The sequence below is a fragment of the Bacteroidota bacterium genome (assembly GCA_017303905.1).
Taxonomy (GTDB): Bacteria; Bacteroidota; Bacteroidia; order B-17B0; family Aurantibacillaceae; genus JAHEYG01.
This window is the reverse complement of the sequence record JAFLBH010000001.1, coordinates 1-115,343: the sequence shown is the minus strand read 5'-3', so window position 1 is coordinate 115,343 and position 115,343 is coordinate 1. Positions and strand designations below refer to the sequence as shown.

The window sequence follows — 115,343 nt, the reverse complement described above, 5'->3', positions numbered from 1 at the left end:
TACATCACTTAACTTCATTTGTAAGCCAAGCTGTAAAGCAATGGTGCGAGCTTTGTACATGGTAGCAACTTCCAAACTTTGTGCTTCGCGCCATTTATCAATATCCTGTTGTTTAGCTTTACGATAAATTTTTTTAGTTTCTTCGCTATCAAAACTAACACCCTTCTTTTTCATCTGAAGGCGCACTAGTTCACCGGTTAAGGAAACAACACCTATGTCGTGACCAGGACTCGCCTCAACAGCCACTATATCGCCAACATTAAGAGCAAGTGCATTCGTGTTTTTAAAAAAGTCTTTTCGAGAATTTTTAAAACGGATTTCAACCATATCAAATGCTTGCTGACCGGCCGGTAAACTCATGTTTCCTAACCAATCGAACACATTTAACTTATTGCAGCCACCTGTTGTGCCACACGATCCGTTATTATTACAACCTGCGGGGATTCCGCTACCTGTATTATGATTTCCTCTTCCTGTATTACAATTTCCGCAACCCATATTCTTTCTAATATCAAATCACTAAGGTAGCTCATTTTTACGGCTTTTCAAATGCGAAAAAATTAATTATAAAACAGACGATGTGAATTAAATAAAGCTCTTATTTTTATGTCATGAATTATTGGTTGATTAAATCAGAGCCTTCTGCTTACAGTTGGGAGCAGTTTAAAAAGGATAAGAAAACAGCGTGGACCGGAGTAAGAAATTATGCCGCGAGAAATAATTTGCGCGCGATGCAAAAGGGCGATTTGTGTTTGTTTTATCATAGTAATGAGGGATTGTGTATCGTTGGTATAGCTGAAGTTGTAAAAACTGCTTATCAAGATCCAACAACGAAGGAGGAAGCCTGGGTATGTGTAGATGTAAAGCCGTATAAGCAATTAAAGAATCCGCCTACTTTGGCTCAATTAAAAGCAGACCCACTTTTAAAAGACATGCAGTTCGTAAGAATCGGACGCTTATCTGTGAGTGTTGTAAAGAAGGAAGAGTTTGATAAAGTTTGTCTCTTAGGCGGATTATAAAATAAAAAAGGCTATCGTTACGATAGCCTTTTTACTTTCATTTATTTTCTTCTTAAGAATTCACTAATAATTTAAATCCCTTTCCGTGAATGTTTATGATTTCCACTTTAGGATCGTCTTTTAAATACTTACGCAGCTTAGCAATGTAAACATCCATGCTTCGTCCGTTAAAATAGTTATCATCGTGCCAAATAGTTTTTAAAGCAAAGTTTCTATCTAACACATCGTTTTTATGTACACACAACAAACGAAGCAATTGACTTTCTTTTGTTGTAAGTTTTTGATCTTGTCCGCCATGCATTAAAACCTGTTTCTCGGAATTGAAAGTGTAATTGCCAATATTAAATGACGACTCATCACTATCTTGCGCGCGTTGTTTATTACTGCGACGTAAAACCGCGTTGATACGCACCATCAATTCTTCCATGCTGAATGGTTTTGTGATATAATCATCACCACCTGCATTAAATCCTTCGATAGTATCTTCCTTCATGCTTTTTGCAGTGAGGAAAATGATTGGAATATTTTTATCGTTTAAACGAATTTCCTTCGCTAAAGTGATACCATCTTTGTGTGGCATCATGACGTCTAAAAGTAAAAGGTCAAAAGTACCTTTACAAAATGCATCATATCCCTTGTTTCCGTCGTCGGCTAGCTTTGTTTCGAAACCTTTTGCATTCAGATATTCCTCCAATAAGGTACCTAAACTCGGGTCATCTTCTACTAAAAGTACTCTGGTTTTAACTGCGTCCATAAATCAAAATTTTAAATAAAATTAATCATAAATCGAGCCGAATTCAGTGTTTTAACATTTATTATCAAATGGTAAAAACACCTTGAATGTGCTCCCTTTTCCGAGTTCACTTTGTACACTTATCTCACCTCCATGCTTTTGCACTACTGCTTGTACATACGAAAGACCTAATCCGAAGCCTTTTACATTGTGTACATTGCCGGTAGGCACGCGGTAAAATTTATCAAATATTTTTCGTTGGTTCTCTTTGCTGATGCCGATTCCGTTATCTTTTATATAGATATTAATTCCGTTTTCCGCATCTTCCGTTTTTACACAAATTTCAGGCGCATCTTTCGAATACTTGATTGCATTATCAATCAAATTGAAAACAATGTTAGTAAGATGCACTCTGTCGGCCTGCATTTTTACTTTTGTCGCATTCAATTGAGTATTGATTTTTCCGCTGCGGTGATCAATTAATAAGTGCGTGTTGTTAATCGCTGTGTTTATGATTTCATGTATATCGAGTTCGTTTAATTTCAATTTAAATTCGCCTTTATCTAAAATCGCAGTTTGTAAAATGCTTTCTACAAGAACACTTAAGCGCTTATTCTCATCTTTAATCATTTTTAAAAAGCGTGCTTGCTTTTCAGGTGTTTTCACAACAGAATCATCTCCTAACATTTCTGAAGCTAGCGAAATGGTACTAATTGGAGTTTTGAATTCATGTGTCATGTTGCTAATGAAATCATTTTTAATAGCCGATAATTTTTTCTGACGCAAAATAGTGGCAATAAAATAATAAAAGGAAAAAATCAGAATCACGATTACCATCCCCGACACCATTAACATGGGTCCCATCGCTTTTAAAATATATTTTTGCTGATCAGGAAAATAAACAGTTAAATACTGCGGCTGAATGTAAATATTATTAGGTGTCAGGTTTACTTTAAAACCCAAGCCCATCGAATCCACTTCTGATTCCGCCTCACTTAAATTGTTTGATTTTATACTACCCGGATAATGCGAGGAGATAGAGTAGTAATACTTCATTTGTATGCCCTGATCGCGCAATTCTTTTCGTAAGATTTCATCCAGTTTGTCTTTATCAATATTTGGTTTATAATTCTTATAAACATTAATAATTTCTAACTCATCATAAATATCATTTACGATATCCGTTTTTTGCTTGATGAGTTCATTCCTTACGTTCTCGATGGCTTTTGCTGTATCAACGTTACGTAAATCGGCCGGAATTTCTTTGTTGTATTTTATACTCGTGTCCGTACGTAAAAATTCTTTTTGCGAATAAAGATTAGTGGATACGCCATTTGAATCGGTACTTAAAATCGAATAAATTTTTACTTTATTTCCATCGCTAACACCTTGGGTACGCTTTACCTTTTTAGAAATTTTATCAGCGTAAACATGCTTTTCAAGTTTGTGCCGGGCATTATTTAAAGCGTCATATACTTTAAGGGCAAACTGATCCACTTTTAATTCATGATCATTCCTAATCCAATATAGTTGAATGGCAATAAGAGCCAGGAAGGCCAGCGAAACTACAAAGGATATGAAACTTACATTTTGCTTATTCACGAAGCAAAGATAATATAAATAACAGGCTTAAAATAAAATACCCGGACGATGAGGCCCGGGTATTAACAAAATTAAACTTTTAAAAGCTTATTTCGTGATGAAAAATCTTTCGGTATAAACTTTACCTCCTGAGCTTATTCTTACAAAGTAGGTGCCGGCCGGTAATGTGTTTAAGTCAAGCTTAGCTTTTTCATTTGGAGCTACTTCTTTATTTTCAACTGCAACAGTTGTTCCTAACACATTTACCACTTCAATTTTGTTGTAATTTAATTTCTTCGCGTCAATGTAGATGATTCCATCTTGAGAAGGATTTGGGTAAACTTTAAACGATGCGTTTAAATCGTGTGTAATGTCAGCAATACCTGCACCCATTGTTGCCAGTCCGTTGAAAATTACTGTGTCTAAACGGAAAGTACCTGCAACATTCTCTGCATTCCATGCATAAAAACGGAAAGTATAAGGAGAAGTTTGTGTCGAAAAATTCGGACCACTTAACGTTATTGTGCTTCCTTTTTGTTGAATAGTATTGCTCGTAGCATCTAGGTTCCAGAAGAAAATATCGCTTCCTACAACAGAGATAGCGGTGTTACTTCCTACTGATGCAGGTAAATTAGCTGTATAACTGTCTTTATTAGAGCGAACAGACCAATTACGTGGACCGGTTCCAGAACGTAACATGTTAAAGGTGATTGAAGTTAAATCCACACCATAGTTAGCAGCCGGTGTTAATGATACTTCATAATATTTTCCCGGATTAATGGCACCGGTGTACGTTGCATACGCATCATTTCCGTTGGTAATGCTTACATCCCATCCTGAAAAAGAAAACACACCGCCTGCAGAAGGCGCTGTACCTGTTCCTACTGCCGAAAAAGCTCCGAAGGTTAATCCGGTTGCTGTAGGAGGAGGAGTTGGGTCTGTTGGTCCTGTGCTTGCTGTTCCCGACATAACGCCTGAGAACGGATACATTCCGTTAAACGCTTGCGAAAAAACGCTAAGGCTTAAAAATAAAAGTGATGCTGATAGTAAATTTTTAATCATGATTAAGTATTTTTGGTATTCCAAAAGTAGTAAAAAAAGCCTTTGATGCGGATTAAGTTATTGTTAATATTTGTTGTGGCAGCAATAAGCGCACAGGCGCAAAGTGAAAACGGCTTAGTTAATTGGCTCACTATAAAGGAGGCACAAGAAAAAAACAAAACAGTCCCGAAGCCTTTTATTATTGATTTTTATACCGATTGGTGCGGTTGGTGTAAGCATATGATGAAAACCACGTATTCCAATCCTGGTTTGGCAGGTTATATTAATCAAAACTTTTATCCTGTAAAATTTAATGCCGAGACAAAAGACACTGTAGAGTACCAAGGACAAAAATATTTTCCTACTTCAACTGCACCAAAAACACCACATCAGTTGGCTTTAAAGTTTTTGGGTAACAATTTAAGCTATCCTTCTACTGTATTTGTAACAAATAATTACGAATACAATTTACTCACACAAGGTTTTTTAGACGAGAAGAAAATTGAGCCGGTATTAATCTACATTCTCGAAAACGTGTATCGTAGTTGTCCGTTCGAGGATTTCTCGGCAGGTTTTAATCACGCGTTCTATGATACAGTTTATGCTAAAGTTCCTGTAAAGTCTTATAGCGTTAAAGAAGTACTTGAATTAAACAAAAAGAAACCAAAGAAAATCTTGATGAATCTGTATACTAATTTTTGTAATTCCTGTAAAGTGCAAAAAGCAACAACGTTTAACGATACTCTTATTGCAAATTACATCAACAAGAATTTTTACTTAGTGAATTTTGATGCCGAATCAAATGACACTATTTTGTTTAACGGCAAAAAACATTTTAAGCAAGTAGTGAATGGTTACCCGTTTAATACGTTTGCAGTGGAAGTAACAGCAGGAAGATTTGCATTGCCAGCTGTGGCTGTATTAGATGAAAAACTGCAAGTAATAGACGTTTTACAAACCTACCAGAATCCGAAAAGTTTAAAGCCAATACTTTATTTTTTCGGCAGCGACCAATACAAAACTAAAAAGTGGACTGATTTTATTGCGGAATATAATAACCCAACACCAAAAAAGGCTAAATAAGAATGAACAACGACCGCATCAACTATATAAACACAGGATTAATTATACTTTCTTGTATTGTAGCGTTTTTCATTCCGTTCGAATTGTTTTTATTTTCATACGGTGTACTGGGTCCGTTACACTATTTAACCGAAATTGGCTGGCTTCATAAAAAGAATTATTATACAAAAGGTAAATACGACTTTTTGTTTTTAGTGGTGTTGTGTGCCATTTTGTTTTATATCAGTTTCATAAAACCTACACGCGACGCAACTCTTGTTCCTGATTTAATGTTGTTTGGTTTTTTAATCTCACTCATTTTCGTTTTTATTAAAGATTGGTTGTACAGAGGTGTACTCGCGCTTCTTACCGTTGTGGTTATTGGTTTTCTAAACAACTCAAACAGTTATTTCATGTGGATTGGTGTGTTTTTGCCTACTATTATTCACGTATTTATTTTCACTTGGCTATTTATGTTGTATGGAGTTTTAAAGGAGAAATCCAAGTCCGGATTTATTTCAGTGATTGTGTTAATTGTTTGCGCGATTTCTTTTTTTGTTATTCAATCTAATAGTTTAAACTATACAGTGAACGCATACATTCAGGGAAGTTACCGAATGTTTGATTTACTGAATTTCTACCTCATTAATTTTCTGCACTTAGATCAATTAAAAGATGTAAGTGAAATTTTTAAAACGAACGCAGGATTTGTGGTGATGCGGTTCATAGCTTTTTCTTACACCTATCACTATTTAAATTGGTTTTCTAAAACCTCTGTTATTAAGTGGCATCAGGTGCCAAAGAAAAATTTGATTTTCACATTAACGGTTTGGTTAATTTCTGTTGGGCTTTATATTTATGACTACAATGTAGGAATGCATGCCTTATTCTTTTTAAGTTTCTTGCATGTGTTCTTAGAATTCCCATTAAACTTTGTTTCGTTTACGGGGATAGGAAAAGAAGTGTCGTTGATGTTAAATCAACGTAAGAATTAATCAACAGGTATTCCTTTTTCTTTACAGAAGTCGAGTATTTCTACGTATTTCTGAAATGGATTTTCGCTTTTCCAAAGATAGCTGTTGAGTGCAGCGCCTTTGAAGCCTAAATGATAAGCCTTCTCGATGGTTTGTTCGTTAATACCACCACGCGCAATGAAATCTTTACCGGAAGTTTTGATTGCCGCCGTTAAACCATGTTCATAGAACCCGCTGTAAAATGTATTGGTGAGCGCATTAAACACTGTTCCCAATAAATAATAATTAAACTTGATTTCTTCAGTGTTATAAACTTCAGATAGTTTATGGTAAGAACGCGAAGAAAATATTTTTTTATTCCTCACGCGTAATTTCCGTAAGAACCACCATTTTTTAAATTTTCTCTCTAAATGTACATCCGTAAAATGAACACCTTTTAAGTTATACTTAAAAATTAAATCGTGATGTGAATGGATGATAATACGGTTGTGAAAATGCGTTGGAATTTTTTCGATATAAGCTGAAAGTTGCTTGGTAGAAAAGCGAGGCTTTCTTAAATGAAGTGTGCTTAATCCTGCTTCAAAAAGTTTGGTGACCACAGCTGGTTCGTCATCGTTCTTTTTTGAGGAAGTAATTACGGTTAACTCCATTACTTAAATGCTTTTTCAATTTCTGTCAATAAATATATGTTTTTTTCTAAAGCATTCCCAACAACCACAAAATTCGCACCCGCATCAGCTGCTTTTTTTGCTTTTGAGTAGGAGTTAATGCCTCCGCCAACAAATAAAGGAAGTGATATTTCTTTTCTAACAGCCTTAATGATTTTTGTGTTTACTTCCTCTTTAGCCCCGCTTCCTGCTTCTAAATAGATGGCTTTTGAACCCAGTAATTCTCCCGCAAGAGCAGTGCTTACTATTTCATCTAAATTTTTTAGAGCCTCTGTTTTGGTTACTCTTTGGGTCGTTGAAATTTTTGAACCATGAATCAAAATATAACCGGTTGGCCATGTTTCAATTTTGCTGCGAACGATTGTTTTTGCGGCCTTCACGTGTTTACCTATTAAGTAATCGGGATTTCTTCCTGAAATTAAATTCAACAAAAGCATTCCATCCGCGTTTTTAGAAATTTGAGTTTCGTTACCGGGAAATATGATGACAGGTTTTTTGCTTATTTTTTTAATGGAAGAAATTACCTCACTCAAATTATTTTTCTTTAACTCACTACCACCAACTAAGAAAAAAGCCACCTTACTTTTATTGCATAACTTAATTAAATCCGGATTGAATTTATCAGGGTCAATCAGTACAACTAACTTGGCTTTTATAGTTTGGGGTATAAGTTTATCTAATTTCATCCAATGTGTAAACCAACATGTATTCGTCGGTTTTCTCGTAGTGAAGATTTAATTTTTTATTGAAGTTTCCAATTTTAATTTCACCAACAGTAAGGCCTTTGTCCTTTTCAACGATTGGGTGAACAAACAAATGCTCAATGAAATCTACTTCCTTTTTGCTGTAATATTTATACATCGCTTCTTTACAGGCCCAATACGTAATCAGTTTTTGTACATCATCTTTACAGCTCTTTAACTCGGTTTCGGATAAAAACTTATGTTTAATTTTTAAAACCTTATCGCGAATTAATTCGATATCCACACCAACTTCGCTGTTTTCATTTATTACAATTGCCAGTTTATCGTGCGAATGAGTTATGGAAATATGACAAGTTTTATTGTTTAAATAGGGCTTGCCTTCATTCGTGTAAAGTAATTCAACAGGGTGATCAAAAAGCCTTTCTAACAAGTAGGCGGTACCTCCTTTCTCAATATCCCGCTTAGCTTCCAACTTCATAAGTTTCGCGAAATCAGGCAAATGCAGCACTCCTAAGCGGCCATGAGCGTGTATTGAACTTATGCGGTGCAAATCTGTTATTTTTTTGAGTGTTACAAACTTATGGCTTATCTTTGTTATCCTTTAAAAAATAAATATAAATAATATAAAATCATGTCAACAGTAACCGCAACAAAGTACCTTCCTTATAAAGTTAAAGATATGTCTTTAGCAGAGTGGGGACGTAAAGAAATTAAATTAGCCGAAGAAGAAATGCCGGGCTTAATGGCATTACGTAAAGAATATGGTCCGTCAAAACCGTTAAAAGGTGCACGTATCGCAGGATGTTTGCACATGACTATTCAAACTGCAGTTTTAATTGAAACTTTAGTTGAACTAGGTGCTGAGGTTACCTGGAGTTCATGTAATATTTTCTCAACACAAGATCATGCTGCTGCTGCTATTGCTGCTGCAGGCATTCAGGTTTATGCCTGGAAAGGTCAAACTGCTGAAGAATTTGACTGGTGTATCGAACAAACATTATGGTTCGGTGAAAGCCGTCAGCCATTAAATATGATTTTAGATGATGGTGGTGATTTAACTAATATGGTGTTTGATAAATACACTGAATTAGCTGCAGGCATCCGCGGTTTATCTGAAGAAACAACTACCGGTGTTCACCGTTTATACGAGCGTATGGCTAAAGGAACTTTATTGTTACCTGCTATTAACGTTAACGACTCAGTTACTAAATCTAAATTCGATAATAAGTACGGTTGCCGCGAATCATTAGTGGATGCTATCCGTCGTGCTACTGATATCATGTTAGCCGGTAAAGTTGCAGTGGTTGCTGGTTATGGTGATGTTGGAAAAGGTTCAGCTCAATCTTTATCTTCTCAAGGTGTTCGTGTTATCGTAACTGAAATCGATCCAATCTGTGCTTTACAAGCTTGTATGGATGGTTACCAAGTAATGAAAATGGATAATGCAGCTAAAATCGCTGATATCTTAGTTACAACTACAGGTAACAAAGACATTATCGTTGACCGTCACTTCAAAATGATGAAGCATAACGCTATCGTTTGTAACATTGGTCACTTCGATACTGAAATTGATATGGCTTGGTTAAATAAAAATTACGGAAAAACTAAAGACACCATCAAACCTCAGGTTGATAAATATACCATTGACGGAAAAGACATCATTGTGTTAGCTGAAGGTCGTTTAGTAAACTTAGGTTGTGCTACCGGTCACCCAAGCTTTGTAATGAGTAATTCATTTACCAACCAAACTTTAGCTCAATTAGAATTATGGACTAACACTTCTAAATACGAGAAGAAAGTTTATACTTTACCAAAGCATTTAGATGAGAAAGTTGCTATGTTGCATTTAGGTAAACTTGGTGCTGAGTTAGATGTATTAAATCAAGAACAAGCTGATTACATCGGTGTGAAAGTTCAAGGTCCTTACAAACCTGAACACTACCGTTACTAATCAAGATTATATTCCAACAAAAAATCCCGCTCACAAGGCGGGATTTTTTTATTGTGTCATGTCGAGCGGAGTCGAGACATGTTTAAGATCACTCAAGTTCTCGACTCCGCTCGAACTGACAATGATTGGTCGCTGAGCCCGCCTAGTCGGCGGACAGGCTTGTCGAAGCGATGTTCAATTATTTCTTCATTTCAGAAGAAGATTTGTTTACTTTTTCTTTTAATTCTTCTTTAAAAGCAGCCAATTGTTTTAATACATCTTTATTATTTGAGCCGATAATCTGAACAGCTAATATACCTGCGTTTTGCGCTGCATTTACGGCAACGGTAGCAACGGGCACACCGTTAGGCATCTGTACAATCGATAATAGAGAATCCCAACCATCAATGCTGTTGCTGCTTTTTACAGGTACACCTATTACAGGAAGCGGCGTAAGAGAAGCAACCATGCCGGGTAAATGCGCAGCTCCACCTGCACCTGCAATAATTACTTTTAATCCGCGATCAACGGCGCTTTTTGCATAATCAAACATTTTATCGGGTGTTCGATGTGCTGATACGATGTCAATCTCAAAAGGGATATTAAACTTTTGTAAAACTTCGGCAGCGGCATTCATGATGTTTAAATCACTTTGACTACCCATAATTATTCCGACTTGTGCTGTGCTCATGCTGTAAAGTTAAGCAATTAATTAAAATCCTTTTTTCTGTATTTTTTTATGTAGTTCAGGCGTTGCCATCAATGCGGCAGAACCATACCATTCGGTTAATTCAACCACAAAAACGCCTGCCTTAATAGCGGGGTCAGATTGAGTCAGTTTCTCCGCTTCTTCAATAGTGCTTACATTGAAAATGTAAATGCCTCTGTACTGTCTGTCGTTTTTCATAAACGGTCCCGCTATGGCTAACTTTCCTTCATCCGCCATTCTTCCAATATTACTCATGTGTCCGGCGAATAAACTGTCTTTTTTTGCTTTGTCGCTAATGTTAGCCGGACCGGTTTTTAAAATACAGAAAACATATTTCTTCATGCCTAGTTCATCCGCGCCTAGTTTTTTAGCGAGTATAGAATCGTAAATGGGCTTGTCGTTGGTTTGACCAAATAATGAAGAGCCGATTAAGACACCAAGAATTAAAATTAAATTTTTCATAATGTAAATTGCGTTAAGTTTTTTTCTAATATCATTTTCGAATTAAAATGTTGCTGCCAATATTCCGCCAAATATTCTTGTTCACTTTGTCCGGTTGTTGGGATTAAAATTAATTCTTTTTTGCCTAGTAAATACATATCCATTAAAGTACTGTAGCCGCTTCTGCAGATAATTTTGTCAGAAGATAAAATCAGTCTTTTTAATTCTTCTTTTTTCGGAAAATCAAAAGTATCAATTCCTTCAAATCTCAAATCTTGAGTCATCATTCTCGTACCCCTTACTAAAGCGATTTTTTTATTTGAATTTTTGGCTTTTAATAAAAGTTCATCCTCTAAGGTGGTTCTCCCCGGCTCGGGCCCCGACAATAAAATCAAATATGAATATTTGTTTTCCCGATAGCTATCGGGATCTACTTCACAAATGACATCTGTTAATCTGCTTTGCGGACCAATATATTTTACGTTTTTGTGAAAGTGTTTATCGTGAGATAATTCTCCGCTCAGATTTTTAACCGACACTGAGCTTATTGAAGCATCGGAAGTTTCATAATCCGGAACCCATACTTCATCAAAATTTAAAATGTATTTTTTATTTTGTTTCTGGGCAAAATTTTCAAATACCGGTGCTTTTAAAAATAATTGATGGGTGATGAAGACACAATGTACGTTTTTGGAATGTAAACCAAAGCGGTTGTCACTAATCACAACATCAATTTTATAATCGTTAATTATTTTTTCAAGAAGTTTATTTTCGTTGGTTATAATCTTTGAAATTTTCGGATAGCTAATCCCTAATTTTAACCAAAGGGGAAGATGCTTCGAGTAGGTAATGTTGTAAGCAGGAATCTCAATCATTTTAACTCCAGGAAATTCCTCCTCAAATATCGGTTTGGTAAGTGGCGTTATCCCTAAAATTACCCTGTTATGTTTTAGTAATTCCTTAATGATTGGTACACAGCGGGTCGCGTGACCGAGGCCCCAATCTAAAGGGGCAATAAATATGGTTTTATCACTGAACAAGCCTCAGAAATATATAAAATAAATTTAGCTTAATTGTGATAAATATAACTCAAATCCCATCATTAATTTAGTACATTTACACTCCTCAATTTTTTAGCACATGGAAAAAGTATTAAAAGCATTAGGCATTAAAGAAGTAAACGAAGGCTGCTCAACCGGTAAAAACTGGTTTTCTGGCGGCGATTTAATCGAATCATATAGTCCGGTTGACGGAAAGTTAATAGCTAAAGTTAAATCGGCCACCAAAGCCGATTACGACAAAGTAATGAAAGCGGCAAACGAAGCTTTTTTACATTGGCGCACTATTCCGGCACCAAAGCGTGGTGAATATGTTCGTCAGTTCGGCGATAAATTGCGCGCTAAGAAAAACGAATTAGGTCAGTTGGTTTCCTATGAAATGGGAAAATCATTACAAGAAGGTTTAGGTGAAGTGCAGGAGATGATCGACATCTGCGATTTCGCGGTTGGATTATCTCGTCAATTATACGGTTTAACGATGCACAGCGAGCGCGCTCAGCATCGTATGTACGAACAATACCATCCATTAGGAGTTGTTGGTATTATCAGCGCATTTAATTTCCCTGTTGCTGTGTGGAGCTGGAATACAGCTTTAGCATGGATTTGCGGAGATGTGTGTGTATGGAAACCATCAGAAAAAACACCTTTATGTTCGGTAGCTTGTCAGAATATTTGGAATGAAGTGGCGGCTGAAAATAATTTACCGGAAGGTATTTCATGTATCATCAATGGTAATTATACGGTTGGTGAATTTATGACAGCCGATCACCGTATGCCATTAATCAGCGCAACGGGTTCTACTCGTATGGGAAAAATTGTTGGTGCGAAAGTGGCAGAACGTTTTGGTAAATCTCTTTTGGAGTTGGGTGGTAACAATGCTATCATCGTTTCTGAAAATGCTGATCAGGAAATTGCAATTACTGCAGCGGTATTTGGTGCAGTAGGTACAGCAGGACAACGTTGTACAACTACACGCCGTTTAATTATTCACGAAAGCATTTACGATAAATTTAAAGAGCGTTTAGTGAAAGCATACGGACAATTACGTATCGGAAATCCATTGGATGAAAACAATCATGTTGGTCCGTTAATTGATAAGGATGCCGTAAACAATTATAAAAACGCATTAGAGAAAGCTATTACGGAAGGCGGTAAAACAATCGTTCCTGGTGGTGTGTTAGAAGGTAAAGGTTATGAGAGCGGATGTTATGTGAAGCCTGCCATCATTGAGGCAAAGAATGATTTCGCGATTGTGCAGCACGAAACTTTCGCGCCAATTCTTTACATCATGAAGTATAAAACCATTGAAGAAGCAATTGCTATGCAGAATGGAGTTCCTCAAGGATTGTCTTCTTCTATTATGACTTTAAACATGCGTGAAGCGGAAGAATTTTTATCAGCAGTTGGTAGCGACTGCGGTATTGCTAACGTAAACATCGGAACTTCCGGTGCCGAAATTGGTGGTGCATTTGGTGGTGAAAAAGAAACCGGTGGCGGACGTGAAAGCGGATCGGATGCTTGGAAAGTTTACATGCGCCGTCAAACCAATACGATTAACTGGGGTAAAAAATTACCTTTAGCTCAAGGAATAAAATTCGATATTAATTAATATAAATAACCATTTCCTCAGCGGGCACTGCGCCTCTGCGCGAAATTAAAAACAAAACAAAATGAAGATAGCAGACAACAAAGCGGTTTCGGTAAATTACCATTTAACTGCAAGCAAAAACAATGGTCCTGAGGAATTAGTTGAACAAACCAGTAACGAACATCCATTTGTATTTTTATTTGGATTCGGACAATTGTTGCCGGATTTTGAAGCAGCATTAGAAGGTAAACAAGTGGGAGATAAATTTGACTTCAGAATTACTGCGGCGAATGGTTATGGATTAGTAGAGCAAGATTATGTAGTAAAAGTAAATAAGCAAGCATTTATTGTTGATGGAAAATTTGACGATGCGCGCGTAAAAGTGGGTGAAGATATTGCAATGCACGATCAGGATGGCAATCAGTTAATCGGAAAAGTAATGGAGATTGCAGAAGCACATGTAACCATGGATTTCAACCATCCTTTAGCAGGGCATGATTTACACTTTGTTGGCGAAGTGTTAGAAGTACGCGATGCTACAGCTGAAGAATTAGATCACGGACACGTACATGGTCCGCATGGCCACCATCATTAATTAGTGAGTGGTTCTCGTCCCGATAGCTATCAGGATCTAGAGAGGTAAAAAATATCAATAAACATAATTAGTCCGGTTCCTGAGCTTGTCGAAGGACCGGATTTTTTTATTTCCGATACTTCTATTTACAAAATAAGAAGAACTGAAGAAATGGATGAGGTGAAATTATTGCAAATAAAAAAGCCACCAATATGTACATCCCCGCGAAACATATTGATGGCTTTTATTTTTTAAGGTTTAGTTATAAACTAAACAAAAACCCTTAGCAAAGAACGTACCGTAAAGATATACCCACAAAAGGGGCAAAAAAATACCCGCCTAACAAGTGGCGGGTTTTTCTTTATATCTGGTTGTTTAGGATCTGATAATTTAAATATTGCGAAAGTAAACTCATGTTGTTCGAGCCATTTTGTCCTGAGATAATGTAAATTTAAGCTGCCTCAGTTAATTATTTAATTGAAAATCACAACTTTAAACTGAAGAAATTGTCGTTAACCGACAAAAAACTAACATCGATTATTGCTGTTTAATGGCCTTTTTTACAGAAGTTGATCCATCCTTATTTACTGATCGAATTATATACATACCTTCGGAATATTTACTCATATCTAATATTGTAACGACACCAACAACTTTCCTTTTCTCTAATAGTTGTCCTTTAATATTATATAACTCGATTGTATCTGTGTTTTCATTATAAAAACTAACATGAATCTCATCACTGAAAGGATTTGGAGAAATACTCATAGATTTGACGATATTATGTATAGATTCATTGTTGTCAGTTATGATAGAACTGCAGAATAATGTATCTATAGCTGTGTATTGATACTGATTTCCGGTACTAAGTGTAGGAGTGGATGTTAAAACCGCACCTGATACATTAGATATTATGGGATTAGTTGATATTGGAGAAACAGAAAAAGTAATCGATGCACAAGAGAAGAATCCTGTTGAATCAGTTTTAACAATGGATATACTTGAAGTAGTACTTGTACTATAATTACCTGCTATTGCAAGGCCGTTATCGTAGGTTAAAAATGCCTTCCCTCCGGCAATTTTAGGTTGCCATGAATTTTTTAAGTTACCCAAAGTGTCAATTTCAAGAACTGCATTACCAAAAACATAAAGTTGGTTTTTTTTACCTATTTCTATCGATTTGGGCATACCACTAGGGTAATATTTTGACCATAAATTATTTCCTGAGGTATCTGCAGCAAAAACCAACAATCCTATACCAAAGTTGACTCCTGTGAGGTAAATCTTTCCACTGCTCGAAATTTTCATGTCTGTAGCGTAAGTTATATTAGAACCAAAATCAAATTTTTTGGTCCAAACGATATTCATTGATGAATCTAATTTCATTAATACAGGATCTGAGTTTGAAAAATCCGTACCAAATACAAAGTAATCATTACATGTTGGATGCTTTAGCACATTTCGTATATTACGAAATGCTGTATATCTTTTGAAAAATTGCAAACTAAAATTCTTCCTTAAGCCCATAATATATCCTTGTGAAAAATACCCACCTGTAAAAAGACATCTACCATCTTTTAACTCAACTACATTTCCCGGTTTATCGTTAACATTAGATGTAAAAGATCTTAAATAAACTAATCTACCAGCCGAGTCTACCTTGCCATAGGCAATAAAGTTGCCCGAATTATTCGACCCCGAAAAGATTAAACCGCCATCGCTACTTGGAAAAATATTGTCTATGGATTCAGGAGAATTGCCAAAATCGATTACCACTGAGTTTAAAGTTTTTCCGGACGAATCAAGTTTATTAACTAATCCATCCGCACCCGTTGACCCATACGAATCATCCATGCCTGTTAAAAAGAATGTTCCATCAGACATCTGCGCTACCGCTGAACCATATTGTGAAGTGTTTGGCCAACTAGTAGGACTTACGTATGCACGGTAAAACGCATTAGAATAATTAAAGTTAAGGTTAATGATTTTGCAGATTTTGGTGACACCACATGTATTCTTTTCTGTCAAACATACAGTATAATTGCCGTTACTTGTATAATTATGCAAAACAGTATCGTGCCAAGTATTAAGTGGTGACTTATCCCCAAAATCCCATATAAAACTTGTGTTATTTTTGATTTTTGTAGGCATTAATCTGGCTTTAAGCTGAATATTAGAAACGTTGAAATTGGGATTAGGAAAACTATCAATATAAATTACCTGCTTACTCGAATCTATACACGAGCCTGAAGCAACAAGAGTAATTGTATATGTACCAGCATTACCAAATAAATAAGATAAATTATTACTTGTTCCTGAAACAACATTATTTACTTTCCAAACTGAGGATGAGAAATTTTGGCTGTTGTTTGTGAAGGTTAAATTACTATTTAAACAGGAACTTCCAGAAGAGCAAACAAAAGAGGCGATTGTGTTGCAGGTTGATGTGCATGAACTAACTATCGTGGATGTTAATGAACTAAAGTTGAAACTTACATTTGAAGATGCAGCAGAAATAGTTTGAACAGGAATGTAATAATCAATTTCATCAAAAACAACCATTCTTTCATTTATTTTTTTCTGAACAAAACTTAGACATGAAGTGCTTATTCCTGAATTCAGCTTAACGAACGACGAAAGACTTGTTGAGCCATAATTTCCTAACAAAAAACACCCGCCATCGTTGGTAGCACCAAATGAACTAAAATTCGATGTAGAAAAACTTGTCGTTGAAGTAATGGTCTTGTCCTCTAATATTTTTCCGTTACCCGTGGCATGAATCAAATGAAACAAACCAGATAAAGATGGTGTTTCGACTGCAACACATTCAATAGATTTATCTTTCAGTAGAGCCCCTGATATTTGATTACCAAACTTCCCATCTAGAAGCTTTGCCCAAATTTGTTTTCCAGTAGTATCGGAACACATCATCCCAAGCGCAAATTTGTTTTCAGGGTAATTTTGATAGTTAAAAATTGTGATTATCCTAGAAGAAGAATCTTGAAAAGCATCATAAACTTGCTCCCATGCTACAGTTGTGCCAAAAGCTTTCTGTGTAATTGTTTTTCCAGTAGAATCAATAAAAATATGTACAATATCTTCATTACTTGGCATTCCAAGCATATTATACAGGTGCCCTATTAATATAGATTTTTTGTTAGATAAATATACAATGGATTTAATTTTATTAATTGTATACTTTTTTCGCCATTTTAAATTACCTAATGAGTCTGTTCTTATAACTTCATCGTTCAATAATACAGTAATATCTCCCCAATTACTTTGCTCTATCTTGGTTGGAAATCCCATTCCGCCGCTAATCGATTTCTGGAAAATGATGTTACCATTGAAGTCAAGGCAGAACAAATTAACGGAATTGTTTAGGGAACCAGATATTAATATTTGATTTTTTTTGGTGAGATATATTCCACCTGCTTTTTCCGACGTGACAGGAATTACTAATTGTTTATTCCAGATAACGTTGCCGTTTTTATCTATGCGACGAAGCTCTTGATTATTATCTCCTCCTCCTGCATTAGTTGTGCTATAAATAATATATCCGCTATCTGGTAATTGTATAATACTTGAAGGTTCAATACTAGACAAAGAACTATATGTTCTCAAAAAGCTACTTTGAGAATTTAATGTATAAAAGAAAAAAGTTAAAATGCAGATATAAATCGACTTCATATATTAAAATACTATTATTCCCTTAAATAAATATATTAAAATATATCTAAAGCAACTAAACTAAATCCTGTTTAATCGCTCCATAAAAGCATCTTTTTTACGGCGTGAAATCTCAATTTGCGTGCCGTCGCTCATCACCGCATAGCCTCCGTCTTGCTTTAAATACCTCGTAACGTGTTGCATATTAATAAGGTGCTGATGGTGAACCCTGATGAATTCGTTTTCAGGCAAAAGGTCTTCATAATGCTTTAAACTTGCCGAAACCATTAATTTTTTGCCACCTACTAAATGGAAATGGGTATAGCTGGCATCCGCTTCGCAGCGAATAATATCTTTTATATTAATGATTTCGTAGGCATTACCTGTAGGTAAAGTGATTTTCTGATAATTATCGTCGGCTTTTTTTAGCTGTTGAATTAAGAACTGAAGATTATCCATAGATGGTGCCGCGTTTTTCTTCTGCGATACTTTTTCTACGGCCTGTTTTAACTCATCGATATCGATTGGTTTCAATAAATAATCACACGCGCTATATTTAATAGCCTTTAAAGCATGCTTATCGGTTGCGGTTGTAAAGATTAATTCAAACTTTTTACCGGCCACAGCTTCCAATAAATCAAAACCTGTTCCGTCGGGCATTGATATATCCAGAAAAACTAAATCAGGTTTGGTGCTATTGATTAAGTCAATACCTTCTTTTACGTTTTTACCTAATCCGATTATTTCTAATTGCGGACAATTTTTTTCAACGAGCATGGCCAACATCTCGCGGCTCTTTTGTTCGTCTTCTATAATTAATGCTTTAATCATAACAATTAATTTACGTGTGGTATAAATAATTCAACCATGGTTCCGCATGGTTTTTCGTTATTGTCTTTTAAATCCGTAACCAAAACACTGAGGTTGGATTTATTAATGTCGTTCAAAATCCTAACGCGTTCACTGGTAATTTTCATACCCAATGATTTGTGTTTTTGTCCGGGTTGCGTTCTTTTTATTTCACCCGCACTATCACGGCCAATTCCATCATCTTTAATTCTGCATACAATGTAATTGTCTTTTGCGAAAATATCAATAACTAAATGACCTTTCTCCGGTTTTGGGTTTAATCCGTGTAAAATAGCGTTTTCAATATAAGGTTGCATTAACATGGGAGGAATTTCATCATAATCCCCATCTACCGAAGGATGAATATTAATGGAATAATCAAATTTGCCGTCAAAGCGCATTTGTTCTAATTCCAAGTATAAACGTAACGATTCAACATCCTCATTAATGGTTACCATTGATTTTTCAGTATTGTTTAAAATCACACGCATTAATTTGGCAAATTTGTTGAGGTAGCGTGCCGCCTCTTCGCTGTTGCTGTTAAGAATGTAATGTTGAATGGAGTTAAGAGAGTTAAATACAAAATGCGGATTCATCTGGGCACGTAAAGCTTTTAATTCCACTTTGGAAATCTCTACTTTTTTCTCAAACTCTTCCCTTTGTTTCTTACGTATGTTTTGCAGCCTCACTCTAAATACAATAATGATTAGAGATGAAATGCTAATAACTAATAATGAGATGAACCACCATGTTTTATAAAACGGCAATAGAATTTCGAACGAAAACGAAGCCGGTTCCTCACTCCAAATACCTTCGTTATTACAGCTTTTTACTTTGAAAGTGTATTTGCCTGCCGGTAAGTTGGCGTATTTACTGTAGTCTTCATTACTTGGTTCCGACCATGAGGTTTCGTAACCTTCCAACATTTTCATATAACGAACTTTTTCGGGATTGGTATAACAAATGCCTCTGTAGTAAAAAGTAATGTTATTGTAATTGTAAGGCAGAATGGATCCGTTGGCAAGTAAAGTGTCTTCACTTAAAAGCTTAATGTTTTGAATATAGGTATCCGGTAATTTTGAATTTGTTTTTATCGATTTGGGATTGTGTCGTACAACGCCACTCACGGTTCCGAACCAAAGTGTACCGTCTTCTTCTTCCATTACGCCATAATTATTACACTCAACGCCGGTAAAGCCTTCTGTTTTTCCGAATGATTGAATGTAAATATTTCCCGACTCTCTAAATTTTTTAAGATCAAATTTATTGATACCCTGATTGGTACCTACCCATAAAATATTTTCATTATCACTCAGATGTAAAGAGTAAATCAATTCCGAATTTAATCCATCTTTATCGGTAATGTATTGCTGTGTCCCTTTATTTAAATCATAGATCCAAACACCGTTTAACGTAGCTCCAAACATGACATTGTGTTTGTTAACGAGTAATGTGAAAAATGATTCTGCTTTGATATTAAGTTTTTTGTTTTGATAAACAAATTCATTGTTTTCTAATTTAAATAAACCACCTAAAAATGTTCCTAACCATAAATTGCCATTCTTATCTTCTACTATGGATTGTACACCCGATTCTTTCAATAACTCAGGAATTTTATAGAATGAAGCTTTGTAAATACCGTTTTCTTTTTTGATGGCTTCAGCGCCGTTTTGTCCACCAATCCAAAGCGTTCCGTCAACGGCAAGATACTGCAAAGACAATGTTCCCCGTACTTTCAATTGTTTATTACCAACGAAGCTTTCGAAATGATTGTTTTTGAAAACAGACAATCCGTTATTCGTTCCAAACCAAATAGAACCATCTTCCATGAGGGTAGCACTATGACAAGAATTGTCTGGTAGCCCATCCTTAATAGTGTAGTTTTTAAAAAAGCCTTGCGCGTATTTATAAATACCGCTACCGTCGGTACAAAACCAAATGTTTCCTTCTTTATCCTTTAAAATTTTATATACAAAGGCGTTTCCGATACCGGTGCTTTTGTCAAAGCTCGAGAAGGCGTTATCGCGGTAACGATAAATTCCACTGTGTGTACCTACCCAAATATTTTCTTCTGAATCCTTTAGTAAACAACGAATATGATTCGCGTTATTGTCGTTATACAAATTGTAAAAATCAAAGGCTTTTCCATTGTATTTTAATAAGCCGTTTGCCGAACCTATCCAAACGTTTTCAGGGCCTTCGCACCAGATAGAGCTGATATTTTCATCGATAAGTCCGTTTTCTATGTGAAGATTGATGGGTTGATCTCCAGGTACCATTACCTTACTAAATCCTTCGGTTGTACCAATTAATAAATGACCGGTTTCAGGGCATTCGGCAATGCAATTAATATTTTCGCCTGCCAGATTTTTTTGCTTAAAGGATTTTTTTTCAACGTGGTTGTAATAAAATAATCCCACCGTGGTTCCCACACAAATTGTACCGCTTCTTGTTCGGTGTAAAGTTTTAATTTCCATGCCCCTGAAATCAGGAAGCTCTATAAATTTTTGTTGAAACAGAATGTAAACACCCTCCCTGGTACCAATGTAAAGTCCGTTTTTTTCATCATAACACAGCGACGATATGTTGGTGTTTTTTAATCCGTTATTGCCATTATAATTAGTGATTTTTTTATTATTGATAATGCTTAATCCCTCCGCTGTTCCGCAATAAATCACACCGGAGTCACTGCTACAAACCGCGTTCACATAGTGATTAATCAATCCGTTTTTGGGTGAGAAGTTCAAAAATACTTTCCCGTCAAATCTGCTTAATCCTCCATAGCCCCCAATCCACAAATAACCTTGCTTGTCCTGGATCATGCAAGATACTTGCACAAAGGGCATTCCGTTTTCGGCGGAGTAGTTTTTGAAATTATATTGTTGTGCAAAGGCTAAACGTGAAACCAATAGTAACAACAGAAATGAATATCTTAATACACGTTTAGACATATATGATAAGCTAAAAATAGGCTTTTAAAAACAAACTCAAAAGCCCGCTAAACAAATGGCAGCTTTGAACTTGTAAATGGTTAAAAAAAGCCAATTTATTGGTTATCAAACCTATTTTACCTCAGTGACGCTGGGCTTTTTTTATTACCTTTGATAGCTTATAAAATTTACACAAAACTATGTTTGGTTTCCTTAAAAAAGTATTTGGAACAAAGTCGGAAAAAGACATTCGCGATATTGAACCCATTGTTGAAGAGATTAAGAAAATTTATCCAACACTTTCATCGCTTTCTAACGATGAATTACGTAACAAAGTAACAAAGCTTAAAGAGCAAATTCAGGCACACATCGCTGAGGAGAAATCCAAAATTGCAGGTATTCAATCTAAAATGGATGCAGATGCAAACATGGATGTAAATACCAAGGAAGAATTGTATAAGGAGATTGATGAGATTGAGGAAGAGATTACAAAGAAAATTGAAGATGTACTTAACGATATTTTACCGGAAGCATTTGCTGTGTTAAAGGAAACAGCGCGTCGTTTTAAAGAAAATCAGGAGTTAGAAGTTGTTGCCAACGATTTTGATACGAAAATTTCAAAAACACATTCAAATGTAGAAATCAGAGGCGGAAAGGCGTATTGGAAAAATACATGGAAAGCCGCTGGAGCAGATATCACTTGGGACATGGTGCACTATGATGTGCAGTTAATCGGTGGTATTGTTTTGCATCAGGGGAAAATTTCGGAGATGGCTACCGGTGAAGGTAAAACTTTGGTATCAACACTTCCGGTTTTCTTAAATGCATTGGCCGGTCGTGGGGTACATGTGGTAACCGTTAACAATTACCTTGCAAAGCGCGACAGTGAGTGGAATGCTCCTTTATTCCAGTTTCATGGATTGAGCGTAGATTGTATTGACAAGCACGAGCCGCACACACAAGAGCGTCGTGATGCCTACAATTGTGATATTACTTACGGTACCAATAACGAATTTGGTTTCGATTACTTGCGTGATAACATGTCGCGCGGTGTGGATGAATTGGTACAGCGCAAACATAATTTTGCTATTGTGGATGAGGTTGACTCGGTATTAATTGATGATGCACGTACACCTTTGATTATATCCGGACCAACACCACAAGGCGATAAACATGAATTTAATGAGTTCAAGCCGCGTGTTGAGAAATTAGTGAATGCTCAAAAGCAATATGTTCTTACCTGCTTAGCAGACGCGAAAAAATTATTTGCTGAAGGAAAAGAGAAAGAAGCAGGTATTCCGTTATTACGTGCTTATCGCGGATTACCAAAGAACAGCGCCTTAATTAAATTCTTAAGTGAGAATGGTGTAAGAGCTTTATTGCAAAAAACGGAAAATCATTATATGCAAGACCAAAACAAGGAAATGCATAAAATTGATGCCGAATTATATTTCGTTATTGATGAAAAGCACAACTCTGTTGATTTGTGTGAAAAGGGAATAGAATTAATTACAGCTAATACTGACGATCCGAAATTCTTTATCATTCCAAATGTGGGTGATGAAATTGCAGATATTGAAAAGACAGTTACTGATCCAAAGGAAAAAACAGCAAGAAAGGAAGTTGTAATGCGCGATTTCTCAGTAAAGAGTGAGCGTATTCATACAGTAAATCAATTATTGAAAGCATATACTGTTTTTGAAAAAGATGTTGAGTATGTAATTGATGGAGGACAAATTAAAATTGTTGATGAGCAAACCGGTCGTATCATGGAAGGTCGTCGTTACAGCGATGGCTTACATCAGGCGATTGAAGCGAAAGAGAACGTGAAGATTGAAGCAGCAACTCAAACCTACGCTACGATTACTTTACAGAATTATTTCCGTATGTATAACAAGCTCGCCGGTATGACCGGTACTGCTGAAACGGAAGCACAAGAGTTCTGGGACATTTACAAATTAGATGTGGTTGTTATTCCAACCAACCGCGCTATTTCCCGTAAAGACGAGCAAGATTTAGTTTACAAAACAAAACGCGAAAAATATAACGCGGTAATTGAAGAGACTGCAAAATTAGTAGCAGCAGGTCGTCCGGTTTTAGTTGGTACGACTTCAGTTGAGATTTCCGAGTTATTAAGCCGTATGTTGAAGTTACGCAACATTAAGCACAATGTGTTAAACGCGAAATTACATCAGAAGGAAGCTGAAATTGTTGCGGAAGCAGGTAAGGCAGGAACTGTAACCATTGCCACCAACATGGCTGGTCGTGGTACGGATATTAAGTTAGGTCCAGGAGTAAAAGATGCCGGCGGTTTAGCGATTATTGGTACTGAACGTCACGAGAGCAGGCGTGTCGACCGTCAGTTACGCGGTCGTGCAGGTCGTCAGGGTGATCCGGGTTCATCTCAATTCTTTGTTTCCTTAGAAGATAACTTAATGCGTTTATTCGGAAGCGAGAGAATTGCTTCGTTAATGGATCGCATGGGATTACAAGAAGGTGAAGTTATTCAGCATAGCATGATCACCAAATCTATTGAACGTGCACAAAAGAAGGTGGAGGAAAACCACTTCGGTACGCGTAAACGTTTAATTGAGTATGATGATGTTATGAACGCGCAACGTGATGTAATTTACAAACGTCGTCGTAATGCTTTGTATGGAGATCGTTTAAGTATCGATATCGCCAACATGTTATTTGAAGTATCGGAGAACATGGTATCCGAATTTCAACCTAGTAAGGATTTTGAAAGTTTCGAATTAGAATGTATCAAAGTATTTGGAGTTGAAAGTCCGGTTAACGAAAAAGAATTTAATTCTTTACGTGAAGCAGATGTTACCGAAAAATTATTTGATGTTGCTTTAAAACAATATCAGGTAAAGTCGCAAAGCATTGCTGATGCAGTATTCCCGACTATTAAAGATGTTTACACCAATCCGAATAATCAGTATGAGAATATCATTACGCCATTTACGGATGGAGTAAGAGGATTGCAAATAATGGCCAACCTGAAGAAGTCGTATGAGACTAAAGGACGCGAGATGGTATTGGCCTTCGAGAAAACTGTTGTTTTAGCTATGATTGATGATTCATGGAAAGAACATTTACGTGAATTAGATGATTTAAAACAAGCGGTACAAAACGCATCATTAGAACAAAAGGATCCATTGGTAATTTACAAATTGGAATCGTTTAACTTGTTCCGCGACATGATTGCGAAAACCAGTAAAGACATTATTTCTTTCTTGATGAAAGGTGGTTTACCTGTTGAGGGCAATCAGCAGGAAGTAAAGCAAGCTAAGTTCACGCAAGAAGTAAAGCCTGAACCAAAGAAAGAGAAATTGGTTGAGTCACGCAGTGAAGAAGAAATACAACAACAAAAAGAACAGCAAAAGCCAAAGCAACAACCGGTACGCGTTGAGCAAAAAATAGGACGTAATGATCCTTGTCCTTGCGGCAGCGGCAAAAAATACAAAAACTGCCATGGGGTAGGGGTTGTGTAAATTATAAACTATGCTTAACAGAGCATCTAATTTATTTTTAGTAATAGTAAGCGGCCTCATTTTGGCCGCTTCTTGGTTTTCGCCATTTACCTTATTAATATTTGTAGGATTTGTTCCCTTATTTATCGCTACAAAAAATCTTCACGAGGTTACAACTTCCCGTCGCAGTTTAAAGGTGTGGGGACTAAGCTATCTGGCTTTCTTTTTCTGGAATTTAATTTCAACCTGGTGGATTTATAATGCTTCTCTTGAAGGCGCTATCATGGCTATAGTATGTAATGCGCTTCTCATGAGTTGGGTGTATTTAATTTGGTACCGCATTCAACGTGTATTTGGCAGCGAATTAAAATTTTGGTTGTTGGTTCCTTTATGGTTAACCTTTGAATACGGACACACCTTATGGGATTTAACCTGGCCATGGCTAAGCATCGGTAACGTTTTCGCAAACACAACATCATTCGTACAATGGTATGAGTTAACAGGAACCAGCGGTGGTTCACTCTGGGTGTTGGCAGTAAACATTTTGCTTTTCAATGTAGCCAACAGCGAGTATAAGAATATTAAATCTTATGTGAAGCCGATCGCGCTCGTGATAATTCCCGTTTTAGTGTCCATCTTTATTCTTTCTATACGTGCTGTTAATCCGGAGAAAGAACTTAATGTAACGGTTATTCAGCCCAATATTGATCCATACGGAGAAAAATTTGTTCTTGATTTTAATTCGCAGTTAAATCAATTGCATCAACAGCTTCTTCAAACAAAGATCAATGCAAATACTGAACTTGTAGTGTTGCCTGAAACTTTTATCATCGAAGATGTGCGTGAAAACGATTATCAATCATCTGAGGAAATTACCAATCTTATCACTTTAATGAAAATTCATTTTCCTAAAGCAGCCATCTTAACAGGCGCGAGTACCTATCATGTGTTTGAGAAGGGCGAGGAAATAACAGCTACTGCACGCAAGTTTCATGATGCGGAAGAATATTACGATATGTATAATACAGCTTTGTATATCGACACTAACCGAAAATGTACATTCTATCATAAATCGAAATTGGTACCGGGCGTTGAGCGCATGCCATTCCCCGGAATTTTTAAGTATTTCGAAAAGTATGCCATTGAATTGGGAGGAACCAGCGGAAGTTTAGCTACGCAAGAGGAGCGTACTGTTTTAAGCGATCAAATCTATGATGTAAATGTGGCTCCGGCCGTTTGTTACGAAAGTGTATACGGCGATTTTATGGCGGAGTATATTCGTAAAGGTGCCAACATCATTTCTATTATCACCAATGATGGCTGGTGGGGCAACACTCCCGGTCACCGTCAGCATTTAGCCTACGCCAAATTACGCGCTATAGAAACACGTAAACACATTATCCGTTCAGCGAATACAGGCATCAGTTGTTTTATTGATGAAATGGGAAACATTACACAGCCTCAACCATATTGGGAGTTTGCTGTCATCAACCAAAATGTGTCGCTTAATTCGGTTAAAACTTTCTTTGTTCGGTTTGGCGATTTAATCTCTTATGTCTCAGTGTTTTTGGCTGCACTTATCCTTCTGTATTCACAATATTTACGCCTTAGAAAACACTAATCCGGTAAGTTTTCCAGGTCATTCAAATCTTTTGCTCTGCCACTAGCTTTTTTATTTTTTTTTAGATCTGAAAGTCTGATTATTTTTAAAGGAATATTTTCAAACAACACTTCATTTGCGTTTTTATAAACCTCTTCAAAACTTATGCCGCTGATTTCTTTCAAAATTTCAATCGATACGGGCGCTCTTCCAAACGAAAAAACTGTCATTGATTGGTTGTATAGAAAATTCTCCTCTGTCATATCGAAAACAGGCATTCTAAAATGATCAAATGCGTTTTCCAGTTTTTTGTAATTGTCTCTGCTTACTTCAACGAATATGTCAAGGTCGCCGGTTGTTCTGGGAAAACCATAATATATTACAGAATAACCACCCACTAAAACATATTTTACGCCGCACTTATTTAGCGCTAATAGAAATTCCTGAAAATCATCATTGAAAATATTACCCATGCTTTCGGTAAGAATGAATGGTTTTGTCCATTTTAGGAGGATTGTTTTGTGAGAAATTGTAAGCTACACTCTGCAGATAGGCAAAGACCTTAAATCTTTCTTCCGCCGAAAGTGAAAAATAATTATCGGACTCCTTTTGTATCTCCTTGAAATTATATGTTTTATGCGCGCTTCGGTCGAGTTTAAACATAAGCAAATTTACAATAAAATTCGTAAAAATCATTAAATTAGCGCCTGCATTTATCTTCTGTTTTTATAATACGAAAAGAATACAAAAACAAACCTTATGGAAAAATTTGATGTAGCAATTATTGGTTCAGGTCCCGGTGGATACGTAGCCGCAATTCGTTGTGCCCAATTAGGAATGAAAACAGCACTTATCGAAAAATACAATACGCTTGGTGGTACTTGTTTAAATGTTGGATGTATTCCTTCTAAGGCAATGCTTGATTCATCTGAGCATTATTATAATGCGGTACATCATTTTGAAGAGCATGGCATCGAAGTGAAAAACCCTAAGGTTAATTTAAAACAAATGGTTGAGCGCAAACGTGGTGTTGTAAAAATGACTTGCGATGGCATCAACTTTTTAATGAAGAAAAATAAAATCACCGTTTATACAGGTCATGGTACTTACGTTAGCAAAAACGTAATTGAAATCGCCAAAGCAGATGGCAGCAAAGAACAAATTGAAGCAGCAAAATCAATCATTGCTACAGGCTCAAAACCTTCTTCATTACCATTTATAAAAATTGATAAAGAAAGAATTATTACTTCTACCGAAGCTTTAGAATTAAAAGAAGTTCCAAAACATCTGATTGTTATTGGCGGTGGTGTAATCGGATTGGAATTGGGAAGTGTTTACGCACGCTTAGGTTCTAAAGTAAGCGTGGTTGAATTCATGGACCGTTTAATTCCTGGTATGGATGCGGCTCTTGGAAAAGAATTACAACGTGTATTAAAGAAAAACTTAGGCTTCGAATTCTACATGAAGCATAAAGTTACGGGTGTAGCGAATAAAGGCAAGGAGGTAACCGTTAGTGCGGATAACGATAAAGGCGAGAAGGTAGAATTAAAAGGTGATTATGTATTAGTATCTGTAGGTCGTCGTCCGTATACCGATAATTTAGGATTGGATAAAGCCGGCGTAAAATTAGATGATCGCGGACGTGTAAACGTAGATGATCATTTAAAAACAAATGTTGAAGGTATTTACGCAATTGGCGATGTAGTGCGTGGCGCGATGTTAGCTCATAAGGCGGAAGAAGAAGGTGTGTATGTAGCAGAGCAAATGGCCGGACAAAAACCACACATGAATTACAATTTAATTCCTGGGGTAGTATATACTTGGCCTGAAGTAGCTGCAGTAGGATACACGGAAGAGCAATTAAAAGAACAAGGAAAAAAATATAAAGTAGGTAGTTTCCCATTCAAAGCAAGTGGTCGTGCACGCGCGAGCATGGATACCGATGGTTTCATCAAAGTATTAAGTGATGAAGCAACCGACGAAATTTTAGGTGTACATATGATTGGTCCGCGTACAGCCGATATGATTATGGAAGCTGTGGTGGCCATGGAATACCGTGCCAGCGCCGAAGACATCGCACGTATTTGTCATGCGCATCCAACCTTCACTGAAAGTTTCAAAGAAGCTTGTTTAGACGCAACCGCTAAACGCGCTCTGCATATTTAATCTTAATCCTCCCCATAAAAAGGGAGTTGTAGATAGTACAGTTTAATTCCATCCATTTCTTAAGGGGAGGTGCCCAACCTTTCAATTTAATCCTCCCCTTTTTTAAGGGGAGGTGCCCAAAGGGCGGAGGGGTTCCCAGTAGCTTTTATCCCTATTTCCCTCACAATTAACCAAATTTCACTCAAAAACCTTGAATAGTTAGGTATTCTTGGCTATATTTAAGCTATTAAATTCATGAATATGAAATCTATTCTTTTAACAGCTGTATTTGCCTTTTTAGCATTTGGTGCTTTTGCTCAAAAAACAGCCAATCAATTACAATCAAAATCTTGGTTTGTAACCGGTGATTTAAACTCTAACGGAGCTTTAAAATTATCCCCAACACAACCTAAAAACGGAACAGCATGGGAAGCTAAATTTTCTTCCACAGGAAGTTTATATAACTGCAATACTTTAAAAACTAATGTGGTTGATCCAACAGGAATTGAAGTGAAAGCTGGAACTTATTACTGCGATTCATTGAGCCAGAATTATAAAATTAAAAATGATGTTATTCAGATTAATACTGATAAATCAAAATATTATCGTGTAACCATGTTACCAAACAGCGAAGGTTTGGAGCTGGTTCCTGCTACAGCAGCAGACTTTAAATAAACTATCTGTCCTAATTGAACCGGGATGTTTTTTAACGGAGATAAACGCTTCTTAAAAATCATCCCGGTTTTTATTTTTATAAGCTTTGCGGCATCGGCCCAAAAAGTAGTGGTGGATGATTTAGTGAAAGGCAAATGGTTTGTAGAAGGTAATCTCCAGGATAGTGTGGTAAAATTGTTGCGTAAGCGGAATCCATCGGTGCCGTACCGCGTGTATACCTTTGCAACGGGAACTGTTTTACATCGCTGCGATTCGGTTTACCAATCGGCTTTTGATGATAAGGGCAATGAAGTGATCGTTAACAAACTTGATTGTAATTCACCCGCCACATACGGACTAAAAAACCTGATTATGCATATTTCTACCGGTAAAAGCTCGCATTATTTTATTGTAGAAGCTAAAAAGGGCGGTGGTATGTATACACTCAGGCGCACCAAAGCCGAATACTATAATCAGCCGTAAATTTTGTAAATTTGTAGCATGGCAAAAGCAGCAGGACCCATCGTGTGTTCGTTTTGTAACCGCGATAAAAAAGACGTGAAAATATTAATTGCAGGAATCAGCGGTCATATTTGTGACAGTTGTATTTCGCAAGCCTATAAAATGATAAGTGAGGAAGGCAATGCGGAGACCAAACAAAAAGTTCAGCAAGCACTCAACTTATTAAAGCCAAACGCTATTAAAACGTATTTGGATGAGTATGTGATTGGGCAGGATGAAGCCAAGAAAGTATTAAGCGTGGCTGTATACAATCACTTCAAACGCGTATCACACGCTTCCAATGATAAAGAGGAAATCGAAATCGAAAAATCGAATGTGATTTTGGTTGGAGAAACCGGAACCGGAAAAACTTTATTGGCGCGAAGCATTGCTAAATTATTGAATGTTCCTTTTTGTATTGCAGATGCAACGGTATTAACCGAAGCGGGATATGTGGGTGAAGATGTGGAAAGTATTTTAACCCGTTTGTTGCAGGCTGCCGATTATGATACAGCCGCAGCAGAGAGAGGTATTGTATTCATTGATGAGATTGATAAGATTGCACGTAAGAGTGATAATCCGAGTATTACCCGTGATGTGAGCGGTGAAGGTGTGCAGCAAGCCATGTTGAAATTATTGGAAGGCTCATCTGTAAACGTTCCGCCTCAAGGCGGAAGAAAACATCCGGATGCAAAAATGATTCAGGTGAACACCAAGAATATTTTATTTATTTGCGGTGGCGCTTTTGACGGCATTGAGAAAAAGATTGCCAGTCGTTTAAACACACAAGCCGTTGGTTATTCGGCGTCTGTTTCTTCAGAGGAAGTAGATAGAAGTAATTTATTGCAATATATTTCTCCTCAGGATTTAAAATCATTTGGATTAATTCCGGAGCTCATCGGACGTTTACCGATTTTAACTTATCTGCAGCCATTGGATAAATCAGCTTTACGCAGAATTTTAACCGAGCCAAAGAATGCGCTAATTAAACAATACAAGCATTTGTTTAAAATGGAAGGCATTAAACTCGAGTTTGAAGATGAGGTATTGGATTTAATTGTAGATAAGGCAACCGAGTTTAAATTAGGCGCCCGAGGTTTACGTGGTATTTGCGAAGCCATTATGCTCGATTTAATGTACGATTTGCCAAGTAACGAAAAAGCGCCAAAATCTTTTACCATTACATTGGATTACGCCGCTGATAAATTAAAAAATGCAAGACTAAGCCATTTGAAAGCGGCTTAGTTAGTTGAAAGTATAGAGTTCGGAGTTCGTAGAAATGCGGAATTTTTATTTTAATGAATCGTTGAAATCTTTTACACCATTTAATTTTTAACAGGTACAGTTTTTACATAGCTGGTTACATTCCTGAAATTCATTTTAATACCATTAATGGTTTGTATGTTGTTTCTGTATAAATCAATTTGAATGGAGGCACTTGTTGAAGTTGATACAGAGCTTAACGAAGATGAACTTACATTGAAAGAACCACCACTTCCCAATACAACCGAAGCTGTAAGTGCAGGTGTAGTGCTTCCAACACTTGAAATATAAATTTGTGCTTCTACAGCATTAGTGATGCCGCTCAAAGGAATGGAAAAACCTGCGCTCTTGCTCAATGTATCCGGCCATGATGTGTAATTAGAGTAAGTAGAAAAACCTGCTGAATTTGTATAGGTAAAAGCTGCGACCGCGCCACCTGTAATTTGCCATACAAAAGGCGAAGCTTGTGCAGCATTAGTACTGTCTAAGTAATAACCAAAAAAGTTTTTGAAGGTAACACCATTTGAAGAAACATTGCCCATACTTAAAAAAGTTCCCAAAGGCATATTAAAATTATCAAAGTTAGAAGAAGAAGCCAATGCGTAATTTTGTCCATAACTCAATGTAAAAGTAGTAGCTCCAAAAATGCTATGAACTAATTGATTGGAAAATAAAGCGCCGAACTTTTCGGCAGAAGGTGTCGGTGTGCTCCCTGTAGTGGTGGATGATGGTGCCGGAGCATTGTCTTCTTTCTTTTTACAGGAAGTGATTAATAAGCCGACAACGGATAAAAGTAAAATAAGTTTTTTCATATTATTGATTTTTAAAATAAGCAAGTTTTAAATATTGATGAACTGATCCAAAAAGATAGTTTTTGTTTTGAATAGTTTCCGGTACTATATTAAAAGCGGTCACACTAATAATGCCTCCGGTGATAAACGGACTTAGTTCTGTAGCGCTAAAATTCGAAACTTCAACTAATCCATTGTATCTTTTATTTATGGTTACACCATTAAATCCACTTAATGTAACGAGAACTGAATCGGCATTTTTCACCTTACTCAGGTTTATGCTAAGCCCTTCTGTTGTTTTAATAGTGTCTTTAATTTTATATTGATCTTTTATTTCAACAAATGCAAGACCGCGCTGATAATGATAATTAAATGAATTAAAATTACCGTTTCCTGTACAAACCCATTTTTTGTCGCCATTGCCATTGCTTACCGAGTTATCATCTATGTAATAATTGCTGTTTGAAATGAATTGTAATGGCTCGTTACTAAAACTTAAATTGCCACCATGAGTTTTTGTAGTTGTGTCACCGCGTGTAGCTAAAAAGTAAGCTACGTATTTTTTGAAATCAACCGCAGGTTGACCAAAATTAAAATCTTGAGTAACATAATATAATGTAAAAACACCATCAGTATTAGACATGCTGTAACTAGGACAACCGTTTTGATTGCCACCATCTTTTTTGATTGTAAATGAAACTAAAAAGAGAAAGAGTAATACAATTAAATTTGAAACAGTTATTTTCATTATTGTATAGTTAATTTTTTAATTAGAAGTCTGTTTGTGCTAGTTATTATTTTAATCAGGTAAATGCCTTTAGCTAAATCGGCCGTATAAAAAGTTTTACGGTAGGTATTTATATCTGAAACAACATCAGCGGCAACAATTTGACCAAGGTTATTTAAGATAACAAGTTGGGCATTCTCTTTTTCCTGTAGACTAAACTCAACAGTGGAGAAATTATCCGCAGGGTTTGGATATACATTAAAAGAATTTATTTTATCATAATTAATTTCTTCCGGCGGCAAAATAGGCATTTCCTGTGTCTCCGTATTATTTGGATTTAAAAAGCTTAGTATGTCTTCACGCACGCTATCTTTAATATTGCTGTAATCAACGTAGTGCGTTACAATATTATCACCCATATCATCGTAGCCATAAAAAGTGTTTTCAGGCCCTTTGGTTGAATCAGTAACTGCTGTTCTTAATCCGGAAGCGCCGCTGCTGCAATCGGCTCTTTGAATATAGGCGTGAAAGTCAGCACCACTTACCACATTAAAACCAGGCTTTAATACTATTACTTTACCTGCCTTATAACTTACATCTGCGTTACTGTTAATGGTGTTGTCAGCTGTAATAGTTTCAAATGCGCGTATTAAACAGGTGCTGGGTTTTATACAATGATTAGCATTAGGATTGGGAAAAGGAACATTAATATATCTGTGACTAAGATTTATGTAGTTAGCTGAACCTACATTGCTGGCATTTAACCAGTACAAATTATGATATAGCATATAATCTGTTCCGTTATACTCACCTTTCTGTCCTGTTTTAGCAAGTGGGTCACTTCCGCTACTGCCATGCCAGCCAAAAGTTGGTTCGTTCCAATCATAACGGTTAATTGTTTTTTCAATTCTGTTCTCACATGTCCATTCAAAGTTTGGTCTGGCAAATTGACCAAAATTATAAGGACCTTCACAAGGAGCATTATCTAGCATTGTTTTAATTTTTGGTAGATATGCTGAATAGGATGTGTTTTGTGTTGGAAAAAGAACGCGATGCAGAAGTGGCGCATGCCACAAGTCATAATGTCTAGGAGTATTTTCTTTTAAAGCCTCTTGAGGCGAATAAGGATCTTGACCGGCCAAATCGATAAAATTGGAAGTTTTGTTGTGAAAACCCGGAAGCATTACTATTGAATTACCGCACACTATGCTTGTCACAATATTACATAAATAGTTCAACGGCCATGGGGCATTACTACAAACTTGTGTTTGTATTTGATTACAAATGTAACTTAAGCCACTTACTTGACCTGCTTGCCATCCGCAGTTCCCAACAGCTAATAAATCTACTTTAAACACAGCATTATCAACAGAGGTTGAAGGCACCCCTATAAAACCTAACCAGTTACTAAATAATACTGTATTAACATATGGCGTTACATAATTGCAGGTTTTAGGATTTATACTTGTTGAACTAATCAGGGGGATATATGGATTGATAGGGAAACTTGTATTCCCAGCGCTTATGCAGCTGGCTTCAGCAATTCCGTAACCAAGAGCAATGCTACTTCCGCCGGGTTGCACAATCTGACCTGTGACTGGATTACGATAATCAAAGAATACGTCGTTTTTAAAATGTTGTGCAAATCTATCTGTAATATTCCATGCTTCTTGCTTTAAACTACTGACACCTAAATTTTCATAAGGGAAAATTTCGCCATTATCAGTTGCGCTATAATCAACTAATTTATTGATTAAAGCCAAGCCAGTTAATAAGGTAATGTAATGGTCATGACTTAAAGTTTCGTTGTCTGGTGATTCTGTAGAGCCGCTTTTCGTTAGGTCTTGATAGCTCGACTCTACAAGTGCTTGTCCAATCGTTTGCAAGGTACAAAAGCCTCTATCGTTGAGTTGCGAATTTGGATTGGCATCGCCTGTGGAAGAATTATAATTATAGCCATTATTATAATAATTAAAGTGCCCATAGTTTTTGGCAACAAAGTCAACTGGAATATCGTCTCTTATTAAAAAACCATTTAAAGGAACAGTAGTTCCTCCTGCCCAATACCACATTGGCTCGGAAATATGGTCAATCCTGTTTATTGCATTTAGGGCACAAAATATCTCATGCTTAACGGAGTCGGTGTTTTGATTGGCGTTCTTTAAGAGTGCATATTCTGTTGCTAGCGCCGCTAAATGTATGCCTATACTAGATACAGCATCTCCGGTTTTAAGAGTTTGTTGGTTGTTAGTTGAACTAGGATAACCGGTTTGTGTTGAGCCACGCTGGTTAAAAGGAACACTTTCACCTAGGTTTTTTCCAATTTTTATAAAATCATTATTAAACCTAGTTTTATAATACCAGTACTTTTGCAAATTGATTCCGTCACCTTGCGCCTGTACATTATATAAAGTTAATACATTTATAATTATGCTAATTTGATAAACGAATCTCATATGAATTATTGTTTGTGGTGGTGTTTAACCAAAATGCTTCGCTGTTTAATTTTTTGATTGACCATTTAGAGTTTGAATGGAATATGTTTTTTTGTGCTGTGTAGAGAATGAGGTTGCCTGCATGTGTTGCAGAAATAACTATTTCTTTCTTTTTTTTAAGTAATTTCCATGAACCTTGAAATTGCTCATAGTAAGTAATCGATGATTGACCAAAATACATCTCTTTCTCGCGATACATTTTAGTATCTTCATATATACCGGAGTCTACGCCGTTAACGTAGTATTTATCCAATTTCCAGGAAGTTTGAATCATAGCTTCCGGTTTTCTAAACCAAAGGGTGTTTTCTGGATATTTTTTGCAAGTGGTAAAAACTACAACCACCAATAGTGCTAATAAACAATATTTAAAAAACTTAAACATACTATTTCCTTTTTTTCTTTAAGTATGCATTTTCTTTTTTAAGCTCTTGTACTTGCTTATTCAACTCAACGGTATATAACGTCAGTTCTTCAATTTTTTGTAAAAGAATGGCATCCATCTCTGCACTGTTTATCCCGTTTAGTTTTACATCTTTAGCACTAGGCACATCTATTAAATGTTTGTTTTTTAAATAAAAAGTTTCCGCTTCTTCTAGGGTTGGCAGTTTGTAATCTTTTTCAAACACATAGTCGGCCCATTTCACAGGGTCTAAAACCACTAGTTCCTGGCAAACTAGTTTACCTCCAATTTGCATGAGTGTATTATTGGCGTGCACATTCGTGCTTTGTATTTTTTTCTCACCAATAAAAACCTTACCTGAGCTTTGAATTAGAAATGTTGTTTTGTTATTACTTGTATTAATTACTTCAAACGCATCGTTTGTTGCGCCTGCTTTTAAAACAGTTTTCCCATCGCCGTAAACCGTAAATTGATTATTATTGGTGCCAATAATTTTTGCGCTATTGTTAGTAGGTGATAATTTAATACCTGTATTATTAATATCAAAAAGATTGAGTATTACGTTCGGGTCAATGGCTGTGTTGTTTGCTCCAATTTGCGCGTATTTCCTTACATAGAATTCATCACCTGTGTAAACTTTTGCCCCTGCAGTACCGGCAGAGCCTCCGCTACCTGTTCCACCTCCCAGATAAATATTTTTACCACAATAATAGTTAATGAGTAGTCCGTTATTGCCTGACGCGTCGATTGAACTTTGTACACCATCAGAACCCATTGTTAATGCTACATTGCTGGCTTGGTCAAATAGCTGGATTCTCCCGCCAAAATAAAACCAAGGGTCCTGAGTTGGGGCAAGGCAGGGATTAAATGTTGGAAGTGGGTTACCTAATTTACCAAATGTAAAAGCATCTGGTGCAGAACTGCTGCCGTTATTAAAAGCTATACCGCTGGAAGTATTAAAAAATAATTTACCACTTAGATTAATATCACCGGCTATTTTTGCACTTCCGCTTACTTCAATATCTTCTGTTTTTACGGCATCATTAACTACAATGGTACTGTCAAAGTTAGAAGTACCTGTAACTTGCAAATTACCGGAAGTACTCATGGTGCTATCAACCTTTAAGCAACCACTAACAGTAGTGGTTGGAATGGTACTTTGCGAATAATTTAATAAAGGAAGTAATAGAAAAGCTAAAATCGGCTTTAAGCTTACAGCTTTTGCGTTTTGCGTTTTGCGTTTTAAAATCATGATTTTTCTTTTGTATAAATAAATGTAAAAAATGAAAGTTTAAAAAGCAAATAATAAATCATTAATTTAGCACAAGCACTAAAAAATAAACCAATGAACTTTATTAGCTATAACTTTACCGTAACCAATCGTTTTATCCGTTACGCAAAAATCGACACACAATCCGATCCATTATCAAAAACTTGTCCTAGTACGGAGAAGCAAAAAAACTTAAGCCGCTTATTGGTGGAAGAATTAAAAGCCATCGGCATTAGTGATGCGGAATTGGATGAACATGGTTATGTGTATGCTACCATTCCTTCCAACACAAGTAAAAATGTGCCGGTTATTTGTTTTTGTTCGCACGTGGATACTTCACCGGATTGCAGCGGTACAAATGTTAATCCGGTGATCCATAAAAATTATCAGGGAACGGATATTGTTTTACCGAATGATAAATCGCAAGTCATAAAATTCAGTGAGCATGTGGCTTTAGCCGGACAAATCGGTAACGATATTATCACAACTGATGGTACAACTTTGCTGGGCGCGGATAATAAGGCGGGCGTAGCAGAAATTATGGATGCTGCTCATTATTTAATGACGCATCCTGAAGTAAAGCATGGTAAAATTCGGATTTTATTTACACCGGATGAAGAAATCGGAAGAGGAACCGACAAGGCCGATATGAAAAAGTTAGGCGCAGAGTTTGGTTATACCATGGATGGAGAAACCATTGGTCACATCGAAAATGAAACGTTTAGCGCGGATGCGGTAACGATTGTTGTAAAAGGTTTTCCTACACATCCGGGTTTCGCGAAAGATAAAATGCAGCATGCAATTAAAATCGCGGCCGAAATCGTGAATCAAATTCCTAAAAACAAAACGCCGGAAACCACGGAGAAAAAAGAGCCATTCATTCATCCGACTTCTATTAACGGCGGATTGGAGCAAGTGGAGATTAAATTCATCATTCGTGCATTTGATACACCAACCTTAAAAGCTTTAGAAGAAGAATTAAAACAGATCACTGCGAAAGTAATTTCTAATTACAATAAATGCTCGTTTGATTTTATTGTTACTGAGCAGTACCGTAACATGGGTGAAGTATTAGCGAAGTGTCCGCATGTTGTAGATTACGCTATGGAAGCTATAAAACGAACAGGCATTACTCCGGTTTTATCCAGTATACGCGGCGGTACCGATGGCTCCCGTTTTTCATTCATGGGAATGCCTTGTCCGAATATTTACGCAGGCGAGCATGCTTTTCACAGCAAACAGGAGTGGGTGAGTGTTCAGGATATGCAAAAGGCCGTAGAAACCATTGTTCATTTGGTGAATATTTGGGAAGAGAAATCATAAATGTCTGCGGAAATCTGCGTGATCAGCGGGAATTCTCTCCCAAAAATTGTTTCCCGCAGATTTCACGGATGAGCGCGGATGTTAAATTATAATCCCATAATTCAAAAAATCAATTCTGATTTATTTTCTGAAAAGAAAGTAGATGTGTCTGTTTTGCGACTGGATTTAATTCATCCTCAAATCAGCGGTAATAAATGGTTTAAACTTAAGTATAATTTAGAGGAAGCAAAGCGATTAGGTCAAGACACCATTCTTACCTTCGGCGGAGCATTCAGTAATCATATTCATGCTACAGCTGTTGCCAGCAAGCAAGCCGGATTCAAAAGCATTGGTGTCATTAGAAGCGAGCCAAGCTCAATTAGTAATTATACCTTAAGTGATGCAGCTGCCAATGGCATGCAGTTGTTCTTTGTGTCGCGTGAAGATTACAATAAAAAGCAGGATCTCGGATTTATAAAATCATTAAGTGAAAGATTCGGCAATTTCTATTTGGTGCCTGAGGGAGGTGATAATGAATTGGGAGCAAAGGGTTGCGAAGAAATTTTACCAATGCAAAACAACTTCGATATCATCCTATGCGCTTGTGGTACCGGAACAACATTGAAAGGCATTTCAAGTTCATTAAAACCTTCACAAAAAATAATTGGTATCAGTGTGTTGAAGGGAGTGGGCGATTTAAATACAAACGCTAATGTAAATGCGGAGTATCATTTTAGTGGCTATGCTAAACATACCAATGAATTATTGGAGTTCAAGGAAAGTTTCGAAGCACAAACACAAATCCCATTAGATTATGTTTATACCTCAAAATTATTTTACGGAGCAACAGATCTCATAAGATCAGGAAGCATTGAAGGAAGAATTTTGATTGTGCACAGCGGCGGTTTACAAGGTAATAGGGGGTATGAAGACCGTTATGCTCTAAATCCTAAGCGGAATGTGAATGAGCCCCAAGGGTAAGATTGTTTCGGATTAATTCCACCACCAAAAGGAGAAGCTACAATTCTGACAAAGCCAAATCCAAGAGCTAGGGTGCTTGCCATTTTTCCATTACGACTGGCAATTAAAATACCGTTTTGCATCTGAACCGAATAAGCAGTAATGTTTTCCATGGTAACATCCGTACCGTATCTAAAACGGGGACCAATAAAAAATTTAGTGTGTGATTTAGATTCGAAATAATAATTAAGATCTAAGCCCGTAATAAAATTAACATTACGTCTCACAGTACTGGCAGAAGTGTTAGCAGAAGTATCTGAACTAAATCCGAGAAACATCACACGTCTGTCGTAGCTCATACTCACCGGAAGTGTAATGCCGATTTGTTTGTCAAAAAATAATCGTTCGTAGGTAAGTGTTAACCTTCCAAATACAACATCCGGGATTTGAATACCAATAATGTTGTCTTTAAACTCTTTTTCTTTCTCGCGGATCTGTGCTTTTCTGTCAAGAGGTTTATTACTAGAACTCGATGGCGCGGCAACCGATGTGTTTGTTGTTGTTCCGAAAATATAAACATTGCCGCTGCTAAATTCAGCCATTAAGATTTCATTCTTAGAAACTGTAATCATGTTACCGGCTGAGGTACTGTCTTTATAAGTGACGGTGCTCGGATTGATGGAAACAATTTTGCAATTAAGTTTTTTACCGTTCTTGAAAACAACTTTATCTTGCCCTTTAACAAAAGTGCCAACGCAAAATAAAATGAGTATGTAGTATAGAGTCTTCATGAATTAAAAACGGTAACCAAAGCAAAGTCCTAAATACATTTTGGGTAATCCTGTTTGTGCAAGTTCTGTTTTCATTAAATCGGCATCACCGCTAAACGGACCAATACCCACAAATGCTTTGTAAGTAAAGGTAGGTGTAATGCGTACCTGAAATCCATTTACAATCATAGTAGCCAGTTGGTAGCCCTGTGCTTTTTGAATTTCAATTTTTTCAAAAATAAAACCGCCAATTTCTTCCTGCACTGTTATCTCGCGGTCAAACGAATAATTCATGTACTTCACTAAAACGCCAACAAAGTATTGTGATTTTTTTCTTACGGAAGGATAGAAGTTTAAACCTAAACCTATATCGTAATTTTTCTTGGTATTAGCTAAATCCATTAAATATAAATTTGGCCAAGTAGTTCGTGTATTAAAATTATAGGAACCTAAAACCATTACGCCTAAGTGATTTTGCAATAAATCCCGCTCGTACATTAATGTTATATCGGCATTTGTGAGTGCAAGTCCGTTTATCATGAAGGAATTTTTGTTCATGTAATAAACGTCTGAGGGTTTCGCTAATTTTGTTTCTTTGCTCTCGCCGGCGGAAGGAGTAGTAGATTTTGGACTAACCGGAGCGGGATTTTTATTAATCACATCAACGTTTCCATTTTTGTATTCAATAAATAAAACATCCGTTTTAGCTATCACATAAGTTGGACCTTCCGGATTATTAATGTTTTTATATTTTATGGATGTTTCAGTGATTTCCTTCACTAGAGCTTCAAACTTGCTGCCGCTGTTCAGGTAAATTAAGTCTTGAGCCTTAATGCCAAGGTTTAAGATTAACAAGAGCCCAAATAATATTTGTTTCAATTTTAGCACTGTTTAAAGTTAACTATAATAAGACGATAAAAAAAGCCGTTATGTTACAAACGGCTTTAGTTAGACTTTAGTATATGGGAAAGGTTTAATTAGACTTATAAACTAAAATGTTAAAAACGTAGGGGTTAATCTTTTTGATTTGCTCGTTACGTTTAACATTTTTTAGCGCATTCTTTTTAGTTGGAACACTTAATTCGCCTTCATTAAAAGCGTTAATGGTATTAATGATTTCTTTCGATTTAACCGCGAAACCGGTAGCCTCGGCAGAAGTAATCTTACCTCTTACCAAACCTACAACAGCGCCTTGTTCGTCTAATAATGGCCCGCCACTATTACCCGGGTTTACAGGAATAGAAATCTGATACATGGTTGTGTCACCTTTAAATCCGCTTAGGGAACTTAAAGAACCTTCGCCATACACCACATCTTCGCGAGGGTAGCCCAATGTGTAAACTTTCTCTCCTAAATCTAAAGTGCGGTTACTGAAAATAAATGGAACCGACCATCCCTTTGATAATTCCTCGTTTTCTATTTTTAAAACGGCGATATCTATAGATGGATCGCTAAATACAAGTTTAGTTAAAGTGCGTGTAGTGGTTCCGTTTTCAACGAAAATGGAATCAGCACCTTTAATCATGTGTAAGCTGGTTACTAAGTAACCTTTGTTGTTGATGGCAAAACCGGTTCCTTCAAAATTAGCCGGTGCGTATTTTGGTTTTTCAGCCGCTTTCACCATTACTTCCACGATGTTATCCTGCGTATATTTTAATTCGCTTACCTCGCGACGTAAATCGGTGATTTCATTACTTTGTTTCGTTAATAAATAGCCACCGGTACTTAAAAGCGCAAGGGTAGATAAAACAGCAACTAAACCAACACCTGCCGCCATCGCCACATTTTTACCCAACTTGTGATAAAACTTCTCTTGTTTAAATGGAAGAATTTTTGGTTCGTTGCCAAATGTTTTCGCGTGAATGGATTTAAGAACATTTCTTAATTCATTTCTCTTTTCATGTTTTGCTAACGTGTCAACAAAAATTTTATGTTCATTAAATGCATTAGCAAAAACGGCATCATTGTTTAAGCGATTCTCGAAATCAGCTTTATCGGCAGTATTTAAATCTCCGCGTAAATAATCGTCAAATAAATCAGTATTCTTCATTTTCTATCTTTCTTCTCTTAATTACTTATCAAAAAAACTTTTCTTCAATCGTTGCAGGCATTTATACTTTTGAGTTTTGGCATTATCAGAATTGGTATAACCAAACTTCTCTGATATTTCATCCATGCTTAAACGATTCACATAAAAATCTTTAATTATCGTTTTACATGGTTCGCCTAAGTCCTCCAAACTTTTTGCCATTTTCAGCAGGTCAGCTTCCTTTTGTTCATGGTCGGCAATTTCTTCCCCTACATCTACACTTTCATCTTCGTCTTCATCAAGCCTCACTAAATGCCCGTTGTTTCGAAGCTGCTTTAACCATAAACGTTTGGCGATCGAATAAATGTAAGTTTGTAACTGACAATTTAATTCAAACCCCGGCTTTTGTACGTTTTCAAATAAAACAATAATTGTTTCCTGATAAACGTCTTGAGCCGCTTCGCTGCCTCCGCTGTTATTTACAACAATTTTAAGAACGATGTTATAGTACTTTTTATATAGGGCCTTTAAGGCAGCTTCATTTCCGGTTCTTAAACCATCAATAAATTCCAAATCGGTGTACGCTGCTTTTTTGCCCGACATAAATCTGTCTGTTAATTAATTCGTAATTGCGCCAAAGGTAACCCAAATTAATGGCAGAAAGCACTTATTTTATTTTTTGGAGCTTTGGTGAAACAGGTAACCTTTAAAAAGAATCAAATTTTATATATTGAAAATCAATAAGTTACAAAAAATATCCGTTTTTTTCTATTTAAACGGGTTACCAAAATCCTGTTTTGGTATAAATAGTCAAATTACAAACATTAAAACTCAAAAAATCATGAAAAAAGTATTTTCAATTATCGCTGTAGCTGCTGTAGCTACATTAGTTGCTTGTGGTCCATCTGCAGAAGAAAAAGCTAAAGCTGAAGAAGCTGCAAAAGCTACTGCTGATTCTATCGCTAAAGCTTTAGAAGCAAGCTTAAACACTGCAGTTGAAGAAGCTGCTGCTACTGTTGATTCAGCTGCTGCTGCTACTACTGAAGCTGCTGCTACTGAAGCTCCAAAAGAAGAAGCTCACCACTAAGAATTTGTGTTTAGTTAGTTAGCTGAAAGGCCCTGTCGGATTCCGATAGGGCCTTTCTACTTTATAGCATTGGTATATCCCGCATTTTTATTAATTTTAAAGCTCCAATTATTTGATTATGAAAAAGACTTTTAGCATTGCCCTCCTTGTTGCTGTAATTTTTATTTCCTGTGGTCCTGCCGCTGAAGACAGAAAACAAATGGATCGTTTAGCAAAGCGCATGTCTGATTCATTAGCTCATCTTATCGATAGCAGTCTTAACGAGCCGCTCAAATATGTTAATTTACAACAGGCTCCTCCTCAAGCTGTACCTGTTGATTCGGCTAAGGCGCAAACAAAATAGTTTTTTATTGGTTTTATAGAGGGTATTTAGTAATAAGTACCTAACTTTATATTCTTAAATTTTTATCATGAGCATTACGGTTGATAAGGTTTTGGATGCATTACGTTATGTGGATGATCCGGATCTCAAAAAAGATTTAGTGACGCTGGGAATGGTGAAGGATGTTGCTGTAAGCGGAAAAGATATTTCGTTTACCGTAGTTCTTACCACACCGGCTTGTCCGATGAAGGACATGATTCACAATGCCTGTATGAATGCAATTTTACATTACGTAGATAAAGAAGCGAATGTGAAAATTAACATGACTGCACAGGTAACTACCAAAAAAGGAAAAGATGAAACAACCTTGCGTGATGTAAAAAACATTATTGCTGTTGCTTCCGGTAAAGGTGGGGTAGGGAAGTCGACCGTTGCAGCCAATTTAGCATTGGGTTTAGCAAAACAAGGCGCAAAAGTTGGATTGGTAGACGCAGATATTTATGGTCCTTCACAACCAATTATGTTTGGCGTGGCGAATGACATGCCGGGTTCAGCTCAGTTTGAAGGTCAGTCAAAAATGAAACCGGTTGAAGCCTATGGCGTAAAATTAAATTCAGTTGGTTTTATGGCAGGACCCAATCAAGCGATCGCCTTACGCGGACCAATGGCCTCTAAGGCTTTGTCGCAATTGTTTTACGATACCGCTTGGGGCGAATTAGATTATTTAATCGTGGATTTACCTCCGGGTACCGGCGATATTCAAATTACTTTATGCAGTCAGGTTCCATTAACCGGAGCTGTTGTGGTTTGTACACCGCAAGAAGTTGCCATTGCCGATGCGCGAAAAGGAATTGCCTTATTTAATTTACCGGCCATCAATGTTCCTGTATTGGGATTAATTGAAAACATGGCTTGGTTTACTCCGGAAGAATTGCCGAGCAATAAGTATTATATTTTTGGAAAAGACGGTGTGAAAAAATTAGCGGAAGAATTAAACATTCCTCTCTTAGCACAAATTCCATTGGTACAAAGCATACGCGAAGCTTCAGATGATGGTAAACCAAGTGTATTAAACACAAATGCCAATTCATCGCTTACCATGATAGAAATGGCACAAAATGTAGCGCAGCAGGTTGCTATTAAAAATGCACAGCAACAACCTGTAGAAGCCAATTAAACTTTAATTAATATCTTTGAATTAGCATGCACGCCTTACAACATAAAGTAGAAGAAGCTCTCAACACCATCCGTCCGTATTTAGAAGCCGACGGAGGAAATGTAGAGATCGTAGAAATCACCGATGATAATATTGTGCGAGTAGAATTAAAAGGCGCTTGCAAAACTTGTAACATGAGTCATATGACGATGAGAGCCGGTATCGAGGAAACAATAAAGAAATCGGTGCCCGAAATAAAAGGAATTGAATCTGTTACTGTGTAATGAATTGAAAATCTATTTATGAAATTAATCGATAAACTTTCACAAAGTAAAAAAACACTTTTTTCAATTGAAATTTTACCGCCATTAAAAGGTAAAAGCATTCAAAGTATTTACGACGGCATTGATCCTTTAATGGAATTCAAACCGGCATTTGTTGATGTAACTTATCACCGCGAAGAATATATTTACAAAAAGCGTGAAGGCGGTTATTTGGAAAAAGTAAGTATTCGTAAACGTCCCGGCACTGTTGGTATTTGCGCGGCTATTATGAATAAATACGATGTTGAAGCAGTACCACATATTATTTGCGGAGGTTTTACCCGCGAGGAAACAGAAAACGCTTTAATTGATTTACAGTTCTTAGGCATTGATAATGTTTTGGCTTTACGCGGCGACAGTATTAAAACCGAACCTAATTTTGTACCTGAACCGGGCGGACATCATTACGCACTTGATTTGGTTAAGCAAATTAAAGACATGAATGAGGGGAAATACCTCGACGAAGAAATGAAAGATGCGGCTCCAACCAATTTTTGTATCGGAGTAGCCGGTTATCCCGAAAAACATTTTGAAGCGGCTAACATGGGTAGCGATTTAAAATGGTTAAAAGCGAAGGTTGATTCGGGCGCAGAATACATTGTAACGCAAATGTTCTTCGATAATCAAAAATATTTTGAGTTTGTGGATTTATGTCGCAAGAATAATATTAATGTTCCTATCATTCCCGGATTAAAAATCCTGACTTCAAAAGCTCAGATTAAAGCTCTTCCTAAAATCTTTAAAATCGATATTCCATTCGAGTTTTACGAGATTTTAGAGAAATGCAAAGACGACGCTGCAGTTAAACAAGCCGGCATTGAGTGGTGTATTGCGCAATGCAAAGAGTTGGTAAAGGCTAATGCTCCGTGCTTGCATTTTTATACTATGGGAACCAGCGAAACGACCCGTAAAGTTGCCAAGGAAATATTTTAGACTTCCGTTACAAACATCCGTCTGTTGATTATTAAAATTGAGGAGCCTTATCCGAAGCCCCTCCATTGGTAAATTCGTATAAAAATTTACCGTGTCAGATACTCTTGCCAAACGCCGTGTTAAAACGTCTTCCATTACCGTAGTGGTAAGCTTAGCGCTTGTTTTATTCATGCTGGGCTTATTGGGATTAGTGGTGTTAAACGCCCGCAAACTTTCAAAACACATTAAGGAAAATATCGGATTTCAGGTTATTTTAAAGGATACCACTACTGCCGCGCAAATCGACGCATTGCAACAGGAAATTACCGCGGCACCATTCGCGAAGAGTATAAATCACATCACTAAGGAGCAAGCTGCAGAAAAATTAAAGGAAGATTTGGGTGAAGATTTTATTTCATTTTTAGGGTACAATCCTTTACTATCTACTTTAGATGTAAAACTAAATGAAGATTATGCGCATTCCGATTCTTTAATTGGAATTGAGAAGGGATTACTTCAGAAAGCCTATGTGAAGGAAGTCGTTTACCATAAAGACATGATTAAGCAGGTGAATGAAAATGCGAAGGTGGTGAGTTTGTATATTTTAATTTTCAGCGGCTTATTAATGATAGTTGCAATTGCTTTAATCAACAACACCATTCGTCTCTCAATTTATTCACAGCGCTTTTTAATTCGTACCATGTATTTGGTGGGTGCTACGCGTGTTTTCATTAGCAAACCATTTATATTTAAAGGTATTCGTCAGGGTGTAATTGCCGGTATATTAGCCGGTGCATTGTTGGCTGGATTTTTAGTGGTAAGTACTAATTACATTCCTGATTTATTACAATTGCAAGATGAAAACATGCTGGCTGTTTTATTTGGCGGCATCATTTTACTTGGCATTTTTATCTCTGGAGTAAGCGCGATGTTCTCGGTTATGCGCTACCTTCGTTTGAAAACAAGCGATTTATATTTTTAAGATTTCCCTCTTGCTGTAAACCAATTATTGCGAAGTTCTTCGCGGTTGTAAAGCATGGGTTTTTGAGTGGAAAGATCAATTAACTCACAATTTGCATTTTCTAATATGGCTTGTCCTGCCGCGGTATCCCACTCCATGGTTGGACCAAAACGCGGATATTCATTAGCAATTCCCTCAGCCACCCAACACATTTTAATACTGCTTCCGGTGTTTACAATATTTACTTCGCCGTGTTGTTGTTTTTTTTCTTCAATGTAAGCATAGGTTTCGCTGCTAAGATGCGAGCGGCTTGCTACAATGGTATAAACTTCCGGATAATTCGTGTGGGGTAATTTAGAAGCAGTACTAATTAAATTTTCAAAAGGAATTTTTGATAAACCCTTTTCAATGGCAATAAAATCGTGACGGTTAATTTTAAACGAACCCAAACCTTTTGCTGCGAAATATAAATCTTTAAATACCGGCGAAAAAATTACACCAATTACGGGTTTGTTATTTTCAATTAATGCGATGTTTACTGTAAATTCTCCGTTACGCTTTACAAATTCTTTAGTGCCGTCCAATGGATCCACTATCCATAATTGCTTAAGTGATTTACGTTTTTCAAAAGAAAAATGTTCACCTTCTTCCGATAGTACAGGAATGTTGGTTTCGTGCAGTAACTCAATAATTTTATCACTGGCGCGTTGGTCGGCTTGCGTTAGCGGCGTATCATCTTCTTTATATTGTACATTAAAAGCGGTATCGTACACCTCCAGTATTTCATTACCGGCTTCTACGGCTGCTAAAATGGCCTTGTGAAGTAAAATATGTAATTCTAAGCTGATGGCGATTCTTTAGTAGTGTTTATTAGCTTAGTTGAGCGCCACATCATAAACAATCCAATAATTACAAATGGAATGCTTAATAATTGTCCCATGTTTAAAGTCATGGCATTCTCAAATGCTTCCTGATTTTCTTTAAAGAACTCGTCAATAAAACGCTCTGTAAATAACAGAACACACATTAATCCGAACATAAACCCCGGACCAAATTGATGACGTTTGTTTTTCCATAAGTAGTACATCACAAAAAACAATATCAAACAAAATATACTTTCGTATAATTGAGCGGGGTGTCGTGGTAATTTGTCTACACTTTCAAACACAAAAGCCCATGGAACGTCAGTAGGTTTACCGATAATTTCCGAATTCATTAAGTTGCCAAAACGAATTAATGCAGCAGCCAGTGGCGCTACCACTACAATTTTATCAAATACCCAAAGCCAGCTCTCTTTGGTCTTTCTGCAATAAAGCCACATGCCTGCTAAAATCCCAATGGCACCACCGTGACTCGCTAATCCTCCCTCATAAACTTTTAAAATATCTAATGGATGCGATAAATAATGAGCCGGATCATAGAATAAGCAGTGTCCTAAGCGAGCACCGGCTACAGTGCCGATAATAATATACAGAGTTAAAATATCAAGATCTTTTTCAGTACGACCTTCAGTTCTGTAAATACGATTCATGATAAAATGACTTCCAATGAATGAAAGTGCCCACATTAAACCGTACCATCTTACCGGCCAGTCAATACCCGGAATGGTGAAAATTTCGGGACTTGGATTCCAATGAATAAAATTCTGAAACATGTCCCGAAGATACTAAAAAGCTAATTGCATTAAGATTCAATTTTTGTCTTTCGTCTTACCCAAATCCATTTTAACATCAATTGTGAGATTGTTTAATTTCTCAGGAATCCCCTCAGAAAAAGCATCTTTCCAGTCAAGAACATTGTCTTTTTTACTATCACTCAAATAAATGAATGTAAAGAGTCTATCGTCGAATTGCTTAAAGGCATAGGTTTTCTCCTTTTCCTTTTGGTTTTTGTATTCATTGCCCTCCGGCGATTTTAAAATTACCTTATCAGGACTAAACATGCCTATTTTTTCGCCAAGGTATTTTACCTTGTAGCGAATCATGATTTCTTTCCCGTCGCGATCCCATCCGTCTAAAATCAGCGCGAAACTACCAATACGTATTTCCTTTGCCGGCGGTAACGGCATTGCCGGACTACTTATGATTTCGGTATTATTGCAAATGTATAGGCCATTAATTTTTAAAGTTGTTGAGCTACACTTCATGTTGTACCCTTTCACATCAATCACTTTTGCCTCCTGATCGCGAGGCGCAACCACCATCCATTTATCGTTAGAGGGTATATCACCTTGAGGGCTACTAAAAACACATTCGTTGGGCTTAATCACAAGAGCTTTATCAGTGTAATTGGTAACTTTTAATTTTCCTTTAATGAAAGTTTTCTCAGCCATACCATCTTGTAAAGCAAACTTCCCTTCCTTCGTTTCAACGGCATTGTCTTCAAAGCAAACAGTTTCGTACTTAATTTTTTCCTGACTAAATACACATAAGCCCGAAAGCATAAAAGCCGATAATAATATTTTTTTCATTGTTAAAATTTCCCTTAAAAGTAATAAGTAATTTCCGATTCCTTTATCCGTATTAAAGGGTATTTTTGCTGTAATGATTAATGCTGCCATATTTGCTTCAGGCGGAGGTACAAACGCCGAGAATATTATTAAATATTTTGCCAACGATACCCGCATAAAGATTAAATTAATTTTTACGAATAATGAAAATGCCGGCGTTGTAGCTCGCGCAGAGAAGTACAAAAAGAATGTACAAATCATCAGTAAAGATTCGCTAAATAATTATGCTGACCAGTTAATAGATTTTTTAAAAACCGAAAAAATTGATTTAATTATTTTAGCTGGTTTTCTTTTAAAAATTCCTGAGGCCTTTGTAAAAGCTTTCCCGAATAAAATTATTAATATCCATCCTTCTTTATTGCCAAAATTCGGAGGGAAAGGCATGTATGGTATGCACGTTCACCAAGCGGTGATTCAGTCAGGCGAAACCGAAAGCGGAATCACCATTCATTTCGTGAATGAAGAGTACGATAAAGGTGAAATTATATTACAGGCAAAATGCCTTGTAGAAAAGAGCGATACCGCTGAAACTTTAGCAGCCAAAATTCACGAATTGGAAATGGAGAATTTTCCTAAAGCAATTGAAAAATTATTGTAGGAAATAATTTAATACGTTAGTTAAATGCAAAAATTATTCGTTATTTTCTTGTTTTTCGGAACTACACTAATGGCACAAATACCTAAAGGATATTGTAAGCCAACCAAAGTGGTAGCCGATCCATCTTCCAAATCAAAACTCACTATAAAGTTTATCAATCCGCAAGGAAAACCCGCCACCAGCAGAGTGGCATTTAAAGTAAATGGTGATAGTTTAGTACAGCCTGAAATTGATAAAACCGGTACTTATGTCATGAAGTTGAACCCCGGCACTTACACGTTTAATTTCTTTGTGAAGTATTGGTATGACGTCGATTCAAAACCAATTACATTGAAACCTAAAACCAACACTTTTATTACCGTTAAATTCGAAGCGGTAGAGATTGGTTCTACACCTGTTAAGTAATGGCTTTTCATTATTAATTTCTGTGCTTTTTTACCTCATAACAGGTTAATAAGTTTTGATTTTTACGGCCATATTACCCTTATATTTAAGGGTGTAAACTATGGCTAAGAAGAAAAAACAAATAAAAAAATATCTATTCGAGCAAGTGTTGGCTTTTTTGCAACACAATTCAGAAAAAACATTTAATTACAAGCAGATTGGAGCCGCCATGGAATTAAACACCGATGGCGAGCGGTTGGAGTTAATCGAAGTATTAGAAGCGTTAAAGCAGCAAGGTTTTGTAAAAGAAACTGAAGTGGGAAAATTTCAAAGTAAATCAACCAAGCAATTTGTTTCAGGTACGATTGATTTTACCCAGCAAGGCACAGCATTTGTTGTCATTGGTGAAGGGCAGGATGATGTTTTTATTCCTTTCAAAAAAACGAAGGACGCGCTTAATGGTGATTTAGTAAAGATAACGGTTGACTCACGCAGGTCGGGTCGGCGAAAGGAAGGTGAAGTAACCGAAGTAATTAAGCGTGCTAAAACTGATTTTGTTGGTACGGTAAAAATCATGCCGAAATTTGCTTTTGTAATTCCTGATAATGGAAAAATTCACGTTGATTTTTTTGTTCGCAAGGAAGATATAATGGATGCTGAAGACGGACAAAAAGTTTTGGTTCGTTTTAAGGAATGGAGAAGCGGCGATCAAAATCCTACAGGAGAAATCGTAAGCGTATTTGGAAATCCGGGCGAGCATAAAACAGAAATGCACGCTATCATGGCAGAGTATGGTTTACCGGAAGAATTTCCGAGTGAGGTGGAAGCTGCTGCTAAAAAATTAGCGACAGAAATAACGGATAAAGAAATTGCGAAGAGAAGAGATTTTAGAAAGATAACCACCATGACAATCGATCCGGTGGATGCAAAGGACTTTGATGATGCATTGTCGATACAGAAATTGGAAAATGGATTGTGGGAGATTGGTGTACACATAGCTGATGTATCACATTACATTAAACCCGGTTCCATTTTGGATAAAGAAGCTATTCAGCGTGCTACGTCGGTGTATCTGGTAGATCGTTGTATTCCTATGTTGCCTGAAGTGCTGAGTAATTTTGCTTGTTCACTCCGACCAAAGGAAGAAAAATATTGTTTCAGCGCGGTGTTTCAAATGGATGATGATGCGCAAATTCACGATCAATGGTTTGGGCGCACTGTTATCTATAGCGACCATCGTTTTGCTTATGAAGAAGTGCAGAAAATCATTGAAACGGAAGAGGGCGAATACAAGGATGAGATTCTTGTTTTAGATAAGTTGGCGAAAAAATTGCGTGCCGATCGTTTGAGAAAAGGTTCGATAGTTTTCGATAAAGCAGAAGTTAAATTTCACCTGGATGAAGAAGGAAATCCTACAGGCGTTTATTTCAAAACACAACAGGACGCGCATAAACTCATTGAAGATTTTATGTTATTGGCTAACCGAAAAGTATCTGAGTATCTCAGCGATATTGGAACAAGCGGACAGCCCTTAACGCAAAATAAATCGAAGAAAAAGAATGATGGTCCGGTAAGTGTTTATCGTGTGCATGATACACCTAACGATGAGAAGATGACGGAGCTCAGTAATTTTGTAGCGCGCTTTGGTTATCAAATGAGTTTGGGTAACAAACAAAAGACAGCACAATCAATCAATAAATTATTGGTGGATGTAAAAAATAAAAAGGAAGCAGGGATGATAGAATTGTTAGCTGTTCGTAGTATGCCAAAAGCAATCTATTCAACGAAAAATGCTGGACATTACGGATTGGGCTTCGATTACTATACACATTTTACATCACCAATCCGTCGTTATCCCGATGTGATGGTGCACCGTTTGTTGGAAGCAAAATTAAATGGTACGCATTATGCGTCGAAGGATGAATTGGAGTTGTTATGTAAGCATTCTTCTGAAATGGAGAAGTTGGCTGCAGAGGCAGAGCGGGCTTCCATTAAATACAAACAAGTAGAATATATGTCGGATAAAATCGGACAAGTATTTGAAGGTGTCATTAGTGGAGTGACAGAGTGGGGAATTTATGTAGAGATTACTGAAAATAAATGTGAGGGGATGATCAAGGCCAGAGAGATGAATGATGATGCTTACATTTTTGATGAGGAAAATTATCGTTACGTTGGTAGACACAAAGGAAAAGTGTACGCGCTGGGGGATAAAGTAATGATTAAGGTAAGGAAAGCTGATTTATTAAAGAAGCAATTGGATTACGCGTTTATCGATGATTCAGATAAGCAACAAATGGATCAGGGTGGTAAAGGTTCTAAAAAGAAAAGAAGACGTTAATGATAGAATGGTTTAAACATATTGACCGCGATTTATTTTTAGCTATTAATGGATTTCATGCGCCATTAGCAGATGAGTTCTTCTGGTTGGTATCGGCTGGTTGGGTTTTTACTCCATTGTGGCTATTCATTGCTTATTATATTTTCAAAATTAAAAGCTTAAAATTTCTTCTTACAGGAATTGTATGCATGATTGTTTTAATCGCTTTTACAGATCAATCCTCTACGCGAATAAAAAAGGCAGTACAACGATACCGTCCGACCCACAATACGGAGATTGGCGGCAAGGTGCATACCGTTAATGATTACAGAGGTGGTAAGTTCGGATTTTTCTCCGGCCATGCAGCAAATACATTTGGTGTCGCTTCGTTTTTGTTTTTTATGTTAGCGTGGTTAAGACCTCGCTATCGTTATCTTTTATTTTTATGGCCGGTGCTGGTAGGGTACAGTCGAATTTATTTGGGCGTACATTATCCGAGTGACATTTTGTTTGGCTTTGCGGATGGATTATTATTTGGGTATTTAGCTTATCAGTTGTTTAGATATATATATAAACGACAAAGTGCAGAGTAGAATCTATCATATCTTATTTATTGTTTTTGTAACCGGAATGATAAAAGCCCAGTTGCCTGAAACGGATTTGTGGCATTTTAAGATCAAAAGCAAAGATGGATTGTTACAATTGACAGAAGGCAAAAACATCACTTCGCGGAAAGGGTACGACAATCAACCTGTTTTTACACCCGACGATAAATCTATTTTATATGTGAGTATTCGCGAAGACAACCAATCAGATGTTTATTCTTATTCTGTTTCAAAAGGCGAAAGTGTTCAGTTGACAAAAACTAAAGTGAGTGAATATTCGCCGCAATTTACACCTGATAATAAATTTATTACTTGCGTAGTAGTAGAAAGTGATTCTGCGCAACGCATCTGGCAATATTATCCCGATGGAAGTTTTATTAAATGTATGACTGAGTCAATTGATTCTATAGGATATTATTCATGGTTAAGTGTAGATACTCTTTTGTATTACAAATTAACCGAGCCTCATTCTCTCCGTATGAATTTAATGACTTCAGGCGGTGATGTATGGATTTGCAATGCGCCATCTCGAGCAATAAAGAAAAGCGGAGGAAATGAATTTATGTATGCGATTAAAGATTCTTCTTCCATTCAATACAGGATTTATAATACGGTGACGCAAAAAAGTTTGGTGTATGCATCGCACAAGAGTTTGAGTGAGGACTTTGTGTTTAACAGCGAATGGGGCTTGGTAAAATCAGAAGGTTCTCAGCTGTTGCGTTACGACCTTACTTCAAAAGCATGGTTAACACTTTTTGATTTTTCATCCTATGGCATAAAAAAAATAACGCGTTTTAGTTTCGATAGTAAGAACAAACAACTTGTAATTGTAGATAATAATTGATGTCTAAGGATAAAACTATAGATGGAATTTTATATTCTTCCGATAAGAAATTATTGCAGTTGAATGTTATTCATGCTTATTTGAGTCAGGAAAGTTATTGGTCGCAAGGAATACCTGAGGAGATTGTGCGAAAGTCGATTGAGGGCAGTTTGTGTTTTGCGGCGTATCATGACAATAAACAGATCGCGTTTGCGCGTGTAGTTACTGATAAAGCAACGTTTGCTTATCTGGCAGATGTGTTCGTAATTGAAGCTTACAGAAAAAAGGGCGTCTCAAAAAATCTTATGCAGTTCATTATGGAGTGTGAAGAAATAAAGGGAATAAGAAAATTTATGCTGGCTACCCGCGACGCACATTCCTTGTACGAAAAATACGGATTTAAAAGCTTAGCTGTTCCTAAGAACGTAATGGAAATAAAATTCTTTGAAGACTATCATTCGAAGTGATTGTATTTGCTGCATATTTTTTAATACTGGTTTTTTTAATTTATAAGAACCAGTTTTTTGGTATTCTTAAAGATGATATCTTAAATAAGCGATTCTATCTTCTTGCTTTTTTTATAAAGATATCCGGACTGTTACTTTTTCACCTCGTATATTCCAAGCTTTACGGTACAGTTTTATATTCTGATACTTATGATTATTACAGAGATTCAAAAGTGATTCATTCCATTGCGCAGTGGGATATTGGTGAATTCTTAAAGGTGATATTCGGTTTGCAGGATGATGGCCCCGGCACAAAGCTCTTTCAGGATTATTTAGGACGAACAACAGTTTGGGACGAAAGTAAAGAGGAATTGTTGTACAACGATAACAGATTGATGTTGCGTTTTCATGCCTTAATTCAATTTATATCGTTTGGAAATTATTATGTACACGCTTTGGTTTGCAGTTTCCTTGGGTTCATTGGGATTAACTGGATATATAAGTCATTTAAACATTTATTTGTCGGTAAAGAGCTTTTACTATTTAGTGTTTGGTTGTTATTCCCGGGATTATGGTTTTGGTCGTCGGCTTTTTTAAAAGAGGGACCTGCATTATTCTGTATGGGGATGTTATCCCTTTCATTTTATCGTGTAATTGGATTGAATCAAATCAATTTTAAGAACGTGCTCATGTTCTGTATGGCAATTGTGCTTTCCTTTCTTTTCAAGCAGTATGTCATGATACCATTGTGTTTGTTTTCACTTCTTTTTTACAGCATTGTTTTCAGAATGAAACCAAAAGTTTCGGCAGGACTTATCTATAGTGTATTAATAGCTTCTACTTTCCTCTTACTTAACTTTTCTTTAAAGAGTATTAAAGGCAAAACTATTATTGAAGTGGTAGCCGAACGTCAGCGGGCTTTTTTGGATATGTCGGAAGGAGGATTGTTCTTACTAGACAGTACAAAATTTGTAAGACTGCCCTATGATACAACTTTAGTAAATACTATAAGCAGAGCTGCTAACGATACAGCCTACGTGACGATAAAACCTGGTGCAAAATTTATGTATTGGGAGCATTCGCATCAAAAGGATACATTAATTTGCGAATCAAATAAAGACACAATATCAGTTTATAAGTTGTTTTATGCGATCAAAAAGGCAAAAGCTACACTGCATGTGCCATTGCAAAACGGAAGCCTGCCGGAATTTTTACGAGCGATACCTTATGCCATTTACATCACCATTGCCAAGCCAATGTTCTACGATGCCAGAAACCTAATGGATATAATGACTTCATTTGAGAACGTGCTCATTTTGGCAACTTTAGTCTTAATGTTGTTGTTTGGTTTTCGTTATAAATTTTCATCACACTGGATTTGGTATTTTTTAAGCATTGTTCTGGTTGTTTTATTGCTTATTGGTATTACCTCTCCTAATCTTGGAGCCATACAGCGTTACCGGGTTTTAGTAATTCCTTTTTTGTTTATGTGCGCGGCGCTTTTATATAGAGGAAATTGGCAGTTATCTGCATCTAAATTCTTTAAAAACGCATCAAATAATTAAAATTAAATTTTATCTTTAAAGCTTAGTTATATGAGCATATTCAGAAAGAAACCACTTAGTCACATTAGCAACATTGAGGCCACTCATGAAGCTATGCACAAAGTATTAAGCGTACGCGATCTTACGTTTTTTGGCATTGCCGCCATTATTGGAGCAGGTAGTTTCAGCAGTATTGGTTCGGCCTGTTTTAGCGGAGGACCGGGTGTGGTATTCCTGTTTATTATTTGTGCGGTTGCATGTGGATTCACTGCGATGTGTTATGCAGAGTTTGCGTCTCGTGTGCCTGCTTCAGGGAGCGCTTATACATATGCATATGTTTCTTTTGGAGAAATGTTTGCGTGGATTATAGGTTGGGCTTTATTAATGGAATATTCTATTGGGAATATTTATGTTGCCTTCTCGTGGAGCGGATACTTTACCAATTTATTGGAAGGCTTTCATGTTCATATTCCTGCATGGTTAACTATTAATTATTCTGAAGCATCTAAGTCGTTTGCAGAAAATGTGGAGGGAGAGGGTATGCAAGCTTGGTTAACTGCACCTCAAATCGGCGGACTGAGAATCATTTTTGATTTACCCGCCGTATTTATCAATATTATTGTTACCTGGTTAGTTTATGTAGGTACGAAAGAATCACGTAATGTGAGTAATGCTATGGTGCTTGTAAAGCTTGCGATTATTGTGTTGGTGATTTTAGTGGGTGTTTTTTACATTGATATTGATAATTGGTCACCATTCATGCCAAATGGATTTGGAGGAGTAATGGGTGGGGTTGCCGCAGTGTTTTTCGCCTACATTGGTTTTGATGCCGTTTCTACTTTAGCGGAAGAAAGTAAAAATCCTCAACGTGACTTGCCGCGTGGCATGATTTATTCACTGGTAATTTGTACAGTTGTGTTTGTAATACTTGCATTAGTGTTAACCGGCATGGTTTCTTATTCCGAACTAAATGTTTCCGATCCATTAGCAGAAGTGTTTTCGAAGAAGGGCGTTAAATGGATGTTGTTTGTTGTTTCAATTGCTGCTGTAGTAGCAATGACCAGTGTTATTTTGGTTTTTCAAATGGGACAACCACGTATTTGGATGAGCATGAGTCGCGATGGATTATTGCCACGTAAATTCGCAAGCATACATCCAAAATATAAAACGCCAGGATTTTCAACTATCATGACGGGATTAGTTGTAGGTATTCCAATTTTCTTTACCGATCCGAAATTTGTTTTGGATTTTACAAGTATCGGAACATTGTTTGCATTTGTTCTTGTTTGTGGTGGTGTGCTAACATTGCCGGTAAGGGAGAAGGAGCAAGGAAAGTTTCATTTACCTTACATCAATGCGAAGTTTATTTTTCCGGTAATTATACTGATCACATTCATTCTTATTTTTTCTTTAAATCCGGATTACATTTCAAGTTTATTTTCAATCTCATCCGACAATGCTGCAAAAAACATTCCGATGTTGGTTTTCCTTTTGTTATGTGTGGTAATGGCAGTCTTGTCATTCATGAGAAATTTATCCCTCATACCTGTGCTTGGTTTGATTTCCTGTTGTTATTTACTTACAGGAATGGAAGCGTCCAATTGGATTTGGTTCAGCGTATGGTTATTAATTGGCTTAGTTGTCTATTTTGCATACGGCTACAGAAAAAGTAAACTTAATGTATAAACAATGATTGCACTCGTTACAGGAGCAACTTCCGGCATAGGTAAATGTACTGCAGAGGAATTTGCGAAACACAATTATAATTTAATTATCACCGGTCGTCGTAATGATCGTTTGCAGGAATTTAAAAAAGAGCTGGAGGAAAAGTATAAAGTAAAAGTATATACTGCTTGTTTTGATATTCGTAAATTAAGTGAAGTAGAAAGCGCCATCTCTAATTTACCGGGTGAATTTAAGGCAATTGATGTGCTCGTAAATAATGCAGGATTAGCTGCAGGATTGGCTCCGATTCAGGATGGCAATGTAGATCATTGGGAGAGAATGATTGACACTAATATCAAAGGCTTGCTATTTGTTACAAAATGCGTAAGCAAATTGATGATAGAGCGAAAAAAGGGACATATCATTAATGTTGGCTCCATTGCAGGTAAAGAAGCTTACGCTAACGGTAATGTGTACTGCGGCACTAAACATGCGGTTGATGCATTAAATAAGGGAATGCGTATAGATTTATTGCCACACAATATTAAAGTATCGGCCGTTAATCCCGGCATGGTTGAAACTGAATTCAGCATTGTAAGATTTGATGGTGATGAATCACGTGCAAAGAAAGTATACGAAGGGTTTGAGCCTTTAAGACCTGAGGATATTGCTGAAACTATCTTCTGGATTTCTAATCGTCCGGCACACGTAAATATTAACGATGTGATTATTATGCCGGCCGCACAAGCTAATTCTACGACAGTGAAACGTAACGCTTAATGCGAATAGTAAAAAATATTCTCTTTTTATTTTTAACCGGATTAACGCTTCATGCTTTTTCTGCGGATCCTTTTTTTCCGGTACGACGCGGTGATTTAAGTAACAAGCGTGTGCGTAATTTCAGGACGCGTATTACCATTGCACCACTCATTAATTTTTATAAAATAAATAAAAATCACGCAACAACACCGTCTCAAAAAATGTCGGGACTTCTTTCTATTAAGGAAGAAGTGAGGCTCAATCAATCGCATAATATGTTCTTGTCGTTGGGAGCGGAGTACATGATACACGGCATGAATTTTAATTCCTATTATTTTCGGCCGGATACCATTCGTTTATACGATGGCGAAATGAATTATGCTTACAGCTTGTATATACACGAATTGGATTTTCCTTTACAGTTGAGAATTTCATTCAACCGTGAAAATAATGCCCAATACTCGCCTTATATGGCAATGGCCTATCATTTACGTGTTTTGTTACAGGGAGATTTGAAAGTAAAGCAAGATGGAAATGTGATTGAGAAGAAGCCGGAGAAAATTACTTTTAAAAATCCTTTATTAAATGAAAAGTATAATCCTTTCGTTAGTCTTACACTTGGCATGCAAAAGAATAATCCCGATAAAAATAAAATGGGATTTTTTGCCGAGCTAAGTTTTCGTTATGGATTTTCTCCCTATTTACTAAAAGATGATTTCACAGCCTCGTCACTTTACATAACGGGCCATCATCTCAATTTAGGTTTGGGAATAAGATTGTAATTAAATCGCGTCGAAATCAACGATTACTTTTTCAGTAAGCGGATGTGCCTGACAAGTTAGAATAAATCCTTCAGCCACTTCGGCATCTGTTAAAGCAAAATTAGCGTCCATTTTTACTTTACCTTCCATCACCTTTGCGCGACAGGTACAACATACAGCTCCTTTACAACTGAATGGCGCATCAACGCCGGCATCGATAGAAGCATCAAGAATGGTAGAGCCTTCAGTTTCTAAATCAAATTCGGTTTCAATACCATATTGTATAACTGTGATTTTGCTTTTTACATTTTCTCCGCCACCTTCGGCTTTATTTACCGCGTCAATCACACTGCTGAAATACTCAATGTGAATTTTTTCTTTCGCTATTTTTAAATTCTCTAAAGCAGATTTAATGTTTTCCATTAAAGGACCCGGACCGCAAATAAAATATTCATCGGCATTTACACCTCCATAATTTTCCAACAACGCTTTTGTACGTTCTGGAGTCATTAATCCTTTTTGAATTTCAGGTAAAGCTAATGAGGTGCTATCGTAAACATTTACTAATTTAAAATTAGCAGAATGCTCAGCTGCAATTTTATCCAACTCGTTTTTAAATATCACGGAGTTTTCATCACGGTTGGCGTAAATTAATGTAACCTGACTTTGTTTCTCAATGTGAAGTACGCTTTTTAGAATACTCATCATCGGAGTTATTCCGCTTCCTCCTGCAAATAACACGTAATTTTTTTTGTTGTTACCTGATAAGATAGAATTGAAATTTCCCATTGGTGTCATCACTTCAATCATATCACCCACTTTTAGATTGCGGTTGATATAAGTTGAACCTTTTCCGCCTTCAACCTCTTTTATGGCTACACGTAATTCTTTTTCGGTATACGGACTAGTACAAATACTATAGGAACGGCGAATTTCTTCACCATTCACTTTTAATTTTAAAGTAATGTATTGTCCTTGTTTGTACTGATAAGCAATTTGAAGAGTAGGAGGTACGTCAAAAGCAACAGAAACTGCATCGGCCGTTTCGCGGCGGATGTCTTTAACCTTAAGAGAATTGAACTTAGCCATTAAAAAATAATAAGGTTCAAAAATACTGTTTTTTAAGCTTTCGGACAATAAAAAAAGCTGATGTAAATCAGTCTATTTTAGCTGGTTATCAAGCACTTTAACCGAATCGGTATACTGGAGATAAAGGCGGTCTTTCTCAATACGTACATTTTTAACCAATGAATCATTATATGAAATGCACTTTTCATTGAAAGTTTTCGCATCATACGAGCAGAAATTCTTGTTCTTAAAGAAATAGAGAATGCCGTTACTAACCTGAAATGCTGCAAGATTTTTTATGCTTATGATTTTGTTGAAGGTTCCATACATATCGAAAACATAAACGCCATTGTTTGGACAATTCAGATATAAATAGCTATTATGCTCAATCATGAAATTAGGTTTAATATCCGTTTCAAGAATCTGTTTAAGATTTCCGGTCTTGGCGATTACTTCCGAGTTTTCATTGAATCTTAGTAGTTCGTTGTTTTGTTTGTTGTAAATCCAGAAACTGTTATTAAATGAAGTACACGCTAAATCTGTTTGTTCGTAACCTAGATTTTCAAGTGAGATGGCATCACCATTTTGTGAAAGCTGACTGTCTAAGAAAATGAGTTGTTGGAAATCTTTATAGTATAAAAGTATTTTAAGTGAGTTAGTGGCATCAACGGAGGTGATATTGCCATAGCGTTTACTGCTAAATTTTAAAAATAATTTACCGGCATTATTAAATTTGGAAATTTCTTCTCCGTTAATCAAGTAGGTGTTGTTAAAATTATCTGTTGTAAAATAATTAAACGATTGCTTAATGGTAAATAGTTCTTTATCCGACTGAAGTGTGAATCCAAGTCCGATAACAGCAAAAAATACGACTATGTAATTTTTTATTTTCAAGAAGCAGAATTTAAAATACTTTCTAATATAGTTCGGTTATTGCTCAATCGCGGAACTTTAAACTGTCCGCCCAGTTTGTTATTTAATTTTAACCAATTGTAAAATGTTCCCTTTGGCATTTGTTTTACAACCGGAAATTTAAGAACGTAATCATTATACCGTTTCGCCTCGTAATCAGAATTCAGTTGTTTTAAACTGTTGTCAAGCACATGTACAAAGTAATCAAAATTATTAGGTTCTTTTTCGAATTCTATTAACCATTCATGAGCTCCATTGCTTTCATTCATAAATACAGGCGCCACAGTGTATTCACTAATTTGCGCGTGTGTTTTTTCGCATGCCATCGCTAATGCCTGATCGGTATTATGTATCATTAACTCTTCTCCAAACGTATTTATGTAATGTTTAGTACGTCCGGAGATAATAAATCTGTAAGGGTCAGTATTTGTAAAGCGGATGGTATCACCTAATTGGTATCGCCACAGTCCGGCATTGGTGCTAATTACCACTGCATAATTAATACCTGTACTTACCTCGGATAAGGAGTAAGTGCGGGGATTGTTTTCATTTAAATCATCTACCGGAATAAATTCATAGAAAATACCATAATCAAGCATCAAAAGCATTTCATCGCTTTTTAATTGATCCTGAATTCCGAAAAATCCTTCTGAAGCAGAATAAAGCTGAATGTAATTTGTTTTATCGTTATCAAATAATTGTTTGAACTGATCTTTATAAGGCGTAAAGCTTACACCGCCATGAAAATATACTTCCAGATTTGGCCACACCTCTCTGATGGTTCTCGCGTTTCTAAGTTCCATCACTTTTTTAAGAAGCACCAACATCCAACTCGGTACACCGGCCAAGCTTGTTACATTCTCATGCGCCATACTCTCGGCAATTTTAGTAAGCTTACTTTCCCACTCATCCATTAAAGCAATATTAACGTCGGGGGCTCTAAAAAATTCGGCCCACATTGGAAGATTTTGAATAATAATGGCGCTTACATCACCATGAAATGAATTGTGTCCGTCAAAATCGTCTGTTTTAAAACTGCCGCCAAGCGCTAAATTCTTTCCGGTGAATAATTGAGTTTCGGAATTGTTGATGCAGTGCAAGGTTACCATATCGCGGCCTCCATTGTAATGACAGCCATCAAGAGATTCTACACTTACAGGTATAAATTTACTTTTATCGGTGGTACCGCTACTTTTTGCAAACCATTTAATTTCGCTGGGCCATAACAGATTTTGTTCGCCTCGTCGAGTTCGTTCTATTAAAGGCTTCAGGCTTTCATAATCCTGCAGGGGAATTTCTCTTTTAAATTGCTCGTAATTTTTGATGCCTGAAAAATTGTAACGTTTTCCAAATTCAGTTCCTTGTGCTTCCTTCACCAATTGATGCATCCACTCGTTTTGTACATCATGCGGATATTTAATGAAGAGCTCAATTTGATGCATGCGCTTCTTCATGAGCCAAGATGCTATGGAATTGAGTATTGACATTTACACCTTGCTTTTTCGGATATTAAAATAAGCTTCTATTTCCTGAAGACTGAGAGCATTAAAGCAATTTTCTTTGGTGAGCATGCCTTTTCTCGCAACGTTTACACCATATTTCATGTCAGCATAACCTTCTTTTTGGTGCGCATCAGGATTGATGGAAATTTTTACACCTTTCTCGAGGCAATAAGGTATCCATCGCCAATCAATATCCAAACGGTAAGGATGCGCGTTGAGCTCTATGATGACACCATTGGCAGCGCAAGCATCAATTATTTTTTTATGATCGATGGGATAACCATTTCGGGCTAATAATAATCTTCCTGTTGGATGTCCTAGTATGGTGGTGAAAGGATTTTCAATGGCTTTAATCAAACGCTGATTAGCTTTCTCTTCATTCATTTTCAAGTTAGAGTGTACAGAAGCAACTATAAAATCAAAAGATGATAAGACATCTTTTTCATAATCTAAATTTCCGTCATTTAAAATATCACTTTCAATACCTTTGAAAATTTTAAAGGGCGCCAATGCTTTATTTAGTTTTTCAATTTCCTTATGTTGTTTTTCTATAACATCCGGTTTTAATCCGTTCGCATAAAAAGCCGATTGCGAGTGATCACAAATGCCGAGATATTCATAGCCTAACTCTTTGCAGTAAACAGCCATTTCTTCCAGCGAATGCATACCATCACTGTAAGTGCTATGATTATGTAAAATGCCTTTTAAATCTTTATCTGTTATTAATGTAGGAATTGCATTTTTTTTAGCGGCATCAATAATCTGCGGTAAATTTTCTCTCAATTCCGGTTCGAGATAACTTAGTCCGAGCGATTGATAGATTTCCTTTTCATCTGTAAGATTTGAATTGGTGTAAGAAATAATCTCTAAATGCTCTTTGCTTGCTGTTGTTTCAAACAATGTTTTCTCATAGTCGTTTTCACTTGTTGCAATAAACTCAACAGGTACAGGACTTAACTTCGTAGCGTCGTCCTGATAATTTAAGTTAGCAGAGGTATGAATAAAAACTAATTTATCTATTACCTCGCATTTTCTTCTGTAATCACCCGAAACAGTAATGCGACAACCGTTATTGTTTTTATTCAGTAGTTCTAAAATTTGTTCCACATATGACTCTATGGCTGCGTAATGAAATTTATTCGCGTTCTTAAGAGTGAATTCAATGTTTTGTTTAATCGACTCCTGCGTTTTTGCTCCAAACCCTTTTAAATCAACCAAACGATTTTCATTACATGCATAAAGTAATTCGCCTATACTTTCAATGCCTAATTCTTGCCAAAGTTGTCTTACCTTTTTTGGCCCCAGTCCTTTTATTCCCATTACTTCAATAACGCCATCCGGAGTTTTCTCGCGAAGCTCTTCAAGTTCTTGCGTGGTACCGTTATTAAGTATTTCGTGTATTTTGGCAGCAATACCTTTTCCAATGCCTTCAATTTGCTCAAGTTCTTCTAAGCTCTTGCCCTCTAAATTAATTCTCGTCTTAGATAATTTGTAGGCAGCATTGCTCACCGCTTTTACTTTAAATGGATTTGTTTCATGCAACTCCATTAGTTTAGCAGTTAGTTCTAGAATATCTGCAATATCACCGGTGTTCATTTTAAAAGATGTTGTGCAAGGATGAGATCGATAGGATAAGTAATTTTTATATTTTCTACGTTGCCTTCCGTTAAAGTTATAGTATTGCCTGCCGTTTCAAAAACGGAAGCATCATCAGTAAAACTTTCACTATAGTTTTGCTCAAAGGCTTTTTTGATGAGCTCTACTTTAAAGCATTGAGGTGTTTGTATGATTTTATAATCACTACGTAATACTGATTTATTCTGTTTACCGTTTACTTCTCTTAAGCTGTCGTTAACCGGAACGCAGGGTGTAGCGTTACCTTGCGCTTGTACAGCTTTGAAACAACGTGAAATGGTGTCATTACTTACCATGGGTCTGGCAGCATCATGAATCGCTACAATGCCGGTATTGGGTACAAGTGCCAATGCATTTTTTACTGAATGAAAACGTGTTTCACCACCAACTGTAATTTCCACTTTTTGATTTGGAAGAAATTTATGTAGAACTAATTTAAGATGCGCTTCATAATCTTTGTGAACCGCTATATATATATGAATAGATGCGTTGTACTGTAAGAATTTCCGGAGTGTATGTACGATAATGGGTGTGCCGTTAATTTCAATAAACTGTTTAGGCAATTCATTTTTAATTCTACTCCCGGTTCCTCCAGCTACAATTATTAAATGTTTTGGTGTATTCATTTCCCTATAAATTTAACGATATAAAAACAAAAAACCCCAACCAAATGGTCGGGGTTTCTTTAAAATAACATAAAATTATTTCTTCTTCATTTTATCCGGAGGAATCAAATAGGTTGTTTCCAGATTAATGTAGTTCATAATATTCTCAGGTAAGTTTCTTACGTTTAATTGCTCTAAGCGGAAGTTTTCATCATAGAAAATAGGCATGAAAGGCGCATCTTCTAACATCATTTTTTCAGCCTTCGCTAATAAAGCAAAACGTTCTTTGTTATCAGAAATTTTTCCGGCAGCAAGGAATAATGAATCAAAACGAGGGTTTACATAACGTGTATAGTTAATGTATGATTTCTCACCCATTGATTTCGGAACGTGACCACCGTAGAATAAGGTTAAGAAAGTTTCAGGATCCGGATAATCAGCAATCCAGCCGGCACGGAAGAAGTCAACCTTTGCAGTATGGATGTTATCTAAATGTTCAGCGAATGGAACTGTGTTGATTTCCACATCTACATTTAAATGCTCTTTCAACATTTTCTGAACTACTTCTGCCACTAAAATATTTCTGTCACCACCACCACTGTTAATTTCTAAAGTGATTTTCGGGAAGCCTTTACCATCAGGGTATCCGGCTTTCTTCATGTATTCTTTTGCTAATTCAGGATCGTATTTATAACCACCAACTGTTTTATAATCGTAACCTTCTTTTTCAAAAGTTTCAGTGTAAGGAACGATTCCATACTCAGCAGCATTACCTTCACCTTGAATGGTAAAGTCTGCAATTTTCTGACGATCGATAGCGTGATTAAATGCTAAACGCACTTCTTTTTTAGAGAAATGTGGACTTTGTATATTAAATCCTAAATAGTTTGTGTTTAAAGCCGGAGAGCTTAAAATGTTGAAATCACTCTTGCGTTCTTTAGCGCTTGCTAAATCACCCATTAATTCATGGAACATTTCAACCGGTATACGATATACCATGTCTAAGTTACCGCGTTTGAATTCAAGAATTTCAGACTTCTTCTCACGGATGAAAGTCCATTTAATACCATCTAAATAAGGTAATTTATTTCCATGCTCATCAACACCCCAATAGTTAGGGTTTTTCTTCATGATAATAACTTCACCTTCTTTAATTGTTTCAATAGCAAATGGTCCGGTACCAACTGTTTTAGTACGCATTTCAGCACCATATTTTGCATGTGCTTCCTGCGCGTATAAATAACAGCCAGGCATTGCTAAAATATTTAAGAAGCCCGGAATTGGATGTGTAAGCTTAATTGTTAATGTAGAGTCGTTCACTACTTTCACACCGCTTACATTTCCTTTTTTGCTGGTTTTAGAAGCTTCAAAACTTGCGTTAGCGCCCTCTACTTTATCTTTGAATGTAACGTCAAACTGACTGTTTGCCGGATCAGCAGAACACAATTGATCAAAACAATATTTGAAATCAGATGCTTTTACATCACGACCTTTTCCTTCAGCAAAGCAAGCGTCATCTTGAAATTTAACGCCACTACGCAAATGGAAAGTGTATTCTAAATTATCAGCACTCAATTCCCACTTGTAAGCGATGCCAGGAAGTAAAGTCATATCGTTTTGGTTGTATTTAACCAAACCCTCATATACCTGAGCAGCCAAGTGATAACTTACCTGATCGTTAATAGCTATTGGATATAAGCTCTTAAAGCTTTCCACTTCATTTAATCGGGCAATTCCACCTAAGAAAATACCACCTTTTGCTTCGGCTGATGTGCCTTGGCCTTTGTTATCACCGCCACCACATGAGCTTAGTAAGCCAAGGGTTAAAGCAGGAATAATAATCGCACCTAAAATTTTATTCATAAATACAGAGCTAAATAAATAATCTAATACCTCACAAAATTAACCTTTTCGGTATAAAAAACTAATTTTTTAAGTAAAAAATAAAGGGGGATTTTTACTAGTGGTTTTATAGTAGTATTAAAAGTCGATTTCGAGTAAAACCGGACAGTGGTCGCTGTGCATTGCTTCGGGAAGAATGATGGAACGTTTTAGATTTTTTTCCAAATTCTTTGTAACCATATTATAATCAATCCGCCAGCCTAAATTCTTAGCTCTTGCATTGGCTCTGTAACTCCACCAACTATATTGATGAGGAGACTGATTGAAGTATCTAAAACTGTCAATAAATCCTGAATTAATAAACTGTTCCATCCATTCTCTCTCCTCAGGTAAAAACCCCGAGGTATTGGCATTAGAAACCGGATTATGAATATCAATTGCTTTATGGCAAATATTGTAATCGCCTGATAATATGAGTTTTGGGCGTTTTTTTTGGAGATTGTTAACGTAATCCTGAAAATCGGCCAACCACTTCATCTTAAATGCTTGGCGCTCATCGCCGCTACTTCCGCTTGGGTGATAAGCACTTACAACCGAAATATCTCCATAATCGGCCCGGATAAACCGCCCTTCATCATCGTATTCTTTAATACCGCATCCATACTCCACTTTATCGGGCTCAATTTTGGAAAATATGGCAACACCGCTATAGCCTTTTTTTTGAGCCGGATACCAATAATGATGATAACCCAACTCTTCAAATTCAAAAACACCAACTTGTTCGGGATTAGCTTTTATTTCCTGAACGCATAAAATATCAGGTTTGGCTGCTCTCATCCAATCTATCAAGCCTTTTCCCATGGCGGCCCGTATTCCGTTTACGTTGTAAGTAATAATTCTTGGCATAATTGAAATTTATGATTTCGCCTCTAAATTTAGCACAATTTTAAGCAGTGTTGAGCGTTTTTTACAAATACCTTCCCTATAAACTGAGCAGGTTATTTTCTATATTTAAAAACGTTTAAGGCTGTGCGATTCAGAAAGATTCTGCTCATATTAATTTTTGTTCCATTTGTTGGTGAAGTTTATTCTCAAACCAACAATGCCTTAAAAAGTAAAATTTTCAATTTGGTTTCCGACACACTGGTTATTGATTCGTTGAGTTTGGTTCCGGGAAGTCTGCAAATTGAAAACGACAGTCTTTATAAATACTCGATTGATTACAAACTTCACGCGCTAATTTTTAAAAAGGATTCTTTACGACCAGCTTCAATTAAGTTGAGCTATAAAACTTTTCCTTACAATTTTGAAAAAAAGTATTTTCATAAAAACGCCGACGAATTTGTGTTTACCGATTTGTCGCGTCCGCAAAATCCATACACTATTACGTTTAACGAACCCGTTAATACCAATGATTTATTTTTAAACGACGGCTTAAATAAAAACGGAAGTATCAGTCGAGGTATCACCTTTGGAAATAATCAAGATGTTGTCGTTAATTCAAATCTCAACCTTCAAGTAAGCGGAAAACTAACGCCTGAAATTGATATGGTAATGGCGGCTACCGATAATAATATTCCTTTTCAGGCCGACGGAACTACCGCTCAATTACAAGAGTTTGATAAAGTATTTATTCAACTCTCCAATGAAAACACGAAGCTGATTGTTGGCGATTATCAACTTTCAAAACCTGCAAATAGCTATTTCATGAATTATTATAAGCGTGCACAAGGCGCTTATATTGCGAATGCCTATAAGGATAGTGTTGGAAAAAAACCAATCACGTTTAAAACGCAATTGGCTGGCGCTGTTTCAAAAGGTAAATTTGCACGCAATGTAATTTTCGGAACAGAAAACAATCAAGGTCCGTATAGATTAACCGGTGCCAATAATGAGCCATTCATTATTGTCTTATCAGGTACCGAAAAAATTTACATTGACGGAAAGCTGATGCAGCGCGGACAAGAAAACGATTATATTATTGATTATAATACGGCAGAGTTAACCTTTACTGCAAAACAAATTATTACAAAAGATAAGCGCATTGTAGCCGAGTTTCAGTATGCCGAAAGAAATTACGGTCGCTCTTTATTTTTCTTTGGTGAAGAAATTGAAGCCGGAAAATTAAAGGTGTTTGCGAATATTTACAGTGAGCAGGACAATAAGAACAGATCCCTTCAACAAACATTAACGCAAGATCAAAAGTCGGTGATGTTTGATATTGGTGATACTTTAACCAAAGCGTTTTATTCGGGGGCAGAGCTTGCTACCTTTAATAATTCAGAAGTTTTTTATTGGAAAAAGGACACAACAATCGGAATGATAACATATCCGGGAATTTTTGTTTACTCTACAAATCCGGATAGCGCCAAATACCGTGTTAGGTTTTCGAATGTAGGTGCAGGCAATGGAAATTATATTCAGGTTTCTTCGTCCGCGAATGGAAAAGTATACAAATGGTTAGAACCTGTTGGCGGCGTACCGCAAGGAAATTTTGAGCCAATAATTCCTTTGGTTACGCCAAAGCAAAATCAAATGTTAACTGCGGGTTTCGATTATAAATTTAATTCAAATCACAGTTTACAAATGGAAGGTGTTTATACGCGTAATGATATTAATACATTTAGTCCGTACGATACTTATAACGATGAAGGTTATGGTTATAAATTGAAGAGTTTAAACAAAACCGTTTTAAAGCGGGATACCGGTGATAAAATTGCGGCGAAGGCAATTTATAATTTCAATTATGAATATGTTCAGAAAAACTTCAATCAAGTCGAACGCTTTCGCTCTATAGAATTTCAGCGCGATTGGAACCGCCCTTTGGTAGATGTAATTAATACCGATCAACACATTGCTACAGCTGAAATAGGAGTAGAGAAAATGAATTCATATAGATTGGTTTATGGTTTTAACTCCTTTTTGGAAGGAAATTATTTTTCAGGTTACAAGCAGCAATTAAACGGCCGGTTTACCAAAAGGAGATTTTATTCTGATTATAACGGTTCTTACCTAACTACAGCTAATTCACCGGTTAATACTGAGTTTTATCGACATAAAACAACTATTTCTCAGGGTATCGGTAAATTTAAATTAACCGTAACCGACGAATTCGAAAACAATTTATTTAAGTCTGCTTTTACGAATACCCTTATGCCGCGTACGTATCAATTTTGGGATTGGGAAGCAAGTATAAGTAATGCGGATTCCTCCCGTAATAACATAAAATTGTTTTATCGTGAACGCAGAGATATGCAAGCGTATAATAATGTTTTAAAAGACAGTACATACGCACAAAATGTTGGCGCGCAGTTAGGAATTTATTCTATAAAAAATCATCCCATTACTTTTTACTTTACTTACCGTGAGCTGCACTTAAAAAATGTAATCAGCACTGCATTAAAACCTGATAATTCATTATTAACGCGTGTAGAGTATAGTCCGCGGTTAATGAAAGGATTTATTACTTCAACTTTGTTTTACGAAAGCGGTTACGGTTTAGAAAACAGAAAAGAGTTTTATTATTTGGAAGTTGCGCCGGGCCAGGGACAATATGCATGGAATGATTATAATAACAACAATATTAAAGAACTCAATGAATTTGAAATTGCATTGTATCCCGATCAGGCCAGATTCATTCGCATTTTCACACCCACCAATCAATATGTGAAAGTGCTGCACAATCAGATGAGCTTTTCATTTAATTTACGCCCATCTGTTTTAGTAAAGGAAAATACAGGCGCGTTCGGAAAATTTATGGGTCGTTTTTCTACACAATCAGTTTTCAGGGTTGACAATAAAACCTACGATAATGGACAATTTTTTAATTACGATTTCTATAGCAGTGATGTTAATGATACGGCTTTGTTGTCGGCAAATTATGCTTTACGTCAAAGTTTGTTTTTCAATCAAACCGCGACTGTATTCGGAATGGATTATACTTTTCTGAATAATAAAAATAAACAGCTTTTACTAAACGGATTCGATTCAAGGGATAATTTTTCCCATGAGTTAAGATGGCGTTTAAACTTTAAAAAGTCGTGGAGTATTTTAAGCAATAATTCAACAGGTATAAAATATTATGCCTCACAGTTCTTTTCATCTCGTAATTATAAAATCGAATATTACGATGCCGAACAAAAGTTAAACTATCAGCCAAGTACAGCGTTTAGGATTAGTTTAATATATAAGTATGCTCAAAAGCAAAACATCAATGAAGGAGGATTTCAGAAATCACAGATTAACGACTATGCGGTTGAGTTAAGATATAATGAATCGGAGAAAGGTAGTTTTAATTTAAGAGCCGACTTTTTAACGATTTTATATAACGATGTGGAAAGTTCTCCAATCGCATATGAAATGCTCAATGCTCTAAAGCCGGGGTATAATTATACCTGGAACTTAAATTACCAGCGCAATTTAACAGGCAACATACAAGTAAGTATTAATTATGAAGGAAGAAAAATGCCGAATTCAAAGATTGTGCATATTGGTGGCGCACAAGTAAGGGCTTTTTTCTAATCAATTTTAGTAAGGCTGAAGTGTCTGATTTTTTCTTTGTTATTGACGAAACCGCGCTCGGTTACTTCGATAAGTGTATCTCCTAATAAACGATACTCCATTATTGATGGAAAATCTCTGAATGGATTTTCAAAGACAAATTTATTGTCGGTATTGTTAGTTAAAACAAATTCGGTTTCCTTATTTTCATTTTGACCTTTTACATCGTAAAACATTGTTGTCTTTTTTGAATCCAGAAGCAAACGCATCTTCATTTGAAACAAAGTGTCAACATAATCCCTGGTTAAATAAAACCCTTTTCCAATATATTCAGTGCTGTCTTTCTTGCTCCATTCTTCGAAATAAAAACCGGTATCTCCATCGTTAAATAAATATTTTCCTTCAATCCAGGAGGTTATCTTATTTTGTGGTGTCAAATTCTTTATAATTTCCGATTCATTATTGCATCCTGCAAATAATAAAGCAAAAAAAGAAATTATTGCGAAGGTTCTCATATTATTACAAATATACTTAGAATAATTATTGGATAGTGCGTAAATTAGCAGTATTGAAAAGGATTATTGTCATATTTTTTTTCTTAATCTGTTTTGCCGACTTGTCGGCTCAACGCGATACTTTACCTTATAACCGGAAAGAAGAAATTGTCTATGACAGTAAACGCTATCGTAAATACAACAATTATTTAACTTTTGGTTTCGGAAAGGGTTTTTCGGATGTCAGGCGAATCGACCAAAGTTATATTAATGTTGATTTTCAGTTTCATCTTCAGCGCGAGTATTTTCAAGTAGGAGTGATTATGAGCGGCGATGATTTTTTAAGAAATAATAATTTACAAGGCCATCTCTGTTATGGCTATCGTATCGAAAGAGAAAAATACAATCTAGCCGGCTTTATTGGCCCTTCTTATTCCTATTTTGTGACCGGCACGACGGATACAGCCGGCGTTACCACCATTCAATCGCATAATGTGTTGGGTGGTTACATGTGCCTTTCTGCAGTTTATAAAATCAAGTATGATGTAGGATTGGGTATCGAATTATTCGGTGATATCTCGGCTGAGCAAAAGCAGGCCGGAGCCAGAGTGGTGTTCTTTTTTTCAGGTGCTTATCGCGGCATAAAAAGAGGTTTTAAAACCAAACCAAAGTAAAATTAAAACAGACTTTATAATCGTTGGACAAGGTTTGGCAGGTTCCGTTCTGTCATTACAACTTATTGAGAAAGGATTTAACGTTATTGTAATTGATGAGCCAAATGGGTCTTCTTGTTCCCGTGTTGCTGCGGGCATATGGAATCCTGTGGTGTTTAAGCGTCTTACAAAAAGCTGGATGGCCGATGAAATTCTTCCTGTCATGCTTGAATTTTACCAAGCCCAGGAGAAAAAATTTGGAGTTCAATTATTACATCACCGAAACATTATCAAATTATTCAGTGAATTGCAAGAAGTCAATCTTTGGTTTAAAAAAGCATCGGCTGATATGTCGAATTATTTAGATAAAGAAATTTCTCAAAATGGATTACCAAAAACTATTAAGTTGCTAGATGTTGGTTATGCAAAGGTGCTAAATGCCGGTAATTTGAATTTACCTTTATTTTTAAGTGCTGTCACAAAGCATTTACAATCGACGGGAATGTATCTTCCGGAGAAATTTGATTTTTCGGCGTTTTCTCCCTCGACCATGCAATACAAAAACATTGAAACAAAACATATCGTTTTTTGTGAGGGACATTTAATCAGTAAGAATCCTTTATTTAAATACATCCCAATGAAACCGGCTAAGGGAGAGGTTTTAACGCTGCAAATGGATGATTTAAAATTAGAGAGGGATATCCTCAATAAGAACGCATTCATCATGCCTTTGGAGAATAATTTATTTAAGGTGGGCGCTACCTACAATTGGAATGATTTATCTGATTCTCCTACTGAAGAGGGAAAACAGGAGTTGTTGAGTAAATTGAACCGAATCACGGAATTAGAAGGTGTTGTAATCCGTCATGAAGCCGGCGTTAGACCTTCCGTTATTGATCGTCGACCGGTTTTGGGCTCTCATCCGGCATTTAAAAGCGTGTATGTTTTTAACGGAATGGGCACGAAAGGCGTTATGCTGGCTCCTTTTTTCGCGAATCATTTGATAGAACACATAACACTGAATAAAAATCTGAATAAAGAGGTGGATATTGCCCGGTTTAATCAATTTTTTGTAAATTAAAGCCAGCTTTTACCATAGCGAATGGCGCTCAAAAAAAATAAAATTAGGTTGATTGGCCGACGAGAGTTTGTGGATTTTCCTCAACTTAAATTATTTTCAATTGAAGCAAAAATTGATACCGGCGCCTATACTTCAGCTATTCATTGCAAAGACATTCAACTTAAAACAGCGAATGGTAAGCAGGTTTTATGTTTTAAGTTATTAGATAACACACATCCCGAGTATTCGGAGCAAGTACACGAGTTTTCTGAATTTTACAGAAAGAAAATCAAAAACTCTTTCGGTGAAATGGAGGAACGTTACATTATTAAAACACGTGTGAAAATCGGAAAGAAAAATATTTTAACCACACTTTCCTTAAGCGATCGCGAAAACATGCGCTATCCTGTTTTAATAGGACGACGATTACTAAAAGGTAAGTTTATTGTAGATGTCAATAAAATACACATTAATGGACAACGAATTAAAAAATCATTAAACGATTATATTTGATTAACTCATTATGAAAATAGCTGTATTATCTCGAAATAAAAATCTGTATTCTACCAAACGTATTTTGGAAGCAGGTGAAAGGCGTGGCCATGAAATGTTATTGCTCGATCATATGAAATGCGTTCTGGTTATCGAACAGGGTCGTCCACATATTTATTATGGCGGAAAAGAAGTGACTGATATTAATGCGGTGATACCACGGATTGGTGCATCTGCTACTTTCTATGGTTCAGCCGTTGTTCGTCAGTTTGAAATGATGAAAATATTTACAGCTGTTGAGTCACAAGCCTTAGTTCGTTCACGTGATAAATTACGCAGCTTGCAAATTTTAGCACGAGCAGGCTTAGGAATTCCTAAAACAGCTTTTGCGTCTTCACCAAAGGATAAAGATATTGATAGCGTAATCGATGCAATTGGTGGCGCTCCTTGCGTAGTGAAATTATTGGAAGGTACTCAAGGCATTGGTGTGATTTTGGCGGAAAATCAAAAAGCAGCTAAATCAGTTATTGAAGCGTTTTTGAAATTAGAAGCGAACATGTTGGTGCAGGAATTTATTAAAGAAGCCGGCGGCGCCGATTTGCGTGTATTTATTGTAGACGGACAAGTTGTTGGTGCGATGAAGCGTCAGGCGCGTGAAGGTGAATTCAGAAGTAATTTGCATAGGGGAGGGACGGCGACCGTTATAAACCTGACACCGGAAGAAAGAGCAACTGCCATTAAAGCGGCAAAGAAATTAGGTTTGGGAATCGCCGGTGTGGATTTGTTACAAAGTTCACGTGGACCATTAGTCATGGAGGTGAATTCATCTCCGGGATTAGAGGGAATTGAAGGCGCTACCGGATTGGATATTGCCGGAAAAATAATTGAGTATGTTGAGCGTAACGAGTTTAATAAGCCCGGCGAATAGGTATGCAGGAAACCATTACCATAAACGGTCAGCAAGTATCGGCAGGAGAAAATAAAACAGTGGTGCTAAACTCTTACGAGTTGCACACCAAATCATATATTAAAATTCCTGTTCATGTTATTCGAAGCGTAAATCCGGGACCAACCATTATGTTTAGTGCGGGTATGCACGGTGAAGAAACCAATGGTGTTGAAATTATCCGCAGGTTAGTGAATCATGAAGAAGTGGTGAATTTAAAACGCGGAACCATCATCGCTATTCCTGTCATTAACATTGTTTCTTTTTTATATTCAACACGCGATTTACCCGATGGACGTGATTTGAATCGTTGTTTTCCCGGAAGTAAAAATGGTTCTTTAGGAAGCAGAATTGCTTACGATTTAATGAGGCATATTATTCCGCTTATTGATTTCGGTGTTGACTTTCATACAGGTGGAGCGAAGATCAGCAACTATCCTCAAATTCGTTGCGTATTCGATTTCCCTGAAAATTTATCCATAGCAGAAAAGTTTTCAGCTCCACTGATTATTGATAGCAAATACCGTGAAGGAACATTAAGAAAGGAAGCCGCTAAAAAGAATAAACCTATTCTTGTTTTTGAAGGTGGTGAAAGTATGCGCTTTGATTATTTATCCATCAACGAAGGGATTAATGGCTGTTTACGCTTAATGAAATCACATCAAATGATTTCAATGGAGATTCCCAATAATCCGCATGTAAAAGTAATTCGTGATTCATGGATTCGCGCTAAGGCGAGCGGTTTGTTTCATATGAATGCGAATAATGGTGCACATGTGCGCAAAGATGATTTATTGGGTGTGATATGTAATCCATTCGGTGAAATTGAACATAAAATCCTTTCACCTGTTGATGCCTATATAGTAGGAATAAATAACCAACCAATAGTGAATGAAGGAGATGCCCTCATTCATTTAGGGATGGAAGATTAATCATGAAACAAGCGGATGTAATAATTATTGGTGGTGGTCCGGCCGGAAGTGCCATGGCTTGTTACATAGCTAGATCCGGTGCTTCATGTATCGTATTTGAAAAAGAAAAATTTCCTCGCCCGCATGTAGGAGAATCGCTTGTACCCGCCAGTAATCGCGTGTTCAATGATCTTAATTTCTTTCCAAAAATGGAAGCGGCGGGATTTTTGAAAAAGTTTGGCGCTGCTTGGACAACCTATAACTCGGCAAATATTTACAATCATGATTTTGCAGAATTTAAGGGAAGTGATGTAGATATATTATTTAATGAGAGAAAGCAAAAAGATATACATGAGCCACACACCTATCATGTTGACCGTGGGCGTTTCGATCAATTATTGTTAGAACATGCTGCCGAAATGGGCGCATCAACTTTTCAGGAGGCGGATGTTTTTCATGTTGACTTTATTGATAAAAGAAATGTACATGTAAGCGTAAGAATGAAGGATGGGCAAGAAGAAAAATTTGGCTGTAAAATATTAGTAGACGCCAGCGGACGACACACCTTCATGGGAAACAAATTAAAAATTAAAGTAAAAGACCCTGTTTTTAATCAGTGCGCGGTACATACCTGGTTCAGCGGATTTAACCGTAATGCGTTTAAAGATCCTGACTTTATCTATATACATTTTATTCCTGTTTCCAATTCATGGATGTGGCAGATACCAATAACGGATGAAATTACCAGTGTGGGATTAGTAAGTCAAAAACAGAATTTTCCGAATACAAAGGAAGGACGTGAAAAGTTTTTTTGGGAGTGTGCAGAATTACGACCTGAGCTTTTGGCTGAGTTAAAGAAAGCAAAGCAGATACGGGATTTTACAGTTGAAGCAGATTACAGTTACGCGATGACTGAATTAGTGAAGGATAATTTGGTATTGATCGGTGATGCTGCACGTTTTGTGGATCCGATTTTTTCAAGTGGAGTAAGTATTGCCTTAAATAGCGCACGATTTGCATCCGTAGATATAATCAAAGCATTGCAAAACAATAATTACGAGAAAAGTTCTTTTGCAAATTATGAGAGTACCTTAAAACGCGGCGTAAATAATTGGTATCGGTTTATTCAAATGTATTACCGCTTAAATATTTTATTCACCTATTTCGTAGATACGCCCGAATACCGTTTAGATGTTTTGAAATTTTTGCAAGGCGATGTGTATGATGAAGAAAATCCCCCATTATTAAAAGCGATGGAAAAAATCATTTCCCAAGTCGAGGGAAATCCAAAGCATCCTTTACATGCCATGTTAGGAACATTAACTTCTAAGTCGTTTAATGTTTTTGGAGCAAAGTAAAATTATTTTCGCTCCTGGCACAGTTCAACCAAAACACCATTAGTACTTTTTGGATGTAAAAAGCAAATCAATTTATTATCCGCGCCTTCTTTTGGTTGCTGATGTATTAGTTCAAATCCTTCTTTTTTTAAGCGCTCCATTTCCGCATAAATGTCTTCAACTTCATAAGCTATATGATGGATGCCTTCACCTTTCTTCTCAATAAACTTTGCAATGGCACTATCCGGATCAGTCGCTTCCAATAGCTCAATCTTAGTTTCGCCTAACATAAAAAAACTGGTACTAACACCTTCGCTCTCTACTTTCTCAACTTTATAATGATCCTTACCAAAGAGTTTCGCAAATAAGTTATTTGAGTTCTCAAGGTTTTTAACGGCAATGCCAATATGTTCTACTTTCTTAAGCATGGTACAAATGTTGGTTATTTCAATTGGGTTTTACTTCGTGCTTTGAGCCTTATTTAGAGCGGTTTATGCCGTCAAAAAGCTCTATAATGTCCGCAAGTTAGTGATTTTTAGACATTTTAGGTAATTGTAAAAAATTGTTACCTTTACGCATCTAATTTAATTACGATGACAACATCACTTATTCTTGGATTTTTAGGCGGACTTGGTGCTCCGGAAATCATTATCATTTTGGTTATCATTTTATTAATGTTCGGTGGCAAAAAAATACCTGAGTTAATGAAAGGTTTAGGCCGCGGCGTTAAAGAATTTAAAGACGCTTCAAAAGGAGTTGACTCAGCTGAGTCGGATAAAAAATAATTTTTTGATTCAAATTAAAGCGTCACTCTTTTATACAGAGTGACGCTTTATTATTTAAAATACCGTGATTAATTATTCTCGGAAAAAAATAAGATGTACACTTTTACAAGCATAGCACAGCTAAAGGAAGATTTAAAAGCCGGAAAAACCAATTGTGTTGATTTGGTAAGCGGTTTATTGAAACATATTGCTTCAAAAAAGAATCTCAATATTTATTTGGAAGTATTTGAAGCGGATGCTTTAGAACAAGCGAAGAAGGTTGATGAAAAAATAAAATCGGGTAATGCCGGAAAGTTGGCGGGCGTTGTTGTTTCTTTAAAGGATAACATCTGTTATAAAAATCATAAGGTTTCTGCATCGTCAAAAATATTGGAAGGTTTCGAATCACTTTATTCTTCCACTGTGGTTGAGCGTTTAATCGCTGAAGATGCAATTATCATCGGTCGTACGAATTGCGATGAATTCGCGATGGGAAGTAGCAATGAAAACTCATCGAAGGGTAATGTATTAAATCCGCTAAACGAAAAGTATGTACCCGGTGGCTCTTCCGGAGGAGCTGCAGCTTCTGTTGCTGCAGGATTATGTCATGTGGCTTTAGGATCAGATACAGGAGGCTCTATTCGTCAGCCTGCTTCTTTTTGTGGCGTTGTTGGGTTTAAGCCAACATATGGCAGAGTTTCGAGATGGGGCTTAATAGCTTATGCCTCATCCTTTGATCAAATTGGTCCGATTACTAAAACAGTGGCCGATGCAGCGTTGGTAATGGAAGTTATTGCCGGTGCTGATGAGTTTGACAGTACAGCTTCACAAAAGCCGGTTCCATCTTATTCTAATGAAATAAAACCTTCAGGTAAAAAATATAAAATCGCTTATTTAAAGGATTGTTTAGAGGCTAACGGTCTGGACCCAGAGGTTAAGTCAGCAGTAAGTAAACAATTGGAGAATTTTAAAGCGGCCGGACATACAGTAGAGGCGGTTGATTTTCCATATTTAGATTATTTGGTGCCGGTTTATTATGTATTAACTACAGCTGAGGCTTCTTCTAATTTGTCGCGATTTGACGGTGTGCATTATGGTTACCGCAGTCAAAACGCAACGGATTTGGAGAGTACATATAAAAAATCACGCAGCGAAGGTTTTGGTAAAGAAGTAAAGCGACGTATTATGCTTGGAACATTTGTGTTAAGTGCAGGGTATTACGATGCTTATTACAGCAAAGGGCAAAAAGTAAGAAAGTTATTGCAAGAAAAGACTTTTGAGATTTTAAAGAATTACGATTTTATAGTTACTCCTTCTACACCGGGTACGGCATTTGAGTTTGGGAAGAATAGCGCAGATCCTATCAAGATGTATCTGGAAGATATTTTCACTGTGCAAGCAAATATTGCAGGTGTTCCTGCCATTTCTGTTCCGTGTGGCAATCACAGTAACGGATTACCGATGGGAATACAGATTATGGCGAATTATTTTGATGAAAGTAAACTCTTTGAATTTTCGTCAGGAATTAAATAAAAAAATCCCGCCATTAAGCGGGATTTTTTTTGTTTAAGCAATTCTCTATTTGTTTTTTTCTGCTGTTTTAGCCGGATCGAGTTCGAGGTTGATGTTGCCGCCTGATATCATTTCTATTTTTGATTCTTTAAACGTTTCGTTCCATTTTAATTTCCATGGTTCTTTTTGCATATCGCCTGAATTTGGTATTTCTCTGATATCAACAATAAAATCATCCGACTTACCGCGCTCTAATAAGGTTCCCTTATTGCGGTTATAATTCGCATTGTCTTGTTCTTTTGGAGTTACAGCAGAGATTTGTGTAGGAGCTAGAATTCCTATTCCGTCACCTTCGTATTGACAAACAAATTTAAAAAGAGATTTATCGGTTTTTAATTCGTGCTTTTTCAGTGTGCATTTGAAATTACCGGCTTTGAAATCATTTTTTGCAACCGGAATCACGAAATCTTCTGCTTTTAGAGCCGGCGAATTAGCCGCCACTTTATAAAGCGTTTTAATGGTGACTGAATAGTTGTCTACCTGGCATCCTTTACCTTTTACATCAATAACTTTACTGGCTTCGTCGTTAGGAACAATGATAAGTTGTTTATCGGTTCCTTGAATTTCTTTCCCGTCAATTTTGAAAGTAATATCCGTTGGTTTTAAGATGAGGTAGTCGTTTGTTTTATTAAATACTCTCACTTTAAATTTGCTCCATGCATCGATAGCGGTAGCATCCTCGATGTAAATTTTATAATCATCCGTTTCAAAAGAAGTTTCCTTGTAAATGTATTTGTAACCCGGATCAACATTCTTTTTTTTCTGCGCGAAAATTAAAGTTGAACAGATAATCAGTGAAAGACTAAAAAGTTTTTTCATAATATTATTTTACAATAAATTTAGTAAGAATGATTTATATAATCTGTATTTAAACAATTTTTAATAAAAAAACCCCGCTAAGCGGGGTTTTAAATAGATAATAGAAAAGATGTTATTTTGATTTAGCGGCTTTACCTAATTTTTTGCCTAAATCTTTACCTGCTTTAGCATAACACTCTTTAATACGAACAGCTACTTCGAAATCGAATCCGCCATATTGAGAACCCGGAATATTGTACATCATACCTTTTGATTTTACAACACTTGGATTAGCGGTTTCAACAATCATTACTTCGAAATCACAAGACGCCGGCATTTTAGAAATCCCGATATTCCAACCCGGCTCCATACGAACTGTATGAACAATTAAAGTGTATTTTGCACTTGTTTTGTTACGATCGCAAGCGATATCTCCAGATTCTTTATTGAATAATTCTTCAAATTTTGGTTCGTAGATACCTGCACGGTTTTCTACCCAGTCTTTTGCCCACTTATCACCTTTACCGGCTTCTTTTTTGTTATACTCTTCCGTTTTTTCTTTTACATATTCTGCCTCAGCTTTTTTACGACCCGCAGTCATGTTATCATAAGTGAATTTTAAAAGGAGTTCTTTTTCACCTTTTAGGTAAGATAAGTCTTTGCCTTCTGTCCATTTTTGAGCGCTTACGTTTAATGCCAAAATCATAATGGCTGCAACGAATAAATTTTTAAAGTTTTTCATGGTGATGTTTTTTTACAAATATAGATATATAATTGAATTTTAAACTATACCGTGTGGTGGGTATATTATTTATTTGTTCTCTGATCTTTCCAGATCCATCTTCATAGGTACCTTAATGACTTTTAACGAAATAGGGCTTGAAATTTTAAAAGTTTCATTCCATTTTATGGATATTCCGTCTGTTAATTCACCGGATCCTTTTAATCGCTTAAATTCAATTGTTATGTTTCCGGATTGTCCGTTTTCAAGCACTGTTACAGTGTTTTTGACTGTACACTTGTTTTCTTTTCCATCTGACATTATTGCTACGCATTTTATAGGGTCGAGTATAGCAATTTGATCTCCATTGTAAGTGCAAGTATATTTTGCAAATGATTTTTCTTCGTCCATTTTGTAATCAAAAAGTTTGCAATTAACACTTCCGGCGCTTAAGTCTGATTTCCGTTCCGGTGGCAACAAAGTATTGGAGATTAGATATACTTCTGATTCCATTGGTACTTTGTAAAAACCATTCAACGTCAGTTCAAATTCTTCACACTTCATATTGTTTTTCTCATCGATTACATCAATAACTTTATCATCTGCCCCATCCGGTTGTATAATCAGGGGTTTGCCATTTCCTGTGTACGTCTTTCCCTTAATATTGAAAAGGAGTTCGTTGGGCTTGATCAATAAAATATCCTTAGTTTTATTGAAAACTCTTAGTTTTATTTTTACGGCTTCAATCGTAGAAAATGAACGTACTATAAAGAGTTTATAGTCTTCATTCTCATAAGATACTTCCTGGTAATAAACTGTTTTGAAATCTGCTAAATTAATTTGAGAAAACAAACTGCATGAAGTAATAAGCACTATTAAGGATACCATTTTTTTCATAGCTGTATTAATTGTTTTTTATGGTAAGTATGTTTTTAATATCAGAGTCGATTTGAATTTTTAATTCTTCTTCGGTAACTTTTCTTGACTGCTCCAATGAAATACGATATACAGTGATTCCTTTCTCAACGTTAACAATATCCATACAATATTCAAACATTTTAATATCTCTTAGTACTTTAATCCCATTTACTAAAAAGATCACATTGTCGTATATTGTTTCATTGGCTGTTACTTGTACAACATAAGGCGTGCCGTATTTAGTTTCAATCACCCCTTCTGATTTTGTGGCAAATGTTCGCATTGATGATAATTTGTAGTGCATATCATTTTCACTGATTATATTGTTAATCAATGCCACGTGATTATACTTTTCGGTTTCACTTGTGTCAAAACGGGAATCGTTTATATGGAAAACTTGGACTTTTTCTTTTTCAAAAGCCTTGGTTAATTCGGTTTTAAAGTAAATAGCATTGTTATATGCATCGATAGGGAAACTTTCTACATCTTGAATCTTATACATTTCTTTTTCAAAATAAGGATCCAGCATTATAATTTTACTTATTTTTTTTATCTCCTCCTTATTATAGGCGGTGTATTTTTTATACTTGATATCAGGGTCTGGTATTTTCCCTAACCTTCCTTTTGAGATATATTTTAACCCAAATTCGTTTACCGAACTAGTGTCTTTAAAAAAGGAAATGAATTCTTTGTCATTCATATAGTGAATAAAGGCACTCTGCCGATAAATAGCATCAACAAACTTTCTGTTTTTACTGATAGAATCATTAACATATATGGTTCGCTGGTTGTATTCTGTTTCGTTTTTATGAAAGTCACGGTAATTCAAATTATGAACTTTGCTTAGAATATTAAACAATGTGTCTAAATTGGTTTTGAGTTGTTGTTCAGAAAAATTACTTTCTTTATATAGCTTATAATTTTGATTTATCGCCAACAGCAAAAAGTCTTCTCCATTCAGTCTTTCAAACATTTTTTTGGTTTGCGCAACGTGCCCCATTGTTGAGTCTCTGTTAGAGTTTGTTTTGTCATTATCTTTTAAGTTGATATAATCGAAAACACCGCCGTTTATATCACGATACGATTTATAGACAGCTATCTGATAAAACACTTCAGCAATAATATTTTTTAAAAAAATATTCTGAGGGTATTTTTTTAGCAGGCAATAACAATGATATACACATGTTTCTAATTCAAAATCCTTTATGTTGCATAAAATTGTTTCGAATCGACAAATATCCCGAACTCTGTAAAATTCATCCTTACTTACAATAAAATCCTTTCCTTCCGTGTTTATTTGCGAGGATATTTTTTCTTCAATAGCTTTCTTTCTTTTGTAAATGTTAGGGTGTGTGTCCCATGTGTCGTCATAGTTTGCATCTATGTTAACGGGTTTTACTTCTTGGTAGAAAATGGCGGGATTAATTTTTAGATATTGATTGTTAAAATAGTCAGTTTCAAAAGGTGTATTTTCGAATGAGTAATCACTGAGGAGCATTAAATCAAATTTTTCAGGAATTCCATTCGTATTGTATCCCGATTTTTTAAGAAGTTCGAAACCCTCCATGTCGGCCTCTGATTCCTGTGCTTTACTAAATTCACGTTCTTGTTTCCAAATAGTGTCATTATTCAATTTCCCACTCAATTGCTTTATGATTTCATTTCTTTTTCGATAACCTGAATACTGATGGCTTTTCAGATAATGAATAATTTCATGACTTAACGTCATTGCCAGCTGCGCTTCCGTGTTATAGCGTGCTATGTAGTCAAGACTTATATATATATGACCGTTGTCCCAGGCAAAGGCATTTGAAAGGTTTTCACGAAGTACGTAAAATTTCAGTTTGCTTTTTAATACGGGTTCGTTTTGCAATAAAACATCGGCAATTTTATTTATATAATCGTTTACTTCGGTATTGTATAAAACATTACCAGACTTTAATATCTCATCTTCACTAAAGGTAGTTAATGTATAAAAATCTTTATTTATCTTATGATTTTGAGCCTTTGGGTTGAGCGTATCTGTTAAGTTTTTTGCTTTTTCAAAAGCAATTAAGTTAAGTTCTTTAGGTAAGTTTCCTTTTGAAATTAGAGGAGTATAATTTTTTTCAAAATCTTTATTGTATTGTCCATTTAGTTTACCCAACAATACGCATAACAGAAAAATATAAAATACTTTACTCAATTTTATGTTAATAGAGTTTGTTTGCAACCGGATAGGCATACATTTTATAAAACATGGACTTTAGAACCTCCTGTTCTCCGCTTAAATTGCTTGTTTTTTCAGCTACGTACTTTTCAAAGTTTGCTTTTTCTTCTAACGTATAATTGTTCTTAAAAACATTGGTTTGAAACGATAAGTCATATGCAACATAATTCACAGGATTTAATTGAAAATCGTTGTGAATTTGCTTATCAATTAGTGCGGTTAATTGTTTTATCTTTTCATTATCGTTACCCGATTTGTTTATTTCCGGTAATTCTTCTTGAATCACTTTGCCAAATGCTAAATGTATTTTTCCTTTTGGTTGTTTGATACCGGTGATAATACTATTTAAATCTTCTCCCGGCGCTTTTACATATTTACTATGAAGTGATGATAAATATAACTCCTGAACTTTTAAATAATCACAGGGTTCGTATTCGTAACTAATGCTTAACGGAACAATATTTAAGTCGGAAAAGCACTTTACAAAATCTTTGCCGCCACTTAATCCAAGCATTTTAAGCAAGCCTGTTTGTGTGAGATCATTTCCGTCTTTTGTTCTTCCGTTTCTTTGAGCTATCCACACACTGACATTTTTATCGAGTATGGTATGCCTGATATAAGCACTTAATTGTCGCGATATATCATAAAGCTCTTTCGCATTTCCCTCGCGTTTTACAGTGAACATTCTGTTTAGCCTACCAAAATCAGTAATAAAGCCATTGTCCATTAAATTGGAACCAAATGTGATTTCAGATGTGGAGAAACCTTCTTTTTCCAATATGATTTGAAGAATGGCACTGTCCAGTAAAATATCACGATGGTTAGCAACGAATAAGTAAGCTTTGTTTTTATCGAGCTTATCAATACCGCTCCAGGTTAAACCTTTTGATGATTCTTTAACGATGTGCCAAATGGCATGCGACATATATCCCGCCTGAAAATCGCGTACATTTTTTGTAGCGATAGCTTTTTCTCGGGCCTGTGACTCACTCATTTCAGGCCACAAATATTTCATTAAAGAAAAGTAAGTGGGGTTTTGCGCCATTTTTTGCATCACCGATTCTACTTCAGTATCATAATAAGGTCTTAGTTCCTCAAAATTAAACTCCTTTGCAAAGTCTGATATATGTGAAGGCTTTTCAACCTTGAATTCTCTCATTATCATGTTTTATTTTTTTCTGTAATCAAAAAACGTAATGGCTTTACGGCTCATTTCAGGAAATTGTTTTTTAGTAATATTCTCAGGATTATCCGTTTTGATATTTGGCGCCACTCTTAATTTAGCTCTGAAGTGGTCTTTTAATTCTTTCTCAAAGTTAGGAGGAGTTGAGTTAACACCAATGGTGATACTGATTTCATCCGTCCCGATATCATTAGTGAAAACTTCAACAATGTAATTTTTTATATATGGTACGTTGTTTAAAATATCATAGAGTGAAGGCGGGTATAAGGTAGTCCCTTTAAATTTAATCATGTGTTGTTTTCGCCCAATAATCGGACTGATCCTTAATGAGGTTCTTCCGCAACTGCAAGCTTCATAATGTGCTGCGCAGATATCTCCTGTTTTAAATCTGAGTAAAGGCATACCTTCTACACCCAATGTGGTGACCGTTAGTTCACCGGGCTCACCTTGTTTTACAGGCTTGTTGATTTCGTCTAAAAACTCAACTATTAAAAGCTCCGGATGGTGATGGCCGCCTTTGCCGGAAGTACACTCTGTAAATGCAGCACCCATTTCAGTTGAAGCATAGGTACTGTAAAGTTCTATATCCCACTTTTCTTTTATACGTTGACCTAAAGTGTTTAAACTAAAATCTTCGTTGCGAAGTGATTCACCAATGCATACAATTTTCTTTATGGAAGATTTTTTATAATCAATATTGTTCTGCTCAGCAAATTCAATCAGTTTTAAAATAAATGAAGGAACCGCAATCGCTACGCTTGGCTTTAAGCGTTTAATTGTGTCCCACTGAAATTCCGGCATCCCATTACCAACTCTAATAACCCCTGCACCCATCTGTTTTATGCCCATGAAGTAGGCAAGTCCCGCCATAAAACGGCGGTCTAGGGTTGTCATTAATTGATAAATGTCTTTGCTGGTTCCTCCGGCGCATTCTAAAGAAATACGTTCGTTATAAGCTAATCGTTCTAAATCTTTATCCGTTAAAGCAAAAGTCAGAGGGTCACCTAAAGTACCGCTTGTGGTTACATAATCAATAATTTTTTCCGCATCCACACAAATAAAGTCGGAGTTGAATTTATATAAATCATCTTTGGTTGTAACCGGAATCTTGGTTAAATCCTCTAAACAACGAATCGAATTAACGTCGATTGAATTGGCATTAAATAAACTTTTATAGTATTTAGAGTGCGTGTTTAAGTAATTTAAAAGCTCCTGTAATTTTTTCTCCTGAAATAATTTAATTTCAGAAGAACTTTTCGTTTCTATGGATGGAATGTAACTCATAAATACAACAGCCAAATTAGCAAAATTACCTCATAAAATACAAAAAGCCCGGACATTTATCCGGGCTTATGACAAAAGAAAAATTAAATCTAATTCTTTATGATTTTTATGGTAGCTGAATTATAGCTTTCTTTTACTATTACAAAATAAACACCTTGATTAAATGACTTTAGATCAATGATAGCTGCATTGTTCTCCGGTTTAATTTGATAAATTATTTTCCCCAATAAATCAGTGATAGTGATTAAATCAGCCGTTTTGTTAGATGTTACTGTAAACAATCCGTTGTTTGGATTAGGAAATACTTGGATGGAATTTTGTAAAGCAAATTCGTTGATACCTGTACAAGCAGATACGTTTTGGGTTATGGAAACAGCGCTATTGCATCCAAGGTCAAAACCTGTTACGGTATAGCTTGTTGTAGTTGTAGGTGTAACTACGATCGACGATGTTGTGCCACCTGTACTCCATGAATAAGTTGAAGCAGTACCGCTTGCTGTAAGAGTTGCTGTTTGTCCGGTGCAAATTAATGAATTACTGCTTACCACAGTTACGTTAGGGGTGTTGCCTACAGTTGTAACTGAAGAAGATTGACATCCGCCAATAGAATAATTAATGGTATATGAACCTGAGCTTGATGGCGAGAAGGAAGTGATAGCTACTGTTGATGTATTTTGAGTAAATAAGCCACCTGCAGTTACAGGAATCAATGATGAGCTAGCTGCCGGTAAACAATAGCTGCTGCTTAAACCACTAAAGGATGCATCAAGAGCTGAAGTTGCCGCAGTAATGATGATTCGTGTAGAATCGGCTGAAGTTGCAGGTGAATAAGAATCGACTTGAATATAATAGGTTGCACCCGGAGTTAAGCATCCTGCGTGAACAAAGGATGAGAAAAGCACGCCGCTGTTTGTTGAATAATCAGGATCGTCGTCATTGGCGGAAATTAAGGTTGCAGTTGAAGTGCTAAGTAATCCGTTACATGTTGCGGCTTTCCAAACAGCTAATTGTGTATCGAAGTCAGGCGACTGAATGGTAACATAACCGGAAGCTGGAGCTACAAACGAGAACCAACGTGTGTTATCAAGTGTGTTATTACACCAACTGTATTGGGAATTGCAAATACCGCCGGTAGGACTAACCTCACCGGGTTGAACCGATGCACCCATGAATTGATAATAAGTAGATGATGGACCAATAGCCAAAGGAATTGCGTTACATACATTGTCACCCGGGAAATTTACCACAACCGCTAGTGGATTATTAGTGGTATCAGATAAACAACCACCAACTGTTGAGCTGGCAACTACGGCAATATACATGGTTCCGCCGGTAGTTGCAGTAATGTTTTGTGGTGTTGTTGTTGCACCGGGAACAGCTGTCCATGGACCTGCTAGCGATGGTGCGGTAATCCATTGAATATTTCCAACAGAAGGCGATGCTGTATAAGAATTAGTAGCAAAAATATTAGTTGTAGTTGGACCGGTTACTGAGCCTGCTGATGGCGGGGTAGTGCAGCCGCCTGTTAGTTGTATGTTATCGATATACCAATCATCTCCGTCATCGTTCTCCATCATAAATGCTATGTAAACGGTTTGCCCGTTAAACGCACTTAAATTTACAATGCGATTTCTGAAATTGGTAGGATTCGTCATCGTTTCGGTATAAGTAACTATCGTTGTAAACGTAGCTGTATTAGTTTGAGAACTGGTGGATACTAATATTTTATATACGCTGCCCCAATTAGAAGTAAATGTTTCGCGTTCCCAAAAGGAAAGTACATTTGCTGTAGGGGTTATAGCCACAGAAGGACTAACTAACCAGTCTTCAGCAATTCCTGTCGGTACATTTTCATATTGAATGTAGGCCGACTGAGTACCTGCTTGTGCAGTGAACGTAGAGCTTGACCAGCTTTCAACTGTGCCAATTCCGTTATCGAACATAGCCCATCCTGTTGGAGGAAAGGTAGCGCCTTCAAAAGACTCAGGAAATGCCTGTGCTTTGGAAGTGTTTATGGCAAGTACACTGAGTGCAACAGCTGCCAGGAATTTTTTGTAGAAATGTTTCATGTGCTAGGGATTTAATACTGAAAAGATAGGAAAATAATGTATCTCTTGAATCAAATTCCGCTAAGAATCAATTAACAATTTTACTTTATTCTGTTAAAACAATAGATAAGGTCCTTTTTAATCTGATTTTCCTCTTTTAATGTGGCGATTTCAAACACTAGAGCTTTTTTGTAATAATCAAATGCTGCTGTGTAATTAAATTTTGATTTATAATAGTCGCCTAATATCTGGTAAGTAAAATAACTCTTAGGATTACTTTCAATAAACACATTTTCAAATTTCGACTTCAAGTAAAGATGCCCGGGTGCTTTTGTTATATATTGAATATAATTTTTCAGATTCTTAAACTTGACATAATCCTGGTAGGTTTTTGTATATACAAATGGGTCGGTTGGAATGGTCAATGAATCGATATATAATTCTGTTTGCGAATCCATTTCTTTAGCATTTTCAAATACTGAGTTTAAATTGTAACACACAAATTTTCCGCATTGATAGGGGTTGGTTGAAACCCACATGAGTCGGCTCTTAGGTTTAAAGATGACTCCGTGATGAGCAATTAATTGGTTCATGGCTTTTTCATTTCCTAAACCAATGTTTTTTTCGTTAATACCGGATTGGTTGCGCAAAATCTCCGCAGCTTCCAGGTAATTTATTTGCTTATGATTTTGCATCAATTGTTTTAAACGTACTTTTCTATACAGCGAAGAACTTTCAATTTGGTTTTTCAAGTTAGTATACTCTAATGCGAATTTTTCCCCCTGATAATGATTGGAACATAAAATTTCATTCGTGCCTGCATCGTAAACATCCATTCCATCAGGTGTTTTTTCAATGATAATTGCCTTATTGTCGTTCGCGCTTCCTATTAAAATACTTTCCGAAACAAAAACATCTCTTTTTTTTGCTATTTCAATCGCGTCGTTAATGTTTTTTGAAAATTGTAGAATTTCTCTGGCAAGTAATGCTATGGGTGTAGCTGCGTCGGTGGGAATAGAACTTTTTGCCGCATTGATAGTTACCGTTATTCCCTGATCGTTCATTCCGCTTGCTGCGCCAATAAATCCGGCCCAGGTAATAGTCGCAAATTTATAACCTCTCTTTGGGTTTGTAAATTGGATGATTTTATTTTGGGCAAATTCATCACCACTGTAAAAATCAAAATTTCGAGCAATTAATAATTCGCCGTCTTCGCTTTTATCGTTCCATACACCAAAGGAGGTGCATCCAACCGTCATGTTTTTATCTTGCAACGCATGACCAATATCGTGAGCGCCGTGATAATTTAAAATGCGATGATATTTCGGCCCTACAAAATCATATTTATCGGAGGCAAATCGCGAAATACCGTAAATCTCTTCTTTGTATTCGTCTGTAATGTGGTCGGGTAGATGGCGATTAAAATAAGCCACAAAGTATTTTAAGAATTTCAAATAGATTAAATCAGGAATCAATAATTGTATTTGCTTAAAAAACGCTTCTTCCTGATAGTTGGCCAATTCCTTGGTGAGATGACCGTTAGCTGCTCCGCGTTCAAACCCATCACCTTCTACATACAGCTCCCATAAACCGTGTTTGTTCTTTTTAAGAAAACTGTTTTCTATTTTATAAAAATTGTCGCCGTATTGCGTACGTTCTTTTTTTAAAGCAGAATTGTCGGCTATTTCAGGCTCGCTGATCTGAATGGCTATAATGAAGTAAATGGCAAAACCAATCAGTAATACCAAAAACACCAAGAAGGTGCGTAGCAATATGCGCCCCAGCTTTTTAAGCATAGTCAAATTTACGAATAAATAAAGCTTAATCCTTGCGCAAATGCGTAGTGGTGGTGAATTTCTTTCCTACAGCTTTGCAGATGTATTTAGTAACATCTCGGCCTGTTTTGATGGCAATAGGTAATCCACCACCGGGTTGATTCCAATGGCTGCTATAGTAAAAGTTTTTCAAACCCGGTAAAGTAAAACCGACAGGGCTCGGTGATAACAAATTTTTTCCCGGAAGCCAGCCTTGAGTACTGCCTTTCCAGTTATTGGTGTATCGATAAACAGTGGCGGGCGTAGCCATGTCACTCATCTCTAATTTGTCTTTAATTCCGCCAAGTCGTTCATCAAGCAAGTCGATAATTTTTTGAGTAAATTCCTTTTTTACTTCTCTGTATTTCGGACGGTCGTTTTTTCTCAGATCAATCCACCAGTCGCCATTTTTTGTATAGAAACTCACAACAACCGATGTTTTTCCTTCGGGAGCCATGGTGCGATCGTAATTGTAGATATGAACTTCCAGTCGGTCGTATTTAGTTCCGTCGGGCAAAATCAAATCTTCTTTAAGCGGGAAGCGTGAGAAATGCGGATGGTCTTTTAAATCGGCATTAATGCCAAATCCCAAATGAACTATAGAATAAAACACTTCCAGTTTTTTTAAATCGCGCAACTGAAGAATTTTATCATTCACATATTTCCCGTCGAGTAAATTAAACACACTAAAATTCCAATCCGCAGCCGATAAAATAATATCAGAATGATGAACAATATCATTACGAACCAACAATCCTTTAGCGGTATTGTCTTCAACAATTATTTTTTTAACCGGTGTTTTATAATGAATTTTCCCGCCTAATTTTAAATAAGCCTGCTCGATTTTTTTCGCAAATTCAAGCGAACCTCCAACCGGATAGCCGGCACTTTTTTTATCAAAAACCGATAAAGGCATGGTGATCACTAAAATATTTACTTCATTGCCATCGTACAGTAATTCAAAGCTCTCTCTTAAAAACGGATTCTTTAATTTCTTAGCGAATGTATAATTGGTTTCGTTTTTTAATTTCAAAAACCACCAAACAAATTCGAGATAACGCGTCATTTTTATCCCTCTTATCATGTTTTGAAAGAAGGGCAAATCATCCATGATGGGAGGTAAGTCAAATTTTTGCATCACGCGCATGGATTTAATTAACTCGTCGATTGGTTTTTTATCTTCCGGCGATAAATCCAATAGGTATTCATGTAGTTTGTTTAAATCTGTATAGAGTTTAAAAACATGACTACCGTATTTGTCTTTGTTCTTTACTTCAACTTCAATGCGGATATCGTGATTTACGAATTCCACTTTTTTCATGTCAAGAATTTCCATCCACATTTGATGAAAGGAACTCCCGGTATCGCTGCCTAAAATCCAATGAATGCAACCATCAATGGTGTAGCCGTTTTTATGCCAACTGGTACATAAACCACCGGGAATGGCGTGCTTTTCGAAAATTTCTGTTTCAAAACCGTTCATCTGCAAGTAACAACCTGCAGTTAAACCCGACATGCCCGCGCCTATGATACTAACTTTCATTTAGAATGAGTATAAAAGTAATGAATTACTTCATAGTTCGGAGTTGTTGGCAATAGATTTTCGGATTTTTAAGAAGGAGTTTGAAAATACAAGAAACAAATACAAGAGTAAGATGGAGTCTTACACCTTCATCGGGCGGATTTTACTTTTGATTACAAATCCGTTTGGAAATTCAACCTGAATTTTTTTCAAGGCTTCGAATGCTTCAAGTTTAGTTCTGAAATCACCAACCGTAATGATAAAATTCGGTTGATCGTAATCTTCATACGGCGTGTAATCGGTGAATTTTTGCGAGAATTTAGTTTTTACTTCTCTGGCTTTTACTCTGTCGGTACCAAAGTGAATTTTAATTCTGTACCCATCGTATTCACCGTTGTTGAGTTTATTGTAAGTAGCTTTTTTCTCCATCAGTTGTTTTACTTTCAACTGAGTTTGCATTTGATCGTTGTGTGGATTTTCTTGCGCATAATTAGTGCCCGCAATACATATAATTAGAAAAAAAAGTAATCGTTTCACGATTCAAAGTTAAATTAAATTTTAAGAAAGTTTTTGTGCTTATGTTTTTTTAGCAAAGCCAAAAGTATCTTAAAATAAGCGAACTAAGTTATACCCAGTTTAATTGTAAAAATATCACGCATTTCTCAGGTATCGCAAGCGCTTTATAACGTGCTGTTTATCAGTATAATTAATACGCTTTTGTTTCCGTCACTTCCAATTATTATTCTTAAATTTGGGGCTTACATTAAAAATATAAGATGGACAAGTTTTCTTATGTAGGTACCAGTGATGTAAATGCGATTGAATCATTATTCAATCAGTATTTGCAAGACCCCAATTCGGTTGACGCTTCGTGGAGGGATTTTTTTAAAGGTTTTGAATTTGCACGCACATCGTATGATGATGGTGGTGGAATTCCTGAAAATGTAGCGAAAGAGTTTAAGGTGATTAGTTTAATCGCCGGTTATCGTCAACGCGGACATTTATTTACTAAAACGAATCCGGTTCGCCAACGTCGTACGTATGAGCCAACTTTAGCTTTAGAGAACTTTGGTTTATCAGATAAAGATTTAGAAACCGTTTTTCAGGCGGGTAACGAAATAGGAATTGGTCCGGCTAAATTAAAAGACATAGTTGCACATTTAAATCAAACATATTGTCAGAGTATTGGTGCAGAGTATATGTTCATGCGTGAGCCACAAGTTGTAAAGTGGTTGCAAGAGCGCATGGAGAAGAATAAAAACACGCCTAGCTTCACTAAAGATGAAAAGCGAATTATCCTTAAGAAATTAACGCAGGCGGTTGTTTTCGAAAATTATTTACACACGAAGTTTGTCGGACAAAAACGTTTTTCTCTGGAAGGAGGCGAAGCAGTTATTCCGGCTATGAACGCATTAATGGAGCATGGTGCTAATCTTGGTATTCAGGATTATGTAATCGGTATGGCGCACCGTGGGCGTTTAAATGTTCTTACCAATATCATGAATAAAACCTATAAGGATGTATTCACTGAGTTTGAAGGACGCCCAAGCGAAGATTCTTTATTCGACGGTGATGTTAAATATCACATGGGTTATTCATCGGATCAAATTAGTGATGGCGGTAAAAAGACACACATGAGTCTGACTCCAAATCCATCACACTTAGAAACTGTTGATCCTGTTGTAACGGGAATTGCCCGCGCTAAAATTGATAATCTTCATAATGGTGATAATTCAAAGGTATGTCCTGTGTTATTACATGGAGATGCTGCTATTGCCGGACAAGGTGTTGTGTATGAAGTATTGCAAATGAGTCAGCTCGATGGTTATAAAACAGGCGGTACAGTTCATTTTGTAATTAATAATCAGGTTGGTTTTACAACTAACTTTTTAGACGCACGTTCATCCACGTACTGTACAGATATTGCAAAGGTTGTTTTATCACCGGTATTCCACGTGAATGGTGATGATGTGGAAGCTCTATGTTTTATTTCAAAATTAGCAATGGAATTCCGTCAGACTTTCCATCGTGATGTTTTCATTGATGTATTGTGTTACCGTAAATACGGTCATAACGAAGGTGATGAGCCTCGCTTTACGCAACCTGTTTTGTATAAGGCAATCGCGGCACATGCTAATCCGAAAGATATCTATGTAAAAAAATTAGAAGCGGAAGGTTCTGAATTAGCTGCAGAGGCGAAGGAAATTGAAAAAGGATTTAAAGCGCAGTTGGATGCTAACTTAGATGAAGCTAAGAAAACAGAGAAGGCTAAAATTACATCTTTCCTCGAAGGAAGCTGGAAAGGCGTGCGAATGGCAACTGATAAAGATTTTGAATCTTCTCCTGATACAGCCATCAGCGAAAAAGTATTTTTAGAGTTAGCTCAAAAAACTACAGAATTACCTAAAGACAAAAAATTCTTTAATAAAATTCAAAAAGTGTTCGACGACCGTAAGGCGATGATCGCGAATGATAATTACGATTGGGCGATGGGCGAGTTGTTGGCTTATGCTTCTTTAATGAAGGAAGGTCATCATGTTCGTTTCAGCGGACAAGACGTTGAACGCGGAACTTTCTCTCATCGTCATGCGGTAGTAAAAGTAGAGGATAGCGAAGAAGAATATACACCATTAAATAATTTAGGTACCGACGGACAATTACGTATTTACAATTCACACTTAAGTGAGTACGGTGTTTTAGGTTTCGAATATGGTTACGCTTTCGCTTCTCCAAGCATCTTAACTATTTGGGAAGCGCAGTTTGGTGATTTCTTCAATGGTGCGCAAATCATCATTGATCAATATGTGGCATCGGCAGAAAGTAAATGGCGTCGTATGAATGGATTGGTAATGTTATTACCACACGGTTACGAAGGTCAGGGACCGGAACACTCTTCAGCACGTATGGAGCGTTTCTTGCAAATGTGTGCGAATAATAATATTTACATTGTCAACACAACAACACCGGCTCAACAATTCCATGTATTGCGTCGTCAGTTAAAACGTGATTTCCGTAAGCCATTAATTTGCTTTACGCCAAAGAAATTGTTGCGTTATCCTGCATGCGTAAGTAAAATCACTGATTTTACAAAAGGAGGGTTTAATGAAGTGTTAGATGATAATTTAGCGGACGCAAAAAAAGTAACACGTATTGCTTTCTGCAGCGGTAAAGTATATTACGATTTAATTGAGCGTCGTGCCAAGGAAAATGCGGATGATATCGCATTTGTACGATTAGAGCAATTGTATCCTTTCCCGCAAAAACAAGTAGACGAAATTTTAAAGAAATACAGTAAAGCAAAAGATTTGATGTGGGTGCAGGAAGAAACCGAAAATGCAGGTGCTTGGCGCTACATTGATGGAAAATTGCGTTCGTTGAATTTAAAATATGTAGGTCGTGATGAATCAGCTTCACCGGCAACAGGATTCAGTAAACGTCATAATGAGGAAAGTGAAAACATCATGACAAAAATCTTTTCAAAAGTATTAATGAAATAAAAACAAATTCAAACATTCAAAAAATAAGATATGGCAATCGTAGAATTAAAAGTACCTAGTCCCGGAGAATCAATTACTGAAGTTGTCATTGCCCGTTGGGTAAAACAAACTGGCGATGTAGTAGAGAAAGATGATGTATTAGCAGAAATTGACTCTGATAAGGCAACATTAACCTTAAACGCTGAAGAGAGCGGAAAGATTGAAGTATTAGCTGCGGAAGGCGATACGGTAAAAGTAGGACAGGTAGTAGTGAAGATTGACACCTCATTTAAACCGGAAGCAAAACCAAAAACAGAAGCTAAGGCTGAAGTAAAGGTTGAAGCAAAGAAGGAAGAAAAGCAAACTGTAACAACTACCGTTGAAAAAGCCGGTACTTATGCTACAGGTACACCAAGCATCGCAGCTGCAAAAATGATGGCTGAAAACGGTATTAAATCTAATCAGATTAACGGTACAGGTAAAGACGGACGCATCACAAAACAAGATGTGTTAGCTGCTCTATCTAACGGTCTTCCAACAGCTCTTGAAGTTGTTTCAAATAGCTGGAAAGGCGGCCGCGATAAAGATAAAGTGAAGATGACTTCGTTACGTAAAACGGTTGCGAAGCGATTGGTTTCAGTGAAAAATGAAACAGCGATGTTAACTACATTTAATGAAGTTGACATGAGCGCTATTTACGCGATTCGTGCGAAGTATAAAGACAAATTCAAAGAAGTTTACGGAACTAATATTGGTTTCATGAGTTTCTTTACAAAAGCAGTGACAGAAGCCTTGTATCATTTCCCTGCGGTTAATGCGATGATTGATGGCGAAGAAATTGTTTACAATAAGTATTGTGATATCGGTATTGCGGTAAGTGCACCAAAAGGTTTAATGGTTCCTGTGTTGCGTAATGCCGAGTTAATGAGTTTAGCGCAAATTGAAGCAGGTATTAAGGATTTAGCTATTAAAGCACGCGACGGAAAGTTAACTATTCCTGATATGGAAGGTGGAACTTTTACGATAACTAATGGTGGTGTATTTGGAAGTATGATGAGTACGCCAATCATTAATCCGCCGCAAAGCGCTATTTTAGGCATGCACAACGTTGTGGAACGCCCAATGGCAGTAAACGGTAAAGTAGAAATTCGTCCGATGATGTATGTTGCTTTAAGTTATGATCACCGTATTATCGACGGACGCGAAAGCGTTGGATTCCTTGTAAAAGTGAAAGAAATGTTAGAGAACCCAACTAAGATGTTATTCGGCGGAAAAAATCCGGAAGAGATTTTATTGGGATTGTAAACTTTTGTTAATCTCTGAGAACAGCACTTAATTATACTTAACTTTGCTTAAATTAAAGAAAAATGGAAAACACAAATTTTAGAAGCACCAACATCAACAACATTCAGGATGCAACGATTGTAAACAGCAGCACGCTTTTACGTTCGGTTTTTTCATGGATGACTTTGGCACTAGTAATTACAACAATCTCATCTATGCTTTTCGCATTTGTACCGGATTTAGTTCGTATGCTTTTTGTGGAAACCGCAGAAGGGTATAAGCTCAGCATTTTTGCCTGGGTAGTTATGTTTGCTCCGCTTGGATTCGTTATGTTAATGTCTTTCGGATTTAACAAGCTTTCTTATCCTGCATTAATCGCTGTGTTTTTAGCTTATTCAGCCGTTAACGGGATCAGCTTAAGTTTCATCTTCATGGTTTATGAGTTGGGGTCAATTTTCAATGTATTCCTAAGCTCTGTAGCTTTATTCGCTGTAATGGCCATTGCAGGTTATACTACCAAGACTGATTTAACCAAAATGGGAAGTTTATTAATGATCGGTTTAATTGGAATCATTATTGCTTCAGTAATCAATATTTTCATGCAAAGTGATAAAATGAGCTTTATCTGTAGTATTCTTGGTGTAATTATTTTCACAGGCTTAACTGCTTGGGATGTTCAGAAGATTAAAAATTTAGCTGCTGAAGATGATGGAAGCACACCATTTAGAAAATTAGCCGTAATGGGCGCTCTAAACCTTTATCTTGATTTCATTAATATCTTCTTATACCTTTTACGTTTATTCGGAGGGCGTAAAGATTAATATTCAATCTTGTTATTTAAAAGCCCAAACTTTGTTTGGGCTTTTTTTATGCATAAAAAAACCGCCTTATTGGCGGTTTAAATTATTTTGCTGCTTTTTTTGTAGCCTTCTTTTTTACTCCGGCTTTTTTAGCAGCTGCCGCTTTTTTAGCAGCTTTTTTGCGTTTACGTAAAACACCATATGTTCCTATGTGAATTTTACCGCGCTTCGAACGTTGATCACCTTTTCCCATTTGATAATTTTTATAATTGCCGGTAAAAATAGAAAAATAAATCAAAAATCCATAGTCTGCTGCAATTCCTTTCCCACTATCCGTATATTTACTAAAAAAACAAACTGGCTAATTCATTTCATAAGCACGAAAGACTCTGCAGTAAAAAGCAAATCGAGTATTTGTTTAAGGAGGGAAAATCTAAATCAGCCTATCCTGTAAAGCTCATTTATGTTGCTTTTCCTGATGACCCAAATCCTCAAACCAAGGCCATGTTTGTGGCACCAAAAAAGAAATTCAGAGATGCGCATCGACGTAATAAGTTAAAGCGTCGCATGCGGGAGGCATATCGTTTACAGAAAACTACTTTTTATGAAGGTCGCACTCAAGAGGGCGCACTCCATCTTGCTTTTATTTACATAGGTAACGAGGCTCAGCCCTATGATGCTATTTATAAGGCCATACAAAAGCTATTAACAAATCTATAGCCATAATTTTACACGAGCGGTGTTAGTATTGCTTAAATAATATGTAATTTTAATTATATAATTAGATAGGCATGCAGTCATCAGTCAATAAAAAGCGTTACATCCTTGTTTTTGCAATCGTAGGTGTATTATCGTTGGGCTTTATTAAAACCGATTTGTTTGAAGTATCGAAGAACCTCGATATTTTTAATAACCTTTATCGTGTTCTTAACGAATCCTATGTAGATGAGACAAAACCCGGTCAATTAATGAAGACTGCAATTGACGGGATGCTTGAGTCGCTGGATCCTTACACCAATTATATTACAGAGAATGATTTAGAGGACTTCATGATTATGACTACCGGTGAATACGGTGGAGTAGGAGCGCGGGTAGGTGATGTAGATGGTAAAATCATGATTTACGATATATACGAAGGTTTTTCAGCACAGCGTAACGGAGTAATTGCCGGTGATGAAATAGTTGAAATCAACGGACAAAATGTAAAGGGTAAAAAGTCAGATGATGTAAGTCCGCTCTTAAAAGGGCAGGCCGGATCACCACTTAAAATTAAAGTTATTCATCCGGGGCAAACTTCACCGGTGGAAATTAATTTAATGCGTGAAGAGATTAAACTTAAACCTGTTCCTTATTCAGGAATGATTGATAATAAAACGGGCTATATTAAATTAATTCAGTTCACCGAAAATTGCAGCGTTATGGTGAAAGACGCTCTCACTAAATTAAAAGAAAGAAATTGTAAATCATTAATTCTTGATATGCGTGGTAACCCCGGCGGCTTAATGCTGGAAGCTGTGAATATTGTGAATTTATTTGTCGATAAGGGTCGCGAAGTTGTTTCTACAAAAGGTAAAGTGTCTGATTGGGATAAAACCTATATTTCCGTTAATCCTCCTGTAGATACAATCATGCCACTTGTTGTTTTGATAGATGAGAACTCAGCTTCTGCAGCTGAAATTGTAGCCGGCGCCTTACAAGATTTAGATCGTGCTGCCATTGTTGGTCAGCGTTCATTTGGAAAAGGATTGGTTCAGCAGACCCGCGATTTAACCTATAATGCAAAGCTGAAGGTAACGGTAGCTAAGTATTACATTCCGAGCGGAAGATGTATTCAAGCTTTGGATTATACACACAAGGATGAAGATGGTCGCGTAGAAAAAGTGCCTGATTCCTTAATCACTGCATTTAAAACAAAAGGCGGACGGATTGTGTACGATGGCGCAGGAATTATGCCGGATGTTATTATGGAACAGCAAAAATTGAATCATATCACATTGACCTTAATCAATAAGAATCACTTTTTTAATTATGCAACTCAATATGTGTTAAATCATGGGAAAATTAATTCGGTGAAGGATTTTCAACTTAGCGATCAGGAATATGCTTCGTTTGTAGACTATTTAAAAGATAAAGATGTGAGTTATAAAACCGACAGTGAGCGGGCTTTGGAAGAATTAAAAAAGCAATCGGAAGAAGAAAGCTATTATCAAAATATCAAATCCGATTATGATGCTTTAGTGGCAAAAATGCAAGCCGATAAAAAGGACGACTTAAGTAAATTTAAATCTGAGATCAAACAATATTTAGAAGAGGAAATTATTTCGCGTTATTTTTATATGAATGGCCGCATAGAACATAACATGAAAACAGATATTGAATTGAAAGCCGCGCAGGAATTATTGAGTAATGAAGGAAAGTATAAGGGCATTCTAACGTTAAAAGAGAAAGCAACTCGTCCGTTTAATCCGCGTAAAAAATTCTAGTGTAGAATTCTAAAAACTAATTCTTTCAATAATTCGCCATTGGAGGTCCCGCCATTGTTAACACCTTTGGTTTTTAAATCACATTCTTTTAAAAGAGTGAAAATCGTTTTTAATTTTCCGGTATTATAATTAGCAGCAGCTTTTGCGTAGCCGTCAACAAAGAATGGATTTACACCCAAAGCTTGTGCCGCGGCAAATTTGCTTTTATCGGCTAAGAAATGATAGCGTAAAATTTTAGTGAAGTAACCATACAATGAACCAAGAATCATAACCGGATGATGCTCTTTTTCATTGGACGCAAAATAATTAATGATACGATTAGCTTTTAAAATATCTTTCTTCGCTAAAGCATCTTGAAATTCAAAGATGTTATACTCTTTACTAATGCCGATATTATCCTGCACCATTTCGGCAGTAATTTCACCGCCTTCTTTTAAATTGATGGTGAGCTTTTCTATTTCATTGACAATTTTCGATAAATCATTACCAAGTGATTCTGCCAATAAAAAAGTAGCTTTCGGATTAATGCTGTATTTTTTTTCTTTAATATGTGAATTAATCCAGTCGGGAAGTTGGTTGTCGTAAAGTGGTTTGAATTCTAAATAGACGGCATTTTTCTGAATAGCCTTTGCGATGGCACTACGTTTATCTAATGTTTTATACTTGTAACAAAAAACTAAAATAGTAGTTGGTTGCGGATTTTGAACATAGTGCAAAAATTGAGCTGCGGCATTTGATTTGGATGCGGATGATTTTCCTTCATCTTCATCGTCGCCGGCACTCTTATTTAATTCTTTAATGTTTTGTGCTTCCTTTACAATCACCACTTGATATTCGCTCATCATGGGGAATTGTTTCGCAAGCGATAATATAGAAGCTAAATCCGTATCTTTTCCATATACAACAGTCTGATTGAATTCTCTTTCACCTTCATCTAAAACTGTTTTTTCAAGCTTGTCTGAAATTTGGTCAATATAAAAAGGCTCTTCTCCGCAAAGAAAATACACAGGTTTAAATAACCTGCGATTTATATCCAACATAACCTGATTAAATTCCTTCGACATAATTTAAAACTGCAAATAAGGCATTAAACCATGCAAGCCGCCTTCTCTTCCAAAACCACTTTCCTTATAACCACCAAATGGTGAGGCCGGATCAAACTTGTTATACGTATTCGCCCACACAACACCTGCACGTAATTTTGTGGTGAGATTAAATATTTTAGAACCTTTATCGGTCCAAACGCCTGCGCTTAAACCATAAGGAATGTTATTCGCTTTTTCAATCACTTCTTCAATCGTACGGAAAGTTTGAATAGCTAAAACCGGACCAAAGATTTCTTCCTGAACGATACGGTGTGATTGCGATGTATGAAGAAAGAGTGTAGGCTTACAGAAAAATCCTTTTGAAGGAATGTTGCATGAACTCTGATACATTTCCGCACCTTCGTCAATTCCAATTTTTATGTAATCATTAATTTTTTGTAATTGTTCGCGTGAATTAATGGCTCCAATATCCGTGTTTTTATCAAGAGGATTTCCTACAATTAAAGTTTCAAGACGTTGTTTCAGTTTTGCAATTACCACGTCAGCCACATTTTCTTGTACAAACAAACGTGAACCTGCGCAGCATACATGCCCTTGATTAAAGAAAATGCCATTAATGATTCCTTCAACCGCCTGATCGATGGGCGCATCATCAAAAATAATATTCGCTGCTTTACCGCCTAATTCGAGAGTAACTTTTTTATTGGTACCCGCAATTGATTTCTGAATTATTTTTCCAACATCCGTACTTCCGGTAAAGGCAATCTTATTTACTTTAGGGTGATTTACAATGGCGGCGCCGGTGTTTCCAAATCCGGTTACAATATTCACCACACCGTCCGGTAATCCGCTGTCACGAATTAATTCGGCTAATTTAAGTGCAGTTAGCGGTGTTGTTTCTGCCGGTTTTAAAACCACTGTATTTCCTGTAGCTAAAGCCGGCGCAATTTTCCACGCGGCCATTAATAAAGGAAAATTCCAAGGAATAATTTGTCCGGCGACACCTAAAGATTGCGGTTTTTTATTGGGGAATGCATATTCTAATTTATCGGCCCAACCTGCGTAATAAAATAAATGATTTGCAGCCAATGGAACATCCACATCGCGGCTTTCACGAATAGGTTTACCTCCATTTAAAGATTCAATTACTGCAAACTCACGTGCGCGCTCTTGTAATAATCGAGCAATTCTGAAAATATATTTTCCGCGTTCAGCGGCCGGCATTTTTTTCCAAACCTTATCGTAAGCATTTTTTGCCGCATTAACTGCCGCATCTACATCTTTCTCGTCAGCCAAAGCTACTTCTGCTAATTTCTCTTCGGTAGCAGGATTAATTGTAGAAAAATATTTTTTACTGTTTGATTTTACAAACTTGCCATTGATGAATAAATCGTATTGCTTATTCAGTTTAATATGATCTGTACTTTCCGGCGACGGAGCGTAAGTCCAGTCGGTGAAGAATTCAGTTTTATTTTCTTTAGTCATGTCGTTAATTTTCTGGTAAAGGAAGAGTGATCATTAATTAATCGTTGCTGATATAGTCTTTACTGTAATACACTCCTTTTTGCTCTTTACCCAATTGTAAAATAATATCATTTGCTAAGCTGCTGGCTCCAAAACGAAACCATTCATTATTCAGCCATTTGTTTCCTAATGTTTCATGAACCATCACTAAATATTGCAGAGCTACTTTTGCTGTAGAAATTCCACCGGCAGGTTTCATGCCAATCATTTGTCCTGTTTTTAGATAATGATCATTGATGGCCTGTAACATCACTAGCGTTACTGGCATGGTAGCTGCAGGCTGAATTTTTCCGGTAGAAGTTTTGATGAAATCGGCGCCGGCTGCAATAGCAATGTCGGAGGCCTTACGTACATTATCTAATGTAGAAAGTTCGCCGGTTTCTAAAATTACTTTCAGTCGAGCTTTACCGCAAGCGTTTTTAATGGCAGCAATTTCATCATATACAAAATTGTAATTCCCTTTTAAAAATTCACCGCGACTAATCACCATATCAACTTCATCAGCGCCATCATCTACGGCTAGTTTTGTATCACTCAACTTGATGTCAAGCGTTGAATTTCCGCTTGGGAAGGCAGTTGCCACTGAAGCCACCTTAACGCCTGAATTTCCTAATGCTTTTTTTGCTGTTTTTACAAAATTCGGGTAAACGCACACCGCCGCAACAGTAGGTAAATCTTTCAAATCATCTGCCGGGTGCATGGCTTTATAACACATTTGAATCACTTTCCCCTCTGTATCTTTACCTTCCAGTGTAGTGAGGTCAATCATGTTCAAAGCCAGTTTGAGCGCTTGTACTTTACTTTGTTTTTTTATGCTTCTGGTATTAAAGCGAGCCACTCTTTCTTCAATTCCGACCTGATCTATTTTTGGAGAGTTGTTAAAGTCCATTTTTGTTCAATTCACTATAAAAATAATTCTTTTTTTGCTTGTATAAGCTTAAATTTATTGAATAATTATGCAGCCGGTAAAACCAATTGTATTATGGATGACGGGCCTTTCGGGTGCCGGAAAATCAACTATTGCCTATGCCCTCGAGAAGCGTTTACAGAGTGAAGGAATTTTGTGTGAAGTGTTGGATGGAGATGTGTTACGAAGCGGGATTAACTCCAATTTGGGTTTTACGGAGGAAGATAGATTAGAAAATATACGTCGTACGGCAGAGGTATCAAAACTATTGTTGAATAACAATTTTGTGGTGATATGCAGTCTCATTACACCCACCGAAAATTTGAGGGATATTGCACGTAATGTATTGGGGAATCATTTTAAATTGATTCATATTTCAACCTCACTGGATGTGTGTAAAGAGCGCGATGTAAAAGGATTATACAAGAAAGCCTTAAAAGGCGATATACCACATTTTACCGGAATTTCTGCTCCCTTTGATACACCAAAGTCGGCCGATTTAACAATTGACACATCTAATCAAACAGAGGCTCAGAGTGTTGAGGCGCTTTACGCTTTTTTAAGAAATTTAACTAAATAGTTCCTCTGTACTTGGTAACTTTATCATTCCAACATGTTTTTTTGTAAGCAAATAGAGAAGTTAAAGTCGCATTATAAGCGCGAGAAACTTGAAAAGAACTTCGATTTTATTACCTATGATTTGGCATCTGAGGTGGATGTAGATAGTTGGAACGAAGTGTTACAAAATAAAAATTTGTATTTAGATTTAAATTATTTGGGCTTGCTTGAAAACACACCTTCAAATAATTTTGTGTCACGCTTCGTTATTTTATTTCATAACAATAAGCCAGCTGCAATTGCTTATTTTCAGGTAATAGATTTTAAAGCTTCTGTTTTTGGCGACATTCTTGATTCAAAAGTAAATCAAATTAAATCGCATCGCGCCCGTTTATTTGAGCATTATATCGATAAAAGCGGCGATGATGTAGTGATGCGTTTATTAACCTGCGGAAATAATATAGTGAGTGGAGAACATGCGTTTCTATTCAAAGAGAAATTGTCTATTTCCCACCAATTTAAAATCATCGAAGAGTTGATTGAGAGAATTGGGAAGCGTGAAAAATTGAGAGGGAAAATTTCGGCAGTTCTGGTGAAGGATTTTTACGCGCCTGTAAAAGGTGCGCCTAAATGTTTTTTTAATACAGATAAATTTGTGGAATTTAGCGTGGAGCCTAATATGGTTGTTGATATTCCTGCCGGGGTAAATTCCCTGGAAAATTATATCGGATTGTTTTCTAAAAAATACAGAAACAGAGCGAAATCCATATTAAAAAGTGGTGAGGTTTTACAGGTAAAGCAACTCAGTTTAGAAGAAATTCAAAAGCAAGAGAAAGCCATTTACGCTCTGTATGAGCAGGTTTATAATCACGCTAAATTTAAATTAGTAAAGCTACCTGTGAATTATTTCTCGGAATGCAAACAAATATTCGGCGATAAATTCATATTCACTTTATTTTATTTAAATAACGTTCCCGTTGCATTTAGCTCGGGTATTGATTTAAATGAAGGTTGTTTGGAAGCTCACTATATTGGTTTTGATTATGAACTCAACAAAGAACATGAGTTATATCAAAACATACTTTATCATTTTGTAAAGCAGGCTATCGAATTAAAAAAGCATCGTTTAAACTTAGGTCGTACCGCTGCAGAAATAAAGAGTACGATAGGCGCAAAGGCACAAGATTTAATCTGTTATGTGCGTCCGCAAAACACAGTTTCAAAAGTTGTTTTAAAGCCTTTTATTAATTTTCTTCAGCCGGGTGAATGGATACCAAGAAATCCATTCAAAGAAGAAACAAGTCTTAGCTATTGATTTTTTTAGCAGTGTCGGGTTTGTGTCCAACAAACAAGTTTATCCAAACTAGTCTCGATTTTCTGAAGATCCAAGGAAATAAAACTAAACTTACGCTTAGAAAAGTAAACAAATAAGTTACTACGTCTATATCTAATAATACTACCATCAGCAAGAACATGCCTATTCCTAATCCAATGTTCAAACCGTAGCTGATGTACATAGCTCCATAGTAAAAGCCTGTTTCCCGCACAAAGCTTTCATCGCAATGCGGACAATGTTCATTCATTTCCGAAAAGGACGTTAAATTGTAAGGATTATTTGTTTTAAAAAATTGTCCTTTATGACATCGCGGGCATTTATTAAAAAGAATGCTGTATAATCGGGTTCCTTCTAGCATAAAATTATTTAGAGCTACTGCAAGTTTGTTCGCAGGTTAATGGCACATTTGTTTTTTGTATCGCAGAAAATCCGCCGGCTACATCTACTAAACGTTCATAACCTCTTGCTTTTAAAATGGAGGCTGCAATCATACTGCGGTAGCCTCCCGCGCAGTGAATGTAATATTCTGTGTTCTTATCAAAGTTATTGGTCCATTCGTTAATATAATCTAACGGTTGATTAGGAACATTTTCAATATGCTGGTTGTTATATTCTCCGGGCTTACGTACATCCAGTACGCGAACATTATCTTTTAAGCGATTTGAAAATTCTTCAGCACTGATAGATGTAATGGTAGAAATTTCCTTGCCCGCATTTTTCCATGCTTCAATTCCTCCGTCTAAATAACCTAAACAATTATCGTAACCCACACGACTTAATCGCGTAATAATTTCCTCTTCACGTCCACTTGGAGCAATTAGAATTATGGGTTGTTTTAAATCTGTAATTAAGGCACCAACCCATGGTGCAAATTGCCCATCAATTCCTATGAAAATAGAATTAGGAATGTGACCAGCGGCAAATTCCTGAGGTTTGCGTACATCCAAAATCATAGAGTTGGCCTCGTTTGCAAAATCCTCTACTTGGTGAGGTGTTAAAGCGGTGTAGCCTTTTTCGATCACTACATCAAAAGCATCGTAACCGGTTTTATTCAAAAAGGCATTTTTTGCAAAATATTGAGGTGGGGGTAATATGCCGGTCGTTAGTTCTTTTATAAAATCTTGCTTGTTATTTATTACAAGGGCATAATTTTTTTGTTTCTGATTTCCTAATGTATCAAAAGTTTCCTTGCTCATGTTTTTTCCGCATGCAGAGCCTGCTCCGTGTGCCGGATAAACAATCACGTCATCGGGTAATGTTTTGATTTTTGTATTCAGACTGTCAAATAGCATTCCGGCAAGGTCTTCCTGAGTTAGATCACTCTTAATAGCTAAATCAGGACGGCCTACATCACCAATAAATAAAGTATCACCGCTAAAAATACAATGCGGCTTTTTGTTTTCATCTAACAATAAAAATGTACTTGACTCAAGTGTATGACCGGGTGTGTGTAAAACCTTAATGGTGATTTTACCAATTTTAAATTCTTCACCATCTTTTGCAACATAACTTTCGTAGGAAGTAGTAGCGTTAGGTCCGAAAATAATTTTAGCGCCGGTTTTTTTTGCCAAATCTACATGCCCGCTAACAAAATCGGCATGAAAGTGTGTTTCAAAAATATATTTAATTTTTACGCCGTCCTTTTCGGCACGGGAAGTATAAGGTTTTGTTTCGCGAAGTGGGTCAATAATGGCGGCTTCATTTTCTGAACGTATATAGTAAGCACCTTGCGCTAAGCAACCGGTATAAATTTGTTCGATGTGCATATAGGATGATTTTACTTTTTAAAGGTACAAAATTTAATCATTTGTATTGGTTTCAATTATTTACATGGATTGGGAAGCTAAGATTATCATATATATAAAAGAGAAAAATAGTAAAGCATAATTCGGTAAAAATCATTAAATTAGTAATCTGTCTCTACTTGTTAAATGTTTCGGAGTCTACTTTTAATTTCACTTTATTTAACGACTTTTCTCGTTAGGTCGCAAAACGTTGATTCGTTATGGAAAGTAGTTAACAATGCAAAAAATCATGACACGATTCGTTTGGCTACTCTATACGATCTCGCTTGGGTATTTGTGTACGAAAATCCGGATTCAACTTACGCGATCGCAGAAATGCAAAGAGACCTTGCTCAACAAGCCAAAAATAAAAAGTGGGAGGCGAAGGCTTATAACGCCATGGGTGCTGCATTGCAAATTCGTTCGGCTTATCCAAAAGCTGTAGAGCATTATCAGAAGGGGATGAAGATTTTCGAGCAATTGGGCGATAAATCAAACATGGCCGGCGCATTGGGAAATATTGGAAGTATTTATATTGAATTGCAAAAATTCGACGTGGCGCTCGACTATCAATTAAAATGTTTGAAACTGGTACAGGAAATGGGTAATCTGGAAGGTGTGGCGAGTAGTTTAAATAACACCTGCGTAATTTATACCAATATGAAACAGTTTGATAAGGCTCTTTTGTATGGTGAGCAAGCGGTTGAGATGTATGAGCATTTAAAGGATTATCACGGACAAGCATCAGGTTATCTCAATATTGGAAGCGTGTATTCGGATATGAATAAATATTCGGAGGCAATTTTAAATTTGAATAAAGCATTGAAAATTGCGGTAGCAAATGAAATTACTACTCTGGTTACAAAGTGTAAATTAGATTTGGCCGCTGTTTATATTAAAACAGAAGACTGGTTAAAAGTTATTGTATTGGCTTCGCAAGCTGAGCGGGAGGCGAAAGAGCAAGAGGATTTAGATTCGCACCTAGCGGCGGTTAAATATTTGGCAAGCGCTTACAATAAAAAACAAAATCATAAAGAAGCTTACAAATACGGCTCATTAACGATGGAGTTAACCGACTCTTTGAATAAAATGAAGAATGAATCGGAAATTGCAAGAATGGAAGCTCAGTTTTATTATGAGAAAAAGGCGGAAGCAGATAGTTTAAGAAACGCGGAGCAACAAAGTATGAAGGACGCCTTGATTTTTGCTAAGGAAGCACAGATAGAAAAGGACAGAATTCAAAAAATAGCTTTGTACGGTGGAATTTTACTAATGCTCATTTCCGGCGGAGTGATGTATAATCGTTTCCGTTTTATTCGTAAGCAGAAAAATATTATTGAAGCAAAGAACAAAGAAACAGAAGAGCAAAAAATTATCATTGAAGAAAAGCAGAAGGAAATACTTTCTTCTATTTCCTATGCGAAACGATTACAGGAGGCTATTCTCCCTCCTCGCCACGAAATTGCACAGCATTTGCCGGATTCTTTCATTCTGTATAAACCAAAAGATATTGTGGCCGGTGATTTTTATTGGATGGAGGCGCTGAAAGGTAAAGTGATGATTGCTGCCGCGGATTGTACCGGACATGGAGTGCCGGGGGCGATGGTGAGTGTGGTTTGTTCGAATGCCTTAAATCGTGCAGTAAATGAGTTTAGTATTTCTGAACCGGGTAAGGTTTTAGACAAAACACGTGAATTGGTGGTGGAAACTTTTGAACGTAGTGAAACGGATGTAAAAGATGGAATGGATATTAGTTTGTGTTTATTCGATTTAAAGAATAAATCCTTGCAATGGGCTGGTGCTAATAATCCGCTTTGGATTGTGCGTAAAGGCGAAATTTTACAGTTTAAACCCGATAAGCAAGCTATCGGTAAAGTGGATAATCCGTCGGACTATACAACACATAATATTGCTTTAGAAACAAATGATTGCGTGTACATTTTCACTGATGGCTACGCCGATCAGTTTGGTGGCCCGAGCGGTAAAAAATTTAAGTACCACCAATTAGTCGAGTTAATGAAAAGCATTTCAGTTTTACCTTTACAACAACAGCAAGCAAAGTTGGAAGAAGAGTTTGATAATTGGAAAGGACCTCTTGAGCAAGTAGATGATATTTGTGTAATTGGTATTAAAATATAAAGGGGAACACAATTTTTCTTTCGTCAGGGTAATCTTCAAAATGCTTTTTGTACCAATCATGATGGTTCTTTGCACGCGGCACTAAATTAGCGTATGTCCAAACAGCAAATGTTAGCGCGGGTATATTCCAGGCCATGATGGCAAAGCCAATCCATTCAATTATTTCACCAAATAGATTGGGTGAAGAAATGTATTTAAATAAAAAACCGACCGGAATTTTATAACCTGTTTCTCCCGGTTTTCTTAAGTGTATTAAAATCGAATCTGATTTAAGATTAATGTACGCACCAATAATAAATAAGAATAGTCCAAAATAAAAATGTAATGAGCATAACCATTTTTCATTATAAAGCCCATCTGAAAGTTCCGCTAAAAAATAACCATTGAGTCCCGCATTCATTAAGTTAAATAGAATTGCATTTAAAACAATCAGTAGTGGCATTTTTTTTGGTGTTGATTTAATCCGGAAAGGATAAATAAGCGTGCGATGCGTGTAATGAAGAATCCAGAGTAAAAATAAAATCCAACTGTAATTAGTTAGTGAGTAAGTACCATAAATTAGAAAGTAAATCATAATACTAAGTGATGGCATCTCCATAATAATCCAACCTAATTTATTATTGATGCTAAATCCCCATTTGGTAGTGGTGTGTCTTCCGAAGGGCGCCGTTACAAAAAACATGGTGATGTGTACCAGAATTGCAATACCCATCCATATATAGCAAATTTGAAGTATGTTTTGTATTGACATTACTTATTCTTCAATGGTTTAAGCAAATCTTCTAATCCGTTTAGTTTAATTTCGTAGATAGTTTGTAATTGCATGCCTAGTTTACCCTGCGGAAATCCTTCGCGTGCGAACCACTCTAAATAGCTTACAGGTAAATCACAAAGCAGTCTGCCTTTATGTTTCCCAAATGGCATTTGGCTTTTTACAAGACTTAATAGTATAGTGGGGTCGGGTGCCTGATTCATTTTAGATTTTAGGAAATAAAAATTAAATATAGCATTAATCGTTCAAAATCGCTTATTGGAAGGGACATGAATTGAATTAGTATATAATATAGCGGATTAGTCGAATTAGCCTTGTATAGCCTATAGCTTTTTATAAATTTGATAAAAGCATGCTGATGCAAGAGAGTGAAATAGAGAAATACTTGGAAGGCCTTAAGTATGTGGCTAACGATAGTTATTTTCGCAGACTTGCCGAAACGGTGCCTCATATTTTAATTGTTATTGATCCGGATACTTACAGGATTCAATATATTAATAAGTTGGAGCCGGGTTTTACTTTGGAAAGTGTAATTGGTCGCGAGGTGTATGAATTTGTGTGGCCTGAATACGCCAAATTATATCGTCAAAAATTTGAGGAGGCAAAACGTTCTCATGTAACACAAGTATTTGAATCGGTAGGACAATCAGCGCAAGGTAAAGCCTGGTATCGCACCTATATTTCTATTTTACCGGGACCCAATAACTCTGTTGCCAGCTTAATGTTGCTCGCCGAAAACATTACCAATAGTAAGTTAAAGGAAATTGAAATATTTGAGAAGGGAGAAAAGCTTAAAGCTATTATTAATAATACAAACGATATTATTTGCTCCATCGACTTAAATTATAATCTAACAGAATTTAATAGTGTTTTTGTACAGTTGGTTAATCGTGGGTATAAAATGGATCCGGAAATTGGAATGAGTGTTTTCTCCTTCGTTGAACCGTCTTCACATCAACATTTAAAAAACATTTATAAACGAATTGAGAAGGGAGAGTCGCATTACGAGGTTCAGAGTTTTAATACTTCCATTGGTTTGGTGTATAATGAAACAAATTATCATCCAATATTCGATGCAAATAAAAATGTAACCGGAATTAGTGTATTTTCAAAAGATATAACGAATCGTGTAAAACAAGAAACGGAAATTAAGCGTGCTTTAAAAGAGAAAGAAGTTTTATTGGCAGAAATTCATCACCGCATAAAAAATAATTTGGCGATGGTATCAAGTATGCTACAGTTGCAAGAGATGAATATCAATAATTCAGAGGCACGTGAAGCTTTAAGTTATAGCCGTAAACGCATTAAATCAACAGCATTAATACATGAGTTGCTTTATAAGAATGAATCGTTTCAGGATATTAGCCTAATGGATTATATTAAAGAACTGTTTAAACACGTAAGTGTAAATGATAATATTCAACTTGAACTTAAGGGAGCGGATGTGAAAATGGATATTGTGCGCGCGATGCCGTTAGGTCTAATGCTTAATGAAATAATGATGAATTCATTCAAGCATTCTTTTAAAAATGCCGACGATGGTAAAACAACAATAGTTTCAAAAGTGAGTGATCAGTTTTTGGATTTGGAATATTGCGATTGCAAGGGTGAATTTCCGAATCACATCGATTTCAAAAACTCTAATACTACAGGACTTACTTTAATTCATACTTTTGCCGAGCAATTAAATGGCTCTATCGAATTGGTAAGTTTTGCGCCACCAAAATATAAAATCAGTATCCCACTTAATGGCTAGTATCAAGAAAATACTTTTGGCGGAAGATGAATTGCTGATTGCAAAAGTGTTAAGAATGCAATTGGAAAAACGCGGTTTTGAAGTACACAGTGTAACAAGTGCTCCGGATGCCGAGTTTATGGCAAACTCATGGCACCCCGATTTAATTATCTTGGATGTTCATTTAAAAAATCATACAAGTGGAATTGAAGCAGGGTTCAATATTCGAAAGTCAGGAGTTAATTGCCCAATTATTTTCACAACAGGTAATTCCTATGAAAGTACATTAAAGGAAATTGATGATATAAAAAATGTTGAATTACTCAGTAAGCCGGTCGAGTTTGAATACCTAATGACCTTTATTCATAAATAATTGAACCAAGAGTTCTCTATTTTTCGATAACAGTTCTATAAAATTTTAATCAATATAAATAAAAATTTCAAAAACAAAATTTGGAATTTCTGCTTAAGTATTCTATACCTTTACACTAATTATGGAAAGTGTAGAGAAGAGTCCGGCCGAAATAGCAGCAGCATTTATTAACCGAACCAATAAGAATGTTTTTTTAACCGGAAAAGCAGGAACAGGAAAAACAACATTTTTAAAACATATTGTTGGCAGTACGCACAAGAAATGTGTGGTGGCTGCACCAACCGGTATTGCTGCGATTAATGCAGGTGGTGTTACTTTGCATTCACTTTTCCAACTTCCTTTTGGTGCTTTCGTTCCCGGACCCTTACCTGCAGGCGGATTGTCACAATACATAAAAGTAAACGACAAAAATTCTCTATTAAAGGAGCTGCAGTTAAATTCTGTAAAACGGAATCTTCTCCGCGAAATAGAATTACTGATTATTGATGAAGTTAGTATGCTTCGTTCGGATTTATTGGATGCCATTGATGTTATTTTACGAAGTGTGCGCAGAAATTATAATTCTCCTTTTGGCGGATTACAAATTCTGTTTATTGGTGATTTATTACAGCTGCCTCCTGTAGTGAAAGAAGAAGAATGGCAATTATTACAAAGGTATTATAACAGTCCGTATTTTTTTGATGCACTTGTTTTGCGACAATATAAACCGGTTTATGTAGAGTTAAACAAAATTTACAGACAAGATGATGAAACCTTCATACAACTGTTAAATCATCTTCGAAGTAATAAGTTAACGGTGGATGATATAGCATTACTGAACTCTTATTATAAGGAAGGATTTAAGCCAAAGCCGGAAGAGAATTACATTACCTTAACCACACATAATATAAAAGCGGATCGGATTAATAAGGAGTATTTAAATGAATTAAAATCTTCATCCTATTTTTATAAAGCGATTATTGAGGGTGACTTCAACGAAAATTCTTTTCCTGTTGAATTAAACATGGAATTAAAAGTGGGCGCACAAGTCATGTTTGTGAAAAATGATCCGAGTGGTGCGCAGCGGTTTTTTAACGGAAAAATTGGCGTGGTTGAAAATCTTACTGAGAAAGAAATTTTGGTTGCATGTAATGACTCAACGAAACCCATATCAGTTGAAAGGTATGAATGGCAAAATATTAAATATTCCTTAGATGTTACAAGCGGTGAGATTACCGAAAAGGTAGTGGGTAAGTTTCTACAGTATCCTTTAAAGTTGGCTTGGGCCATTACTGTTCATAAAAGTCAAGGACTCACATTTGATAAAGCAATTATTGATATTGATAAGGTCTTTGCGCCGGGACAAGCATACGTGGCTTTGTCGCGTTTGCGGAGTTTAAATGGATTGGTATTAAATGAGCGGATTAATTACAAAGGGATAGAAACAGATGCGCATGTAAAGTCGTTTTCCGATTCAAAGCAAGATCAGGAAGAATTGGTGAGGCAAATCGATAATTCACAAACGGATTATTTACGGGATGTTTTACTCAAGGCCTTTGATTTTTATAATTTAAATAATGTGTTTCAAAATCATGCCATTTCTTATGACCAGGATAAAAAGAAATCAGCGAAAACACCGCAGAAAGAGTGGGCACTACAACTGAAGGATAAGACAGAAAGTTTGCAAACCAATGGCAGTAAATTTTTAACACAAATAAATGCTATACTCGGGTCGGGTGTTCCTGATTTCAAATTATTAAATGAGCGGATAGAAGCCGCCATCAATTATTTTGAACCGATTTTGTCTGATTTGCAAGAGCAAATATTGAATAAAGTTAAAGAGCTCAACAAGGAGAAGAGAATCAAAGTGTATTTAGAAGAATTATTAGAACTTGAAGCGGTATGCTTTCTCAAGAGTGTTGAGTTAAAGAAGGCCGTTTTGTTTTCTAAAAATATTCCGGAGGGAAAATCTGTACAGAAAGAAGAAATAAAAGCTTTAGTCAATTCTAATGCGAGAGAACAAAAATTGACTGCTTGTTTACAACGTGATGCCGAATATGAAATGGAGCGGGAGGAAAAATTGCAGGCACGCAGAGAACGAAGAAAAAAGCGAAAGGAAAAATCAAGTGAAGAAGAAGAATCAACATTAGAAAGTAAAGTCTCAACGCAAGAGCAAAGTTTTCTCTTATTCAAGGATGGTCACGATGTGGAAAGTATTGCCAAAATGCGTGGCATGGCGCTGAGTACCATCGAAGGACATTTAGTTCCATATGTAGCAAAGGGTTTTTTAAGTGCGTCGCAATTTGTAAGTGATGAAAAGTCCAGTCACATCCTGGAAGTAGCCAAAAAGTTGAATACGTACAAATTGGGTGAAATTAAAAACGCTCTGGGCGACGAATACACTTATACGGAGATAAAATTCGCGCTGGCTGCCGCTTTATCAGAATCTTAATTGCTTTTGTTTTTCGATTTTCTTTGCGCGCGTTTCCTTTTTCTAATCTCCTTTTTTACTCTGTGTCCGCGTGTCCCTCTCAAGCGTTGTATTTTGGACTGTCTTTTTTCAATCAAAACAAAATCGGCAACAAATGCCTCTTGCGCATTTACCGTAGTAAATTGGTGTGGAATCGTATTGACACTATCTAGAATTGCGGGCAACATATCGCAGGTGAGGCCATATCTTTTCGGGAAAGCTTTCATGAAGCTGGTGTGTGCTGTTTGTGAAGCGAATCCTATTTTTTTAAAGCCCAATTCCTGCGCCATTAAACAACTATAGTACAAGTTTTCTGTGGTGTGTTCGGCTTTGGTCTCGGTATATAATATAGTTTCAGGGAGGCCGAGTTGTTTGGCATATAGTTTTAAAACAACAGCTTCTTTATAAGGCGTATAAACTGCAGCACCGGAAAAAATAATGTTTTTAGTATAGCCGTTTTTATAAAGATAAGCGGCCCAACGGAGCCGTTCACTTAAAACAATATTTATCTTTCCCGAATCACTAGGGTATCCCGGAACAATAATCACATCGTATGGTTTTTGGAGGCGAGCTTTTGCCATACATTCATCCGGCTCGGAGTAAAATTTCTTGTAATAGAGTTTACATCCGCTAAGCCAAAGTAAAGCGATTGAAAATAGTAGGATTCGTTTTAAAGGATGAAGAGCGCAAAAGTTCATGATGGGCTGATAAAGCGAATATAAACAAAAAGCCCCTCTTGTGGAGGGGCTTTGCTATTACTGAAGTAGCATTTCTGCTGTTGTGATCCCGCTGGGAT

Annotated in this window: 105 protein-coding genes (1 of these 105 running past the window's edge); 50 read left to right on the top strand and 55 right to left on the bottom strand. The window is 36.5% G+C overall.

Annotated features, from left to right (window positions below; translation table 11 throughout):
- Positions 1-498 carry the beginning of a hypothetical protein gene (locus J0L69_00525; GenBank protein ID MBN8691642.1) on the bottom strand. Its footprint begins 927 nt before the window's first position, so the window shows 498 of its 1,425 coding nt (coding positions 1-498); it begins with the start codon at positions 496-498; the stop codon falls past the left edge of the window.
- A 113-nt stretch (positions 499-611) separates the two neighbouring features.
- On the opposite strand from J0L69_00525, the gene J0L69_00520 reads away from it, so the two are divergent.
- Positions 612-1,019: an EVE domain-containing protein gene (locus tag J0L69_00520; GenBank protein ID MBN8691641.1), complete on the top strand. Its 408-nt coding sequence runs from the start codon at positions 612-614 to the stop codon at positions 1,017-1,019.
- A 52-nt stretch (positions 1,020-1,071) separates the two neighbouring features.
- Here J0L69_00520 and J0L69_00515 read toward each other — a convergent pair whose 3' ends face one another.
- The 3 genes from J0L69_00515 to J0L69_00505 all read right to left on the bottom strand — a co-directional run bounded on the left by J0L69_00515 (position 1,072) and on the right by J0L69_00505 (position 4,395).
- Positions 1,072-1,773 (bottom strand): response regulator transcription factor, encoded by a 702-nt coding sequence (locus tag J0L69_00515; GenBank protein MBN8691640.1) that lies wholly within the window; start codon positions 1,771-1,773, stop codon positions 1,072-1,074.
- 51 nt (positions 1,774-1,824) lie between these two features.
- The gene (locus tag J0L69_00510; GenBank protein MBN8691639.1) at positions 1,825-3,354 is read right to left on the bottom strand and encodes a HAMP domain-containing histidine kinase; all 1,530 of its coding nucleotides are present in this window, start codon (positions 3,352-3,354) and stop codon (positions 1,825-1,827) included.
- A gap of 87 nt (positions 3,355-3,441) precedes the next feature.
- Complete coding sequence (locus J0L69_00505; GenBank protein MBN8691638.1) at positions 3,442-4,395, bottom strand: T9SS type A sorting domain-containing protein; 954 nt, start codon at positions 4,393-4,395, stop codon at positions 3,442-3,444.
- Between the two features lie 75 nt (positions 4,396-4,470).
- Between J0L69_00505 and J0L69_00500 the strand changes: the two genes are divergently transcribed.
- Both J0L69_00500 and J0L69_00495 read left to right on the top strand, forming a co-directional pair.
- On the top strand, positions 4,471-5,457 hold the full coding sequence (locus J0L69_00500; GenBank protein ID MBN8691637.1) for a DUF255 domain-containing protein: 987 nt from the start codon (positions 4,471-4,473) through the stop codon (positions 5,455-5,457).
- A gap of 2 nt (positions 5,458-5,459) precedes the next feature.
- On the top strand, positions 5,460-6,431 hold the full coding sequence (locus J0L69_00495; GenBank protein ID MBN8691636.1) for a hypothetical protein: 972 nt from the start codon (positions 5,460-5,462) through the stop codon (positions 6,429-6,431).
- On the opposite strand, the gene J0L69_00490 is transcribed toward J0L69_00495, so the two are convergent.
- The 3 genes from J0L69_00490 to J0L69_00480 are packed head-to-tail and all read right to left on the bottom strand — an operon-like array spanning position 6,428 to position 8,332.
- On the bottom strand, positions 6,428-7,060 hold the full coding sequence (locus tag J0L69_00490) for a thiamine phosphate synthase (GenBank protein MBN8691635.1): 633 nt from the start codon (positions 7,058-7,060) through the stop codon (positions 6,428-6,430). The two genes, J0L69_00495 and J0L69_00490, sit on opposite strands and share 4 nt — an antisense overlap.
- Entirely contained in the window at positions 7,060-7,764 is a 705-nt protein-coding gene (locus tag J0L69_00485) for a geranylgeranylglyceryl phosphate synthase family protein (GenBank protein MBN8691634.1), read from the bottom strand. Before J0L69_00485 ends, J0L69_00490 begins: the two co-directional genes overlap by 1 nt.
- Entirely contained in the window at positions 7,751-8,332 is a 582-nt protein-coding gene (locus J0L69_00480; GenBank protein MBN8691633.1) for a 4'-phosphopantetheinyl transferase superfamily protein, read from the bottom strand. Before J0L69_00480 ends, J0L69_00485 begins: the two co-directional genes overlap by 14 nt.
- An 81-nt stretch (positions 8,333-8,413) precedes the next feature.
- Here J0L69_00480 and J0L69_00475 point away from each other — a divergent pair, with 81 nt between their 5' ends.
- Entirely contained in the window at positions 8,414-9,733 is a 1,320-nt protein-coding gene (locus J0L69_00475; protein ID MBN8691632.1) for an adenosylhomocysteinase, read from the top strand.
- 178 nt (positions 9,734-9,911) lie between these two features.
- Here the strand turns inward: J0L69_00475 and purE are convergent, their stop codons facing one another.
- From purE to J0L69_00460, 3 genes are read right to left on the bottom strand one after another with little or no spacing between them, the layout of a single operon-like run.
- A complete protein-coding gene (purE, locus tag J0L69_00470; protein MBN8691631.1) occupies positions 9,912-10,403 on the bottom strand; it encodes a 5-(carboxyamino)imidazole ribonucleotide mutase in 492 nt (163 codons plus the stop codon).
- 21 nt (positions 10,404-10,424) lie between these two features.
- Positions 10,425-10,883, bottom strand: a complete 459-nt coding sequence (locus tag J0L69_00465) for a hypothetical protein (GenBank protein MBN8691630.1) — start codon at positions 10,881-10,883, stop codon at positions 10,425-10,427.
- On the bottom strand, positions 10,880-11,737 hold the full coding sequence (locus J0L69_00460; GenBank protein ID MBN8691629.1) for a glycosyltransferase: 858 nt from the start codon (positions 11,735-11,737) through the stop codon (positions 10,880-10,882). The genes J0L69_00465 and J0L69_00460 overlap by 4 nt, the downstream gene beginning before the upstream one ends.
- A gap of 265 nt (positions 11,738-12,002) precedes the next feature.
- Between J0L69_00460 and J0L69_00455 the strand changes: the two genes are divergently transcribed.
- Both J0L69_00455 and J0L69_00450 read left to right on the top strand, forming a co-directional pair.
- The gene (locus J0L69_00455; protein MBN8691628.1) at positions 12,003-13,529 is read left to right on the top strand and encodes an aldehyde dehydrogenase family protein; all 1,527 of its coding nucleotides are present in this window, start codon (positions 12,003-12,005) and stop codon (positions 13,527-13,529) included.
- A 61-nt stretch (positions 13,530-13,590) separates the two neighbouring features.
- Entirely contained in the window at positions 13,591-14,103 is a 513-nt protein-coding gene (locus tag J0L69_00450; protein MBN8691627.1) for an FKBP-type peptidyl-prolyl cis-trans isomerase, read from the top strand.
- A gap of 516 nt (positions 14,104-14,619) precedes the next feature.
- Here the strand turns inward: J0L69_00450 and J0L69_00445 are convergent.
- The 3 genes from J0L69_00445 to J0L69_00435 form a co-directional block, all read right to left on the bottom strand.
- Complete coding sequence (locus J0L69_00445; protein MBN8691626.1) at positions 14,620-17,706, bottom strand: PKD domain-containing protein; 3,087 nt, start codon at positions 17,704-17,706, stop codon at positions 14,620-14,622.
- Positions 17,707-17,832: 126 nt separating this feature from the next.
- Positions 17,833-18,582, bottom strand: a complete 750-nt coding sequence (locus J0L69_00440) for a response regulator transcription factor (protein ID MBN8691625.1) — start codon at positions 18,580-18,582, stop codon at positions 17,833-17,835.
- Positions 18,583-18,587: 5 nt separating this feature from the next.
- Positions 18,588-21,551 (bottom strand): histidine kinase, encoded by a 2,964-nt coding sequence (locus tag J0L69_00435; GenBank protein MBN8691624.1) that lies wholly within the window; start codon positions 21,549-21,551, stop codon positions 18,588-18,590.
- Positions 21,552-21,730: 179 nt separating this feature from the next.
- On the opposite strand from J0L69_00435, the gene secA reads away from it, so the two are divergent.
- Both secA and lnt read left to right on the top strand, forming a co-directional pair.
- Complete coding sequence (gene secA / locus J0L69_00430) at positions 21,731-25,030, top strand: preprotein translocase subunit SecA (GenBank protein ID MBN8691623.1); 3,300 nt, start codon at positions 21,731-21,733, stop codon at positions 25,028-25,030.
- Positions 25,031-25,040: 10 nt separating this feature from the next.
- Positions 25,041-26,630 carry an apolipoprotein N-acyltransferase gene (gene lnt, locus J0L69_00425; protein ID MBN8691622.1) on the top strand — a complete coding sequence of 530 codons (1,590 nt, stop codon included), beginning with the start codon at positions 25,041-25,043 and terminating at the stop codon, positions 26,628-26,630.
- Here the strand turns inward: lnt and J0L69_00420 are convergent.
- Both J0L69_00420 and J0L69_00415 read right to left on the bottom strand, forming a co-directional pair.
- Positions 26,627-27,082 (bottom strand): hypothetical protein, encoded by a 456-nt coding sequence (locus tag J0L69_00420; GenBank protein MBN8691621.1) that lies wholly within the window; start codon positions 27,080-27,082, stop codon positions 26,627-26,629. The two genes, lnt and J0L69_00420, sit on opposite strands and share 4 nt — an antisense overlap.
- A complete protein-coding gene (locus tag J0L69_00415) occupies positions 27,075-27,272 on the bottom strand; it encodes a hypothetical protein (GenBank protein ID MBN8691620.1) in 198 nt (65 codons plus the stop codon). The genes J0L69_00420 and J0L69_00415 overlap by 8 nt, the downstream gene beginning before the upstream one ends.
- A 96-nt stretch (positions 27,273-27,368) precedes the next feature.
- On the opposite strand from J0L69_00415, the gene lpdA reads away from it, so the two are divergent.
- The 4 genes from lpdA to clpX all read left to right on the top strand — a co-directional run bounded on the left by lpdA (position 27,369) and on the right by clpX (position 31,154).
- Positions 27,369-28,775, top strand: a complete 1,407-nt coding sequence (gene lpdA, locus J0L69_00410; protein ID MBN8691619.1) for a dihydrolipoyl dehydrogenase — start codon at positions 27,369-27,371, stop codon at positions 28,773-28,775.
- Between the two features lie 240 nt (positions 28,776-29,015).
- Positions 29,016-29,429, top strand: coding sequence for a hypothetical protein (locus J0L69_00405; GenBank protein MBN8691618.1), 414 nt, complete (start codon positions 29,016-29,018; stop codon positions 29,427-29,429).
- Positions 29,430-29,453: 24 nt separating this feature from the next.
- The gene (locus J0L69_00400) at positions 29,454-29,891 is read left to right on the top strand and encodes a hypothetical protein (protein MBN8691617.1); all 438 of its coding nucleotides are present in this window, start codon (positions 29,454-29,456) and stop codon (positions 29,889-29,891) included.
- Between the two features lie 18 nt (positions 29,892-29,909).
- A complete protein-coding gene (gene clpX, locus J0L69_00395) occupies positions 29,910-31,154 on the top strand; it encodes an ATP-dependent Clp protease ATP-binding subunit ClpX (GenBank protein ID MBN8691616.1) in 1,245 nt (414 codons plus the stop codon).
- 80 nt (positions 31,155-31,234) lie between these two features.
- Here clpX and J0L69_00390 read toward each other — a convergent pair whose 3' ends face one another.
- The 5 genes from J0L69_00390 to J0L69_00370 are packed head-to-tail and all read right to left on the bottom strand — an operon-like array spanning position 31,235 to position 36,837.
- The gene (locus J0L69_00390) at positions 31,235-31,984 is read right to left on the bottom strand and encodes a hypothetical protein (GenBank protein ID MBN8691615.1); all 750 of its coding nucleotides are present in this window, start codon (positions 31,982-31,984) and stop codon (positions 31,235-31,237) included.
- A gap of 1 nt (position 31,985) precedes the next feature.
- Complete coding sequence (locus tag J0L69_00385) at positions 31,986-32,711, bottom strand: hypothetical protein (protein MBN8691614.1); 726 nt, start codon at positions 32,709-32,711, stop codon at positions 31,986-31,988.
- Positions 32,711-35,146, bottom strand: a complete 2,436-nt coding sequence (locus tag J0L69_00380) for a T9SS type A sorting domain-containing protein (protein MBN8691613.1) — start codon at positions 35,144-35,146, stop codon at positions 32,711-32,713. The genes J0L69_00385 and J0L69_00380 overlap by 1 nt, the downstream gene beginning before the upstream one ends.
- Complete coding sequence (locus tag J0L69_00375) at positions 35,124-35,567, bottom strand: hypothetical protein (protein MBN8691612.1); 444 nt, start codon at positions 35,565-35,567, stop codon at positions 35,124-35,126. The genes J0L69_00380 and J0L69_00375 overlap by 23 nt, the downstream gene beginning before the upstream one ends.
- Before the next feature lies 1 nt (position 35,568).
- Positions 35,569-36,837, bottom strand: a complete 1,269-nt coding sequence (locus tag J0L69_00370; GenBank protein ID MBN8691611.1) for a hypothetical protein — start codon at positions 36,835-36,837, stop codon at positions 35,569-35,571.
- A gap of 93 nt (positions 36,838-36,930) precedes the next feature.
- On the opposite strand from J0L69_00370, the gene pepT reads away from it, so the two are divergent.
- A complete protein-coding gene (gene pepT, locus J0L69_00365; protein ID MBN8691610.1) occupies positions 36,931-38,178 on the top strand; it encodes a peptidase T in 1,248 nt (415 codons plus the stop codon).
- Between the two features lie 78 nt (positions 38,179-38,256).
- Entirely contained in the window at positions 38,257-39,138 is an 882-nt protein-coding gene (locus tag J0L69_00360; protein MBN8691609.1) for a 1-aminocyclopropane-1-carboxylate deaminase/D-cysteine desulfhydrase, read from the top strand.
- Here J0L69_00360 and J0L69_00355 read toward each other — a convergent pair.
- The 4 genes from J0L69_00355 to J0L69_00340 form a co-directional block, all read right to left on the bottom strand.
- Complete coding sequence (locus tag J0L69_00355) at positions 39,093-39,908, bottom strand: hypothetical protein (GenBank protein ID MBN8691608.1); 816 nt, start codon at positions 39,906-39,908, stop codon at positions 39,093-39,095. The genes J0L69_00360 and J0L69_00355 overlap by 46 nt on opposite strands.
- Before the next feature lie 3 nt (positions 39,909-39,911).
- Positions 39,912-40,766 carry a hypothetical protein gene (locus J0L69_00350; GenBank protein ID MBN8691607.1) on the bottom strand — a complete coding sequence of 285 codons (855 nt, stop codon included), beginning with the start codon at positions 40,764-40,766 and terminating at the stop codon, positions 39,912-39,914.
- A 94-nt stretch (positions 40,767-40,860) separates the two neighbouring features.
- Positions 40,861-41,937, bottom strand: coding sequence for a trypsin-like peptidase domain-containing protein (locus J0L69_00345; GenBank protein ID MBN8691606.1), 1,077 nt, complete (start codon positions 41,935-41,937; stop codon positions 40,861-40,863).
- A gap of 21 nt (positions 41,938-41,958) precedes the next feature.
- The gene (locus J0L69_00340; GenBank protein MBN8691605.1) at positions 41,959-42,519 is read right to left on the bottom strand and encodes a sigma-70 family RNA polymerase sigma factor; all 561 of its coding nucleotides are present in this window, start codon (positions 42,517-42,519) and stop codon (positions 41,959-41,961) included.
- A gap of 238 nt (positions 42,520-42,757) precedes the next feature.
- On the opposite strand from J0L69_00340, the gene J0L69_00335 reads away from it, so the two are divergent.
- From J0L69_00335 to J0L69_00310, 6 genes are all read left to right on the top strand, one after another.
- The gene (locus J0L69_00335; protein ID MBN8691604.1) at positions 42,758-43,003 is read left to right on the top strand and encodes a hypothetical protein; all 246 of its coding nucleotides are present in this window, start codon (positions 42,758-42,760) and stop codon (positions 43,001-43,003) included.
- Between the two features lie 118 nt (positions 43,004-43,121).
- A complete protein-coding gene (locus tag J0L69_00330; GenBank protein MBN8691603.1) occupies positions 43,122-43,346 on the top strand; it encodes a hypothetical protein in 225 nt (74 codons plus the stop codon).
- 67 nt (positions 43,347-43,413) lie between these two features.
- Entirely contained in the window at positions 43,414-44,502 is a 1,089-nt protein-coding gene (locus J0L69_00325; GenBank protein ID MBN8691602.1) for an Mrp/NBP35 family ATP-binding protein, read from the top strand.
- 26 nt (positions 44,503-44,528) lie between these two features.
- Positions 44,529-44,765 carry a NifU family protein gene (locus J0L69_00320; protein MBN8691601.1) on the top strand — a complete coding sequence of 79 codons (237 nt, stop codon included), beginning with the start codon at positions 44,529-44,531 and terminating at the stop codon, positions 44,763-44,765.
- An 18-nt stretch (positions 44,766-44,783) separates the two neighbouring features.
- Positions 44,784-45,737, top strand: coding sequence for a methylenetetrahydrofolate reductase [NAD(P)H] (gene metF / locus J0L69_00315; GenBank protein MBN8691600.1), 954 nt, complete (start codon positions 44,784-44,786; stop codon positions 45,735-45,737).
- 169 nt (positions 45,738-45,906) lie between these two features.
- Positions 45,907-46,698, top strand: a complete 792-nt coding sequence (locus J0L69_00310) for a cell division protein FtsX (protein MBN8691599.1) — start codon at positions 45,907-45,909, stop codon at positions 46,696-46,698.
- On the opposite strand, the gene cysQ is transcribed toward J0L69_00310, so the two are convergent.
- From cysQ to J0L69_00295, 3 genes are read right to left on the bottom strand one after another with little or no spacing between them, the layout of a single operon-like run.
- The gene (gene cysQ / locus J0L69_00305; protein ID MBN8691598.1) at positions 46,695-47,525 is read right to left on the bottom strand and encodes a 3'(2'),5'-bisphosphate nucleotidase CysQ; all 831 of its coding nucleotides are present in this window, start codon (positions 47,523-47,525) and stop codon (positions 46,695-46,697) included. The genes J0L69_00310 and cysQ overlap by 4 nt on opposite strands.
- Positions 47,516-48,331, bottom strand: a complete 816-nt coding sequence (lgt, locus tag J0L69_00300) for a prolipoprotein diacylglyceryl transferase (GenBank protein ID MBN8691597.1) — start codon at positions 48,329-48,331, stop codon at positions 47,516-47,518. Before lgt ends, cysQ begins: the two co-directional genes overlap by 10 nt.
- A 36-nt stretch (positions 48,332-48,367) precedes the next feature.
- Positions 48,368-49,147, bottom strand: coding sequence for a hypothetical protein (locus J0L69_00295; protein MBN8691596.1), 780 nt, complete (start codon positions 49,145-49,147; stop codon positions 48,368-48,370).
- A gap of 73 nt (positions 49,148-49,220) precedes the next feature.
- Here J0L69_00295 and purN point away from each other — a divergent pair, with 73 nt between their 5' ends.
- The 10 genes from purN (at position 49,221) to J0L69_00245 (ending at position 59,112) form a co-directional block, all read left to right on the top strand.
- On the top strand, positions 49,221-49,784 hold the full coding sequence (gene purN / locus J0L69_00290; GenBank protein ID MBN8691595.1) for a phosphoribosylglycinamide formyltransferase: 564 nt from the start codon (positions 49,221-49,223) through the stop codon (positions 49,782-49,784).
- A 24-nt stretch (positions 49,785-49,808) separates the two neighbouring features.
- A complete protein-coding gene (locus J0L69_00285) occupies positions 49,809-50,189 on the top strand; it encodes a hypothetical protein (protein ID MBN8691594.1) in 381 nt (126 codons plus the stop codon).
- Between the two features lie 100 nt (positions 50,190-50,289).
- Positions 50,290-52,509: a ribonuclease R gene (rnr, locus tag J0L69_00280; protein ID MBN8691593.1), complete on the top strand. Its 2,220-nt coding sequence runs from the start codon at positions 50,290-50,292 to the stop codon at positions 52,507-52,509.
- Positions 52,509-53,081 carry a phosphatase PAP2 family protein gene (locus tag J0L69_00275; protein ID MBN8691592.1) on the top strand — a complete coding sequence of 191 codons (573 nt, stop codon included), beginning with the start codon at positions 52,509-52,511 and terminating at the stop codon, positions 53,079-53,081. Before rnr ends, J0L69_00275 begins: the two co-directional genes overlap by 1 nt.
- Positions 53,071-53,937 (top strand): PD40 domain-containing protein, encoded by an 867-nt coding sequence (locus J0L69_00270; GenBank protein ID MBN8691591.1) that lies wholly within the window; start codon positions 53,071-53,073, stop codon positions 53,935-53,937. Before J0L69_00275 ends, J0L69_00270 begins: the two co-directional genes overlap by 11 nt.
- The gene (locus J0L69_00265) at positions 53,937-54,383 is read left to right on the top strand and encodes a GNAT family N-acetyltransferase (GenBank protein ID MBN8691590.1); all 447 of its coding nucleotides are present in this window, start codon (positions 53,937-53,939) and stop codon (positions 54,381-54,383) included. Before J0L69_00270 ends, J0L69_00265 begins: the two co-directional genes overlap by 1 nt.
- A 212-nt stretch (positions 54,384-54,595) precedes the next feature.
- Positions 54,596-55,927 carry a hypothetical protein gene (locus tag J0L69_00260; GenBank protein ID MBN8691589.1) on the top strand — a complete coding sequence of 444 codons (1,332 nt, stop codon included), beginning with the start codon at positions 54,596-54,598 and terminating at the stop codon, positions 55,925-55,927.
- Between the two features lie 30 nt (positions 55,928-55,957).
- Complete coding sequence (locus J0L69_00255; GenBank protein MBN8691588.1) at positions 55,958-57,592, top strand: amino acid permease; 1,635 nt, start codon at positions 55,958-55,960, stop codon at positions 57,590-57,592.
- Positions 57,593-57,595: 3 nt separating this feature from the next.
- Positions 57,596-58,351, top strand: coding sequence for an SDR family oxidoreductase (locus tag J0L69_00250; GenBank protein MBN8691587.1), 756 nt, complete (start codon positions 57,596-57,598; stop codon positions 58,349-58,351).
- The gene (locus J0L69_00245; GenBank protein ID MBN8691586.1) at positions 58,351-59,112 is read left to right on the top strand and encodes an outer membrane beta-barrel protein; all 762 of its coding nucleotides are present in this window, start codon (positions 58,351-58,353) and stop codon (positions 59,110-59,112) included. Before J0L69_00250 ends, J0L69_00245 begins: the two co-directional genes overlap by 1 nt.
- On the opposite strand, the gene J0L69_00240 is transcribed toward J0L69_00245, so the two are convergent.
- From J0L69_00240 to xth, 7 genes are all read right to left on the bottom strand, one after another.
- Positions 59,113-60,180: a 2Fe-2S iron-sulfur cluster binding domain-containing protein gene (locus J0L69_00240; GenBank protein MBN8691585.1), complete on the bottom strand. Its 1,068-nt coding sequence runs from the start codon at positions 60,178-60,180 to the stop codon at positions 59,113-59,115.
- A 72-nt stretch (positions 60,181-60,252) separates the two neighbouring features.
- A complete protein-coding gene (locus J0L69_00235; GenBank protein MBN8691584.1) occupies positions 60,253-61,053 on the bottom strand; it encodes a hypothetical protein in 801 nt (266 codons plus the stop codon).
- Positions 61,050-62,558, bottom strand: coding sequence for a GH3 auxin-responsive promoter family protein (locus tag J0L69_00230; protein MBN8691583.1), 1,509 nt, complete (start codon positions 62,556-62,558; stop codon positions 61,050-61,052). The genes J0L69_00235 and J0L69_00230 overlap by 4 nt, the downstream gene beginning before the upstream one ends.
- Positions 62,559-64,169 (bottom strand): DNA polymerase/3'-5' exonuclease PolX, encoded by a 1,611-nt coding sequence (locus tag J0L69_00225; GenBank protein ID MBN8691582.1) that lies wholly within the window; start codon positions 64,167-64,169, stop codon positions 62,559-62,561.
- Positions 64,166-64,834, bottom strand: a complete 669-nt coding sequence (locus J0L69_00220; GenBank protein ID MBN8691581.1) for a 2-C-methyl-D-erythritol 4-phosphate cytidylyltransferase — start codon at positions 64,832-64,834, stop codon at positions 64,166-64,168. Before J0L69_00220 ends, J0L69_00225 begins: the two co-directional genes overlap by 4 nt.
- A gap of 75 nt (positions 64,835-64,909) precedes the next feature.
- On the bottom strand, positions 64,910-66,676 hold the full coding sequence (locus J0L69_00215) for an ABC transporter substrate-binding protein (GenBank protein ID MBN8691580.1): 1,767 nt from the start codon (positions 66,674-66,676) through the stop codon (positions 64,910-64,912).
- A 117-nt stretch (positions 66,677-66,793) separates the two neighbouring features.
- Positions 66,794-67,561: an exodeoxyribonuclease III gene (gene xth / locus J0L69_00210; GenBank protein MBN8691579.1), complete on the bottom strand. Its 768-nt coding sequence runs from the start codon at positions 67,559-67,561 to the stop codon at positions 66,794-66,796.
- 123 nt (positions 67,562-67,684) lie between these two features.
- Here xth and J0L69_00205 point away from each other — a divergent pair, with 123 nt between their 5' ends.
- The gene (locus tag J0L69_00205; GenBank protein MBN8691578.1) at positions 67,685-71,176 is read left to right on the top strand and encodes a hypothetical protein; all 3,492 of its coding nucleotides are present in this window, start codon (positions 67,685-67,687) and stop codon (positions 71,174-71,176) included.
- Here J0L69_00205 and J0L69_00200 read toward each other — a convergent pair.
- Positions 71,173-71,670, bottom strand: coding sequence for a hypothetical protein (locus J0L69_00200; GenBank protein MBN8691577.1), 498 nt, complete (start codon positions 71,668-71,670; stop codon positions 71,173-71,175). The genes J0L69_00205 and J0L69_00200 overlap by 4 nt on opposite strands.
- Before the next feature lie 53 nt (positions 71,671-71,723).
- On the opposite strand from J0L69_00200, the gene J0L69_00195 reads away from it, so the two are divergent.
- Genes J0L69_00195 through J0L69_00170 form a run of 6 tightly spaced genes read left to right on the top strand, consistent with a single transcriptional unit; the run spans position 71,724 to position 77,069 of the window.
- Positions 71,724-72,323 (top strand): hypothetical protein, encoded by a 600-nt coding sequence (locus tag J0L69_00195; protein ID MBN8691576.1) that lies wholly within the window; start codon positions 71,724-71,726, stop codon positions 72,321-72,323.
- 34 nt (positions 72,324-72,357) lie between these two features.
- The gene (locus tag J0L69_00190; GenBank protein MBN8691575.1) at positions 72,358-73,383 is read left to right on the top strand and encodes an FAD-binding oxidoreductase; all 1,026 of its coding nucleotides are present in this window, start codon (positions 72,358-72,360) and stop codon (positions 73,381-73,383) included.
- A gap of 21 nt (positions 73,384-73,404) precedes the next feature.
- Positions 73,405-73,875: an ATP-dependent zinc protease gene (locus J0L69_00185; GenBank protein MBN8691574.1), complete on the top strand. Its 471-nt coding sequence runs from the start codon at positions 73,405-73,407 to the stop codon at positions 73,873-73,875.
- Between the two features lie 10 nt (positions 73,876-73,885).
- Complete coding sequence (gene rimK / locus J0L69_00180) at positions 73,886-74,782, top strand: 30S ribosomal protein S6--L-glutamate ligase (GenBank protein MBN8691573.1); 897 nt, start codon at positions 73,886-73,888, stop codon at positions 74,780-74,782.
- A 2-nt stretch (positions 74,783-74,784) separates the two neighbouring features.
- A complete protein-coding gene (locus J0L69_00175; protein MBN8691572.1) occupies positions 74,785-75,732 on the top strand; it encodes a succinylglutamate desuccinylase/aspartoacylase family protein in 948 nt (315 codons plus the stop codon).
- A 2-nt stretch (positions 75,733-75,734) separates the two neighbouring features.
- Entirely contained in the window at positions 75,735-77,069 is a 1,335-nt protein-coding gene (locus J0L69_00170; protein ID MBN8691571.1) for a tryptophan 7-halogenase, read from the top strand.
- Between the two features lie 2 nt (positions 77,070-77,071).
- Here the strand turns inward: J0L69_00170 and mce are convergent, their stop codons facing one another.
- Complete coding sequence (gene mce, locus J0L69_00165) at positions 77,072-77,476, bottom strand: methylmalonyl-CoA epimerase (GenBank protein MBN8691570.1); 405 nt, start codon at positions 77,474-77,476, stop codon at positions 77,072-77,074.
- 165 nt (positions 77,477-77,641) lie between these two features.
- Between mce and tatA the strand changes: the two genes are divergently transcribed.
- Both tatA and gatA read left to right on the top strand, forming a co-directional pair.
- Entirely contained in the window at positions 77,642-77,833 is a 192-nt protein-coding gene (tatA, locus tag J0L69_00160; GenBank protein MBN8691569.1) for a twin-arginine translocase TatA/TatE family subunit, read from the top strand.
- Positions 77,834-77,926: 93 nt separating this feature from the next.
- Positions 77,927-79,345, top strand: a complete 1,419-nt coding sequence (gatA, locus tag J0L69_00155) for an Asp-tRNA(Asn)/Glu-tRNA(Gln) amidotransferase subunit GatA (GenBank protein ID MBN8691568.1) — start codon at positions 77,927-77,929, stop codon at positions 79,343-79,345.
- 45 nt (positions 79,346-79,390) lie between these two features.
- Here the strand turns inward: gatA and J0L69_00150 are convergent, their stop codons facing one another.
- The 10 genes from J0L69_00150 to J0L69_00105 all read right to left on the bottom strand — a co-directional run bounded on the left by J0L69_00150 (position 79,391) and on the right by J0L69_00105 (position 92,418).
- Positions 79,391-80,203, bottom strand: a complete 813-nt coding sequence (locus J0L69_00150) for a hypothetical protein (protein ID MBN8691567.1) — start codon at positions 80,201-80,203, stop codon at positions 79,391-79,393.
- A gap of 112 nt (positions 80,204-80,315) precedes the next feature.
- Positions 80,316-80,924, bottom strand: a complete 609-nt coding sequence (locus J0L69_00145; GenBank protein MBN8691566.1) for a hypothetical protein — start codon at positions 80,922-80,924, stop codon at positions 80,316-80,318.
- Positions 80,925-80,993: 69 nt separating this feature from the next.
- Complete coding sequence (locus tag J0L69_00140) at positions 80,994-81,800, bottom strand: hypothetical protein (GenBank protein ID MBN8691565.1); 807 nt, start codon at positions 81,798-81,800, stop codon at positions 80,994-80,996.
- Between the two features lie 7 nt (positions 81,801-81,807).
- Positions 81,808-84,006, bottom strand: a complete 2,199-nt coding sequence (locus J0L69_00135; protein ID MBN8691564.1) for a M48 family metallopeptidase — start codon at positions 84,004-84,006, stop codon at positions 81,808-81,810.
- Between the two features lie 7 nt (positions 84,007-84,013).
- Complete coding sequence (locus J0L69_00130; protein ID MBN8691563.1) at positions 84,014-85,189, bottom strand: 1-acyl-sn-glycerol-3-phosphate acyltransferase; 1,176 nt, start codon at positions 85,187-85,189, stop codon at positions 84,014-84,016.
- Between the two features lie 9 nt (positions 85,190-85,198).
- On the bottom strand, positions 85,199-86,497 hold the full coding sequence (locus J0L69_00125; GenBank protein MBN8691562.1) for an AMP-binding protein: 1,299 nt from the start codon (positions 86,495-86,497) through the stop codon (positions 85,199-85,201).
- Positions 86,498-86,586: 89 nt separating this feature from the next.
- On the bottom strand, positions 86,587-88,566 hold the full coding sequence (locus J0L69_00120) for a T9SS type A sorting domain-containing protein (protein MBN8691561.1): 1,980 nt from the start codon (positions 88,564-88,566) through the stop codon (positions 86,587-86,589).
- A gap of 80 nt (positions 88,567-88,646) precedes the next feature.
- The gene (locus tag J0L69_00115; GenBank protein MBN8691560.1) at positions 88,647-90,341 is read right to left on the bottom strand and encodes a peptidase C45; all 1,695 of its coding nucleotides are present in this window, start codon (positions 90,339-90,341) and stop codon (positions 88,647-88,649) included.
- A gap of 25 nt (positions 90,342-90,366) precedes the next feature.
- Positions 90,367-91,902: an NAD(P)/FAD-dependent oxidoreductase gene (locus tag J0L69_00110; GenBank protein MBN8691559.1), complete on the bottom strand. Its 1,536-nt coding sequence runs from the start codon at positions 91,900-91,902 to the stop codon at positions 90,367-90,369.
- A 120-nt stretch (positions 91,903-92,022) separates the two neighbouring features.
- The gene (locus J0L69_00105; GenBank protein MBN8691558.1) at positions 92,023-92,418 is read right to left on the bottom strand and encodes an SPOR domain-containing protein; all 396 of its coding nucleotides are present in this window, start codon (positions 92,416-92,418) and stop codon (positions 92,023-92,025) included.
- A gap of 239 nt (positions 92,419-92,657) precedes the next feature.
- Here J0L69_00105 and J0L69_00100 point away from each other — a divergent pair, with 239 nt between their 5' ends.
- The 3 genes from J0L69_00100 to J0L69_00090 all read left to right on the top strand — a co-directional run bounded on the left by J0L69_00100 (position 92,658) and on the right by J0L69_00090 (position 97,462).
- Positions 92,658-95,378, top strand: a complete 2,721-nt coding sequence (locus J0L69_00100; GenBank protein MBN8691557.1) for a 2-oxoglutarate dehydrogenase E1 component — start codon at positions 92,658-92,660, stop codon at positions 95,376-95,378.
- A 30-nt stretch (positions 95,379-95,408) separates the two neighbouring features.
- Entirely contained in the window at positions 95,409-96,662 is a 1,254-nt protein-coding gene (gene odhB, locus J0L69_00095) for a 2-oxoglutarate dehydrogenase complex dihydrolipoyllysine-residue succinyltransferase (protein MBN8691556.1), read from the top strand.
- 62 nt (positions 96,663-96,724) lie between these two features.
- Positions 96,725-97,462 (top strand): Bax inhibitor-1/YccA family protein, encoded by a 738-nt coding sequence (locus J0L69_00090; GenBank protein ID MBN8691555.1) that lies wholly within the window; start codon positions 96,725-96,727, stop codon positions 97,460-97,462.
- Positions 97,463-97,544: 82 nt separating this feature from the next.
- Here J0L69_00090 and J0L69_00085 read toward each other — a convergent pair whose 3' ends face one another.
- A complete protein-coding gene (locus tag J0L69_00085) occupies positions 97,545-97,694 on the bottom strand; it encodes a 30S ribosomal protein THX (GenBank protein MBN8691554.1) in 150 nt (49 codons plus the stop codon).
- Between the two features lie 104 nt (positions 97,695-97,798).
- On the opposite strand from J0L69_00085, the gene J0L69_00080 reads away from it, so the two are divergent.
- Both J0L69_00080 and J0L69_00075 read left to right on the top strand, forming a co-directional pair.
- Positions 97,799-98,161 carry a ribonuclease P protein component gene (locus tag J0L69_00080; GenBank protein MBN8691553.1) on the top strand — a complete coding sequence of 121 codons (363 nt, stop codon included), beginning with the start codon at positions 97,799-97,801 and terminating at the stop codon, positions 98,159-98,161.
- Between the two features lie 71 nt (positions 98,162-98,232).
- Entirely contained in the window at positions 98,233-99,924 is a 1,692-nt protein-coding gene (locus tag J0L69_00075; GenBank protein ID MBN8691552.1) for a S41 family peptidase, read from the top strand.
- Here the strand turns inward: J0L69_00075 and holA are convergent.
- Genes holA through deoC form a run of 3 tightly spaced genes read right to left on the bottom strand, consistent with a single transcriptional unit; the run spans position 99,921 to position 103,383 of the window.
- Positions 99,921-100,988, bottom strand: coding sequence for a DNA polymerase III subunit delta (gene holA / locus J0L69_00070; protein MBN8691551.1), 1,068 nt, complete (start codon positions 100,986-100,988; stop codon positions 99,921-99,923). The genes J0L69_00075 and holA overlap by 4 nt on opposite strands.
- Positions 100,989-100,991: 3 nt before the next feature.
- Positions 100,992-102,455: an aldehyde dehydrogenase family protein gene (locus J0L69_00065; GenBank protein ID MBN8691550.1), complete on the bottom strand. Its 1,464-nt coding sequence runs from the start codon at positions 102,453-102,455 to the stop codon at positions 100,992-100,994.
- A gap of 37 nt (positions 102,456-102,492) precedes the next feature.
- Positions 102,493-103,383, bottom strand: coding sequence for a deoxyribose-phosphate aldolase (gene deoC, locus J0L69_00060; GenBank protein MBN8691549.1), 891 nt, complete (start codon positions 103,381-103,383; stop codon positions 102,493-102,495).
- A gap of 67 nt (positions 103,384-103,450) precedes the next feature.
- Between deoC and cysC the strand changes: the two genes are divergently transcribed.
- Complete coding sequence (cysC, locus tag J0L69_00055; protein MBN8691548.1) at positions 103,451-103,981, top strand: adenylyl-sulfate kinase; 531 nt, start codon at positions 103,451-103,453, stop codon at positions 103,979-103,981.
- A gap of 33 nt (positions 103,982-104,014) precedes the next feature.
- A complete protein-coding gene (locus J0L69_00050) occupies positions 104,015-105,274 on the top strand; it encodes a hypothetical protein (GenBank protein ID MBN8691547.1) in 1,260 nt (419 codons plus the stop codon).
- Here J0L69_00050 and J0L69_00045 read toward each other — a convergent pair.
- Together J0L69_00045 and J0L69_00040 are read right to left on the bottom strand one after the other, a co-directional pair.
- A complete protein-coding gene (locus J0L69_00045) occupies positions 105,264-105,542 on the bottom strand; it encodes a DUF983 domain-containing protein (protein ID MBN8691546.1) in 279 nt (92 codons plus the stop codon). The two genes, J0L69_00050 and J0L69_00045, sit on opposite strands and share 11 nt — an antisense overlap.
- A gap of 115 nt (positions 105,543-105,657) precedes the next feature.
- A complete protein-coding gene (locus tag J0L69_00040; GenBank protein ID MBN8691545.1) occupies positions 105,658-107,061 on the bottom strand; it encodes an MBL fold metallo-hydrolase in 1,404 nt (467 codons plus the stop codon).
- Positions 107,062-107,226: 165 nt separating this feature from the next.
- On the opposite strand from J0L69_00040, the gene J0L69_00035 reads away from it, so the two are divergent.
- Positions 107,227-109,218, top strand: a complete 1,992-nt coding sequence (locus J0L69_00035) for a tetratricopeptide repeat protein (protein MBN8691544.1) — start codon at positions 107,227-107,229, stop codon at positions 109,216-109,218.
- Here J0L69_00035 and J0L69_00030 read toward each other — a convergent pair.
- Together J0L69_00030 and J0L69_00025 are read right to left on the bottom strand one after the other, a co-directional pair.
- Positions 109,208-109,969, bottom strand: coding sequence for a DUF1295 domain-containing protein (locus J0L69_00030; GenBank protein MBN8691543.1), 762 nt, complete (start codon positions 109,967-109,969; stop codon positions 109,208-109,210). The two genes, J0L69_00035 and J0L69_00030, sit on opposite strands and share 11 nt — an antisense overlap.
- Complete coding sequence (locus J0L69_00025; protein ID MBN8691542.1) at positions 109,969-110,193, bottom strand: DUF3820 family protein; 225 nt, start codon at positions 110,191-110,193, stop codon at positions 109,969-109,971. The genes J0L69_00030 and J0L69_00025 overlap by 1 nt, the downstream gene beginning before the upstream one ends.
- 149 nt (positions 110,194-110,342) lie before the next feature.
- On the opposite strand from J0L69_00025, the gene J0L69_00020 reads away from it, so the two are divergent.
- The 3 genes from J0L69_00020 (at position 110,343) to J0L69_00010 (ending at position 114,529) form a co-directional block, all read left to right on the top strand.
- The gene (locus tag J0L69_00020; GenBank protein MBN8691541.1) at positions 110,343-111,746 is read left to right on the top strand and encodes a PAS domain S-box protein; all 1,404 of its coding nucleotides are present in this window, start codon (positions 110,343-110,345) and stop codon (positions 111,744-111,746) included.
- Positions 111,739-112,098 carry a response regulator gene (locus J0L69_00015; protein MBN8691540.1) on the top strand — a complete coding sequence of 120 codons (360 nt, stop codon included), beginning with the start codon at positions 111,739-111,741 and terminating at the stop codon, positions 112,096-112,098. The genes J0L69_00020 and J0L69_00015 overlap by 8 nt, the downstream gene beginning before the upstream one ends.
- A 121-nt stretch (positions 112,099-112,219) precedes the next feature.
- Positions 112,220-114,529, top strand: coding sequence for a helix-turn-helix domain-containing protein (locus tag J0L69_00010; GenBank protein ID MBN8691539.1), 2,310 nt, complete (start codon positions 112,220-112,222; stop codon positions 114,527-114,529).
- Here the strand turns inward: J0L69_00010 and J0L69_00005 are convergent.
- Positions 114,526-115,245, bottom strand: a complete 720-nt coding sequence (locus tag J0L69_00005) for a YdcF family protein (protein ID MBN8691538.1) — start codon at positions 115,243-115,245, stop codon at positions 114,526-114,528. The two genes, J0L69_00010 and J0L69_00005, sit on opposite strands and share 4 nt — an antisense overlap.
- Between the last annotated feature and the right edge of the window lie 98 nt (positions 115,246-115,343).

Bases quoted from the DNA above. Each gene is read 5' to 3' on its own strand.
- J0L69_00520 (MBN8691641.1), top strand. From the start codon at position 612: ATGAATTATTGGTTGATTAAATCAGAGCCTTCTGCTTACAGTTGGGAG.
- J0L69_00515 (MBN8691640.1), bottom strand. From the start codon at position 1,773: ATGGACGCAGTTAAAACCAGAGTACTTTTAGTAGAAGATGACCCGAGT.
- J0L69_00505 (MBN8691638.1), bottom strand. From the start codon at position 4,395: ATGATTAAAAATTTACTATCAGCATCACTTTTATTTTTAAGCCTTAGC.
- J0L69_00495 (MBN8691636.1), top strand. From the start codon at position 5,460: ATGAACAACGACCGCATCAACTATATAAACACAGGATTAATTATACTT.
- J0L69_00490 (MBN8691635.1), bottom strand. From the start codon at position 7,060: ATGGAGTTAACCGTAATTACTTCCTCAAAAAAGAACGATGACGAACCA.
- J0L69_00485 (MBN8691634.1), bottom strand. From the start codon at position 7,764: ATGAAATTAGATAAACTTATACCCCAAACTATAAAAGCCAAGTTAGTT.
- J0L69_00475 (MBN8691632.1), top strand. From the start codon at position 8,414: ATGTCAACAGTAACCGCAACAAAGTACCTTCCTTATAAAGTTAAAGAT.
- purE (MBN8691631.1), bottom strand. From the start codon at position 10,403: ATGAGCACAGCACAAGTCGGAATAATTATGGGTAGTCAAAGTGATTTA.
- J0L69_00465 (MBN8691630.1), bottom strand. From the start codon at position 10,883: ATGAAAAATTTAATTTTAATTCTTGGTGTCTTAATCGGCTCTTCATTA.
- J0L69_00460 (MBN8691629.1), bottom strand. From the start codon at position 11,737: ATGATTGAGATTCCTGCTTACAACATTACCTACTCGAAGCATCTTCCC.
- J0L69_00455 (MBN8691628.1), top strand. From the start codon at position 12,003: ATGGAAAAAGTATTAAAAGCATTAGGCATTAAAGAAGTAAACGAAGGC.
- J0L69_00450 (MBN8691627.1), top strand. From the start codon at position 13,591: ATGAAGATAGCAGACAACAAAGCGGTTTCGGTAAATTACCATTTAACT.
- J0L69_00440 (MBN8691625.1), bottom strand. From the start codon at position 18,582: ATGATTAAAGCATTAATTATAGAAGACGAACAAAAGAGCCGCGAGATG.
- J0L69_00435 (MBN8691624.1), bottom strand. From the start codon at position 21,551: ATGTCTAAACGTGTATTAAGATATTCATTTCTGTTGTTACTATTGGTT.
- secA (MBN8691623.1), top strand. From the start codon at position 21,731: ATGTTTGGTTTCCTTAAAAAAGTATTTGGAACAAAGTCGGAAAAAGAC.
- lnt (MBN8691622.1), top strand. From the start codon at position 25,041: ATGCTTAACAGAGCATCTAATTTATTTTTAGTAATAGTAAGCGGCCTC.
- J0L69_00420 (MBN8691621.1), bottom strand. From the start codon at position 27,082: ATGGGTAATATTTTCAATGATGATTTTCAGGAATTTCTATTAGCGCTA.
- J0L69_00415 (MBN8691620.1), bottom strand. From the start codon at position 27,272: ATGTTTAAACTCGACCGAAGCGCGCATAAAACATATAATTTCAAGGAG.
- lpdA (MBN8691619.1), top strand. From the start codon at position 27,369: ATGGAAAAATTTGATGTAGCAATTATTGGTTCAGGTCCCGGTGGATAC.
- J0L69_00405 (MBN8691618.1), top strand. From the start codon at position 29,016: ATGAAATCTATTCTTTTAACAGCTGTATTTGCCTTTTTAGCATTTGGT.
- J0L69_00400 (MBN8691617.1), top strand. From the start codon at position 29,454: ATGTTTTTTAACGGAGATAAACGCTTCTTAAAAATCATCCCGGTTTTT.
- clpX (MBN8691616.1), top strand. From the start codon at position 29,910: ATGGCAAAAGCAGCAGGACCCATCGTGTGTTCGTTTTGTAACCGCGAT.
- J0L69_00390 (MBN8691615.1), bottom strand. From the start codon at position 31,984: ATGAAAAAACTTATTTTACTTTTATCCGTTGTCGGCTTATTAATCACT.
- J0L69_00385 (MBN8691614.1), bottom strand. From the start codon at position 32,711: ATGAAAATAACTGTTTCAAATTTAATTGTATTACTCTTTCTCTTTTTA.
- J0L69_00380 (MBN8691613.1), bottom strand. From the start codon at position 35,146: ATGAGATTCGTTTATCAAATTAGCATAATTATAAATGTATTAACTTTA.
- J0L69_00375 (MBN8691612.1), bottom strand. From the start codon at position 35,567: ATGTTTAAGTTTTTTAAATATTGTTTATTAGCACTATTGGTGGTTGTA.
- J0L69_00370 (MBN8691611.1), bottom strand. From the start codon at position 36,837: ATGATTTTAAAACGCAAAACGCAAAACGCAAAAGCTGTAAGCTTAAAG.
- pepT (MBN8691610.1), top strand. From the start codon at position 36,931: ATGAACTTTATTAGCTATAACTTTACCGTAACCAATCGTTTTATCCGT.
- J0L69_00360 (MBN8691609.1), top strand. From the start codon at position 38,257: ATGTTAAATTATAATCCCATAATTCAAAAAATCAATTCTGATTTATTT.
- J0L69_00355 (MBN8691608.1), bottom strand. From the start codon at position 39,908: ATGAAGACTCTATACTACATACTCATTTTATTTTGCGTTGGCACTTTT.
- J0L69_00345 (MBN8691606.1), bottom strand. From the start codon at position 41,937: ATGAAGAATACTGATTTATTTGACGATTATTTACGCGGAGATTTAAAT.
- J0L69_00340 (MBN8691605.1), bottom strand. From the start codon at position 42,519: ATGTCGGGCAAAAAAGCAGCGTACACCGATTTGGAATTTATTGATGGT.
- J0L69_00335 (MBN8691604.1), top strand. From the start codon at position 42,758: ATGAAAAAAGTATTTTCAATTATCGCTGTAGCTGCTGTAGCTACATTA.
- J0L69_00330 (MBN8691603.1), top strand. From the start codon at position 43,122: ATGAAAAAGACTTTTAGCATTGCCCTCCTTGTTGCTGTAATTTTTATT.
- J0L69_00325 (MBN8691602.1), top strand. From the start codon at position 43,414: ATGAGCATTACGGTTGATAAGGTTTTGGATGCATTACGTTATGTGGAT.
- J0L69_00320 (MBN8691601.1), top strand. From the start codon at position 44,529: ATGCACGCCTTACAACATAAAGTAGAAGAAGCTCTCAACACCATCCGT.
- metF (MBN8691600.1), top strand. From the start codon at position 44,784: ATGAAATTAATCGATAAACTTTCACAAAGTAAAAAAACACTTTTTTCA.
- J0L69_00310 (MBN8691599.1), top strand. From the start codon at position 45,907: ATGCTGGGCTTATTGGGATTAGTGGTGTTAAACGCCCGCAAACTTTCA.
- lgt (MBN8691597.1), bottom strand. From the start codon at position 48,331: ATGTTTCAGAATTTTATTCATTGGAATCCAAGTCCCGAAATTTTCACC.
- J0L69_00295 (MBN8691596.1), bottom strand. From the start codon at position 49,147: ATGAAAAAAATATTATTATCGGCTTTTATGCTTTCGGGCTTATGTGTA.
- purN (MBN8691595.1), top strand. From the start codon at position 49,221: ATGATTAATGCTGCCATATTTGCTTCAGGCGGAGGTACAAACGCCGAG.
- J0L69_00285 (MBN8691594.1), top strand. From the start codon at position 49,809: ATGCAAAAATTATTCGTTATTTTCTTGTTTTTCGGAACTACACTAATG.
- rnr (MBN8691593.1), top strand. From the start codon at position 50,290: ATGGCTAAGAAGAAAAAACAAATAAAAAAATATCTATTCGAGCAAGTG.
- J0L69_00275 (MBN8691592.1), top strand. From the start codon at position 52,509: ATGATAGAATGGTTTAAACATATTGACCGCGATTTATTTTTAGCTATT.
- J0L69_00265 (MBN8691590.1), top strand. From the start codon at position 53,937: ATGTCTAAGGATAAAACTATAGATGGAATTTTATATTCTTCCGATAAG.
- J0L69_00255 (MBN8691588.1), top strand. From the start codon at position 55,958: ATGAGCATATTCAGAAAGAAACCACTTAGTCACATTAGCAACATTGAG.
- J0L69_00250 (MBN8691587.1), top strand. From the start codon at position 57,596: ATGATTGCACTCGTTACAGGAGCAACTTCCGGCATAGGTAAATGTACT.
- J0L69_00245 (MBN8691586.1), top strand. From the start codon at position 58,351: ATGCGAATAGTAAAAAATATTCTCTTTTTATTTTTAACCGGATTAACG.
- J0L69_00240 (MBN8691585.1), bottom strand. From the start codon at position 60,180: ATGGCTAAGTTCAATTCTCTTAAGGTTAAAGACATCCGCCGCGAAACG.
- J0L69_00230 (MBN8691583.1), bottom strand. From the start codon at position 62,558: ATGTCAATACTCAATTCCATAGCATCTTGGCTCATGAAGAAGCGCATG.
- J0L69_00225 (MBN8691582.1), bottom strand. From the start codon at position 64,169: ATGAACACCGGTGATATTGCAGATATTCTAGAACTAACTGCTAAACTA.
- J0L69_00220 (MBN8691581.1), bottom strand. From the start codon at position 64,834: ATGAATACACCAAAACATTTAATAATTGTAGCTGGAGGAACCGGGAGT.
- J0L69_00215 (MBN8691580.1), bottom strand. From the start codon at position 66,676: ATGAATAAAATTTTAGGTGCGATTATTATTCCTGCTTTAACCCTTGGC.
- xth (MBN8691579.1), bottom strand. From the start codon at position 67,561: ATGCCAAGAATTATTACTTACAACGTAAACGGAATACGGGCCGCCATG.
- J0L69_00200 (MBN8691577.1), bottom strand. From the start codon at position 71,670: ATGAGAACCTTCGCAATAATTTCTTTTTTTGCTTTATTATTTGCAGGA.
- J0L69_00185 (MBN8691574.1), top strand. From the start codon at position 73,405: ATGGCGCTCAAAAAAAATAAAATTAGGTTGATTGGCCGACGAGAGTTT.
- rimK (MBN8691573.1), top strand. From the start codon at position 73,886: ATGAAAATAGCTGTATTATCTCGAAATAAAAATCTGTATTCTACCAAA.
- J0L69_00175 (MBN8691572.1), top strand. From the start codon at position 74,785: ATGCAGGAAACCATTACCATAAACGGTCAGCAAGTATCGGCAGGAGAA.
- J0L69_00170 (MBN8691571.1), top strand. From the start codon at position 75,735: ATGAAACAAGCGGATGTAATAATTATTGGTGGTGGTCCGGCCGGAAGT.
- mce (MBN8691570.1), bottom strand. From the start codon at position 77,476: ATGCTTAAGAAAGTAGAACATATTGGCATTGCCGTTAAAAACCTTGAG.
- tatA (MBN8691569.1), top strand. From the start codon at position 77,642: ATGACAACATCACTTATTCTTGGATTTTTAGGCGGACTTGGTGCTCCG.
- gatA (MBN8691568.1), top strand. From the start codon at position 77,927: ATGTACACTTTTACAAGCATAGCACAGCTAAAGGAAGATTTAAAAGCC.
- J0L69_00150 (MBN8691567.1), bottom strand. From the start codon at position 80,203: ATGAAAAAACTTTTTAGTCTTTCACTGATTATCTGTTCAACTTTAATT.
- J0L69_00145 (MBN8691566.1), bottom strand. From the start codon at position 80,924: ATGAAAAACTTTAAAAATTTATTCGTTGCAGCCATTATGATTTTGGCA.
- J0L69_00140 (MBN8691565.1), bottom strand. From the start codon at position 81,800: ATGAAAAAAATGGTATCCTTAATAGTGCTTATTACTTCATGCAGTTTG.
- J0L69_00130 (MBN8691563.1), bottom strand. From the start codon at position 85,189: ATGAGAGAATTCAAGGTTGAAAAGCCTTCACATATATCAGACTTTGCA.
- J0L69_00125 (MBN8691562.1), bottom strand. From the start codon at position 86,497: ATGAGTTACATTCCATCCATAGAAACGAAAAGTTCTTCTGAAATTAAA.
- J0L69_00120 (MBN8691561.1), bottom strand. From the start codon at position 88,566: ATGAAACATTTCTACAAAAAATTCCTGGCAGCTGTTGCACTCAGTGTA.
- J0L69_00115 (MBN8691560.1), bottom strand. From the start codon at position 90,341: ATGCTTAAAAAGCTGGGGCGCATATTGCTACGCACCTTCTTGGTGTTT.
- J0L69_00110 (MBN8691559.1), bottom strand. From the start codon at position 91,902: ATGAAAGTTAGTATCATAGGCGCGGGCATGTCGGGTTTAACTGCAGGT.
- J0L69_00100 (MBN8691557.1), top strand. From the start codon at position 92,658: ATGGACAAGTTTTCTTATGTAGGTACCAGTGATGTAAATGCGATTGAA.
- odhB (MBN8691556.1), top strand. From the start codon at position 95,409: ATGGCAATCGTAGAATTAAAAGTACCTAGTCCCGGAGAATCAATTACT.
- J0L69_00090 (MBN8691555.1), top strand. From the start codon at position 96,725: ATGGAAAACACAAATTTTAGAAGCACCAACATCAACAACATTCAGGAT.
- J0L69_00085 (MBN8691554.1), bottom strand. From the start codon at position 97,694: ATGGGAAAAGGTGATCAACGTTCGAAGCGCGGTAAAATTCACATAGGA.
- J0L69_00075 (MBN8691552.1), top strand. From the start codon at position 98,233: ATGCAGTCATCAGTCAATAAAAAGCGTTACATCCTTGTTTTTGCAATC.
- holA (MBN8691551.1), bottom strand. From the start codon at position 100,988: ATGTCGAAGGAATTTAATCAGGTTATGTTGGATATAAATCGCAGGTTA.
- J0L69_00065 (MBN8691550.1), bottom strand. From the start codon at position 102,455: ATGACTAAAGAAAATAAAACTGAATTCTTCACCGACTGGACTTACGCT.
- deoC (MBN8691549.1), bottom strand. From the start codon at position 103,383: ATGGACTTTAACAACTCTCCAAAAATAGATCAGGTCGGAATTGAAGAA.
- cysC (MBN8691548.1), top strand. From the start codon at position 103,451: ATGCAGCCGGTAAAACCAATTGTATTATGGATGACGGGCCTTTCGGGT.
- J0L69_00050 (MBN8691547.1), top strand. From the start codon at position 104,015: ATGTTTTTTTGTAAGCAAATAGAGAAGTTAAAGTCGCATTATAAGCGC.
- J0L69_00045 (MBN8691546.1), bottom strand. From the start codon at position 105,542: ATGAATGAACATTGTCCGCATTGCGATGAAAGCTTTGTGCGGGAAACA.
- J0L69_00040 (MBN8691545.1), bottom strand. From the start codon at position 107,061: ATGCACATCGAACAAATTTATACCGGTTGCTTAGCGCAAGGTGCTTAC.
- J0L69_00035 (MBN8691544.1), top strand. From the start codon at position 107,227: ATGTTTCGGAGTCTACTTTTAATTTCACTTTATTTAACGACTTTTCTC.
- J0L69_00030 (MBN8691543.1), bottom strand. From the start codon at position 109,969: ATGTCAATACAAAACATACTTCAAATTTGCTATATATGGATGGGTATT.
- J0L69_00025 (MBN8691542.1), bottom strand. From the start codon at position 110,193: ATGAATCAGGCACCCGACCCCACTATACTATTAAGTCTTGTAAAAAGC.
- J0L69_00020 (MBN8691541.1), top strand. From the start codon at position 110,343: ATGCTGATGCAAGAGAGTGAAATAGAGAAATACTTGGAAGGCCTTAAG.
- J0L69_00015 (MBN8691540.1), top strand. From the start codon at position 111,739: ATGGCTAGTATCAAGAAAATACTTTTGGCGGAAGATGAATTGCTGATT.
- J0L69_00010 (MBN8691539.1), top strand. From the start codon at position 112,220: ATGGAAAGTGTAGAGAAGAGTCCGGCCGAAATAGCAGCAGCATTTATT.
- J0L69_00005 (MBN8691538.1), bottom strand. From the start codon at position 115,245: ATGAACTTTTGCGCTCTTCATCCTTTAAAACGAATCCTACTATTTTCA.